115 protein-coding genes and 1 tRNA gene (2 of these 116 cut by a window edge) are annotated in these 108,282 nt (G+C 71.9%); 74 read left to right on the top strand and 42 right to left on the bottom strand.

Annotation, left to right across the window (positions count from 1 at the left end):
- Positions 1 to 453 carry the end of a flavin-dependent oxidoreductase gene (locus GWK16_RS01365; RefSeq protein ID WP_170052180.1) on the top strand. 795 nt of this gene lie to the left of the window's left edge, so only the last 453 of its 1,248 coding nucleotides appear in the window; the start codon falls outside the window, past its left edge; it ends in the stop codon at positions 451 to 453.
- Between the two features lie 6 nt (positions 454 to 459).
- Here GWK16_RS01365 and GWK16_RS01360 read toward each other — a convergent pair whose 3' ends face one another.
- Positions 460 to 1,530, bottom strand: coding sequence for a mandelate racemase/muconate lactonizing enzyme family protein (locus GWK16_RS01360; protein WP_170052179.1), 1,071 nt, complete (start codon positions 1,528 to 1,530; stop codon positions 460 to 462).
- Between the two features lie 89 nt (positions 1,531 to 1,619).
- On the opposite strand from GWK16_RS01360, the gene GWK16_RS01355 reads away from it, so the two are divergent.
- Positions 1,620 to 2,621 carry a hypothetical protein gene (locus GWK16_RS01355; protein ID WP_170052178.1) on the top strand — a complete coding sequence of 334 codons (1,002 nt, stop codon included), beginning with the start codon at positions 1,620 to 1,622 and terminating at the stop codon, positions 2,619 to 2,621.
- A gap of 33 nt (positions 2,622 to 2,654) precedes the next feature.
- Here GWK16_RS01355 and gltX read toward each other — a convergent pair whose 3' ends face one another.
- Positions 2,655 to 4,049 carry a glutamate--tRNA ligase gene (gltX, locus tag GWK16_RS01350; RefSeq protein WP_170052177.1) on the bottom strand — a complete coding sequence of 465 codons (1,395 nt, stop codon included), beginning with the start codon at positions 4,047 to 4,049 and terminating at the stop codon, positions 2,655 to 2,657.
- 116 nt (positions 4,050 to 4,165) lie between these two features.
- On the opposite strand from gltX, the gene GWK16_RS25480 reads away from it, so the two are divergent.
- Positions 4,166 to 6,316 carry a ComEC/Rec2 family competence protein gene (locus GWK16_RS25480; protein WP_277613535.1) on the top strand — a complete coding sequence of 717 codons (2,151 nt, stop codon included), beginning with the start codon at positions 4,166 to 4,168 and terminating at the stop codon, positions 6,314 to 6,316.
- Between the two features lie 116 nt (positions 6,317 to 6,432).
- Here GWK16_RS25480 and lexA read toward each other — a convergent pair whose 3' ends face one another.
- Complete coding sequence (gene lexA / locus GWK16_RS01340; protein ID WP_170052176.1) at positions 6,433 to 7,155, bottom strand: transcriptional repressor LexA; 723 nt, start codon at positions 7,153 to 7,155, stop codon at positions 6,433 to 6,435.
- 175 nt (positions 7,156 to 7,330) lie between these two features.
- Between lexA and GWK16_RS01335 the strand changes: the two genes are divergently transcribed.
- Together GWK16_RS01335 and GWK16_RS01330 are read left to right on the top strand one after the other, a co-directional pair.
- Entirely contained in the window at positions 7,331 to 8,149 is an 819-nt protein-coding gene (locus tag GWK16_RS01335; RefSeq protein WP_170052175.1) for a glycosyltransferase family 2 protein, read from the top strand.
- A 31-nt stretch (positions 8,150 to 8,180) separates the two neighbouring features.
- Complete coding sequence (locus tag GWK16_RS01330) at positions 8,181 to 8,378, top strand: hypothetical protein (RefSeq protein ID WP_170052174.1); 198 nt, start codon at positions 8,181 to 8,183, stop codon at positions 8,376 to 8,378.
- Between the two features lie 107 nt (positions 8,379 to 8,485).
- Here GWK16_RS01330 and GWK16_RS01325 read toward each other — a convergent pair whose 3' ends face one another.
- Entirely contained in the window at positions 8,486 to 10,075 is a 1,590-nt protein-coding gene (locus tag GWK16_RS01325; RefSeq protein ID WP_170052173.1) for an ABC transporter substrate-binding protein, read from the bottom strand.
- 18 nt (positions 10,076 to 10,093) lie between these two features.
- On the bottom strand, positions 10,094 to 11,698 hold the full coding sequence (locus GWK16_RS01320) for a GMC family oxidoreductase (protein WP_170052172.1): 1,605 nt from the start codon (positions 11,696 to 11,698) through the stop codon (positions 10,094 to 10,096).
- 55 nt (positions 11,699 to 11,753) lie between these two features.
- On the opposite strand from GWK16_RS01320, the gene GWK16_RS01315 reads away from it, so the two are divergent.
- Positions 11,754 to 13,076 carry a C69 family dipeptidase gene (locus GWK16_RS01315; protein WP_170052171.1) on the top strand — a complete coding sequence of 441 codons (1,323 nt, stop codon included), beginning with the start codon at positions 11,754 to 11,756 and terminating at the stop codon, positions 13,074 to 13,076.
- Here GWK16_RS01315 and GWK16_RS01310 read toward each other — a convergent pair.
- Genes GWK16_RS01310 through GWK16_RS01290 form a run of 5 tightly spaced genes read right to left on the bottom strand, consistent with a single transcriptional unit; the run spans position 13,073 to position 17,229 of the window.
- Complete coding sequence (locus tag GWK16_RS01310; RefSeq protein ID WP_338144365.1) at positions 13,073 to 14,290, bottom strand: molybdopterin molybdotransferase MoeA; 1,218 nt, start codon at positions 14,288 to 14,290, stop codon at positions 13,073 to 13,075. The genes GWK16_RS01315 and GWK16_RS01310 overlap by 4 nt on opposite strands.
- Positions 14,280 to 14,750: a cyclic pyranopterin monophosphate synthase MoaC gene (gene moaC / locus GWK16_RS01305; RefSeq protein ID WP_170052169.1), complete on the bottom strand. Its 471-nt coding sequence runs from the start codon at positions 14,748 to 14,750 to the stop codon at positions 14,280 to 14,282. Before moaC ends, GWK16_RS01310 begins: the two co-directional genes overlap by 11 nt.
- A gap of 12 nt (positions 14,751 to 14,762) precedes the next feature.
- Positions 14,763 to 15,602 carry an indole-3-glycerol phosphate synthase TrpC gene (trpC, locus tag GWK16_RS01300; protein ID WP_248291073.1) on the bottom strand — a complete coding sequence of 280 codons (840 nt, stop codon included), beginning with the start codon at positions 15,600 to 15,602 and terminating at the stop codon, positions 14,763 to 14,765.
- Positions 15,599 to 16,624, bottom strand: a complete 1,026-nt coding sequence (gene trpD / locus GWK16_RS01295) for an anthranilate phosphoribosyltransferase (RefSeq protein ID WP_170052168.1) — start codon at positions 16,622 to 16,624, stop codon at positions 15,599 to 15,601. Before trpD ends, trpC begins: the two co-directional genes overlap by 4 nt.
- A gap of 5 nt (positions 16,625 to 16,629) precedes the next feature.
- Complete coding sequence (locus GWK16_RS01290; RefSeq protein WP_170052167.1) at positions 16,630 to 17,229, bottom strand: anthranilate synthase component II; 600 nt, start codon at positions 17,227 to 17,229, stop codon at positions 16,630 to 16,632.
- A 109-nt stretch (positions 17,230 to 17,338) separates the two neighbouring features.
- On the opposite strand from GWK16_RS01290, the gene GWK16_RS01285 reads away from it, so the two are divergent.
- From GWK16_RS01285 to GWK16_RS01275, 3 genes are read left to right on the top strand one after another with little or no spacing between them, the layout of a single operon-like run.
- Positions 17,339 to 18,292 carry a Bug family tripartite tricarboxylate transporter substrate binding protein gene (locus GWK16_RS01285; protein WP_248291072.1) on the top strand — a complete coding sequence of 318 codons (954 nt, stop codon included), beginning with the start codon at positions 17,339 to 17,341 and terminating at the stop codon, positions 18,290 to 18,292.
- Complete coding sequence (locus tag GWK16_RS01280) at positions 18,289 to 19,491, top strand: mandelate racemase/muconate lactonizing enzyme family protein (protein WP_170052165.1); 1,203 nt, start codon at positions 18,289 to 18,291, stop codon at positions 19,489 to 19,491. Before GWK16_RS01285 ends, GWK16_RS01280 begins: the two co-directional genes overlap by 4 nt.
- Positions 19,491 to 19,688, top strand: coding sequence for a hypothetical protein (locus GWK16_RS01275; protein ID WP_170052164.1), 198 nt, complete (start codon positions 19,491 to 19,493; stop codon positions 19,686 to 19,688). Before GWK16_RS01280 ends, GWK16_RS01275 begins: the two co-directional genes overlap by 1 nt.
- A 39-nt stretch (positions 19,689 to 19,727) precedes the next feature.
- On the opposite strand, the gene trpE is transcribed toward GWK16_RS01275, so the two are convergent.
- Positions 19,728 to 21,227: an anthranilate synthase component I gene (gene trpE / locus GWK16_RS01270; protein ID WP_170052163.1), complete on the bottom strand. Its 1,500-nt coding sequence runs from the start codon at positions 21,225 to 21,227 to the stop codon at positions 19,728 to 19,730.
- Positions 21,224 to 23,116: a peptidylprolyl isomerase gene (locus tag GWK16_RS01265; protein ID WP_170052162.1), complete on the bottom strand. Its 1,893-nt coding sequence runs from the start codon at positions 23,114 to 23,116 to the stop codon at positions 21,224 to 21,226. Before GWK16_RS01265 ends, trpE begins: the two co-directional genes overlap by 4 nt.
- Before the next feature lie 157 nt (positions 23,117 to 23,273).
- Here GWK16_RS01265 and tpiA point away from each other — a divergent pair, with 157 nt between their 5' ends.
- The 10 genes from tpiA (at position 23,274) to eno (ending at position 31,993) form a co-directional block, all read left to right on the top strand.
- Complete coding sequence (gene tpiA, locus GWK16_RS01260) at positions 23,274 to 23,993, top strand: triose-phosphate isomerase (protein ID WP_338144411.1); 720 nt, start codon at positions 23,274 to 23,276, stop codon at positions 23,991 to 23,993.
- 35 nt (positions 23,994 to 24,028) lie between these two features.
- Complete coding sequence (gene secG / locus GWK16_RS01255; RefSeq protein WP_170052160.1) at positions 24,029 to 24,352, top strand: preprotein translocase subunit SecG; 324 nt, start codon at positions 24,029 to 24,031, stop codon at positions 24,350 to 24,352.
- Between the two features lie 90 nt (positions 24,353 to 24,442).
- Positions 24,443 to 26,077 (top strand): CTP synthase, encoded by a 1,635-nt coding sequence (locus GWK16_RS01250; protein WP_170052159.1) that lies wholly within the window; start codon positions 24,443 to 24,445, stop codon positions 26,075 to 26,077.
- A 316-nt stretch (positions 26,078 to 26,393) separates the two neighbouring features.
- Positions 26,394 to 27,371: an N-acetyl-gamma-glutamyl-phosphate reductase gene (gene argC / locus GWK16_RS01245; RefSeq protein WP_170052158.1), complete on the top strand. Its 978-nt coding sequence runs from the start codon at positions 26,394 to 26,396 to the stop codon at positions 27,369 to 27,371.
- Between the two features lie 308 nt (positions 27,372 to 27,679).
- Positions 27,680 to 28,501, top strand: coding sequence for a 3-deoxy-8-phosphooctulonate synthase (kdsA, locus tag GWK16_RS01240; RefSeq protein WP_170052157.1), 822 nt, complete (start codon positions 27,680 to 27,682; stop codon positions 28,499 to 28,501).
- A gap of 2 nt (positions 28,502 to 28,503) precedes the next feature.
- A complete protein-coding gene (locus GWK16_RS01235) occupies positions 28,504 to 28,671 on the top strand; it encodes a hypothetical protein (protein WP_170052156.1) in 168 nt (55 codons plus the stop codon).
- Positions 28,668 to 28,910 (top strand): hypothetical protein, encoded by a 243-nt coding sequence (locus tag GWK16_RS01230; RefSeq protein ID WP_170052155.1) that lies wholly within the window; start codon positions 28,668 to 28,670, stop codon positions 28,908 to 28,910. The genes GWK16_RS01235 and GWK16_RS01230 overlap by 4 nt, the downstream gene beginning before the upstream one ends.
- 252 nt (positions 28,911 to 29,162) lie before the next feature.
- Positions 29,163 to 30,023 carry a hypothetical protein gene (locus tag GWK16_RS01225; protein ID WP_170052154.1) on the top strand — a complete coding sequence of 287 codons (861 nt, stop codon included), beginning with the start codon at positions 29,163 to 29,165 and terminating at the stop codon, positions 30,021 to 30,023.
- A 10-nt stretch (positions 30,024 to 30,033) separates the two neighbouring features.
- A complete protein-coding gene (locus tag GWK16_RS01220; RefSeq protein WP_170052153.1) occupies positions 30,034 to 30,576 on the top strand; it encodes a hypothetical protein in 543 nt (180 codons plus the stop codon).
- Between the two features lie 139 nt (positions 30,577 to 30,715).
- Positions 30,716 to 31,993, top strand: a complete 1,278-nt coding sequence (gene eno, locus GWK16_RS01215) for a phosphopyruvate hydratase (protein WP_170052152.1) — start codon at positions 30,716 to 30,718, stop codon at positions 31,991 to 31,993.
- A 228-nt stretch (positions 31,994 to 32,221) separates the two neighbouring features.
- Here eno and GWK16_RS01210 read toward each other — a convergent pair whose 3' ends face one another.
- Positions 32,222 to 32,776, bottom strand: a complete 555-nt coding sequence (locus GWK16_RS01210; RefSeq protein WP_170052151.1) for an NADPH-dependent FMN reductase — start codon at positions 32,774 to 32,776, stop codon at positions 32,222 to 32,224.
- Positions 32,777 to 32,953: 177 nt separating this feature from the next.
- On the opposite strand from GWK16_RS01210, the gene GWK16_RS01205 reads away from it, so the two are divergent.
- The 11 genes from GWK16_RS01205 (at position 32,954) to GWK16_RS01155 (ending at position 43,597) form a co-directional block, all read left to right on the top strand.
- Positions 32,954 to 33,274, top strand: coding sequence for an FtsB family cell division protein (locus tag GWK16_RS01205; RefSeq protein ID WP_170052150.1), 321 nt, complete (start codon positions 32,954 to 32,956; stop codon positions 33,272 to 33,274).
- Between the two features lie 70 nt (positions 33,275 to 33,344).
- Positions 33,345 to 35,048, top strand: coding sequence for a mucoidy inhibitor MuiA family protein (locus tag GWK16_RS01200; RefSeq protein ID WP_170052149.1), 1,704 nt, complete (start codon positions 33,345 to 33,347; stop codon positions 35,046 to 35,048).
- A 281-nt stretch (positions 35,049 to 35,329) separates the two neighbouring features.
- Positions 35,330 to 36,352 (top strand): pyruvate dehydrogenase (acetyl-transferring) E1 component subunit alpha, encoded by a 1,023-nt coding sequence (gene pdhA / locus GWK16_RS01195; RefSeq protein ID WP_170052148.1) that lies wholly within the window; start codon positions 35,330 to 35,332, stop codon positions 36,350 to 36,352.
- Position 36,353: 1 nt separating this feature from the next.
- Entirely contained in the window at positions 36,354 to 37,736 is a 1,383-nt protein-coding gene (locus GWK16_RS01190; RefSeq protein WP_170052147.1) for a pyruvate dehydrogenase complex E1 component subunit beta, read from the top strand.
- 18 nt (positions 37,737 to 37,754) lie between these two features.
- Positions 37,755 to 39,047, top strand: coding sequence for a pyruvate dehydrogenase complex dihydrolipoamide acetyltransferase (locus tag GWK16_RS01185; protein WP_170052146.1), 1,293 nt, complete (start codon positions 37,755 to 37,757; stop codon positions 39,045 to 39,047).
- An 85-nt stretch (positions 39,048 to 39,132) separates the two neighbouring features.
- Positions 39,133 to 39,621: a GNAT family N-acetyltransferase gene (locus GWK16_RS01180; protein ID WP_170052145.1), complete on the top strand. Its 489-nt coding sequence runs from the start codon at positions 39,133 to 39,135 to the stop codon at positions 39,619 to 39,621.
- Complete coding sequence (lpdA, locus tag GWK16_RS01175; RefSeq protein WP_211187020.1) at positions 39,621 to 41,015, top strand: dihydrolipoyl dehydrogenase; 1,395 nt, start codon at positions 39,621 to 39,623, stop codon at positions 41,013 to 41,015. Before GWK16_RS01180 ends, lpdA begins: the two co-directional genes overlap by 1 nt.
- Entirely contained in the window at positions 40,987 to 41,364 is a 378-nt protein-coding gene (locus GWK16_RS01170) for a nuclear transport factor 2 family protein (RefSeq protein WP_211187018.1), read from the top strand. The genes lpdA and GWK16_RS01170 overlap by 29 nt, the downstream gene beginning before the upstream one ends.
- 48 nt (positions 41,365 to 41,412) lie before the next feature.
- Positions 41,413 to 42,387 carry a lipoyl synthase gene (gene lipA, locus GWK16_RS01165; RefSeq protein ID WP_170052143.1) on the top strand — a complete coding sequence of 325 codons (975 nt, stop codon included), beginning with the start codon at positions 41,413 to 41,415 and terminating at the stop codon, positions 42,385 to 42,387.
- Between the two features lies 1 nt (position 42,388).
- Entirely contained in the window at positions 42,389 to 42,868 is a 480-nt protein-coding gene (locus GWK16_RS01160; RefSeq protein ID WP_170052142.1) for a type II toxin-antitoxin system RatA family toxin, read from the top strand.
- 87 nt (positions 42,869 to 42,955) lie between these two features.
- Entirely contained in the window at positions 42,956 to 43,597 is a 642-nt protein-coding gene (locus tag GWK16_RS01155) for a glutathione S-transferase family protein (protein WP_170052141.1), read from the top strand.
- 15 nt (positions 43,598 to 43,612) lie between these two features.
- On the opposite strand, the gene GWK16_RS01150 is transcribed toward GWK16_RS01155, so the two are convergent.
- The 3 genes from GWK16_RS01150 to GWK16_RS01140 all read right to left on the bottom strand — a co-directional run bounded on the left by GWK16_RS01150 (position 43,613) and on the right by GWK16_RS01140 (position 45,532).
- Positions 43,613 to 44,260, bottom strand: coding sequence for a hypothetical protein (locus tag GWK16_RS01150; RefSeq protein ID WP_170052140.1), 648 nt, complete (start codon positions 44,258 to 44,260; stop codon positions 43,613 to 43,615).
- Positions 44,261 to 44,364: 104 nt separating this feature from the next.
- Positions 44,365 to 44,925 (bottom strand): DUF4337 family protein, encoded by a 561-nt coding sequence (locus GWK16_RS01145; protein WP_170052139.1) that lies wholly within the window; start codon positions 44,923 to 44,925, stop codon positions 44,365 to 44,367.
- Positions 44,926 to 44,986: 61 nt separating this feature from the next.
- Complete coding sequence (locus GWK16_RS01140; protein ID WP_170052138.1) at positions 44,987 to 45,532, bottom strand: amino acid synthesis family protein; 546 nt, start codon at positions 45,530 to 45,532, stop codon at positions 44,987 to 44,989.
- A gap of 75 nt (positions 45,533 to 45,607) precedes the next feature.
- On the opposite strand from GWK16_RS01140, the gene GWK16_RS01135 reads away from it, so the two are divergent.
- Entirely contained in the window at positions 45,608 to 46,672 is a 1,065-nt protein-coding gene (locus GWK16_RS01135) for a threonine aldolase family protein (protein WP_170052137.1), read from the top strand.
- Positions 46,673 to 46,829: 157 nt separating this feature from the next.
- On the opposite strand, the gene GWK16_RS01130 is transcribed toward GWK16_RS01135, so the two are convergent.
- The 7 genes from GWK16_RS01130 to GWK16_RS01100 form a co-directional block, all read right to left on the bottom strand.
- Entirely contained in the window at positions 46,830 to 47,963 is a 1,134-nt protein-coding gene (locus GWK16_RS01130) for a DUF2252 family protein (RefSeq protein WP_170052136.1), read from the bottom strand.
- Between the two features lie 5 nt (positions 47,964 to 47,968).
- Positions 47,969 to 48,604: a YcbK family protein gene (locus tag GWK16_RS01125; protein ID WP_170052135.1), complete on the bottom strand. Its 636-nt coding sequence runs from the start codon at positions 48,602 to 48,604 to the stop codon at positions 47,969 to 47,971.
- Positions 48,605 to 48,705: 101 nt separating this feature from the next.
- A complete protein-coding gene (locus GWK16_RS01120; RefSeq protein ID WP_170052134.1) occupies positions 48,706 to 49,686 on the bottom strand; it encodes a Bug family tripartite tricarboxylate transporter substrate binding protein in 981 nt (326 codons plus the stop codon).
- A gap of 98 nt (positions 49,687 to 49,784) precedes the next feature.
- A complete protein-coding gene (locus tag GWK16_RS01115) occupies positions 49,785 to 50,267 on the bottom strand; it encodes a CinA family protein (protein ID WP_170052133.1) in 483 nt (160 codons plus the stop codon).
- Positions 50,268 to 50,269: 2 nt separating this feature from the next.
- Positions 50,270 to 50,719, bottom strand: a complete 450-nt coding sequence (locus tag GWK16_RS01110; RefSeq protein WP_170052132.1) for a phosphatidylglycerophosphatase A family protein — start codon at positions 50,717 to 50,719, stop codon at positions 50,270 to 50,272.
- Positions 50,716 to 51,567, bottom strand: a complete 852-nt coding sequence (locus GWK16_RS01105; protein ID WP_170052131.1) for an alpha/beta fold hydrolase — start codon at positions 51,565 to 51,567, stop codon at positions 50,716 to 50,718. The genes GWK16_RS01110 and GWK16_RS01105 overlap by 4 nt, the downstream gene beginning before the upstream one ends.
- On the bottom strand, positions 51,564 to 53,525 hold the full coding sequence (locus GWK16_RS01100; RefSeq protein ID WP_170052130.1) for a lytic transglycosylase domain-containing protein: 1,962 nt from the start codon (positions 53,523 to 53,525) through the stop codon (positions 51,564 to 51,566). The genes GWK16_RS01105 and GWK16_RS01100 overlap by 4 nt, the downstream gene beginning before the upstream one ends.
- A 107-nt stretch (positions 53,526 to 53,632) precedes the next feature.
- Here GWK16_RS01100 and dapA point away from each other — a divergent pair, with 107 nt between their 5' ends.
- The 5 genes from dapA to GWK16_RS01075 all read left to right on the top strand — a co-directional run bounded on the left by dapA (position 53,633) and on the right by GWK16_RS01075 (position 57,344).
- Positions 53,633 to 54,511 carry a 4-hydroxy-tetrahydrodipicolinate synthase gene (gene dapA, locus GWK16_RS01095; RefSeq protein WP_170052129.1) on the top strand — a complete coding sequence of 293 codons (879 nt, stop codon included), beginning with the start codon at positions 53,633 to 53,635 and terminating at the stop codon, positions 54,509 to 54,511.
- 160 nt (positions 54,512 to 54,671) lie between these two features.
- A complete protein-coding gene (gene smpB, locus GWK16_RS01090) occupies positions 54,672 to 55,163 on the top strand; it encodes an SsrA-binding protein SmpB (RefSeq protein ID WP_170052128.1) in 492 nt (163 codons plus the stop codon).
- The gene (locus GWK16_RS01085; RefSeq protein ID WP_170052127.1) at positions 55,160 to 56,044 is read left to right on the top strand and encodes an alpha/beta hydrolase family protein; all 885 of its coding nucleotides are present in this window, start codon (positions 55,160 to 55,162) and stop codon (positions 56,042 to 56,044) included. The genes smpB and GWK16_RS01085 overlap by 4 nt, the downstream gene beginning before the upstream one ends.
- A gap of 90 nt (positions 56,045 to 56,134) precedes the next feature.
- Positions 56,135 to 56,803, top strand: a complete 669-nt coding sequence (locus GWK16_RS01080) for a sulfite oxidase-like oxidoreductase (protein WP_170052126.1) — start codon at positions 56,135 to 56,137, stop codon at positions 56,801 to 56,803.
- The gene (locus GWK16_RS01075) at positions 56,796 to 57,344 is read left to right on the top strand and encodes a glutathione peroxidase (RefSeq protein ID WP_170052125.1); all 549 of its coding nucleotides are present in this window, start codon (positions 56,796 to 56,798) and stop codon (positions 57,342 to 57,344) included. The genes GWK16_RS01080 and GWK16_RS01075 overlap by 8 nt, the downstream gene beginning before the upstream one ends.
- Positions 57,345 to 57,406: 62 nt before the next feature.
- Here the strand turns inward: GWK16_RS01075 and GWK16_RS25100 are convergent, their stop codons facing one another.
- Positions 57,407 to 58,039: a uracil-DNA glycosylase family protein gene (locus GWK16_RS25100; RefSeq protein WP_170052124.1), complete on the bottom strand. Its 633-nt coding sequence runs from the start codon at positions 58,037 to 58,039 to the stop codon at positions 57,407 to 57,409.
- Positions 58,036 to 58,671: a LabA-like NYN domain-containing protein gene (locus GWK16_RS25095; protein WP_170052123.1), complete on the bottom strand. Its 636-nt coding sequence runs from the start codon at positions 58,669 to 58,671 to the stop codon at positions 58,036 to 58,038. Before GWK16_RS25095 ends, GWK16_RS25100 begins: the two co-directional genes overlap by 4 nt.
- A 65-nt stretch (positions 58,672 to 58,736) precedes the next feature.
- On the opposite strand from GWK16_RS25095, the gene folK reads away from it, so the two are divergent.
- The 11 genes from folK (at position 58,737) to GWK16_RS25660 (ending at position 70,078) form a co-directional block, all read left to right on the top strand.
- Positions 58,737 to 59,264: a 2-amino-4-hydroxy-6-hydroxymethyldihydropteridine diphosphokinase gene (gene folK / locus GWK16_RS01060; protein WP_170052122.1), complete on the top strand. Its 528-nt coding sequence runs from the start codon at positions 58,737 to 58,739 to the stop codon at positions 59,262 to 59,264.
- A 7-nt stretch (positions 59,265 to 59,271) separates the two neighbouring features.
- On the top strand, positions 59,272 to 59,646 hold the full coding sequence (locus GWK16_RS01055) for a VOC family protein (RefSeq protein ID WP_170052121.1): 375 nt from the start codon (positions 59,272 to 59,274) through the stop codon (positions 59,644 to 59,646).
- Between the two features lie 114 nt (positions 59,647 to 59,760).
- Positions 59,761 to 60,153, top strand: a complete 393-nt coding sequence (rpoZ, locus tag GWK16_RS01050; RefSeq protein WP_170052120.1) for a DNA-directed RNA polymerase subunit omega — start codon at positions 59,761 to 59,763, stop codon at positions 60,151 to 60,153.
- A 10-nt stretch (positions 60,154 to 60,163) separates the two neighbouring features.
- Complete coding sequence (locus GWK16_RS01045; protein WP_170052119.1) at positions 60,164 to 62,449, top strand: RelA/SpoT family protein; 2,286 nt, start codon at positions 60,164 to 60,166, stop codon at positions 62,447 to 62,449.
- A complete protein-coding gene (acpS, locus tag GWK16_RS01040; protein ID WP_168041197.1) occupies positions 62,446 to 62,853 on the top strand; it encodes a holo-ACP synthase in 408 nt (135 codons plus the stop codon). The genes GWK16_RS01045 and acpS overlap by 4 nt, the downstream gene beginning before the upstream one ends.
- Before the next feature lie 89 nt (positions 62,854 to 62,942).
- Positions 62,943 to 63,692, top strand: coding sequence for a signal peptidase I (lepB, locus tag GWK16_RS01035; protein WP_170052118.1), 750 nt, complete (start codon positions 62,943 to 62,945; stop codon positions 63,690 to 63,692).
- Positions 63,693 to 63,834: 142 nt separating this feature from the next.
- Positions 63,835 to 64,503, top strand: coding sequence for a ribonuclease III (rnc, locus tag GWK16_RS01030; RefSeq protein ID WP_168041199.1), 669 nt, complete (start codon positions 63,835 to 63,837; stop codon positions 64,501 to 64,503).
- Positions 64,500 to 65,390 carry a GTPase Era gene (gene era / locus GWK16_RS01025; protein WP_170052117.1) on the top strand — a complete coding sequence of 297 codons (891 nt, stop codon included), beginning with the start codon at positions 64,500 to 64,502 and terminating at the stop codon, positions 65,388 to 65,390. The genes rnc and era overlap by 4 nt, the downstream gene beginning before the upstream one ends.
- Before the next feature lie 2 nt (positions 65,391 to 65,392).
- The gene (gene recO / locus GWK16_RS01020) at positions 65,393 to 66,130 is read left to right on the top strand and encodes a DNA repair protein RecO (protein ID WP_170052848.1); all 738 of its coding nucleotides are present in this window, start codon (positions 65,393 to 65,395) and stop codon (positions 66,128 to 66,130) included.
- Between the two features lie 32 nt (positions 66,131 to 66,162).
- Positions 66,163 to 68,385 (top strand): DNA topoisomerase IV subunit A, encoded by a 2,223-nt coding sequence (gene parC / locus GWK16_RS01015; protein WP_170052116.1) that lies wholly within the window; start codon positions 66,163 to 66,165, stop codon positions 68,383 to 68,385.
- A gap of 97 nt (positions 68,386 to 68,482) precedes the next feature.
- Positions 68,483 to 70,078, top strand: a complete 1,596-nt coding sequence (locus tag GWK16_RS25660) for a peptidoglycan-binding protein (protein ID WP_170052115.1) — start codon at positions 68,483 to 68,485, stop codon at positions 70,076 to 70,078.
- A gap of 6 nt (positions 70,079 to 70,084) precedes the next feature.
- On the opposite strand, the gene tyrS is transcribed toward GWK16_RS25660, so the two are convergent.
- The gene (tyrS, locus tag GWK16_RS01005) at positions 70,085 to 71,311 is read right to left on the bottom strand and encodes a tyrosine--tRNA ligase (RefSeq protein WP_170052114.1); all 1,227 of its coding nucleotides are present in this window, start codon (positions 71,309 to 71,311) and stop codon (positions 70,085 to 70,087) included.
- A gap of 67 nt (positions 71,312 to 71,378) precedes the next feature.
- Between tyrS and GWK16_RS01000 the strand changes: the two genes are divergently transcribed.
- Both GWK16_RS01000 and GWK16_RS00995 read left to right on the top strand, forming a co-directional pair.
- Positions 71,379 to 72,473: an anhydro-N-acetylmuramic acid kinase gene (locus GWK16_RS01000; protein ID WP_211187069.1), complete on the top strand. Its 1,095-nt coding sequence runs from the start codon at positions 71,379 to 71,381 to the stop codon at positions 72,471 to 72,473.
- A 50-nt stretch (positions 72,474 to 72,523) separates the two neighbouring features.
- Positions 72,524 to 73,582, top strand: coding sequence for a site-2 protease family protein (locus tag GWK16_RS00995; protein ID WP_170052112.1), 1,059 nt, complete (start codon positions 72,524 to 72,526; stop codon positions 73,580 to 73,582).
- Positions 73,583 to 73,688: 106 nt separating this feature from the next.
- Here GWK16_RS00995 and GWK16_RS00990 read toward each other — a convergent pair whose 3' ends face one another.
- The 3 genes from GWK16_RS00990 to GWK16_RS00980 all read right to left on the bottom strand — a co-directional run bounded on the left by GWK16_RS00990 (position 73,689) and on the right by GWK16_RS00980 (position 76,491).
- Positions 73,689 to 74,582 carry a dihydrodipicolinate synthase family protein gene (locus tag GWK16_RS00990; RefSeq protein ID WP_170052111.1) on the bottom strand — a complete coding sequence of 298 codons (894 nt, stop codon included), beginning with the start codon at positions 74,580 to 74,582 and terminating at the stop codon, positions 73,689 to 73,691.
- A gap of 3 nt (positions 74,583 to 74,585) precedes the next feature.
- Entirely contained in the window at positions 74,586 to 75,545 is a 960-nt protein-coding gene (locus GWK16_RS00985; RefSeq protein ID WP_170052110.1) for a tripartite tricarboxylate transporter substrate binding protein, read from the bottom strand.
- A gap of 277 nt (positions 75,546 to 75,822) precedes the next feature.
- The gene (locus GWK16_RS00980) at positions 75,823 to 76,491 is read right to left on the bottom strand and encodes an alpha/beta hydrolase (protein WP_170052109.1); all 669 of its coding nucleotides are present in this window, start codon (positions 76,489 to 76,491) and stop codon (positions 75,823 to 75,825) included.
- Positions 76,492 to 76,878: 387 nt separating this feature from the next.
- Here GWK16_RS00980 and GWK16_RS00975 point away from each other — a divergent pair, with 387 nt between their 5' ends.
- From GWK16_RS00975 to GWK16_RS00945, 7 genes are all read left to right on the top strand, one after another.
- Positions 76,879 to 77,367 carry an Rrf2 family transcriptional regulator gene (locus tag GWK16_RS00975; protein WP_170052108.1) on the top strand — a complete coding sequence of 163 codons (489 nt, stop codon included), beginning with the start codon at positions 76,879 to 76,881 and terminating at the stop codon, positions 77,365 to 77,367.
- 3 nt (positions 77,368 to 77,370) lie between these two features.
- Positions 77,371 to 78,459, top strand: coding sequence for an aminotransferase class V-fold PLP-dependent enzyme (locus GWK16_RS00970; protein ID WP_170052107.1), 1,089 nt, complete (start codon positions 77,371 to 77,373; stop codon positions 78,457 to 78,459).
- 17 nt (positions 78,460 to 78,476) lie between these two features.
- Positions 78,477 to 79,667 carry a cysteine desulfurase family protein gene (locus GWK16_RS00965; protein WP_170052106.1) on the top strand — a complete coding sequence of 397 codons (1,191 nt, stop codon included), beginning with the start codon at positions 78,477 to 78,479 and terminating at the stop codon, positions 79,665 to 79,667.
- Positions 79,668 to 79,669: 2 nt separating this feature from the next.
- Positions 79,670 to 79,999, top strand: coding sequence for a ferredoxin family 2Fe-2S iron-sulfur cluster binding protein (locus tag GWK16_RS00960; protein ID WP_170052105.1), 330 nt, complete (start codon positions 79,670 to 79,672; stop codon positions 79,997 to 79,999).
- A 1-nt stretch (position 80,000) separates the two neighbouring features.
- Positions 80,001 to 80,705 (top strand): thiaminase II/PqqC family protein, encoded by a 705-nt coding sequence (locus GWK16_RS00955; RefSeq protein ID WP_170052104.1) that lies wholly within the window; start codon positions 80,001 to 80,003, stop codon positions 80,703 to 80,705.
- Positions 80,702 to 81,805 (top strand): tRNA 2-thiouridine(34) synthase MnmA, encoded by a 1,104-nt coding sequence (mnmA, locus tag GWK16_RS00950; RefSeq protein ID WP_170052103.1) that lies wholly within the window; start codon positions 80,702 to 80,704, stop codon positions 81,803 to 81,805. The genes GWK16_RS00955 and mnmA overlap by 4 nt, the downstream gene beginning before the upstream one ends.
- 20 nt (positions 81,806 to 81,825) lie before the next feature.
- Positions 81,826 to 81,902 (top strand) — tRNA-Met (locus tag GWK16_RS00945).
- A gap of 73 nt (positions 81,903 to 81,975) precedes the next feature.
- Here GWK16_RS00945 and GWK16_RS00940 read toward each other — a convergent pair.
- Complete coding sequence (locus tag GWK16_RS00940) at positions 81,976 to 82,443, bottom strand: YybH family protein (protein ID WP_170052102.1); 468 nt, start codon at positions 82,441 to 82,443, stop codon at positions 81,976 to 81,978.
- Between the two features lie 164 nt (positions 82,444 to 82,607).
- Between GWK16_RS00940 and GWK16_RS00935 the strand changes: the two genes are divergently transcribed.
- Positions 82,608 to 83,366, top strand: a complete 759-nt coding sequence (locus tag GWK16_RS00935) for a thermonuclease family protein (protein WP_211187014.1) — start codon at positions 82,608 to 82,610, stop codon at positions 83,364 to 83,366.
- Between the two features lie 4 nt (positions 83,367 to 83,370).
- Here the strand turns inward: GWK16_RS00935 and GWK16_RS00930 are convergent, their stop codons facing one another.
- Positions 83,371 to 84,138 carry an arginyltransferase gene (locus GWK16_RS00930; protein ID WP_170052101.1) on the bottom strand — a complete coding sequence of 256 codons (768 nt, stop codon included), beginning with the start codon at positions 84,136 to 84,138 and terminating at the stop codon, positions 83,371 to 83,373.
- Positions 84,139 to 84,189: 51 nt separating this feature from the next.
- On the bottom strand, positions 84,190 to 86,619 hold the full coding sequence (locus GWK16_RS00925) for a penicillin acylase family protein (RefSeq protein ID WP_170052100.1): 2,430 nt from the start codon (positions 86,617 to 86,619) through the stop codon (positions 84,190 to 84,192).
- 34 nt (positions 86,620 to 86,653) lie between these two features.
- Here GWK16_RS00925 and GWK16_RS00920 point away from each other — a divergent pair, with 34 nt between their 5' ends.
- Positions 86,654 to 88,231 carry a tetratricopeptide repeat protein gene (locus tag GWK16_RS00920; RefSeq protein WP_170052099.1) on the top strand — a complete coding sequence of 526 codons (1,578 nt, stop codon included), beginning with the start codon at positions 86,654 to 86,656 and terminating at the stop codon, positions 88,229 to 88,231.
- Between the two features lie 170 nt (positions 88,232 to 88,401).
- On the opposite strand, the gene GWK16_RS24940 is transcribed toward GWK16_RS00920, so the two are convergent.
- The 5 genes from GWK16_RS24940 to GWK16_RS00900 all read right to left on the bottom strand — a co-directional run bounded on the left by GWK16_RS24940 (position 88,402) and on the right by GWK16_RS00900 (position 92,111).
- Positions 88,402 to 88,893: a surface-adhesin E family protein gene (locus GWK16_RS24940; protein WP_211187012.1), complete on the bottom strand. Its 492-nt coding sequence runs from the start codon at positions 88,891 to 88,893 to the stop codon at positions 88,402 to 88,404.
- The gene (locus GWK16_RS00910) at positions 88,890 to 89,159 is read right to left on the bottom strand and encodes a V4R domain-containing protein (RefSeq protein WP_277613534.1); all 270 of its coding nucleotides are present in this window, start codon (positions 89,157 to 89,159) and stop codon (positions 88,890 to 88,892) included. The genes GWK16_RS24940 and GWK16_RS00910 overlap by 4 nt, the downstream gene beginning before the upstream one ends.
- A 248-nt stretch (positions 89,160 to 89,407) precedes the next feature.
- A complete protein-coding gene (locus GWK16_RS00905) occupies positions 89,408 to 90,919 on the bottom strand; it encodes an aldehyde dehydrogenase family protein (protein WP_170052098.1) in 1,512 nt (503 codons plus the stop codon).
- 88 nt (positions 90,920 to 91,007) lie between these two features.
- The gene (locus tag GWK16_RS25475) at positions 91,008 to 91,133 is read right to left on the bottom strand and encodes a hypothetical protein (protein WP_277613533.1); all 126 of its coding nucleotides are present in this window, start codon (positions 91,131 to 91,133) and stop codon (positions 91,008 to 91,010) included.
- A 6-nt stretch (positions 91,134 to 91,139) separates the two neighbouring features.
- Entirely contained in the window at positions 91,140 to 92,111 is a 972-nt protein-coding gene (locus GWK16_RS00900; protein ID WP_170052097.1) for a Bug family tripartite tricarboxylate transporter substrate binding protein, read from the bottom strand.
- Between the two features lie 138 nt (positions 92,112 to 92,249).
- Between GWK16_RS00900 and GWK16_RS00895 the strand changes: the two genes are divergently transcribed.
- Together GWK16_RS00895 and GWK16_RS00890 are read left to right on the top strand one after the other, a co-directional pair.
- The gene (locus GWK16_RS00895) at positions 92,250 to 93,455 is read left to right on the top strand and encodes a CaiB/BaiF CoA transferase family protein (RefSeq protein WP_170052096.1); all 1,206 of its coding nucleotides are present in this window, start codon (positions 92,250 to 92,252) and stop codon (positions 93,453 to 93,455) included.
- Positions 93,456 to 93,484: 29 nt separating this feature from the next.
- A complete protein-coding gene (locus GWK16_RS00890) occupies positions 93,485 to 94,321 on the top strand; it encodes an alpha/beta fold hydrolase (protein ID WP_170052095.1) in 837 nt (278 codons plus the stop codon).
- Here GWK16_RS00890 and GWK16_RS00885 read toward each other — a convergent pair.
- A complete protein-coding gene (locus GWK16_RS00885) occupies positions 94,315 to 95,109 on the bottom strand; it encodes an SDR family NAD(P)-dependent oxidoreductase (protein ID WP_170052094.1) in 795 nt (264 codons plus the stop codon). The two genes, GWK16_RS00890 and GWK16_RS00885, sit on opposite strands and share 7 nt — an antisense overlap.
- A 186-nt stretch (positions 95,110 to 95,295) precedes the next feature.
- Between GWK16_RS00885 and GWK16_RS00880 the strand changes: the two genes are divergently transcribed.
- On the top strand, positions 95,296 to 95,628 hold the full coding sequence (locus tag GWK16_RS00880; protein ID WP_170052093.1) for a GYD domain-containing protein: 333 nt from the start codon (positions 95,296 to 95,298) through the stop codon (positions 95,626 to 95,628).
- 40 nt (positions 95,629 to 95,668) lie between these two features.
- Here the strand turns inward: GWK16_RS00880 and GWK16_RS00875 are convergent, their stop codons facing one another.
- From GWK16_RS00875 to GWK16_RS00865, 3 genes are read right to left on the bottom strand one after another with little or no spacing between them, the layout of a single operon-like run.
- Positions 95,669 to 95,992 carry a hypothetical protein gene (locus tag GWK16_RS00875; RefSeq protein ID WP_170052092.1) on the bottom strand — a complete coding sequence of 108 codons (324 nt, stop codon included), beginning with the start codon at positions 95,990 to 95,992 and terminating at the stop codon, positions 95,669 to 95,671.
- On the bottom strand, positions 95,985 to 97,040 hold the full coding sequence (gene hemB / locus GWK16_RS00870; protein ID WP_170052091.1) for a porphobilinogen synthase: 1,056 nt from the start codon (positions 97,038 to 97,040) through the stop codon (positions 95,985 to 95,987). The genes GWK16_RS00875 and hemB overlap by 8 nt, the downstream gene beginning before the upstream one ends.
- Entirely contained in the window at positions 97,037 to 98,362 is a 1,326-nt protein-coding gene (locus GWK16_RS00865; protein WP_170052090.1) for an O-acetylhomoserine aminocarboxypropyltransferase/cysteine synthase family protein, read from the bottom strand. The genes hemB and GWK16_RS00865 overlap by 4 nt, the downstream gene beginning before the upstream one ends.
- A gap of 232 nt (positions 98,363 to 98,594) precedes the next feature.
- Between GWK16_RS00865 and rpiB the strand changes: the two genes are divergently transcribed.
- The 10 genes from rpiB (at position 98,595) to thiL (ending at position 106,479) form a co-directional block, all read left to right on the top strand.
- Positions 98,595 to 99,026 (top strand): ribose 5-phosphate isomerase B, encoded by a 432-nt coding sequence (rpiB, locus tag GWK16_RS00860; RefSeq protein WP_170052089.1) that lies wholly within the window; start codon positions 98,595 to 98,597, stop codon positions 99,024 to 99,026.
- 17 nt (positions 99,027 to 99,043) lie between these two features.
- On the top strand, positions 99,044 to 100,378 hold the full coding sequence (gene glyA / locus GWK16_RS00855) for a serine hydroxymethyltransferase (RefSeq protein WP_170052088.1): 1,335 nt from the start codon (positions 99,044 to 99,046) through the stop codon (positions 100,376 to 100,378).
- Between the two features lie 96 nt (positions 100,379 to 100,474).
- Positions 100,475 to 100,930, top strand: a complete 456-nt coding sequence (gene nrdR / locus GWK16_RS00850; RefSeq protein ID WP_170052087.1) for a transcriptional regulator NrdR — start codon at positions 100,475 to 100,477, stop codon at positions 100,928 to 100,930.
- 6 nt (positions 100,931 to 100,936) lie between these two features.
- A complete protein-coding gene (locus GWK16_RS00845; RefSeq protein WP_170052086.1) occupies positions 100,937 to 101,605 on the top strand; it encodes a zinc metallopeptidase in 669 nt (222 codons plus the stop codon).
- 70 nt (positions 101,606 to 101,675) lie between these two features.
- Positions 101,676 to 102,782 (top strand): bifunctional diaminohydroxyphosphoribosylaminopyrimidine deaminase/5-amino-6-(5-phosphoribosylamino)uracil reductase RibD, encoded by a 1,107-nt coding sequence (gene ribD, locus GWK16_RS00840; RefSeq protein ID WP_170052085.1) that lies wholly within the window; start codon positions 101,676 to 101,678, stop codon positions 102,780 to 102,782.
- On the top strand, positions 102,782 to 103,393 hold the full coding sequence (locus GWK16_RS00835; RefSeq protein ID WP_170052084.1) for a riboflavin synthase: 612 nt from the start codon (positions 102,782 to 102,784) through the stop codon (positions 103,391 to 103,393). Before ribD ends, GWK16_RS00835 begins: the two co-directional genes overlap by 1 nt.
- Positions 103,390 to 104,529, top strand: a complete 1,140-nt coding sequence (ribB, locus tag GWK16_RS00830; RefSeq protein ID WP_170052083.1) for a 3,4-dihydroxy-2-butanone-4-phosphate synthase — start codon at positions 103,390 to 103,392, stop codon at positions 104,527 to 104,529. Before GWK16_RS00835 ends, ribB begins: the two co-directional genes overlap by 4 nt.
- The gene (locus GWK16_RS00825) at positions 104,526 to 105,011 is read left to right on the top strand and encodes a 6,7-dimethyl-8-ribityllumazine synthase (protein ID WP_170052082.1); all 486 of its coding nucleotides are present in this window, start codon (positions 104,526 to 104,528) and stop codon (positions 105,009 to 105,011) included. The genes ribB and GWK16_RS00825 overlap by 4 nt, the downstream gene beginning before the upstream one ends.
- Positions 105,008 to 105,514, top strand: a complete 507-nt coding sequence (gene nusB, locus GWK16_RS25085; RefSeq protein WP_248291071.1) for a transcription antitermination factor NusB — start codon at positions 105,008 to 105,010, stop codon at positions 105,512 to 105,514. Before GWK16_RS00825 ends, nusB begins: the two co-directional genes overlap by 4 nt.
- Positions 105,511 to 106,479 (top strand): thiamine-phosphate kinase, encoded by a 969-nt coding sequence (thiL, locus tag GWK16_RS25080; protein WP_338144363.1) that lies wholly within the window; start codon positions 105,511 to 105,513, stop codon positions 106,477 to 106,479. The genes nusB and thiL overlap by 4 nt, the downstream gene beginning before the upstream one ends.
- Positions 106,480 to 106,503: 24 nt before the next feature.
- On the opposite strand, the gene GWK16_RS00815 is transcribed toward thiL, so the two are convergent.
- Positions 106,504 to 107,031: an outer membrane protein assembly factor BamE gene (locus tag GWK16_RS00815; RefSeq protein ID WP_170052080.1), complete on the bottom strand. Its 528-nt coding sequence runs from the start codon at positions 107,029 to 107,031 to the stop codon at positions 106,504 to 106,506.
- 70 nt (positions 107,032 to 107,101) lie between these two features.
- Here GWK16_RS00815 and GWK16_RS00810 point away from each other — a divergent pair, with 70 nt between their 5' ends.
- The 3 genes from GWK16_RS00810 to rpmF all read left to right on the top strand — a co-directional run.
- Entirely contained in the window at positions 107,102 to 107,656 is a 555-nt protein-coding gene (locus GWK16_RS00810) for a ubiquinol-cytochrome C chaperone family protein (RefSeq protein ID WP_170052079.1), read from the top strand.
- Positions 107,646 to 108,146, top strand: a complete 501-nt coding sequence (locus GWK16_RS00805; protein WP_170052078.1) for a YceD family protein — start codon at positions 107,646 to 107,648, stop codon at positions 108,144 to 108,146. The genes GWK16_RS00810 and GWK16_RS00805 overlap by 11 nt, the downstream gene beginning before the upstream one ends.
- 104 nt (positions 108,147 to 108,250) lie before the next feature.
- Positions 108,251 to 108,282, top strand: partial view of a 50S ribosomal protein L32 gene (rpmF, locus tag GWK16_RS00800; RefSeq protein ID WP_170052077.1) — the 5' portion only. Its footprint extends 169 nt past the window's final position; only the first 32 of its 201 coding nucleotides appear in the window; it begins with the start codon at positions 108,251 to 108,253; its stop codon lies beyond the right edge, outside the window.

Genomic DNA, 108,282 nt, shown 5'->3' with positions numbered 1-108,282 from the left:
CTGATCCGCTCGGCGCAGTCGGTCTACGAATTCCCGATGGTGGACCGCGACCCGCTGCCGCGCTGGACGCATGGGCGGGTGACGCTGCTGGGCGATGCCGCGCATCCGCTCTATCCGATCGGGTCGAACGGCGCGTCGCAGGGCATCCTCGATGCGCGCACGCTGGCGCTGAAGCTCGCGACCATCGCGGATCCCGTCGCGGCGATGGAGGCCTATGAGGCGATCCGCCGCCCCGCGACCGCCGCGCTCGTCGCCGCGACGCGCGGGGATGGCCCGGACAGCGTGCTCGACATCGCCGAGGCGCGCGCGCCGGACGGCTTCGCCGACATCGAGGCGGTGATGCCGCACGCCGAGCGCGCCGAGATCGCCGCGCACTACAAGCGCCTGGCGGGCTTCGAGCCTTCGACGCTCAATGCCCGCCCGAGCCTCACGCCGCCGCGCAAGGCGGCGTGACGCGCGTCAGGGGGTCGGCTCGTAGCCCAGCCCCGGCGCCGTCGGCACCGGGATGACGCCGCCGCGCGGCACCAGCGCCTCGCCATAGGGCGCGCGCGCGAGGTCGGCGAAGTAGATCTCGATCGGCTCGGCTTCCTCGGTCGCGGCGAGGAAATGCAGCGTCGCGAGCAACCCCGGGCCGAAATAGGGGCAGTGCGGCACCAGGCGCACCCCCGTCTCGCGCGCCAGTTCCGCGATCTCGAGCATCGCGGACATGCCGCCGATCTTGGTGATCGAGGGCTGCGCGACATCAACCGCGCGCGTCTCGAACATGCGGCAGAAATCCTCGACCGTGCCGTTGCACTCGCCGGCCGAGATCGGCACCGGGGAGAGGGCGCGGATGCGCGCGATGGCGGGGATGTCCTCGGGCGGCCAGATCGGTTCCTCGACCCAGGCGGGATCGACCGCGGCGACGTCCTCGCAGAACTGCACCGCCTCGGCCTCGGTGTCCCAGGCGCAGTTGATGTCGAGCATCAGCGGCACGCCCGGTGCGGCGTCACGCGCGGCGCGGATGCAGCGCAGGTCGACCTCGTGCAGCTTGATGTGGCGATAGCCGCGCGACAGCGCCTCGGTCGTGTTGCGCGCGACGTCATCGGGCACGCCATAGCGCAGCAGGGAGGCATAGGCCGGCACCTCCCGCCGCGCCGCCTGACCGAGCAGCGCGTGCAGGGGCTTGCCCGCGGCCTTGGCGCGGATGTCCCACAGCGCGATGTCGATCGCCGAGATCCCGAAGGTGACCGGCCCATTCCGCCCGAAATTGTGGAAGCGGCGCGCGAGCATGCGCGTTAGTCCGGCGATGTCACGTGCATCCTGGCCGATGCAGGCGGGGCCGATCAGCCGGTCCACCGCGTCCTTCGTCGTCTCGACCAGGGTGAAGCCGAAGCCTTCGCCCCAGCCATGGATTCCGGCATCGGTCTCGACGCGTACCAGCAGCGTGTCCATCGCCTTGAGGTGCAGGTTGCCGCCGACGCCGCCGGCGCTGGCGCCATAGGTGAAATCGGTGCGGTGATGATGCGTGGTGACGCGGGTGATCTTCATGGTCGTTCCCTTCCGCGCGACGCGGCTTGCCCCGATACTGCCGCCCTGCGCCGGCGGACAGAAGCCGGGCATCGGAGGAAATCGTCACCATGAGCGACCGCGCGGCCTGGGAAGCGGTGGGCGACTGGCACCACGCCTGGTTCACCGGGATCGTGCTGACGGCGGTCTCGCGCCGGGGGTCGCGCGATGCGGCGGAGCTGGTGTTCCGCATCTTCCGCCGCCAGCAGCAGGCGACCTTCATGTCCGGCTTGAAGAAGCTCGGTCTCGACGGGCTGCCGCCGGCGGTGGCGGCGGCGCGCTACCACTACCTCTCGAACTTCATCGGCGGCGTGGGCGTCGAGTATGTCGAGGAGAGCCCCACCAAGGCCTGGATCCGCTACCCGCCGCCACGCTGGATCTGGCCCGGTGCGACCATCTGCGGCATCCCCTCCGAGGTGAACCCCGCGATGCTGCGCGGCTGGCACGCCAATAACGGCGTGATGCTGGGCCGCCTCGGCCTCGGCTTCGTCTGCACGGGGCAGACGGTGGACGGCGATCCGGGGCTCGAGGGCTACTACATCGAGCATGACCGCGACCTCCCGCCCGAGGAACGGCTGCGCTTCGCGCGCGGCGAGCGCATGCCGCGCTTCGATCCCGCCACGGCGCCGCGCCTGCCCGCCGCCGACTGGCCGGCCGAGCGGATCGCCAAGGCCAAGCGCGGCTATGCGATGGAATATTGCCGCACGGCGCTGCAGGAGGCGGTGGCGCTGTTCGGGCCGATGGAGGGCGGGCACCTGCTCGGCCTCGCCGCGCGGCTGGTGGCGATGCAGCTGTTCCACGAGACCGCGGCAGCGCTCGGCACCGCGGAGCGGGGCTTCGCGGCGTTCCTCCGCGCGATGTTCGCCGCGTCCGGCGATACCGCCACCGTCAGCGAAGGCGAGGACGGCCTGACGGTGACCATCATGGATCTCGCGCTGCTGCGCGGCATCGCGCATCCGCACGACGCGATGGTCGTCGCGTGGTCGGACCTGCTGGCGGGCGCGCTCGCCGCCCATGACCGCTTCGCGCGGATCGAGCGGACCGGGCCGCTGGCCTGGCGCATCAGCGCCTGAGAATGCGCCTCTCGGCGCATTCTCGAACTGCCGTCACGCCGCCGCGGCGATGATCCGCGACAGCGCTTCCTCACGCCCCAGCGCCCAGAGCACCGAATTGATCGGCGGGCTGGTCAGGCTGCCGCAGAGCGCGGCGCGCAGCGGCTGCGCCACGTCCTTCAGCTTCACGCCCTTCACCTCGGCATAGTCGCGCAGCCACTGCTCGAGGTCCGCCTTCTCCCACGGCGCCCCGCTGAGGAACTCCGCGATGTCGAGAAGCCGCGCCTTCACCTCCGGCGTCAGCAGCGCGAGGGCCTTCTCGTCGATCGCGGGCAGGCCCTCGGAGGCCGCGAAGGCCGCGGAGCCGGCCAGTTCCTCCAGCGTGCGCGCGCGTTCCTTGAGGTCGGGCATCAGCATCCCGATGCGCTCGGCGCCGTCGGTGCCGAACAGCACGCCGCGCCTGGCCATCAGCTCGAGCACGGCGCGCGTCAGCCGCGCGTCATCCGCCTGGCGCAGGTAGACGCCGTTGAGATGCGTCAGCTTCGCGTAGTCCATGCGCGAGGCGGCGCGCCCCACGTCCTTGAGGTCGAAGAGCTCGATGGCGCGGTCGCGCGGCACCACCTCCTCGTCGCCATGGCCCCAGCCGAGGCGCATCAGGTAGTTGCACACCGCTTCCGGCAGGTAGCCCTGGTCACGGAAGTCGAGCACTGACACCGCACCGTGGCGCTTCGACAGCTTCGCCCCGTCCGCGCCGTGGATCAGCGGGATGTGCGCGAAGTGCGGCCGGCGCCAGCCCATCGCGTCATAGACCATGCACTGGCGGAAGGTGTTGGTCAGGTGGTCGTCGCCGCGGATGACATGGGTGATGTCCATGTCGTGGTCGTCCACCACCACCGCATGCAGGTAGGTCGGCGTGCCGTCCGAGCGCAGGATGATCATGTCATCCAGCTCGGTGTTCGCGACGCGCACCTCGCCCTGCACCAGGTCCTTCACCACCGTCTCGCCCTCGATCGGGGCCTTGATGCGGATGGCGAAGGGCTTGCCCTCCTGCTCGGGGCCCGGCGCGCGGTCGCGCCAGCGGCGGTCGTAGCGGGGCGGGCGCCCCTCGGCCATCGCCTTCTCCCGCATCTCGGCGAGCTCCTCGGGCGTCGCCCAGCAGCGATAGGCCTTGCCCATGGCGAGCAGGGCATGGGCGATCTCGGCATGCCGCGGCTCCCGCGCCGCCTGGAAGACCGGCGGCTCGTCCGGCATCAGGCCGAGCCAGGTCAGGCTTTCCATGATCTGGTCGACCGCCGCCTGGGTCGAGCGTTCCTTGTCCGTGTCCTCGATGCGCAGCAGGTAGGTGCCTTTGTGGTGGCGCGCGAACAGGTAGTTGAACAGCGCGGTGCGGGCGCCACCGATGTGCAGGTAGCCGGTCGGCGAGGGGGCGAAGCGGGTACGGACGGTCATGGTGCCTTGGCTCGAACGCGGAGGCGCCCCTTAGACCAGATCGGCGCCCGGTGGTGAACCCGCGGCTGCAAACCTCTCCCGCGCCGTCGGCAGGGCGGATAGAATGAACGCCCAGGTTGCGGAACCAGTCCCTGTCCAGCACCGTCGCGCGAGATCCTGCCCCGATCGCCGGCGCCGCCCTGCGCATCGACGCGCTGCTGGCGGCCGAGCGCGGGCGGCTCGCGCCCTGGCTCGCGGTCGCGATGGGAGCGGGGATCCTCGTCTATTTCGGGCTGCGGGAGGAACCCTCGGTCTGGTGGGCGGCGCCGGCGCCGCTGCTGGTCGCACTCGCCTGGTGGCTGGCGCGGCGGGCGCCCCATGCGGGCTGGGCGATCGGGCTGGTCGCGGCGGGATGGCTCGGCTTCGGAACGGCCCTGCTGCATGCGGTGACCGCCCCGCCCATGGCCGCCCCGCCGCTGCGCGCCATCGTGCTGACCGGCGTGGTGCAGGACGTCGACCTGCTGCCGGAAGGCCGCCGCGTCACGCTGGGCGAGGTCCGCTTCGCGCCCGAGGACCCGCCCCAGCCCCGGACCTTCCGCGTCCGGCTCCGCGCCAACGACCCGGCCCGCCCGGCGCCGGGGGATACGCTGACCGTCCGTGCCCTGGTGCGCGCGCCATCCTCCCCGGCCTATCCCGGCGCCTGGGATTTCCAGCGCGCGGCCTTCTTCGCCGGGCAGGGCGGTGCCGGCTTCGCCATCGGTCCGGCCGAGGTCGCGGCGGGCGAGGGCGCGGCGCCGCCGCTCGCCGGGCTGCGCGCTTCCATCGAGGCCCGCGTCACCGCCGCGGTTCCCGGCGCCGCCGGGGCCGTCGCCGCCGCGCTGCTGACCGGCGGGCAGAGCGCCATCCCGCGCGCCGATCTCGCTGCCATGCGCGATTCCGGGCTGGCGCACCTGCTCTCGGTGTCCGGCCTGCACATTGCCATCGTGATGGGCGTGGCCTTCTGGCTGGTGCGGCTGGCGATCGCCTGCTGGCGCTGGCTCGCGCTGCGGGTGGACGGCAAGGCCTGGGCGGGCGTCGCCGCCTTGGGCGCGGGCGGCTTCTACATGCTGCTGACCGGGGCCGAGGTGCCCATGCAGCGATCCTTCGCCTCCGCGGCGCTGGTGACGCTGGCGCTGCTGGCGGGGCGGCTGGCGATCTCATTGCGCAGTCTGGCGCTCGCGGCGGCGGCGGTGATGGCGATCGCGCCGGCGCAGCTGCTCGGCCCGTCCTTCCAGATGTCCTTCGCGGCGGTCCTGGCCCTGATCAGCGGGTGGGATGCGCTGAAGAGCCCGATGGCGCGTCTGCGCGGGGAAGGGCAGTGGTGGCGGCGCGCCCTGGTCGCGGCGGCGGCGCTGATCGGGACTTCGGTGCTGGCGGGGCTGGCGACGGCGCCCTTCGGCCTCGCGCATTTCGGGCGGCTGCAATGGTACGGGGTGGCGGCCAACGCGGTGGCGGTGCCGCTGACCTCGGTGCTGGTCATGCCGGCGGGGATGCTCGCCGCGGCGCTGATGCCGCTCGGCCTGGACGGCCCGGCGCTCGCGGTGATGGGCTGGGGCTGCGAGGCGGTGCTGGCCGTCGCGCGCGAAGTCGCGTCCTGGCCGGGGGCCGCGACCGGGGCACGTCCGATCCCGGCCTGGGGGCTGCTGGTCTTCGGCGCAGGAATGCTGTGGCTGTGCCTTTGGAGGGCGCGCTGGCGGTGGCTCGGCCTGCCCGCGATGCTGCTGGGGTTGACGAGCCCGGCCCTGCACCGCCCGCCGGACCTGTTCGTGTCGGGCGATGCGCGGCTGATCGGCTTCGCGGCGGAGGGCGCGCTATGGTTGCAGCGGCAATCCGGCGCGTCCAGCCTGACGCGCGACGCCTGGCTGCGCGCGCACGGCTTCGCCGAGGCGCGGCCCCTGCCGGCGCAGGGCGAGGCCGCGGCGGGCGCGATCCGCTGCGGCCCAGCCGCCTGCACCCTGCGCGCCGCGCCGGACGGGCCGGCGGCGCTGCTGCTGCGCGGCACGCCATCGCCCGAGGCCTGTGGCCGCGCCGCGGTGATCGTCGCGGCCGAGCCCGTCCGCGGCCGCTGTTCGGCGAGCCTGGTCGTGGACCGCTTCGCCGTCTGGCGGAACGGTCCCCATGCCATCTGGCTCGGGACAGACGGCGCTGTCGTCGTTTCGGATCGTGCCTGGCGCGGCGCGCGGCCCTGGGTGCCGCCTGTGCCGACGCCGCGGGCGCGGGAGGACCTGCCGCCCGCGCCGGTCGAATGATACCGGCGGCCGAAGATTCGACCTCCGGCCGCCGGGCATGGCGCGCGGGCCGCGCGACACCGGGAGCGGACACCGGGGCGACGAAGCCCCATCCTTCGTCGTGCCGGTATCAGGCCTCAGTAGCGGCGCAGCAGCCCCACCAGGCGGCCCTGCACCTTCACCCGGTCGGGGCCGAAGATGCGCGTCTCGTGCCGCGGATTGGCCGGTTCGAGGGCGATGGAATTGCCGCGGCGGCGCAGGCGCTTCAGCGTCACTTCGTTCTCGTCGACCAGGGCGACGACGATGGCGCCGTTCTCGGCCGTGTCGGCGCGGTTGATGATGACCGTGTCGCCGTCGAGGATCCCGGCGTCGATCATGGAATCGCCCGCGACCTCGAGCGCGTAGTGGTCGCCGCTGCCGATCAGCGCGGCCGGCACGTCGACGCTGGTGCCGTTGTCGCGCAGCGCCTCGATCGGCACGCCGGCCGCGATGCGGCCATAGAGCGGCAGGGTGACCGCCGCGTTGTCGTTGCTCTCGGGCTGCGGGCGCGGCGCGATGCTGGCGGCGAAGGGGCCGCGGATGACATTCGGCCCCAGCGGCGCTTCGGGCGCCTTGGGGGCGGCGCGGGGGGGACGGGGCGCGAGATTCTCCGGCAGGCGGATGACTTCGAGCGCGCGGGCACGATGGGCGCGGCGGCGCAGGAAGCCGCGTTCCTCGAGCGCCGTGATCAGCCGGTGGATGCCCGACTTCGACTTGAGCGCGAGCGCAGCCTTCATTTCCTCGAAGGACGGGGAGAAGCCCGTCTCACGCAGATGGCGGTCGATGAATATCAGCAGCTCGTGCTGCTTCCGCGTGAGCATCCAGCCCCTCCTCCTCAGGCCGGCCGCGCGAATCGGGCGGAACAAACCGGCAACTGATACGGCGTTCTAGAAAGGTTCCGAAGTCACAGTCAATTGCATTCGGATGTGGAAGACCTGTGGACAGGTTGTGCGGGGCGGCTTTGCGTCTCGTCGCGCCTGTGGGTATTCGCAGGGAATGTCCCCTGCCGATGTGTCGTTGATCATTGCCGCGCACCGCCTGCAGGACCTGGTGCCGGGGGCGGTGGCCTCGGTGCTGGACCGCGCCGCCGGGGCGTCGGTCGAGGTCGTGGTCGCCTCGGATGACGGCACGGACTACGCGCCCCTGCTGCCGCCCGACCCCCGTCTGCGCTTCACCCCGGTCGGGCCGGTGCGCAGCGGCGCCCATGCGGCGCGGAACCGCGCCCTCGCGATCGCCACCGGCGCCTTCGTGATGATTCTCGACGGCGACGACGCGCTGGAAGGCTCACCGGACGCCATCGCGCAGGCGCTTGCGCTGGCGCGGCAGGCCGGGGCGGTGGCGGTGCCGAGCATCGTGCGCGATCCGGCGGGCGCCGAGGTCCGGCGCATGCCGCCCGCGGGTACCGCCGTCTTCGGCTTCGCCGCCTGGCGGGAGGCCTTCTCCTCCCTCCACCTCATGGCGCGGCGGGATCTGGTGCAGCCCTTCTCGGATTTCCGCCTGATCGACGATGTGCTGTTCGACCTGCGCGCGCTCGCCGCGGCGGGGGGCGAGGTGCCCGTCGCGGGATCGCTCGCCTACCGCTACCAGCTGCGCCCCGGCCAGGCGACGGACACGCCGTGGGAACGCTTCGATGCCGAATACGCGCGCGCGCTCGCCGCGATCCGGGGCGACGGCTTCGGCTTCGGCGCCCATGCAGCCGCCGCCGCGCGGGTGCTGCGGCGCTGGCGGGCGATGAACCGGGTGGTCGGGACGCGGCCGGGGCTGGGCGACTATCACCGGGCCGTCGCGGCCTGGCTCGATCGCCGCGGCGCCTGACGGCGCCTATGCGGAGCCCGATTGGCGGGACGTGCCGGCGCTGCTCGCCGCAACGCCGCGCGGCCTTGGCATCATGGAGGTGCTCGCGTCCTTCGATGCGGCGCCGGCCGGCACCTTCCCGATCGCTGCGCAGATGGGCTGTCGCCACCTGCGCGCCGAACATGAGCAGCTGTGGCGCCTCGGTCCGGCGATGCGCGGAGCGTGCTCGACCTCAAGCGCAACGGCGTGACGGCCAAGCCCGCCTTTGCCGCGGGGCTCGGTCTGTTGGGCGATCCCGATCTCGCCCTCGATAGCGCGAATGCGGAGGCCGAGGGGCTCGGCCTCCGCGTCCGATGCTCAGCGTCCGGTGCGGCGGATGTTCCAGAACACCGGAATGCCCGAGGGGATGACGCCCTGCAGATTCGAGCGGTAGGCGATGGGCTGGCTGAACTGCCCCCAGATCACGGCCGGCACGATCTCGAAGGCGATGCGCTGGATGTCGGCCGCGATGGCGCGCCGTTCCTCGAGCGTCGCGGCCTGGGAGAAGCGTTCCAGCAGCGGCGTCAGCCGTTCGTCGCAATGCCAGCCGGGGAAGTCCTGGCAGTTGGTGCCGATGTAGAAATGCGTCAGCGGCGAGGCGAGGTCGAAGCCCTGCGCATGCACGCCGAACAGCGACCAGGAGGCATCGCGCCGCGCACGCCGTGCGACCACCGTGCCCCAATCCATGGCCTGCAGCTCGACATTGAAGCCGACCTCCCGCAGGCGCGCCGCGACGACCTCGCTGCCGACGCGCGGGGCGTCGATGTCGGTCGCCTGCATGATGATGACGGGCTCGCCGCGGTAGTTGGTCTGGCGAAGCGCCTCCCGCGCACGGGCGACGTCGGGCCGCGCGGCGATCTCGCTGCCGGCGGTGGTCTCGAGCGCGCCGCCGCACATCCAGAAGCTGAGGCATTGCGGAATGGAGAGATCCCCGGTCGCCCCGAGCGCCGTCGGCCCCTGCGACTGGTCCACCGCCATCATCAGCACGCGGCGCACCGCCGGATCGGCAAAGGGTCCGGCCGCGGAGTTCACGCGCACGAAGCCCTGCCACATGGACGGACCCGCGAGCGGCACGACCGTCACGCCGCGGTTGCGGCGCAGCAGCGGCAGCAGGTCGAAGGCCGGCATCTCGATGAAGTCGACCTCGCCGGTCGTCAGCGCATTGGCCGCCGTCGCCGCGTCCGGGATGACGCGCCAGATCACGCGGTCCACATGCACGTGCTTGCCGCCCGCGAGGAAGTTCGCGGGCTCGTTGCGCGGGCGGTAGTCGCGGAAGCGGTCGAAGACCTGCGTCGCGCCGGAGACCGAGAGATCGCGCCGGAACACGAAGGGGCCGGAGCCGATCAGCTCGCTGTTCTGCTCGGTACGCGGGCGCTGCGCCAGGCGTTCCGGCATGATCGCCGGCACCAGCGAGGACGGCTTGCCGAGCGCGTCGAGCACCAGGCCGAAGGGTCGGTTCAGCACGATGCGGAAGGTGCGGGCGTCGACCACGTCCATCGAGGCGGTCGCCGCCATCAGGTGCCGCCCGAGCCCGTCGCCCGGACCCCAGCGCCGCAGGCTCGCGATGACGTCGGCCGAGGTGACGGGCTGGCCGTCATGGAACTTCAGGCCTTCGCGCAGCGTGAAGGTCCAGGTCATCCGATCGTCAGAGACGGTGTGGCTGTCCACCATCTGCGGGCGGATGTTGCCCTCGCTGTCCATCGCGAACAGCGTGTCCCAGATCATGTAGGCGAAGTTGCGCGTGATGTAGACCGTCGAGACATGCGGATCCATGATCCGCACATCGGCCTGCATCACCGCGGTGATCTGGCTGGCGGGCTGCTGGCCCGCCGGTATCTGCGCCTGCGCCGCCGCGGGCAGCGCGATCGCCGCCGCCACCGCGGCACGGCGCGTCCAGGTTCCGAACATTGTGCGTTTCTCCTTCGCTCAGGATGCCTGCGTGACGAGCTCGGCGGCCTTCTCGCCGATCATCAGCGCGGTGGCGTTGGTGTTGCCCGCGATGTGGCGCGGGAAGATCGAGATGTCGGCGACGCGTAGGGCCGAGACGCCGTTCACCCGCAGGTCGGGCGCGACGACGGCGCGCGCATCGGCGCCCATGCGGCAGGTGCCGGCGGGGTGGTAGAAGGGCCGCGCGGCGGAGCGCAGGAAGGCGATGTCGGCCTCGCGCCCCGCAGCGGCGGGCGGCACGCCGATCAACGCCTTCACCTTGTCCCCGAACGGCGCGGTCGTCGCCATCCGCCGCACCCAGCCGAGGCCGCGCAGCAGCGTCTCGACATCCTGGTCGTCGTCGAGCAGCCGCGGATGAATGGCGATCGGCGCCGCCGGATCGGCCGAACGCAGCGCGAGCCGCCCGCGCGAGCGCGGATGGTTCACGTTCACGAGGATCGTCGCGAGATTGCGCCGCGGGATGATCCGCTTCCCGTCCTTCAGCACCGAGCCATAGGGAAAGAGGTGGAACTGCAGGTCAGGTTCCGCCGCCTCCGGATGGCTGCGCAGGAAGGCGAGCACCTGCGCCGTCGGCACGCCGAAGGGGGAAGGGCGCCCCGCTGCCCAGCGCAGGAACTGCCAGGCGGCGCGCAGCGGCGCCGCCTCGGCGTTCACGGTCGGCACGGTGAGCTCGGCCTGCACGTAGAGGCCGGGATGCTCCATCAGGTTCCGCCCGACCTCCGGGCTGTCGGCCACCGTCGCGATGCCATGCGCGGCAAGTTCGCTCGTTTCGCCGACGCCCGAGAGCATCAGCAGCTGCGGCGAGTTGATCGCGCCGGCTGTCAGGATCACTTCGCGTCGCGCGCGGACGGCCAGCGCCGCGCCGTTGCGCGTCGCGGCGAGGCCGCTGGCGCGACGCCCCTCGAAGGTGATGCGCTGGACCAGCACGCCATCCATCGTGCGCAGGTTCGGCCGCGCCAGGTTCGGCCGGATGAAGGCGTCCCAGGCCGAATGGCGCAGCCCGTTGCGCGTCGATCCCTGGTTCCAGGCGATGCCTTCGTGGGATGCGCCGTTCAAATCGTCATTCGCCGGGATGCCGGCGGCGACGCCGCTCGCGATGAAGTCGGATGCGACAGGGTGTCGCCAGGCGAGCGCGGAGACGCGCTGCGGCCCCATCCCGCCGCGCGTCGCATTGTCCGGCGCATCCGCGGTTTCCATCCTGCGGAACAGCGGCAGCACGTCGCGCCAGCCCCAGCCGGCGCAGCCGAGCGATTCCCACGCGTCGTAATCCGCCGCCGCGCCGCGGATGAAGATCATCCCGTTGATGGCGGACGACCCGCCCGGCACCTTGCCGCGCGGCCAGTCCTCGACCAGTCCGTTGCGCGTGGGGTCGGGCTCGGAGCGATAGCCCCAGTCGTAGCGCGGGTTGCCGATCGTGCGCATCAGCGCGGCGGGCATGCGCGTCAGGCCGATACGCTCCCGCGTGCCGGCCTCGACCAGCAGCACCGAGACGCCCGGAGTCTCCGACAGCCGCGAGGCCAGGACGCAGCCCGCGCTGCCGGCGCCGACGACAACATAGTCGGCCTCGATCGTCTCTGTGGTCATGACCGGACGTTGGCATGACCTCCGGGACCTGGGAAGATCGCGGCGGAGGTGCGCGATGTGCGACACGATGGTGGCGCTGCCGCCCGCGACGGCGGCCGGCGGCGTGCTCTTCGCCAAGAACAGCGATCGCGAGCGCAACGAGGCGCAGGCGGTCGAATGGCATCCGCGCGCGCGTCACGCGTCGGGGACGCGACTGCGCTGCACCTACATCGAGATCCCGCAGGCGGCGGAAACGCATGCCGTGCTGCTCTCGCGCCCCTTCTGGTGCTGGGGCGCGGAGATGGGCGCGAACGAGCACGGCGTCGTCATCGGCAATGAGGCCGTGTTCGGCACCGTCCCGCCCTCGCGCAGGGCGGCGCTGATCGGGATGGACCTGCTGCGCCTCGGCCTCGAGCGCGGGGCCACCGCCGCCGAGGCGGTGGAGGTCATCGTCGCGCTGCTCGAGACGCATGGGCAGGGCGGCGATTGCGGCCACCTGCACGAGCACTTCTACGACAACGGATTCATCGTCGCCGACCATCGCGAGGCCTTCGTGCTCGAGACCATGGGCCGGCACTGGGCGGTGGAGCGGGTGCGCGGCGTGCGTGCCATCTCGAACGCGCTGTCAATCGGCGCCGCGGATCGCGCGAGCCCGTCGCTGCTCGCACTCGCCGGCGTCGCGGCGCCGCAGGCGCTGGACATGGCGGGACGCTTCCTGGACGAGGCGCGCGACGCCGTCTCGCGCGGGCGGCTGCGCTGCAACCGCGCGACGACGCTGCTCTCCGCGCGGTCGGGCGCGCTGACCATCGCCGACATGATGCGCACGCTGCGCGACCACGGGGCCGACACCGGCCCGCACTGGCATCCGGTCGACACGGTAGGCCGCACCATCTGCATGCATGCGCTGGACAACGAGCGCCGCGGCCAGACGGTGGGATCGCTGGTGTCCGACCTGCGCGCTGACGGGCGCGCCGTGCATTGGGTGACGGCGGCCTCCGCGCCCTGCACGGCGCTGTTCCGGCCGTTGATCGCTGGTCTGCCGCTGCCCGCCATGGGACCGCCGCCGACCGATCAGTCCGATCCCGCGACGCGCTGGTGGCAGCATGAGGCGATCCACCGTGCCGCGGTGACCGGCGACTTCGCTGCGTGGCTCGCTGGCCATGCCGAGGACCGCGACGCGACCGAAGCTCGCTTCGCCGCGCGCATCGAGGACGCGCTGCAGCCCGGCGGCGATCCTGCGGCCGCGGTCGCCGCCTGCTGGGCCGAGGCCGACGCCATGGAACGCCGGTGGGCCGATGCGCGCCCGAAGCGGGGCCTTGCCGCGGAATTCGTGGACTCCTGGGCGCAGCACGACCGCCTGGCCGCCGCGCCGACGCGGCGGGCGCCGCGCGCGGCCTAGACGCCGAGATCGGCGAGGACGATCGCCTCGACCTCCGCCCCTGCCGGCAGGGCGCGGGCGAAGGGCGCGCGCAGCACCAGCGCATCGGCGCGCGCCAGCGTCGCGAGCATGGAGGAATCCTGCATCTCCGCCGGCGTGACGCGCATCCGCCCTTCGGAATCGTAGGAGATCGCGGACCGCAGATGATCGGCGCGCCGGTCGTTCTCCGCGATCGGCACGGCGGTGATGAGGCGCCGCGTCGGCGGCGGATCCCCCGGCAGGCCGGACAGCCGCCCGATGGCCGGGATCAGGAAGACCACGCCGCAGACCAGGGCCGAGACCGGATTGCCCGGCAGCCCCAGCACCGGCGTGCGGCCCAGCCGACCCCAGATCAGCGGCTTGCCCGGCCGCATCGCGATCTTCCAGAAGCCGAGCTCGAAGCCTTCGCCGCCCAGCGCCTTCTGGATCAGGTCGTGCTCGCCCACGCTCGCGCCGCCGGTGGTGACCAGCAGGTCGAAGGCATGGGCGGTGCCGGCGACCTCGGCGATGGCGTGGGTGTCGTCGGGCGCGATGGGCAGCACGACGGGATCGCCGCCCGCGCCCTTCACCAGCGCGGCGAGCGCATGTGCGTTGGAGGAGACGATGCCACCGGCCGGGATCGGGTCTCCGGGCAGCGCGATCTCGTCCCCGGTCGCGAGGATGCCGATGCGCGGCTTGCGATGCACCGCGAGCCACGGATTGTTCGACGCTGCGGCGAGGCCGATGTCGCGCGCCGTCAGCTTTCGCCCCGCCGCCAGGACCTCATGCCCTTCCGTGAAGTCGAGGCCACGGCGGCGGATCCAGCGGCCGGCCTTCACCGTCTCGTTCACGCGGACGGCGGTGCCTTCGGCCGTCGCGTCCTCCTGCAGCAGGATCGCCTCGGCGCCGGCGGGCACGAAGCCGCCGGTGAAGATGCGCACCGCCTGGCCGGGACCGACCTCGCCCGCGAAGGGGCGCCCGGCCGGGGCGGACCCGATCATGGACAGCGTCGCGCCCTCGACCGCATCGGCCGCCCGCACCGCATAGCCGTCCATCGCCGAGACATCCGCCGGCGGCTGGGTCAGCCGCGCGGCGACGGGGCGCGCCAGCACGCGGCCCGCGGCCTCGGGCAGCGCGACGGTCTCGGCCGCGGTCGGCGCCAGCGCGGCGAGGATGCGCGCGCGGGCCTCCTCGACGGGGAGGAGGTCACTCGCCACGGAACTCGCCCGACTTGCCGCCGGCCTTGTGCACCAGGCGGACATCCTCGATGCGCATCGACCGGTCGACCGCCTTGACCATGTCGTAGACGGTCAGCGCCGCGACGGTGACGGCGGTCAGCGCCTCCATCTCCACGCCCGTCCGGCCGGAGAGCTTCACCGTCGCCTCGATCGCGACCGCGTCCTCGCCCTCGGGCTCGAGGTCGACCGTCACCTTCGAGATCATCAACGGATGGCAGAGCGGGATGAGCTCCGACGTCTTCTTCGCCGCCATGATGCCGGCGATGCGCGCGATGCCGAGCACGTCGCCCTTGCCCGCCCGGCCGTCCCTGATCAGCGCGAGCGTCGCGGGCTGCATGACGATGCGCCCGCGCGCGGTCGCGGTGCGGGAGGTCTCGTCCTTGGCCGAGACATCCACCATCGCGGCCCGTCCGGCCGCGTCGAAATGGGTCAGCGCCATGGCGCCGGTCCCTCAGCGCGCGTCGACAAGCTCGCGCGCCGCGGCAGCGACGTCGGCCTGCCGCATCAGGTGTTCGCCGACCAGGATGCAATGCGCGCCGGCGGCCGCCATGCGGCGGACATCGACGGGGGTGCGGATGCCGCTCTCGGCGACCGGCAGACGGTCGGCGGGCACATGCGGGGCCAGGTCCTCGGTCGTCGCGATGTCGGTCTTCAGCGTGCGCAGATTGCGGTTGTTGATGCCGATCAGCCGCGTGTTGAGACCGAGCGCGCGGTCGAGTTCGCGCTTGTCGTGCACCTCGACCAGCACCGACATGTCCAGCGAACGCGCGATGCCGAGCAGTTCCGTCGCCATGTCGTCCGACAGCGCCGCCATGATCAGCAGGATGCAATCCGCGCCCATGGCCCGGGCCTCGAAGACCTGCCAGGGGTGGATCATGAAGTCCTTGCGCAGTACCGGCAGGTCGCAGGCGGCGCGCGCGGCCTCGAGGTCCTCCCGCTTGCCCTGGAAATAGGGCGTGTCGGTCAGGATCGACAGGCAAGCCGCCCCGCCTTCCTCGTACGCCTTGGCGAGCGCGGGCGGATCGAACGGATCGCGGATCAGCCCGCCCGAGGGCGAGGCGCGCTTGATCTCGGCGATCAGCCCGGTCCGGCCTTCCCCGATGCGGTGGCACAGCGCACCGACGAAGTCGCGCACGGGGGGGGCGTGGGCCGCGGCCTTCTCGATTTCGGACTGGGAGGTCGCGGCCATGCGCTCGGCGACCTCCTTCTCCTTGTCGGCGAGGATGCGGACCAGGACATCCGGCACCGAGGTGGCGTCGGCCGGGGCGGTCATGATGTGGGGCGCGTTCATGCGGCAGCGTCCTTGGGGGGGCAGGCGGCGCGGAGGCGCGTCAATACGCCGAGCGCCGCTCCTTCGTCGATGGCGCGGGCGGCGATGGCGGCCCCCTCGCGCAGGTCATGGGCCCGGCCGGCGACGATCAGCGCCGCGGCGGCATTCAGCAACACCACGTCGCGGTAGGCGCCGGGCGCGCCGTTCAGCAGGGCTTCGAGCGCGACGGCGTTCTGTGCCGGGTCGCCGCCCTTCAGCGCCTCGGCCGGGGCGCGCGGCAGGCCGGCATCCTCGGGGGCGACGGTGAATTCGCGGAAGGTGCCGTCGGCCTCGAGCGAGACGACGTGGCTTTCGCCGGCAAGCGTGAGTTCATCGAGCCCCTGGCCGTGAACCAGCCAGGCGCGCTCGGTGCCGAGGCGCGCCAGCGTCTCCGCCATCGGGCGCAGCCATTCGGGGGCGAAGGCGCCGGTCATCTGGCGTTTGACCCGCGCAGGGTTCGCAAGCGGCCCGAGCAGGTTGAAGATGGTCCGCGTGCCGAGCTCGACCCGCGGGCCGGCCGCATGGCGCATCGAGGCATGGTGCCGCGGCGCCATCAGGAACACCATGCCGGCGTCCTTCAGCACGCCCGGCAGGCGTTCGATCGGCACGTCGAGGGAGATGCCCAGCGCCGCGATCGCATCGGCCGCGCCGGATTTCGACGACAGCGCGCGGTTGCCGTGCTTGGCGACCGGCACCCCGCAACCCGCGACGACCATCGCCGTCGTGGTCGAGATGTTGAGCGTGCCCGCCGCATCCCCGCCGGTACCGACGATGTCGATCGCATCCGCGGGCGCATCGATCGCGGTCATGCGGGCGCGCATGGCGCGCACCGCGCCGGTCATTTCGGCGACGGTTTCCCCGCGCACGCGCATGGCCATCAGCAGGCCCGCGATCTGCGCGGGCGTCGCCTCGCCCTCCATGATGATGCCGAAGGCCTCCTCGGAGGCAGCCTCGTTCAGGCGCTCCGCAGCGGCGAGACGCGCCAGGATCGGTTTGAGGGACATTGCCGTCAGGCCGCGACGGGGGCCGCCATCGTGGCACCCGCGAGCGTCAGGAAGTTCCGCAGCAGGTCGTGGCCATGGGCGGAGGCGATGCTCTCCGGATGGAACTGCACGCCCGAGATCGGCAACTCACGGTGCCGCAGCCCCATGATGATGCCATCCTCGGTCCAGGCGGTGACGTCGAGGCAATCGGGCAGGCTCTCCCGCTCGACGATCAGGGAATGGTAGCGCGTTGCGGCGAAGGGGGAGGGCAGGCCGGCGAAGACGTCCCGCCCGTCGTGATGGACCTGCCACACCTTCCCGTGCACCGGTTCGGGCGCGCGGATCACCTTGCCGCCGAAGGCCTGGCCGATCGCCTGGTGGCCGAGGCAGACACCGAGCAGCGGCAGCCGGACCTCGGCCGCCAGCGCGATCAGCGGCAGGCAGATGCCGGCCTCGTTCGGCGTGCAGGGTCCGGGCGACAGCACCACCGCTTCGGGCTTCATCGCGAGCACGCCCTGCGGGTCGATCGCGTCGTTCCGGCGCACCTCGACCCGGGCGCCGAGATCGCCCAGGAAGTGGAAGAGGTTGAAGGTGAAACTGTCGTAGTTGTCGATCAGCAGGATCATGGCGACGATCCTTGGACCCGACCGGGCGGGGAATCAAGGCCGCCGCGTGGCAGCGGGTCCCGGGCCCCGGATGGCCTTGCGGCGAAGAATGAAGGAGGACGGCCAAGCCATGATGAAGCGAGCGTTCCTTGCCCTCGCGCTGCTGTTGCCCGGGACGGCGCGTGCGGCCGACCTTCCCGACCGCCCGGTGCGGATCATCGTCCCCTTCACCCCGGGCGGGACGAGCGACATCGTGGCCCGCCTGCTCGCCGAGGCGGCCGGACCGCACCTGCCACGCGGGGCAGTGGTGGAGAATCGCGGCGGCGCCGGGGGCAACATCGGGATGGCGGAGGCCGCCCGCGCCGCGGCGGACGGAACCGCGCTCGTGCAATGCGCCTTCGGGCCCTGCGGGGCCAATCCGGCGCTCTATGCGAACCCCGGCTATGACCTCCTGCGCGACTTCGCGCCGGTGATCCTGACCGGGGCTGTCCGCAACGTGATGACCGTCCGCCGTGACCTGCCGGCGCAGAATGTGCAGGAGTTCCTGACTCTGGCGCGTCGGGACCGCCTGACTTTCGCCTCCTCCGGCGTCGGGGCGTCGAACCACCTCGGGCCGGAGCTGCTGCGGAGCATCACCGGCATCGAGATGACGCATGTTCCCTATCGCGGCTCGGGACCCGCCATCACCGACCTGGTGGCGGGCCGGGTCGACGTGTTCTTCGACAACCTGCCCTCGATCCTGCCGCACATCCGCGGCGGGACGGTGCGTGCCCTCGCGGCGGTGAGCGACGCGCGCATCCCCGAACTGCCGGACGTCCCGACCTTCGCCGAACAGGGCGTGCCGGGCATGGCGATCGATTCCTGGTTCGGCTTCATGACGCCTGCGCGCACCCCGCCCGCCGCGATCGCGGCGCTGAACGCCGCGTTCGGCCGCGCGCTGCAGGATCCGGCGGTTCGGGCGCGCATGGCCGAACTGGGCGCCGCCCCGCTGGGCGGGACGCCGGAACAGATGGGCGCGCATGTCCAGGCCGAGGCCGCCCGCTGGGCGGAGGTCGTCCGCAAGCAGGGAATCCGCGCCGAATGAGCCGCATCCAATCCATCCGCACCATCCGCATCGGCGAACGGCCGAACCTGCTGTGGGTGGAGGTCTCCACGGATGAAGGCCTCGTCGGCCTTGGCGAGGCCTTCCGCGGCGCCGCCGCGGTCGAGTCGGTGATCCACGAGAGCGCCGCGCCGCTGCTGCTGGGCAAGGACTCACGGGACATCGAGGCCTTCTCCCGCACGCTGCTGGCGCCTTACGTCGGGTTCGGCGGGTCGTCCGCCGAGGTCCGCGCGGCCTCGGCGATCGACATCGCGCTGTGGGACCTCAAGGGCCAGCGCCATGGCATCCCGGTGCACGAGGCACTCGGCGGCAAGGCGCGGGAGAAGGTCCGCAGCTACAACACCTGCGCCGGCTACGACTACAACACCAGGTCCGCGCAGCGGCGGGACATCGGCGCCGCCGACCAATCCCGCGGCCCCTACGACGACCAGGTCGCCTTCATGCGCGACGCCGGCGCGCTGGCGGAAAGCCTCCTCTCGGAAGGCTTCAACGCCATGAAGATCTGGCCCTTCGACATCTACGCCCCGGCGACGCAGGGCGTGTCCATCACCTTGAGCGACCTCAAGGCGGGCCTCGAGCCTTTCGCCAAGATCCGCCGCGCCGTGGGCGACCGGATGGAGATCATGGCCGAATTGCACAGCCTGTGGTCCTACCCGGCCGCCTTGTCGATCTGCCGGGCCCTCGAGGATTACGGCATCACCTGGGCCGAGGACCCGCTGGCCAAGATGGACGACGCGGCCTCCCTGGCCGAGCTGCGTCGATCGGTGCGCGTGCCGATCTGCGCGAGCGAGACGCTGGGCGGCAAGGTCGCCTTCCGCGACTTGCTGATCGCCGGTGCGACCGACATCGTGATGCTGGACCTGGCCTGGTGCGGCGGGCTGACCGAGGCGCGCAAGATCGCCGCCCTCGCCGAGGCCTGGGCGCGGCCGGTCGCGCCGCATGACTGCACCGGGCCCGTCACGCTGATCGCCTCGGTCCATCTCGCGATGCACGCGCCGACGGCGATGTTCCAGGAAGTGGTGCGGGCGACGCTCGCGACCTGGTACCGCGATCTCGTCACCAGCTTGCCGAAGCTGGATCGTGGCTGGGTGCTGCCGATGGAAGGCCCCGGCCTCGGGGCGGCGCTGCTGCCGGGCGTCGCGCAGCGGGAGGACGCGATCGTGCGGGAGAGCCGCCGGTGATGGACGTCCTGCCGCTGCTGTCCTGGCACCTCGCGGGAGGCTTCCTCGCGCTGGTGCTGGCGGGGCTGGCGCTGCGCCGTTACGGCGGCGGCCTCCTGGCCAGGATCGGTTCGGTCCTGGTCTGGTTGACGGTCATCGCGACGGCCGCCTGGGCCGGCGCCTCCCTCTATGACGGGCTGATGATCCTCTATCGCTGACCGGGCTTCACGTTCGCGCCGGCCATCGGCACCGGGCCTTCAGCGGCGGCCCGACGCGAAGCGGACCGCTTCCTCCGCCGCGCGGAACAGGGCGCGGGCCTTCTGGACCGTTTCCTCGTACTCGGCCTTCGGGTTGGAATCGGCCACGACGCCGGCGCCGGCCTGGACGTACATGACGCCGTCCTTCACCAGCGCCGTGCGCAGCGCGATGCAGGTGTCCATGCCGCCATCGGCGCCGAAATAGCCGATGCCGCCGGCATAGAGGCCGCGGCGCGACGGCTCGAGTTCCTCGATGATCTCCATCGCCCGGATCTTCGGCGCGCCGGACAGCGTGCCGGCCGGGAAGCCCGCGCAATAGGCGTCGAGCGCGTCGAGCCCTTCGCGCAGCCGGCCCTGCACCTCGGACCCGATGTGCATGACCTGGGAATAGCGCTCCACCTGGAACTGCGCCGTCACCTTCACCGTGCCGATCTCGGCCACGCGGCCGACATCGTTGCGGCCGAGGTCGAGCAGCATCAGGTGCTCCGCGCGCTCCTTCGGATCGGCCAGCAACTCGGCTTCGAGCGCGCGGTCCTCCTCGGGCGTGGCACCTCGGCGACGGGTGCCGGCCAGCGGGCGGACCGTGACCGTGTTGTCGCGGCAGCGGACCAGGATCTCCGGGCTCGCCGCGACGACGGAGAAGCCGCCGAAATCCCCGAACACCAGGAAGGGCGCGGGATTGATCCGCCGCAGCGCGCGATAGAGCGCGAAGGGCGGCAGCGCGAAGGGGGCGGAGAAGCGCTGCGCCGGGACGATCTGGAAGCAGTCGCCGGCGCGGATGTACTCCTTCGCCTTCTCCACCGCGGCGATGTAGCCGGCCTCGGTGAAGTTGCTCTCGGGTGCGGGCTGGGCCGGCAGGGCGGCGGGCGGCGCCGGTCGCGGCACCGGCCGGTCGAGCGCGGCCTCCGCCTCGTCGAGCCGGGCATTCGCGGCCTCCCACGCCGTGGCGGGGTCGCTGCCGGGCCAGACGGGCGCGCACAGGGCCAGCGTGTCCCGCACATGGTCGAAGACCGCCATGATGGTCGGGCGTGTCATCACCGCATCGGGAATGCCGAGCACGTCGGGATTGGTCGCGGGCAGCCGCTCGATCAGCCGCACCATGTCGTAGCCGAGATACCCGAACAGGCCCGCGGCCATAGGCGGCAGGCCCGGGGGCACCGGCATGCGGCATTCGTTGATGAGCCGGCGCAGGCTCTCGAGCGCCGGCCCGTCCTCGGGCGCGAAGGCGTGCGGGGCGGAGAGCGCATGGCGGTTGATCTCCGCCTTGCCGCCGCGGCAGCGCCAGACCAGGTCGGGCGCGAGGCCGATCGCCGAATACCGGCCGCGCGCCGCGCCCCCTTCGATCGATTCCAGCAGGAAGGCATTGGCCTGGGCCCCGCCCGTCAGCTTCAGGAAGGCGCCGACCGGGGTATCGAGGTCGGCCACGCGTTCCCGTACCACGATGGTGCCACGCCCGGCCGCGAGCGCGTTGCGGAAGGCAGCGAAGGAGGCGTCGTTCATCGGCCGGTGACCTGTTCGAGCAGGGTGCGGTTGACCTGTACCCCCGCGCGGTTGCGCAGCGCGATGGCGAACTGCTCTTCGAGCTCGGCCTGCATCGACTGCTCCACCTCGGTGCGCAGGCGCCCGAGGCCGAGCGGATCGGATGCGGGGTCGAAGGGCACCACCTGCACCACCTGCGCGACCGCGAAGCCGGTGCGGGTCTCGACCATGGTGGGTTCGTTGGCCTTGGCCTCGAACAGCGGCGCGATCAGTTCCGGCGGCATGCCGCCCGCGGCCTGCGGGTTGCGGCCGAAGGGGCCGATGCGCTGGGGCGTCAGGCCCGCCTCCTCGGCCGCCTGGGCCATGGTCTTGCCGCCGCGGATGGCCGCGAGCAGCCCTGCGGCCTTTTCCTCGGCCGCGCGGCGCCGCGCGTCGGACAGGTAGGCGATCCGCACCTCGTTCTCCACGCTCTCGAAGGGGCGGAGCGCAGGCGGGGTGACGGCGCGCAGGTCGATGGCGACGAAGGCGTCGCCCATTTCCGTCATGCGCGCCGGGTCGCCCTGGCGGGCGGCGAAGACGGCGCGCAGCAGCGCCTCGCGCTCGCTGTCCCCGACCGGCAGCGCGACGCGCTCATTGGCGGGCGAGCGGCCGGTGGAATCGATGGTCACCGTGGTCACCTCCGCGCCGAGGCGCCGGGCCACCGCATCCAGCGGTTCCCCGCCGGCCAGCGCGTCCTCGATCCGGTTCGCGCGTTCGTAGGCGAGGTCGAGGGCGCGGTCGTGCGCGACCTCCTGGCGGAGCTGGTCGCGCACCTCGGCGAAGGAACGGCTGGTGGCGGGCTCGATGCGCTCGACCTTCAGCACGTGCCAGCCGAAGGGGCTCCGGACCGGATCGGTGATCGCGCCCTCGGCCGCGGCGAAGGCCGCCTCGGCCACGTTCGCCAGCGGCATGGTGCCGCGATCGAGCAGACCGAGATCGGCGGCGCTGCCGCCAGCGGCGCTCGCCGCCTGTTCGACCGCGGCGAAGTCGGCGCCGTCGCGCCATGTGGCTGCGAGGGTGCGGGCCGCCTCTTCGGTCGGCAGCACGGCCTGGCGGAGGGCGCGGCGCTCGCCCGTCTCGAACTGGCTGCGCCGCTGCTCGAAGGCCTGCTGCAGCTCGGCGTCGGAGACCTCGATCTCGCGCGACAGGCTGGCCGGGGAGACCACGGCGATCGCCACCTCCCGGTACTCGGGGGCGGAGAAGCGCTGCGGGTTGGTCTCCTGGAAGCGGCGCAGCTGCGCCTCGGTGGGGGCTTCCGGCTCGGGGATGGAGGCGAGCGGGATGCTGACGACCTCCGCGACGCGGCGTTCCATCAGCCAGGCGAGCAGCGGGGCGGTGATGGCGTCGGGGCCGGCCGCGCCCGAGCGCACCGCGCCGGCGAGCTGCTGGCGCAGGATGTCGCCGGCGATGACGTTGAGGAACTGCGGCTCGCTCAGCTCGTTCTGGCGCAGCAGCGTATCCAGCGTGGCGCGGGAGAAGGACCCGTCCGGTCCGCGCAGGCCGGGGATGGCGAAGACCGCGTCGCGCACCGTCTCAGGCGGGGCGACGAGGCCGAGGCGGCGCGCCTCGACGCGCAGCGCCCGGTCGGAGATCAATTGTTCGATCGCCGTGGCGGCCACCGCGCGGCGGATGTTGTCGTCCGGCTCGAAGCGGTTGCCGAGCTGGCGGGCGATGCGCGTCATCTCCCGCCGTGCCGCGGCCTGGGCTTCCGGCAGCTCGATCTTCTCGCCGCCGACGGTCGCGACCGCGGTCTCGATGCCGAAGTTCCGCACCACGTCGCCCACCCCCCAGATCGCGAAGGAGAAGACGAGGATCACGAACAGGATCTTGGCGGGCCAGGTGCCGGCGAGGCGGCGGAGCGCGGTGAGCATGGGCGCGTCCTTACCGCCCGAGGCGCGGCGGCGGAAGGGGCAGGGGAGGTCCGGCGGCCGCGACCCCCCGCGATCCCGGCCCCCGGGTTGGACAGGCGCCGCATTTCCGTTACCTCGCCCCGAGCATGAATTCGAGGAGACGCAGATGACCCCCGGAGTGCGCCCGCTGATCGCCGGCAACTGGAAGATGCACGGCCTGGCGGCCGACGGCCTCACGCTGGCGCGGGCCGTCGCGGCGGGTGCGGCGGGGGCCTCGGCCGAGATCCTGGTCTGCCCCCCGGCCACGCTGGTCGCGGCGGTGGCCGCTGCGGTGCAAGGCGGGCCGGTCGCGGTCGGCGGCCAGGATTGCCATCTGGTGGCCAAGGGCGCCCATACCGGGGACGTCTCGGCCCCGATGCTGGCCGATGCCGGGGCGCGCTACGTCATCCTCGGCCATTCCGAGCGCCGGGCCGACCACCACGAGACCGATGCGGTGGTGAAGGCCAAGGCGGCCTCGGCCATCGCCCATGGCCTGATCCCGATCGTCTGCGTGGGCGAGACGCTGGCCCAGCGCGAGGCCGGGGAGGCCGAGGCGGTGGTCCGCGCCCAGGTCGCCGGCAGCCTGCCGGATGGCTTCGTCGCGGCCGGCGGCGTGGTCGCCTATGAACCGGTCTGGGCCATCGGCACCGGTCGGACCCCGACCGAGGCCGACATCGCGGCCATTCATGCGGCGTTGCGCGAGGCGGTCGGCCCGACCACCCGGCTGCTCTACGGCGGATCCGTGAAGCCGGGGAATGCCGCCGCCATCCTGGCCCTGCCGAATGTGGACGGGGCCCTGGTGGGGGGTGCGAGCCTGGTCGCGGAGGATTTCCTGGCGATTGCCCGCGCGGCGGGGTAGCCCCCGGGCCTGCCAGCCGCTAGATACGCGCCGCCATGACCACCGTCCTGCTCGTCGTCCACCTCTTCGTCACCCTCGCCCTGATCGGCCTCGTCCTGCTGCAGCGCAGCGAGGGCGGCGGCCTCGGCATCGGGTCGTCGGGGGGCATGGGCTCCTTCATGGGTGGGCGCGGCACGGCGAACCTGCTGACGCGCGGGACGGCGATCCTCGGCACGCTGTTCTTCGTGCTGGCCCTGGCTCTGGCGCTGCTGAACCGCGGCGCCAGCCAGCAGAACCGCTCGATTCTCGATTCGCCGCCCCCCGCCAGCGCGCCGGCCGCCCCGTCGCTGCCCGCGGCGCCGGTCGTCCCGAACAACTAGCCCCGTCGTTTCAACCACTTCCGGGCGCGTGGCCGCCCCGCGTCGTGCGCGGGTGGCTTCCACGCGCGTGTCTTGTTATGGAGGGCGCCCATGGCGCGGTTCGTCTTCATCACCGGCGGCGTGGTCTCCTCCCTTGGCAAGGGTATCGCTTCCGCCTCCCTCGGCGCGTTGCTCCAGGCACGCGGCTACAAGGTCCGGCTGAGGAAGCTGGACCCCTACCTCAACGTCGATCCGGGGACGATGTCCCCGTATCAGCACGGGGAGGTCTACGTCACCGACGACGGTGCCGAGACCGACCTCGACCTCGGCCATTATGAACGCTTCACGGGCGTCGCCGCCCGCAAGGCGGACAACTGGACCACGGGGCGGCTGTACCTCGACGTGATCGCGGCGGAACGTCGCGGCGACTACCTGGGCGGCACCGTCCAGGTCATCCCGCACATCACCGACAAGATCAAAGAGATCATCCAGGCCGAGACCGACCCCTACGACTTCGTCCTGGTCGAGATCGGCGGCACCGTCGGCGACATCGAATCGCTGCCCTTCCTGGAAGCGATCCGTCAGCTCGCGAACGAGCTCGGGCCGCAGCGCAGCCTCTTCATGCACCTCACCCTGGTGCCCTACATCTCCTCGGCCGGCGAGCTGAAGACCAAGCCGACCCAGCATTCCGTGAAGGAACTGCTCGGCCTGGGGATCCAGCCGCAGATCCTGCTGTGCCGCTGCGACCGGCCGATCCCGGAGAACGAGCGGCGCAAGATCGCCCTGTTCTGCAACGTGCGGCCCGAGAGCGTGATCCCCGCCCTCGATGCGTCGACGATCTACGAGGTGCCGATCGCCTACCACCGCGAGGGGCTGGACCGGGAAGTGCTCCGCCATTTCGGCCTCTCGGCCTATGGCGAGCCCGACATGTCCCGCTGGAACGGCATCGTCCAGGCGGTGAAGCAGCCCGAGGGCGAGGTCACCATCGCCGTCGTGGGCAAGTACACGAACCTGCTCGACGCCTATAAGTCGTTGGCCGAAGCGCTGACCCATGGCGGCATCGCCCACAATGTGAGGGTCAAGCTGGACTGGGTGGACAGCCAGATCTTCGAGAACGACGCCGAGGCGGTTGCGCGGCTCGAGAAGGTCAACGGCATCCTCGTGCCCGGCGGCTTCGGCGAACGCGGCGCCGAGGGCAAGATCGAAGCCGTGAAGTTCGCCCGCGAGCGCAAGGTGCCCTTCTTCGGCATCTGCTTCGGCATGCAGATGGCGGTGATCGAGGCGGCGCGGAACCTGCTCGGCATCAAGGGTGCCTCCTCGACCGAGTTCGGCCCGTGCCCGGAGCCGATCGTCGGCCTGCTGACCGAATGGCTGCGCGGGAACGAGCTCGAACGCCGCAGTTCCAAGGGCGACCTGGGCGGGACCATGCGCCTCGGCGCCTATCCCGCGCGCCTCGCCGAAGGATCGCTGGTGCGCGAGGTCTATGGCGACCTGGCCGAGATCGAGGAACGCCACCGCCACCGCTACGAGGTCAACATCGCCTACAAGGACCGCCTCGAGGAAGCGGGGCTGCGCTTCTCGGGCCTGTCGCCCGACGGCGTGCTGCCCGAGATCGTGGAATACCCCGACCATCCCTGGTTCATCGGCGTGCAGTACCACCCGGAACTGAAGTCGAAGCCCTTCGAGCCGCATCCGCTGTTCTCGGGCTTCGTCGGGGCCGCGGTGAAGCAGGCGCGGCTGGTGTGAGCCTCGCGGAGGGGCCGAGCCCCTCCGCCGACGCGGCCCTGGCCAGGGCCGGCGATATGCCTGCGTTGACAGCCGTTCCGGGGCGCCTCTAGCGTCCCTGCCATGCGTGGCCTGCACCTCCGCACCGCGAACCGACGCCGTCGCTGCATTCCAGCGGCGGCTTTCGTGGCTGCGTGCAGACACGCCCCTCCCGCGATGAGGCCCGCTTCCTAGCGGCCCATCCGCCGAGGCGGCATCGGCCCGCATCTCCGAACCCCCGCAGCCACCGGCTTCGGGGGTTTTTCTTTGCCCTCACTCCAGCAACAGGACCACCAGCATGACCCTTCGCGTCGGCATTGTCGGAATCAGTGGCTTCGGCGGCGGCGAGGCGCTGCGCCTGGTCGCGGCCCACCCGTCCTTCGAACTCGTCTACGCCGCCGGCGAGGGCAGCGCCGGCAGCCTCCTGATGGATCGGTTCCCCGGCGTGCCGCCCAGGCTGGCCGGGCTGGTGATCGAGAAATGGGACCCGGCGACGCTGCCACAGCTCGACCTGCTGTTCGCCTCGCTGCCCACCGGCCGTTCCGCGGAGGCGCTGGCGCGCATCCCGCAGGAGGTGAAGATCGTCGATATCGGCGGCGACCACCGCTACGCCGAGGGCTGGGCCTACGGCCTCGCCGATGTCTGGCCGGACCGGATCGCGGGCCACACCCGCATCGCCAATCCCGGCTGCTTCCCCGCGGCGGTGCTGACCACGCTCGCGCCGCTGCTGGCGAACCGGCTAATCGACCCCGGCAACATTATCATCGATGCCAAGACCGGGATTTCCGGCGCCGGCCGTGGCGGCGCCGACAGCCGGTTCGGCTATGCCGAGAGCAACGAGAACCTCGTGCCCTATGGCCTGCTCCAGCACGTCCACATGCCCGAGATGGCGAAGACCATCGAGCGGCTGAGCGGCGGCAGCGCCGCCGGGTTGGTGTTCACGCCCCATCTGGTGCCGATGACCCGGGGCGTGCTCGTCACCATCTATTGTCGCGGCGGCGCGACCACGGAGCAGTGCATGGACGCGGCCCGGCGATTCTATGCGGGGCGCGCGTTCGTGCGGGTGACGGACAAGCCGCCGCAGACCAAATGGGCGACCGGCTCGAACCTCTCCTTCGTCAGCTATGCGGCGGATCCGGAGCGCAACCTGGTGATCGCGATGGGCGTGGTCGACAATCTCGGCAAGGGCGCCGCGGGGCAGGCGGTGCAGAATGCGAACCTGATCTGCGGCCTGCCGGAGACCGCGGGGCTGGAGGGCCTCCCTGTCTGGCCATGAGATACCTTGCGAGTCCACGTTGCCCGTCGCCTGCTGGTTCAGGCCGAGCTCCGGAGCCGGCGAACGGGCAACGATCCACGACCCTGCCGGGTGAACCTGCACTTGGCGGGTCCCTCGGGAACCGGCATTGCAATCGGCACACCGAGCGCATATAGGAAAAACATCACAGAAACCCTGTGCCAGATCTTTGGTTTGCAAAGGCCTCTCGGCCTTTGCCGGGGAGAGTTCGAGAGGGGCTGACCCCCCTCTCGCCGCATCCGCCGCGAAACGCCTAGAACCGCCATCGCCTGAAGTAGCAGAGACCTCCGATGCACCACGTCAAAGTCGGCTCCGTCACCATCGGCAATGACCTGCCGCTCGTCTTCCTCTCCGGCCCTTGCCAGATCGAGAGCCGCGCCCATGCCCTGGAAACGGCTGCTGCGCTGAAGGAAATGGCGGCCGCCGCCGGCGTGCCGTTGATCTACAAATCCTCCTTCGACAAGGCGAACCGCACGAGCGTGAAGGCCGCCCGCGGCATCGGCATGAAGGAAGGCCTCGCCATCCTGGCCGAGGTGCGCGAGGCAACGGGCCTGCCCGTGCTGACCGACGTGCACGCCCCCGAGCAATGCGCGCCGGTCGCCGAGGCGGTGGACGTGCTGCAGATCCCGGCCTTCCTTTGCCGCCAGACCGACCTGCTGGTCGCCGCCGGCGAGACGGGCCGGGCGATCAACGTGAAGAAGGGCCAGTTCCTCGCGCCCTGGGACATGACCAACGTGGCGGCCAAGATCGCCTCGACGGGCAACGAGAACATCCTGCTCTGCGAGCGCGGCGCCTCCTTCGGCTACAACACGCTGGTCGCGGACATGCGGTCCCTTCCGATCATGGCGGCGACTGGCTATCCGGTGGTGATGGACGCGACGCACGCCGTCCAGCAGCCGGGCGGGCAGGGGACATCCTCGGGCGGGCAGCGGGAGTTCGCCCCGGTGCTGGCCCGCGCCGCGGTCGCGGTCGGCGTCGCGGCGGTCTTCATCGAGACCCATCCCGATCCCGACCATGCACCGTCCGATGGCCCCAACATGATCCCGCTGCGCGAGATGCCGGCGCTGATCGCGCGGCTCAAGGCTTTCGACACGCTGGCGAAGTCCGGCTGACCATGCGGCGATTCGGCGTCGCGGGCATCGCCCTCGCCGGCATCGCCGGGGCGCAACCCGGCGTGGTGCGTCGCCTCGCGGCGCTGCTTGGTGCCGGGGACGCCGCGGCAGCGCCCGATTCCGATCTTGGCCCGGCCAGCACCGGCGACGACGGCGCCGCGGCGGCATGAGCCGTCCGCCCGGCCTGCCGCCCATTCCGCGCCGCCCCGTCGCGGCGCTGCTGATCGCGGCGATGCTAGGCGGCTTCCTCTGGTATTCGGTCCCGGCCGGCTGGGCGACGCTGCGCGCCTCGGAGTGGCATTGGGAGACGGTGCTGGCGGTCGTCGGCGCCCATGCCGTCATCCTTGGCCCGCTCGGCTGGATCGCCTGGCTGTTCTGGGCGGGGCGGCGGCCCGGCGACGGCGGCTGACCAGCGGGGTGTTCTGCACTTTTGGCGCGTATCCCACGTCGATGCGCAGCACCTTCCTGCCGGTCGCCCGGCCTGTGCCATGGAGGTGCGTCGTCCCCTGGGACCGGAGAGCCTGCGCATCGAATCGCGGCGGAACGCCGCCAGCCGGCGTGCAGGGCGTGACGGCGGTGCGGGAGACCTCACGATTTCGCGCGCCCCCCGGGCGGCGCGATCCGGTCTAGGGTGCGGCCCCCGCTGCGGAGACCCATGCCGATGCGTCGATCCTTCCTGCTGCTGCTCGCCACCCTGCCCCTGCCGGCCTGCACCGTGGTGCCCTTCGCCCCCCAGGGGGCGGCACAGCGGATCGCGGGGCTGACGGTGGCCGCGGACCAGGCGGCGGGCCGGATGGTGGACCATCTCGGCCAGCGGGAGCGGTCGGAGATCGACCAGGCGGCTTCCCTCCGCTATGCGGCCGGGGGCGCGCCGAACACCAACCTGCCGCGCCCGGCCACCCCGGTAGCCGGCGCGGTGCTCGATCCCGGCATGGACCTGATGGTGCTGGAGACGCGACGCCTCGCAGCCCTCGCCGCCGGCGCGGCCCCGACCGAGGGGCAGGATGGCGCGCTGGCCTTCTCCCGCGTTCAGGATGCCCTGGCCGGGCTGCGCGCGGCGCCCGCGCGCTGGCCCTCCGACGCCGTGCGGCGCCGCGGGCTCGAGGGGTTCCGCGTGCTGTCGGAGCCCGCTCCGCAGGGCATGGACGCCGCGGGGCTCGCCGCCGCCCGCCAGGGGGCGGTCGAGGACGCGACGACCCTGATGCAGGCTCTGGTCGGCTTCGATGCGCGCAGCGGCCTGCGCGGCGTGCTGGCGCAACGTCACGAGGCCTGGCAGGCGGCACAGCGCGGCGTGCTGGCCTCCGGCCGCACCCTGTCCCCGGCGGAGCGGATGGCGTTGTGGAATCGCGTCCAGGCGGCCCTGGCCGCCGACGGGCCGGACCTGCCGGCGGCCGAGCTCGTGCGGCTCTTCGCCGCCCTGCCGCCGGCGCATGCCGCGGCCGGGGCCGGGGATGCCGCCGGCGCGGCATCCTTCGAGGCGGCGCTGGCGCGCTTCCAGGGCGTGCTGGCCCAGGCGCGCTGACCGACCCGCCATGGTGACGACCGCCGTCGCCGTCCTGGCGCCGCGCGCGCCGCTGCTGGCTGCGCTCGGGCTCGCCGGCGTCCTTGCCGGATGCGCCGCCGCGCAGCCGGGCTCGATCCGCGTCGAGGCCACCGCCACGGGGGCGGCGGGCGAGACGATCCGTGAGAGCCGCCCACCAGACAGCGGGAACAGCTGCGGCTGGCTGCATGTCAGCGGCGTCGAGGAGGGCGGTGCGCCACGCCACTTCATGCTGTGGGAGATCGTGCTCGCCCCGGCGCCCGGCGGCGGGCAGGGGCCCTTCCGCCTCTCCTTCCCGATGGAGCCATCCGAGGCCGGGCCGCGGCCGGTGCGTCTCGCGCGCGTGGAGGCCAGTGTCGGCGGCCAGATATGGGAAGGCAGCGCCCTGCACGAGGATTTCACCGCCGAGGTGACGCCCGGCCGCGGCTTCCTGACCGGCCGTTTCGTTCTGCGCGGCCTGCGCCCGCAGGGTGGCGGGAGCGGGCGGATCGACCTTGCCGGGCGGTGGTCCTGCCCAGCGCGGGACCCGGACTGACGGCGCGCGCGGGGCCGCTGCCCTCCTGGCGCGGCCCAGGCAACGCCGGTCCGTTCCGGCGGCCGGCAGCGCCCTACGGCTTGCTCACGGGGCGCGCCTCCGCTACGCGCGCCGCGTCTGGTCTCAGGAAGGACGTTTCATGGCCGCCATCGCCGACATCATCGCCCGCGAGGTCCTCGATTCCCGCGGCAACCCGACCGTCGAGGCGGAGGTCGTGCTCGACAGCGGCGCCGCCGGCCGCGCGATCGTCCCCTCCGGCGCCTCGACCGGCGCGCATGAGGCGGTGGAACTGCGCGACGGCGACAAGGCCCGGTACGGCGGCAAGGGCGTGCTGAAGGCCGTCGCGAATGTCGAGGGCGAGATCTTCGACGCCATCTCCGGCCTCGACGCGCTCGACCAGATCAAGATCGACGAGACGATGATCGAGCTCGACGGGACGCCCAACAAGGCGCGGCTCGGGGCGAATGCGATGCTCGCGGTCTCGCTCGCGGTGGCCAAGGCGGCGGCGACGGATCTCGGCATCCCGCTCTACCGCCATGTCGGCGGCGTCTACGCCCGCACCCTGCCGGTGCCGATGATGAACATCATCAACGGCGGCAAGCACGCGGACAATCCGATCGACATCCAGGAATTCATGATCATGCCGGTCGGCGCCGGCACGGTCGCGGACGCGGTGCGCATCGGGTCCGAGGTGTTCATGGCGCTGAAGAAGGCGCTGCACGACGCCGGCCATTCCACCAATGTCGGTGACGAGGGCGGCTTCGCCCCCAACATCGGTTCGGCCGACGAGGCGCTGGGCTTCATCGCCAAGGCCTGCGAGGCCGCCGGCCATCGCGTCGGCGAGGACGTCGTCTTCGCGCTCGACTGCGCCGCGACCGAGTTCTTCCACGACGGCAAGTACGTGATGGAAGGGGAGGGCAAGACCCTCGATGCCGGCGGCATGGTCGACTACCTGGCCGCGCTCTGCGCCAAGTGGCCGATCGTCTCCATCGAGGACGGCATGTCCGAGGACGATTGGGCGGGCTGGAAGGCGCTGACCGACCGGCTGGGCGCGAAGGTGCAGCTGGTCGGCGACGACCTCTTCGTGACCAACCCCGAGCGCCTGCGCATGGGCATCGAGCGCGGCACGGCGAATGCCATCCTGGTGAAGGTGAACCAGATCGGCACGCTGACCGAGACGCTCGAGGCGGTGGAGACGGCGCACCGCGCCGCCTACCGCGCGGTGATGTCGCACCGGTCGGGCGAGACCGAGGACGCGACGATCGCCGACCTCGCGGTCGCGACGAATTGCGGGCAGATCAAGACCGGGTCGCTGTCGCGGTCGGACCGGCTGGCGAAGTACAACCAGCTGATCCGGATCGAGCAGGACCTCGGCCCCGCGGCCCGCTACGCCGGGCGCGGCGCGATCCGGCGCTGATCGCACCCGGGCCGCGGGTCGTAGCGCGGCGCCGGACTTGCGGCGCGAACCAGCGACGGCGTCCCGAGAGCCCGCGGCCCGAGGCGCTGCCTCGGGCCGGGAGCGTAAAGCGCGACCGAGCGACCGCCCGTTGGGCCGGGTGGTCCAACGGCGCGCGAAGCCAAGGCCGGCGGATGCCGGCGGCCCGGCGTCTGAGGGGCGCGAAGGCATCGCCTTCGCGCGCGACAATCAAGCAGCGAAGCGACGCACCCACGCGGCGTAGCGGTCCATCCAGCCCTGCAGGAACTTCGCCGTGCGTTCGTCGGCGATGCTGCCGTCCTCGGCGATCAGCCCCTCCTTGAACTGCAGGAAGACCTCGGGCGAGGGCAGCACCGCCACGTTCAGCATCGCCAGCACGTTGCGCAGATGCTGCTGCGCCATCGCGCTGCCTGCCGCGCCGGGCGATGTACCGACGATCCCTGCCGGCTTGCCGCCCCAGACGCTCTGCCCCGCCGGGCGCGAGCCCTGGTCGATCGCATTCTTGAGCACGCCGGGGATGGAGCGGTTGTATTCGGGCGTGACGAACAGCACGCCCTGCGCCGCGCGGATCTGCGCGCGGAACTGCGAGAGCGCCGGCGTCGGCGTCGCTTCCTCATCCTGGTTGTAGAGCGGCAGGGCACCGATCGGTGCTTCCGTGAAGGTGAACTCCGCAGGGCCGATGCGCATCAGCGCCGTGGCGAGGCGCCGGTTGAAGGATGCCTTGCGCAGGCTGCCGATGACGACGGCGATCGCGGGGCCGGGCATGTCGCATTTCCTTTTGCCAGGGGCGGGACCTTGGCCCTCCGGCGGCACTCCGGGCAAGCGCCGCTGCCTGCCGAAAAAGAAAATTGACGAACCCATGCGAAACGTCGAACGAAGCGGGTGACACCGAGTCGCCTCGGTGTCTAGAATCTCGTGTCGCTTCGCTGTCGGAAGTGTTTGGTGCGGTTTCTCAAGCGCGTCTTCAACGCCCTCGCCTTGCCGGTGCTGTTCTCGGCGGTCTCGGGCTACTTCGTCTGGCACGCCATGCATGGCGAGCGAGGCCTGATCGCGCGCGCCGAACGCCTGAACGACATCGCCGCCGCCCGGCGCGACCTGGCCGAAGCGGAACGCGAACGCGACCAGATCGAACGGCGTGTCGTGGGCCTGCGGGGCGAGCGGCTGGACCGCGATCAGCTCGACGAACGTGCGCGGTCGCTGCTGAATATGGTCGGCCGCGACGAGGTCGTCGTGCCCTACGGCCCGGAGCGACGCCTCTACTGACTGTGACGCGGCGCGATTGCGCCGGACCGCGCCGACGCGGGATGCTTCCGGCAGATCACCGGAGGACGCCATGCTGCGCAGGTCCCTTGCTGCCCTTCTGCTGACCGCCGCCCTCGCCCCGCACGCGGCACGCGCCCAGGGTGGGCCGGCGCGCATCGAGGTCGCGGCCCGGCCCGCCGCCGTGACCGTCTTTCCCGACCAGGCGACCGTGACGCGCCGTGGCACCGTCGACCTGCCGGCGGGCGACAGCGTGCTGGTGCTGCCCGACATCCCGACCGCCGTGCTGCGTGACAGTGTCACCGCGCGGGGTCGCGCGCCGGGGGCGGTTGCGATCGGCAGCGTCGAGCTCCGCCAGGCCCGCTTCGACCGGAATGCGATCGACGCCCGGCGCGCGGCACTCGAAGCACGGCTGCGCGAGGCCGAGGACGCCGTCACCGCCCTCGACCCGGCGCTGGCCGCCCAGGCGGCGCAGCTGCGGCTGATCGAGCGCCTGGCGGGGGGCTTCGTCGCCGCCCAGCGGCAGCCCACCGCCCCGAACGAGGCGCCGCCGCGGCTTTCGGCCGATCCAGCGGCCTGGCGTGCCGCGTGGGAGGCCGTGCGCGAGGGCACCGAGCAGGCCAGCGAAGCCACGCGACGCCTGCAGGCCGAACGGCGCATCGCGGAGCAGCGGCGCGATGCCGTGAAGGCGGAGATTGCGGCCCTCGGCGGCCCGCCGCCCGGCGCGCTCGAAATCGCCGTCGCCGTCCGAGCCGATCAGCCGACGCGGCTCGAGCTCGAGGTCGCCTACCAACTGCGCGGCGCGCGCTGGCAACCCGTCTACGAGGTACGGCTCGACACCCAGTCCTCCCGCATCGCGTTGCGGCAGGAGGCGATCGTCACGCAGCAGACCGGCGAGGATTGGAACGATGTCGCGCTGACCTTGTCGACGGCGCGGCCGGCGGAGGCCTCGGGGCCGCCGCGCCTGCAGCCCTGGCGCATCACGCTCGTCGACCCGGCGGAGATCGCCCGCCGGGCCCGCGAACAGGCGATGCGCGACGACCGGCAGGTGCGCGGCGCCGCGGCGCCGGCGTCGATCGCTGCGGCCCCGGCCCCGGTCGCAACCGAAGCCGAGGTGGTGTCGGCCAGCGTGCAGACGGCGGGCTTCGCGGTCGAGTACGTCATCCCCGGCGCGTCGAGCGTCGCGGCCGACGGTGCCGACCGGCGCGTGCGGATCGCCGATCTGTCGGCCGAGGCGACGATGTCCGCCCTGGCCATTCCGAGGCTGGCCCCGCGCGCCTTCCTGCGCGCGCGCTTCGCCCATGCGGCGCCGGCGCCGACGCTGCCCGGGACGGCCTCGCTGCACCTCGATGGCGTCTTCGTCGGGCGCGCCGCGCTGCCGCTGTTGCGCCCGGGCGAGGAGGCGACGTTGGCGTTCGGCGCCGACGACCGCATCCGCGTCGCCTACGAACCGCAGGCCCGCCGCCGTGCGCAGGAAGGCAGCCTGCTGACGGGACGCACGAGCACCGAGACCTTCGAAGCGATCATGACCCTGCGATCCTTCCACGGCCGGCCCGTCGAGGTCACGGTCGAGGACCAGGTGCCGGTGTCGGGCGACGCAGACCTGGTCGTGGCGCTGCAGGCGGACCCCGCGCCCAGCGCGCGGGACGTCGAGGACCGGCCCGGCGTCCTGGCCTGGACCTTCGCCCTCGCGCCGGGTCAGGAGCGCCGCATCCGCCTCGGCTACACCGTCACGTCGCCCCGGGACCGTCAGGTCCAGGGACTTCCGGGGCGGTGAGCGCGAAATAGCAACGCTATGGCGCGGCGGCGCCGCGCGGTGCAGGATTGTTTCGTGATGGGCATGCGCGTGGGCCGAACCCGCAAGAACGGGGATCCTGGCCCAATGAGGACCGACCGGCTTGGTCGGGCCGACGATCGCGTCGTTTCAGCAACTTAACTGAATTCCAGTTAATCGTCTTATTGCATTGCGAAAGAACGGTTTTTTCGTCGCGCCGCTTGCGCGCGCGGGCATGTGCGGCCTAATTCGCAATGAAGAGTGCCTTCCCAGGGAGACGCCATATGGCCCAAGCCGCAGAGACCAGCCCCAAGCGCCGCGGAAAGGCCAAGGAGCCATCCATCGGTCGGGAGGATCTCCTCAAGGCCTACCGCGACATGCTGCTGATCCGCCGGTTCGAGGAGAAGGCCGGCCAGCTTTACGGCATGGGCCTGATCGGCGGCTTCTGCCACCTGTACATCGGCCAGGAAGCGGTCGTCGTCGGCATGCAGATGTGCCTCAAGGACGGCGACCAGGTGATCACCTCCTACCGCGACCACGGCCACATGCTCGCGACCGGCATGGAGGCGCGCGGCGTGATGGCGGAACTCACGGGGCGCATCGGCGGCTACTCGAAGGGGAAGGGCGGGAGCATGCACATGTTCTCGCGCGAGAAGGGTTTCTACGGCGGCCATGGCATCGTCGGCGCTCAGGTCTCGCTCGGCGCGGGCCTCGCCTTCGCCAACTGGTACCGTGAGGACGGCCGCGTCGCCGTGACCTATTTCGGCGAGGGCGCGTCGAACCAGGGCCAGGTGTATGAGAGCCTCAATCTCTCGGCGCTGTTCAAGCTGCCCTGCATCTTCGTCATCGAGAACAACAAGTACGGCATGGGCACCTCGGTCGAGCGCGCCTCCGCGTCGCGCGACCTGTCGCAGAACGGCGCCGCCTGGGGCATCCCGGGCGAGCAGGTGAACGGCATGGACGTCACGGCCGTGAAGGAGGCCGGGGAGCGCGCCGTCGCCCACTGCCGCGCGGGCAAGGGGCCCTATCTGCTCGAGATGAAGACCTACCGCTACCGCGGCCATTCGATGTCCGACCCCGCGAAGTACCGCACGCGCGAGGAAGTGCAGAAGATGCGCGAGACCTCCGACTGCATCGAGACCGCGCGCAAGATGCTGGTCGACCAGTTCGCCGTGACCGAGGCGGAGCTGAAGGTGATCGACGACGAGGTGAAGGCGATCGTGCAGGACAGCGCGGACTTCGCGCAGCAATCGCCCGAGCCGCCCGAATCCGAACTGTGGACCGACGTGCTGGTGGAGGCCCGCTGAGATGGGTGCCGTGATCCTGATGCCGGCGCTCTCGCCGACGATGACCGAAGGCAAGCTGGCGCGCTGGCTGAAGAAGGAAGGCGACGCGGTGAAGTCCGGCGACGTCATCGCCGAGATCGAGACCGACAAGGCCACGATGGAAGTCGAGGCGGTGGACGAGGGGACGATCACCCGAATCGTCGTGCCCGAGGGCACCGAGGGCGTGCAGGTGAACAGCCCGATCGCCGAGCTCGACGGCGGCGCCGGCGGCGCGGCCGCGCAGACCATGCATGGCATCACCAACAAGAACCCGCGCGAGAACGAGAAGATGATCGCCGAGACCGGCACCGCGCAGCGCACGGAAGTGCACGTGCCGGCGACGGCCAAGGCACCCGCGGCCCCGGCCGAGAAGGATTGGGGTCCGACAGCCACCATCACGGTGCGCGAGGCGCTGCGCGACGCCATGGCCGCCGAGATGCGCGCCGACAAGGACGTCTTCCTGATCGGCGAGGAGGTCGCCCAGTACCAGGGTGCGTACAAGATCTCGCAGGGCCTGCTGGACGAGTTCGGCCCGAAGCGGGTGATGGACATGCCCATCACCGAGCACGGCTTCACCGGCATGGCGGTCGGCGCCGCCTTCACCGGCCTGAAGCCGATCGTCGAGTTCATGACCTTCAACTTCTCGATGCAGGCGATCGACCAGATCATCAACTCGGCGGCCAAGACGCTCTACATGTCGGGCGGGCAGCTCGGCTGCCAGATCGTCTTCCGCGGACCGAACGGGGCGGCGTCGCGCGTCGCCGCGCAGCATTCGCAGTGCTACGCGTCGTGGTACGCGCATTGCCCGGGGCTGAAGGTCGTCGCGCCGTGGTCGGCGGCGGATGCCAAGGGCCTGCTGCGCGCGGCGATCCGCGATCCGAACCCGGTCATCGTGCTCGAGAACGAGATCATGTACGGGCATTCCTTCGAATGCCCGACCGATCCGGACTTCATCCTGCCGATCGGCAAGGCGAAGGTGGAGCGCGCGGGGACCGACGTCACCATCGTCGCCTTCTCGATCATGGTCGGGCTCGCGATGCAGGCGGCCGAGAAGCTCGCCGAGCAGGGCATCAGCGCGGAGGTGATCAACCTGCGCTCGCTGCGCCCGCTGGATACCGAGACGATCGCCAACTCGGTGCGCAAGACCAACCGCCTGGTGACAGTCGAGGAAGGCTGGCCCTATGCCGGCATCGGCGCCGAGGTCGCGATGCAGATCATGGAGACCTGCTTCGATCACCTCGACGCCCCGCCGGTGCGCGTGCATGGCCTCGACATCCCGATGCCCTACGCCGCGAACCTCGAGAAGCTCGCGCTGCCGCGTCTCGAGCAGGTGGTCGATGCGGCGAAGAGCGTGACCTACAAGTAAGGGGCGGGGGAACGATCCATGGCCACGAACATCCTGATGCCGGCGCTCTCCCCCACCATGACGGAGGGCAACCTGGCGCGCTGGCTGAAGAAGGAAGGCGAGCGCATCAAGGCCGGCGACGTCATCGCCGAGATCGAGACCGACAAGGCGACGATGGAAGTCGAGGCCGTGGATGAAGGCATCCTCGGCAAGATCCTGGTACCGGACGGCAGCCAGGGCGTGAAGGTGAACGACGTCATCGCGGTGCTGGTGGAGGAGGGCGAGGCGGTGCCCTCGGGCGCGTCTGCGGCCGCCCCGGCACCTGCCGCCGCGGCTCCGGCCGCCGCACCGGCGTCGGCGGCAGCCGCGCCGGCCGCGCCGGTGGCGCTGAACCCGCAGCCGCTGCCGCCCTCGGGCGGGGACCGCGTCTTCGCCTCGCCGCTTGCGCGGCGCATGGCGCAGCAGGCGGGGCTCGACCTCGCCGGGGTGAAGGGCTCGGGCCCGAACGGGCGGATCGTGAAGGCGGACATCGAGGCGGCGCTGTCGCGCGGCCCGGCGGCAGCCCCCGCCGCTGCACCCGCCCCGACGGCGGCGGCCGCGCCGAAGCCCCCCGCCGCGCCCGTCGTGGTCACCGCCCCGCATACGGCGGTGCCCAACAGCACGATGCGCAAGGTGATCGCGCGCCGCCTGTCGGAATCGAAGGCGACCATCCCGCATTTCTACGTGACCATGGACATCGAGATCGACGCACTGCTGAAGCTGCGTGCCGACCTCAACGCGCGTTCGCCCAAGGACGGGCCCGGGGCCTACAAGCTCTCGGTCAACGACCTGGTGATCAAGGCGACGGCGGCGACGCTGCGGCGCTTCCCGTCCTGCAACGCGACGTGGACGGACGACGCGATCATCCAGTACCACGACGTCGACATCTCGGTGGCGGTGTCCATCCCCGACGGGCTGATCACGCCGATCGTGCGCAGCGCCGACAAGAAGGGCCTGGCCGCGATCAGCAACGAGATGAAGGACCTCGCGGCGCGCGCCAAGTCCGGCAAGCTGAAGCCCGAGGAATTCCAGGGCGGCGGCTTCTCAATCTCCAACATGGGGATGTACGGCGTGTCCGACTTCTCGGCGATCATCAACCCGCCGCAGGCCGGCATCCTCGCCGTCTCCGCCGGGCTGCAGAAGCCGGTGGTGAAGGACGGGGCGCTGGCGATCGCAACGGTGATGACCTGCACGCTGTCGGTCGACCACCGCGTCATCGACGGGGCGCTGGCCGCCGAGTTCATGCAGTCGCTCAAGCGCACCATCGAGGACCCGCTGAGCCTGATGCTGTGACCGGGCATCCGATCGCCGCAGGGCGCAGGCGTCGCGCGCCGCGTGCGCGCAACGCATGGTGCCGGGCACCGGAGGCGTGAATCGGATGCCCCAACTCAGCATCCGGGAGGCTGTTCCCGCCGACGTGCCGACCATCGCGCGCTTCGTGCGCGCGCTGGCCGAGTACGAGAAGCTGGCGCACGAAGCGGTCGGCACGGAGGCCGACTTCCATGCCGCCATCTTCGGCGCCCCGCAGCGCGCGGGCTGCCTGGTGGCGGAATGGGAAGGCGCGCCGGCGGCGATCGCGCTCTATCACTGGACCTTCTCCACCTTCCTCGCCAAGCCGGGACGGTGGCTCGAGGATCTGTGGGTGGAACCGCAGTTCCGGCGCCGCGGCATCGCCAAGGCCCTCTTTGCCCGGCTGGCACAGGACACGCTGGCCGAGGGCGGCGGGCGGCTCGCCTGGAACGTGCTCGATTGGAACACGCCGGCCATCGCGACCTATGACGCGATGGGGGCGGATACCCTCAAGGAATGGATCACGCGCCGCCTCTCGGGCCGGGCGCTGAGATCCCTGGCAGCGGAGGCAGCGTGATGGCCGAACAATTTGATCTCGTGATCATCGGCGGCGGCCCGGGCGGCTACGTCGCCGCGATCCGCGCGGCGCAGCACAAGATGAAGGTCGCGGTCGTCGAGCGCGAGCACATGGGCGGCATCTGCCTCAACTGGGGCTGCATCCCGACCAAGGCGCTGCTCCGTGCGTCCGAGATCAACCACCTGCTGCACAGCCTCGACCATTACGGCTTCGCCGCGGACAACATCCGCTTCGACTTCGCGAAGGTGATCAAGCGGTCGCGCAACGTCGCGAACCAGCTCTCATCCGGCGTGAAGGGCCTGATGAAGAAGCACAAGATCACGGTCTTCGACGGGCATGGCGCATTGGCCGGCCCCGGCAAGGTCGCGGTGACGAAGGACGGCAAGCCGGCCGCGGAACTCGCCGCGAAGCACATCATCCTCGCGACCGGCGCGCGGGCGCGCGTGCTGCCGGGGATGGAACCGGACGGCAAGCTGATCTGGTCCTATCGCGAGGCGCTGGTGCCCGACGCCATGCCGAAGAAGCTGATCGTGATCGGCTCGGGCGCCATCGGATCGGAATTCGCGTCCTTCTACCTCAACATGGGCAGCGAGGTGACGCTGATCGAGGTGATGGACCGCATCCTGCCGGTTGAGGACGCCGAGATCTCGGCCTTCGTGCAGAAGGCGTTCACGAAGCAGGGGATGAAGGTCATCACCGGCGCGAAGCTGCAGGGCGTGCGCAAGGAGAACGGCGGCGTCGCCGCGATCGTCGAAGCGGGCGGCAAGGTCACGGAGATCAAGGCCGACCGCCTGATCTCGGCCGTCGGCATCGTCGGCAATGTCGAGAATATCGGCCTGGAAGGCACCAAGGTGCAGGTCGACCGGACCCACGTCGTGATCGATGCCTTCGGCCGGACCGGCGAAGCCGGCGTCTATGCCATCGGCGACCTGGCCGGTCCGCCCTGGCTGGCCCACAAGGCGATGCATGAAGGTGTGATCGTCGTCGACGCCATCGCCGGCAAGCATCCGCATGCCATGGACACGACCAACATCCCCGGCTGCACCTATTGCCGCCCGCAGGTCGCCTCGGTGGGCCTGACCGAGGCCGCCGCGAAGGCGGCGGGCCACGAGGTGAAGGTCGGCCGCTTCCCCTTCATCGGCAATGGGAAGGCGATCGCGCTGGGCGAACCCGAAGGCTTCATCAAGACGGTGTTCGACGCGAAGACCGGGGCCATGCTCGGTGCCCACATGGTCGGCCCCGAGGTGACGGAGATGATCCAGGGCTACGGCATCGCCCGCACCCTCGAGACGACCGAGGCCGAGCTCATGGCGACCGTCTTCCCGCACCCGACCCTGTCCGAGGCCATGCATGAAGCCGTCCTCGATGCCTATGGACAGGTCCTCCATATCTGACGCCGAGGCCGCGCTGCGGGAGGCCATGCTCGCCTCCGACGTGGCGCGGCTGGATGCCCTGATCGCGGATGACCTGCTGTTCGTGGACCAGGCGGGCGCGGTGCATGGCAAGGCGGCCGATCTGGCGCCGCACCGGTCCGGGCAACTGGTCCTGGATCGGATCGACCTGTCGGGCCAGCGGATCCTGTCGTTGCCGGACGGGGGCGCCTGCGTCAGTGTCCGGGCCGCGCTTGCGGGGCGATACGCGGGCGAACCCTTCGCCGGCACCTTCCGCTACATGCGGGTGTGGGTCCTGCGGGACGGCGCCTTGCGGGTCCAGGCGGCCCAGTGCACGGCGATCGTCTGTTGAACCTCGCAGGATGACCCGCACCGGCCTATATCGGGGTCGGATCGCACCATGACCACTCGTATCGAGATCGACCACCGCAAGCCGCGCACCGGCGCCGAACGGCACCCGGAAAAGGCGCATCGCCCGGACAACCCCATCCAGCGCAAGCCAGCCTGGATCCGGGTCAAGGCGCCGACCCACCCGGTCTATCATGAGACGCGGGCGCTGATGCGCGACCAGCGCCTGACGACGGTGTGCGAGGAAGCGGCCTGCCCCAACATCGGGGAATGCTGGTCGCAGCGCCACGCGACCATGATGATCATGGGCGAGATCTGCACGCGCGCCTGCGCCTTCTGCAACATCACCACCGGCCTGCCGAACACCCTCGATGCCGACGAACCCCGCCGGGTGGGGGAGGCGGTGGCCGCGCTCGGCTTGCGGCATGTCGTCATCACCTCGGTCGACCGCGACGACCTGGCCGATGGCGGGGCGGATCATTTCGCGCAGACCATCCGCGCCATCCGCGCCGCCGCGCCCGACACCACCATCGAGATCCTGACGCCCGACTTCCTGCGCAAGGACGGCGCGCTCGAGGTCGTGGTCGCGGCCCGCCCTGACGTGTTCAACCACAACCTCGAGACGGTGCCGGCGCTCTACCCGACCATCCGCCCCGGGGCCCGTTACTATCATTCGCTTCGGCTGCTCGACCGGGTGAAGCAGCTCGATCCCTCGATCTTCACCAAATCCGGCATGATGGTCGGCCTCGGCGAGAAGCGGATCGAGGTGCTGCAGGTGATGGACGACCTGCGGTCGGCCGAGGTCGATTTCCTGACCATCGGCCAATACCTCCAGCCCACGGTGAAGCACGCCGCGGTCGACCGCTTCGTCACGCCCGAGGAGTTCGAGGACTACGCGACGACCGCCCGCGGCAAGGGATTCCTGCTGGTCTCCGCCACGCCGCTGACGCGATCCTCCTACCACGCCGACCGCGACTTCGCCGCGCTGCGCCAGGCGCGCGAGGAACGCCTCGCGGCTCGCGCCTGACATGCCCACCCACGCCGAAAAGAAGGTCCTGCGCTACACGCCGGAGCAGATGTTCGACCTGGTGGCGGATGTCCGCCGCTATCCGGAATTCCTGCCCTGGTGCGTCGGCGCGCGCGTGCTGTCCCGCACCGAGGGCGAGCTCGTCGCCGACCTGACCATCGGCTTCCGGATGTTCCGCGAGACCTTTCGGTCCCGCGTCACGCTGGAACGCCCCGGGCATATCCACGTGACCTATGAGAACGGCCCGTTCCGGTACCTGAACAACCATTGGCGTTTCCACCCCGCGCCGCAGGGCTGCGAGGTGGATTTCTTCGTCGATTTCGAGTTCCGCTCGCGCATCCTGCAGATGGCGATCGGCGTGGTCTTCAACGAGGCGGTGCGCCTCATGGTCCGCGCCTTCGAACGCCGCGCCATGGCGCTCTACGGCCGCAGCGCGGTGCCCGTGCGGCCCGGCTCGCCGGCGCCGTCCGCCACGGGCTAGCCCCGGCGCGGACTCTCACCGGCGCCGTCGGCGCAATCACGGCTTTGCGTTGCCGCCACGGCATCGGCATGCGGCAATCTTCGTCGCATGACCTATGTGCTCTATGGCGACCGCGGCTCGGGCTCGGCGCCGATCGAGATGGCGCTGGCCGAGATCGGCGCGCGCGCGGAGTTGTGCTCGGTACCGCTGGCGACCGATGCGCAGCTGGCGGCCGAATACCGCCGCATCAACCCGATGGGTCGGATCCCGACCCTGATCCTGCCCGACGGCACCGTGGTCACCGAGACGATCGCCATCCTGCTCACCCTGGCCGATCGTCATCCGGAAGCGGACCTGCTGCCACCGCCGGCGGATTCCGCCCGCGCCGTGGCCTTGCGCTGGATGGTGCTGGCGGGCGCCGAAGGCTACCCGCATGTGACGCGCTACGATTACCCCAGCCGCTTCAGCGGCCACCCGTCCCACGCGGACGCGATCCGCGACCGCGCGCAGGAGATGTATCGCGAGCTCTGGCGCCTGGTGGAAGCCGAGGCCGGCCTGAATGGCGATCCCGCCAGGCCCTACCTGCTGGGCGAGCGTTTCACCGTGGCCGACATCTACCTGGCCGTGCTGTCGCGCTGGCTGAAGGGGGCATCCTGGTTGCCCGAGGCCTGCCCCCGGCTGGCCGCGCTCGGCCGTGCGGTGGCCGCGCGGCCGGCCATCGCGCCCGTCTGGGCGCGCCATTTCGGCTAGCCCGCCGGGCGGGGTTCAGCCGCCCGGGATGTACTTCCCGCCCGACCCGTAGGGCCAGCGCAGCGCGTGCGCCCGGTAGAAGTTCTCGCAGTGGATCGGGTCCGGCAGGTAGACGCCGTCGCCCATGCGGATCGCCAGGAAGTGGTCCGCCATCTTCACCCCGGGGTTCTTCTCCGAGGCGAAGTCGTCCTGGCAGCCATGCTGCAGCTTGCTCACCAGGGTCTGGTTCATTTCGCGCACCAGGTCGCGGGCCTCGGGCGACCAGGCGCCGCGCGCCGCGCCGGGGACGAGCGCCGAGACGTGGATCTTCTGGAACCCCGTTCCGGTCGAGCGCCAGATGCTCATCATGTCGTAGTCCGAGACCATCAGCGTGCCGCCATGGCCCATGACGGTGCCCGTCTCGTTGGTCTTGGCCTTGGTGGCGAAGGTCTTGGCCGGCAGGGTGCCGTGGAAGGCGCGGGCCGATGGCTTGGGGCAGCGGAAGACGATCAGCAGCCCCTTCCGCTGCGTGAAGCGGCGCAGGAACATGATGTCCCGCGCGTCCATCCCGCTGTCCTGCGACAGCCGGATGTCGAACCCGTCCGCGCCGGCTGCGCGGGCGTCCTGTTCCTTGCCGCGGGCGAGGTCGGCGACGCCGCCGGGGCTGATGCGTAGTCCGCTCATGGGGCTGTCCTCCCGAACCGGGCGGACCCTAGTCCAGCCACGCCATGACCCGGAAGCGCCCCCGGCGCCCGGGCGGTTCTGCCCGTGACGCCCATCACATCGGCCTAGAGATGCACCAGCGTCGGCGCGAAGAATCCCAGCGCCGCGAAGCCGACGCCGATCGCCCCGAGCAGCCCGCCGGCGACCGCCAGCAGCCCGACCCCGGTGATGACGCTCGCCGAGGCCAGCACGATGCCGACCTGGAAGGCGGCCGAGCCGATCTCGTACTGGTGGTAGGCGGCGAGCGACCGGTCGCGCTTCTCCTCCGCCGCGCGGGCGCGGGCGGCGAGTTCGCGGCGGCCCTCGCCGGTCTCGGGCTCGCTTTCCCAGCGCGCGGCGGTGGCCCGCCAGGCTTCCTGCTGGCGCGCCACATGCGGATGCGCGGCCTCGGGCAGGGCGAGGCGCGCGATCTCCGCCTGCTCGGCCGCCGTGCGGACATTGGTCTGGCGGATGGTGCGGGCCTGGAAGAAGGCCCAGAGGTTCGCCGCCTCGATGTTGCGGCTGATCGCCTCGGTCTGCTGGCTCTTCGCGCCGGTTTCGGCCAGCGCGAGGAACAGCGCCAGCACCGCGATCAGCAGCGCGACGCCCTTGTTGGAGTTGTGGTCGACATGTGCGCCCCCGGCCATGGCACGCCCCCTTTCGTTACGGGGTGCTCATCTGCCGGGGCCGCGCGATTCGCGGAAGGGGTCAGCGCGGCGCGCCTTCCCCGATGCGGTGCAGCAGTCTTCCGCCGTCGGCCAGGGCGATGGCGACCAGGATCTCGTCCGGCCGCGGGCCGTCGCCCAGCGAGACGGTGACGGCGTCGAAATGTCCTCGCGACCAGGCGTCGTCCTTGTGCCCGAGCGGCAGGTCGAGCGCGCTGCCCGGCGGCCCGATCTTCACGGCCGAGGGCATCAGCGCCGCGCCCCCGCCGATCGCCGCGCGCAGCGGCTTGCCCAGCTTCGGATGGAGCACGGCATGCCCGTGCTCGAGTTCCCCGGAACTCCCGACGATCGCCCCCTTGCCGTAGGCGACGGCGGGACCGTCGAGCATCCTCACGAGGTCCGGGCCGACGCGCTCGGACAGCGCCGCGCCAGCCTCGATCAGGTCGGTGAGGTCCCGTACGAAGCGCCCCACGCAGGGATTGACGATCGCGATCAGCGCGACCGCGCGCACGACCGGCCGGTCGGCGGTGTGTCCCATCTCGGCAAAGGCCTGCTCGCGCAGCAGGGCGAGCTTGCGGATCTGGACCATGGCGTCCTCCCCCTCTGGCCGGATCGTGGCGCCGGGGGCATGCTTCCCGCAACCGGTCACAACACAGGTTTGATCATGGTCCACGCCCCGAACCGCCCGCCCGCCGGCGCCCCGCCCGTGCGCATCAACCTCTATTCCGACACGCAGACGCGCCCGACGCCCGCGATGAAGGAAGCGATGATGCGCGCCGAGGTCGGCGACGAGCAGCATGGCGACGACCCGACCGTGCACGAGCTGTGCGACCGCATGGCTGCGCTCATGGGCAAGGAGGCGGCCGTCTACCTGCCGTCGGGCACCATGTGCAACGTGATCGCGATCCTGACCCATTGCTCGAAGGGCGACGAAGTCATCGCGCACGAGACCTCGCACATCCTGCATTCCGAGGGCGGCACCCATGCCGCGCTGACCGGCGTGCAAATTATGCCGATGAAGGGTCCGCGCGGGATGTTCACCGCGGACGACGTGCGCGCCGCGATCCGGCCCAGGACGCGCTACGCCCCGCCGCAGCGGCTGCTCGAGGTCGAGCAGACGGCGAACATCGGCGGCGGCGCGATCTGGCCGCTCGCGCAGCTCAACGCGGTCGCCGCCGTCGCGCACGAACAGGGCTGGTCGACCCACATGGACGGCGCGCGGCTGATGAACGCCTGCGTCGGGGCCGGGATCTCGGCCAAGGACATGGTCGCGTCCTACGATTCCGTCTGGCTCGACTTCACCAAGGGCCTCGGCGCGCCGCTCGGCGCGGTGCTGTGCGGGTCCGAGGAGTTCATCGGCCGCGCCTGGCGCTGGAAGCAGCGCCTGGGCGGGTCGATGCGCCAGGCCGGCGTCTGCGCGGCCGCCTGCATCTATGCGCTCGAGAACAACATCGACCGGCTGGCCGAGGACCATGCGAACGCCAAGGCGCTCGCCCGTGGCCTGCGCCAGATCCCGGGCGTGGTGGTCGAGGAGCCGGACACCAACCTGGTCTTCTTCGACATCAAGGGCGCGGGCATGACCGTCGAGCAGCTGCAGGCGAAGCTGCAGATGCGCGGCATCGCGGTCTCGGGCCTCGGCGGCCGTGTGCGCGCCTGCACGCATCTCGACGTGACGGCGCCGATGATCGACGAGGCGGTGACCGAGATCCGCGCGGCGCTCGCCGGGTGATGCTGGCGCACGAAGGCGCCGCCTTCGTGCGCCTCGGACGCCGGACGCCGCGCATCCGTGCCTGCGGCACATGCAGCTGGCCGCGGCGCGGCGTTCTTCCGGTCGGGTGAGGAAGGCGGGCCGATGATGGCATCGGCCTTCGCCCGGCGGCGAAGGTTCAGCCGTTCTCGCGTTGCGCTGCCCGCCAATGGCGGCGGAAGGCCCTCTGGTCCTTCCGCACGCGCTGCGCCATGGCCTCGGCTTCCCGCGCGAGCCATGCCGCATCGTGCGGCCCGTCCTCGAGGGCGGCCATGATTGCCGCCTGCGCCTCGTCCGTCGCCGCGTGGATGGCGCCGAGGTCGCGCGCCATCGCCCGCAGCACGCGCGGGCGCAGTGGCAGGGGCGTGGTGGCCGTCCCCTCGTCCGCCGGAAACTCGATCTTGCGGTTGTTGGGCGAGAGCCTCCGCCGCGCGATGCCGTCCGCGACCACCAGCCACGGATCGGGCGAGCGGTAGCGCCCCGATGCCGCCGCCGCGGTTCGGTTGCGCTCGGGCCCCTGGCCGGGGAGCAGCGTCCAGGCGGAGGGCAGCATGGCCTTCGCCTCCCGCACCGCCGATCCGCCCTGGAAGGACGCGATGGCCGCGAAGCGCGGCCGGCCACGCGCGCCGAGCCCCGCCTGGCGGCGATAGAGGGCCGTGATCGTCGCTCCCGGCGGGAAGGCGGCGCCGAGCGCGGCGGCGAAGGCCGGCGGCACCTCCACGCGCTGGGGTTTCGCCGCGAGGGCATTCTCCTTTGCCCAGAAGGCCGCGCGCGCGGCTTCGCTCACGACCTCGAGCCGCCGGCGCAGGACGGGCGCGGCGTCCAGGATGATGGGGCAGGGCGCGGCGATGCCCTGCGCATAGGCTTCGCGCAGCGTGGCGGCGAGCGGCGCGGCAGGGAGCGCCACGCCCGCGAACTCCGCCCCGAGCAGCGCGCTGGTCGCAAGCCGCAGCAGGTCGTGCGGCCAGGGCATCTCGGCCGCCTCGTCGAAGTCGTTCACGCCGAAGACCAGGCGCCCTTCCACGTCGCGCCAGGTGCCGAAGTTCTCGACATGCACGTCGCCGACCGCGAGGGTCCGCGGCGCGCCCGAGAGATCAGGGACGGTCTCGCACCAGCGCCAATAGGTCGCGCGCAGGAATGCGAAGGGATTGTCCGCCATGCGGCGGTGCTTGACGACGAGGTCCTCCTCGTCCGCCAACCGCCCGAGCCGGGCGCGGAGCCAGCGCTCGAAGCGTTCCGTCGAGGCGACGATCTCCGGCACGTCGCGCGGCATGGGCGCTAGTTGATCATGCGGGCCCAGTTCGCCTTGGGCCCGATGTCCACATGGGTGAAGGATCCGTACCAGCCGATCCCCATGAAGCCGAGCATGTTGGACAGGGCCATCGCCTGGTTCACCACGTCGGTCTGCGAGAAGCCCGGCACGATGATGTCGGCGGCCATGCCGCGCATATGCAGCGAGTTCGGCGCCGCGAAGGGCAGCATCGCGTTGGTCGCCGGCGTGCGGTAGCCCGAGATCAGCTTGAGCGGCCGCGTGTAGCCGAAGCGTTCCTGCAGCAGGGACAGCATGTCGACGAGCAGCGGCGGGATGGGTCCGGCGGTCTCGGCGCGCAGGTCCCGGAACAGGCGTTGCAGGCGCACCAGCGCGGCGACGTTGTAGTTCTGGCCGGCGCGATAGGCCACGGCGACTTCCTCGCCGGCATTGTTCTGCACCCAGATCCAGCGCTCGCGCTCGGGCGGCGCCTGGACCTGCGGTTCAGGCTGCGGGGCGGGGGATGCCGGGTCGGGCACGCCCGCCGGCGGCGTCTCCACGGACGGCACGACATCGGCGCACGCCGCCCCGCCGCCGATGACGGCGCCGAGGCCCGCAAGCAGCGCGCGGCGCCGCAGTCGCGCCAGGCTGGGAACATCAACCATACGTGAACCTTGCTCCCTCCGGCGGGACGGGAGCAACGGGCGTTGCGATTCCCGCGGCACGTGCGCGGCGAGTGTTGCCTGCGCGCCGCGCGCGCGGCGCTTCAATCGGCGCTGGCGCCGGTCAGGCGAACGAGTTCCTCCATCAGGACCAGGTCGCGACGCTGCAGGTCGGCCATCGCCTCCGGCCCGCCGCCGACCGGCAGGTAGCCGAGGCTCGTCATGCGCTGGTTCACCTCGGGCGAGCGGACGCCGGCGGTGATCGCCTGCGACATCGTCTGCACGATGTTCGCGGGCAGCCGCGCCGGGCCGAAGATGCCGATCCAGGAATTGAAGGCGTAGCCCGGCACGGTGTCGGCGATCGGCGGGATGTCGGGCAGCGCGGGCATCCGTTCCGTCCGGCTGATGCCGAGGGGACGCACCTGGCCGCTCTGGATGAAGGACATGGTTTCGGCGAGGGGCGAGAAGACGAGGTCGAGCCGGCCGGCGACGAGGTCCGACATGGCCGGCGCGCCGCCGCGATACGGGATGTGGGTGAACTGCACGCCGGCGCGCTGTTCGAACAGCGCCGCGGCGAAATGCTGCGTGCTGCCCACGCCGCTGGTGCCGATGTTGATCTTGCCCGGATTGGCGCGCGCATAGGCGACGAGCTCGGCCACGCTGCGCACCGCGAGCGAGGGATGCACCACCGCCACCGCGCCGCTGACGAGCACCAGCGACACCGGCGTGAAGTCGTTGGCGACGTGGAAGGGCAGGCTCTTGTAGAGGAACTGGTTGGTGGCATGCGTGCCGACGGAGGCGACGACATAGGTGAGCCCGTCCGGCGCGCTGCGCGCGACGTGCTCGGACCCGATGTTGCCCGCGCCGCCCACGCGGTTCTCCACCACCACGGGCTGGCCGAGCGTCCCGCCGATCGCGTTCGCCACCAGCCGTGCCGTCGTGTCCGTGCTGCCGCCCGCGGCGAAGCCGACGACGAAGCGCACCGGCCGGTCGGGCTTCCAGCCCGGCGTGCCCTGCGCGACGGCAGGCAGGGCAGGCATGAGCGGCGCAGCGCCGAGTGCGCGCAGCAGGCTGCGACGATCCATGGGACGTTTCCTTCCGGTCCGTTTGCTTGCGCCGCATGACACGGCGTTCATGCGGGCAGGGAGCCCGGTCGGAAGCGCACTGTCAAATCAGGGCGCGGTCATCCCGGCATCGCCATGCGCAGCGCCGCCGCGACCGTCGCCGCGCGCACCGCGCTGCGGTCGCCGGGGAAGACGTGGCGCTCGACGATCGTCGCCGCACCGCGCCGCGCGCAGCCGATGAAGACCAGTCCGACGGGCTTGCCCGGCGTCGCCCCGCCGGGTCCCGCAATGCCGGTGCAGGACAGCGCGACGTCGACGCCCGCTTCGCGCAGCGCGCCTTCGGCCATCTCGCGCGCCACCGGCTCGCTGACCGCGCCATGCGCCGCGAGCGAGGCTTCTGCCACGCCGACCATGCGCATCTTCGCCGCGTTGGAATAGGTGACGAATCCCGCCATCACGACGCTCGAGGACCCCGCGATCGCCGTCAGCGCGGCGGCGATCAGGCCGCCGGTGCAGGATTCCGCGGTGGCGAGGGTTTCGCCCCGCGCGTCCAGCGCCGCGAGCAGCGCGCGCGCCTGGTCGAGGGTTGCGTCCGGCAGCATGGTCAAAGAACTCCCGGCGCGAAGGCGCCCAGCAGGATCAGCAAGGCGCCGGCGATCGCACCGGCGAGGATGTCGTCCAGCATCACGCCGACCGGCCCGCCGAGATTGTCCGCCCAGGAGACCGGCCAGGGCTTGAGGATGTCGAAGGCGCGGAACAGCAGGAAGGCGAGGCCGACGCCGACCCATCCCGCCGACGCCGGCAGCGCGGCGAGGGCCAGCAGCATTCCGGCCGCCTCGTCCACCACGACCCAGCCGGGATCCTGGTCCGGGTCGTCGGCGAACAAGTCGCGCAGCGCCAGCCAGCCGATGACGGCGACCGCGATGGCGAGGCCGAGCGCCCAAGCCGGCCCCAGCAACGCCGCCGGCAGCACGGCGGCCGAGCCCCACGTCCCCGGCGCCGGCTTCAGGCGCCCGATGCCGCCCAGCGTCGCGATGGCCAGGGAAGGGCTCATGGCACGGCCTCGAGGAAGGCGTCGATCGCCGCGGCCGCCGGGGTCTCGTCGAGCGTCGGCGCGTGTCCGGTGCCGGGCAGCGCCAGGACCTGCATGTCGGGACGGATCGCCTGCATGCCGGCGACCGTGTCGGCGGAGAGCAGCGTGCTCGCCTGGCCCCAGACCAGCATCAGCGGCAGCCGGCCGAGGCCGCGGAAGAAGGGCCAGAGGTCCGGCGGCGGACCCGCCGCGGCGCCGATCGCCTGCTGCGCGATGCGGATGTCCCAACGCGGATGCCAGATGCCGTCCGGGCCCTCGCGGTAGGTGCGCCGGGCGAAGCGGCGCCAGCCTTCCTCGTCGAGCAGCGGCATCGGAGGGTGGTGTTCGCGATACCAGGCGAGCGCAGCGTCGAAGGAGGGAAAGCGATGGTCGCGGCCGATGAATTCGACGACGCGCTCGCGCCCGACATGCTCGATGTGCGGCCCGATGTCGTTCAGAGCCACGGCGCGGAGCGCGGCCGGCCGCAGCGCCGCGATCGCCATCGCGGCCAGCCCGCCGAAGGAGGTCCCGACCAGCGCGACGCCGTGAAGATGCATCGCCGCCATCATGTCGATGATGTCGCGGATCAGCAGTTCCGGCTGGTAGCGGCGCGGATCGGCCGGCCGCTCGCTCTCGCCATGGCCGGCGTAGTCGAAGGCGACCAGGCGGCGGGGGCCGGCCAGCCGCGCCGCGAGACCGCTCGCATCGAGGGCGTTGCGGCAGATCCCGGGCAGCATCAGCACCGGCGCGCGGCCGGGCGCCCCTGGCCAGTCCAGCGCCGAGAGGATCAGCCCGTCGCGTGCCGGGACGCTGACGCGCCGCGGCGTCACGGACCACGCCGCAGGTATTGCGCGAGCGGATGCGCGCGCCCCGCGGCCGAGGGATCCTGCGCCCGGTAGACGATGACGTTCTCGATCACGCGCTGGACGTAGTTGCGCGTCTCGGAGAAGGGGATCTGCTCGATCCAGTCGATCACGTCGACGTCGCTGCCGCGCGGGTCGCCATAGGTGCCGAGCCACTGGTCGACGCGTCCCGGCCCCGCATTGTAGGCGGCGGCGGCCAGCGGCAACGCCCCGTCGTAGCGGGCCAGCATCTCGTCCAGATACGCGGCGCCGAGCCGCATGTTGGTCTCGGGGCTCGCCGTGAGTTGCGCGAGCTGGAAGGGCGTGCCGAGCCGCCGCGCGACCAGCGTCGCGGTCGAAGGCAGCAGCTGCATCAGCCCGCGCGCATTGGCGCCGGACACCGCCTCGGTGTCGAAGTTGCTCTCCTGGCGGGTGATGGCGTTGATGTAGGCGGGCTCGGGGCTCGAGACCGGTGGGCGGTAGGGCGCGGGCCAGCCTTCGGGCAGCAGGATGTCGCCATCGGCGCCCGCGCGGCGCGCGATCCAGACCGCATGGTCCGGCCGGCCGATATGCGTCGCCAGCCGCGCGGTGAGCATCCGGTCGGTGCCGTCATTCGCCAGGTCCTCGAGCCGCAGCAGGAAGATGCGCGCGCGACGCGTATCGCCGAGATCGGCCAGAGTCAGGACCGCACGCGTCAGTTCCCGTGCCGTGAAGTCCGCCGCACGCGGCGTCGTCACGGCGGGGACGGTCGCGCGGGCGACGCGGGCGGACAGCCGCGCCTCGTCCTCCCCGATCGCGAGCGCGGCGAGCTGCCCGTAGAAGGCGACCGGCAACTCGGCGGCCTGGGTGTAGCGCGTGCGCGCGGCGTTCTGGTCGCCGCGGGCGGCCAGCGCGCGCCCCTGCCAGTAGGCGCTGCGCGCGCGGGTGATGACCGAACGACTGTCCTGCCCGACGCCCACGAAGTGCCGTTCGGCGAGGGCGGGGTCGTTCAGCCGGCGCAGGGCGATGAAGCCGGCCAGGAACTCGCCGTCCTGGCGCGACTCGCCGGCCGCCGACTGGCCGTGCGCGGCGGCGACGCGATAGGCGTCGCGTTCCTGGCCCAGGCGCAGCAGCTTCCGCGACAGCACCTGGCGCTCCGCCCAGACCGCGCGGGCGGCCTCGCCCTGCAGATCGGCCTGCAGGCGTTCGGCGGTGGACCAGACGGCGGCCGCTTCCTGGTCCCGGTCGCGGCGGCGCAGCAGGCGGGCCTGCTCATAGGCGACGCCGATGTCGGGGGCGCGCACGGCGAGGGCGGAATCATCCTCCCGTGCCAGGGCGAGGCGCAGGTCGGCGGCGTTGCGTCGCGCGCCGGACAGGCGCTGCGCGGCGCGGCCCGCGCCGGCGAAATCCCGGGCGAAGGCCAGCCGGTCGAAGCGGCGCCAGTGGTCGTCCTCGGTCAGGGCCGAGCCGAACCGCAGGACAATCGCGTCCTCGGCGATGACGTCTCCGGGGCTCTCCGCCCAGCCGCGGTGCAGGACATCGCGTGCTTCCCGGCCGCGGCCGGCGCGGTCCAGGGCTTCGGCATGGCGCAGCGTGCCGGGCAGGGTGCGCGCGGGGTAGCGGGCGAAGTGGCGCAGCGCGAGGCCGTCGTCGCCCTCGACCGTCAGGGCGGCCTCGGCGCGGCGGGCCATGGTGTCGGGCAGGGGCCAGTCGGGATTCTCGGCCAGGAAGGATACGAGCTCCGCGGCCGAGGCCGGCGCGGCACGGTTCGACAGCCGCATCCAGAGCACGATCTTGGCGGCCAGCGGATCCGCCGCGCCGACATAGGATTCGGCCTCGCCCCAGCGCCCGGCGCCGGCGGCGGCGATGGCCTGGCGGCCGGCGACGCGGGCGCCCTCGGGCGCCCAGGGCTGGGCCGCGGCGGGCAGCGGCAGGGCCAGGGCGGCGATGATCAGCAGTCTGCGCATGGCTACCTACCTAGCCGATCCAGGGGGCGCTTGTCCCGCGGCCTTGCCCCGGGGTGGGCCCGCGCCTAGGTTCCCCGATCGCCGCGGCACAGGAGGAGGACGTCGTCATGTTCAGGGGCTCGATGGTTGCGCTGATCACGCCCATGAAGGCGGACGGCTCCCTGGACGAGAAGGCGTTCCAGGATCTGGTCGAGTGGCAGATCGCCGAAGGCACCGAGGGGCTGATCCCCGTCGGCACCACGGGCGAGAGCCCGACCCTCTCCCATGACGAGCACAAGCGCGTCGTGGAGCTGTGCGTCGAGGCGGCGAACGGCCGCGTGCCGGTGATCGCCGGGGCGGGCAGCAACTCCACCGCCGAGGCGATCGACTTCGCGAAGCACGCGAAGAAGGCGGGCGCGGATGCCACGCTGGTCGTCACGCCCTACTACAACAAGCCGACGCAGGAAGGGATGTATCTGCACTTCACCGCGGTGGCGAATGCCGCGGACCTGCCGCTGTTCATCTACAACATCCCCGGCCGCAGCGTGATCGACATGTCGGTCGAGACGATGGCGCGGCTGGCCAAGCACAAGAACATCGTCGGCGTGAAGGACGCGACGGCGAACCTCACCCGCCCGCTGCACACCAAGCGCGCCTGCGGGGCCGACTTCATCCAGCTTTCGGGCGAGGACCACACGGCGCTGTCCTTCAACGCCGCGGGTGGGACGGGCTGCATCAGCGTCACCGCGAACGTCGCCCCGCGCCTGTGCGCCGAGATGCACAAGGCCTGGCGCGAGGGCCGCGCCGGCGAGGCGATGGCGATCCAGGACCGCCTGGTGCCGTTGCACGACGCGATGTTCAGCGAGACGTCGCCCGGCCCCGTGAAGTACGCCGCGAGCCTGCTGGCCAAGAGCACCGAGCATTGCCGCCTGCCGCTCGCGCCGGTGTCGGACGCCAACAAGGCGAAGGTGCGCGAGGCGATGGTTTCGGTCGGCCTGCTGAACTGAACGGCGGGACTCCCCACATCTAGGCGGCCCGAGGCCCCTGCCTCGGGCCGGGAGCGCGAAGCGCGACCGCGCGCGACCAACCGCCGCGCCGGTGCTACAAGCCCGCGCGAAGCCAAGGCCGGCGGATGCCGGCCGCCCGGCGTCTGAGGGCAAGGAACGAGTGACCGAACCGCGTAAGAAGGGCCTGATCTCGCACGGCATCGCCGCGCAGAACCGCAAGGCCCGTTTCGACTACAAGATCGGCGAGACCATCGAGGCGGGGCTCCAGCTCATCGGCCCCGAGGTGAAGAGCCTGCGCGCCGGCCGCGCCACCCTCGCGGAGGCCTGGGCCGGCGAGCGCGACGGGGAGATGTGGCTGTTCAACTGCTACATCCCCGAATGGCAGGCCGGGTCCTTCATGGCGAAGTTCGAGCCGCGCCGGCCGCGCAAGCTGCTGCTGCACCGCAAGCAGGTGCAGTCGCTGACGGGCGCGATCACGCGGGAAGGCGCGACGCTGGTGCCGCTCGACATCCACTTCAACGACCGCGGCCGGGCGAAGGTCCTGCTCGGCCTCGCCGAAGGCAAGAAGAAGCACGACAAGCGCGCCGCCATCGCCGAGCGCGACTGGCAGCGCGACAAGTCGCGCATGATGCGCAACAAGGGCGAGGAATGAGGGCCTGGCGCGCAGCGATCGCGCTGCTGCTCGCGCTGCCGGCGGCTGCCGCGCCGCTCGATGCGCCGCAGGGGGAGTGGCGCGAGCAGTCCCATGCCATCCCGCTGCCGGGCGGGGCGGTGCTGCGCGCGCGGGCCTGCCGCCCGGCGGGGGAGGAGGCGCGGCCGCTCGCCCTCCTCACGCACGACGATCCGGCGGTGACGGCGGCGACCCGCCGCAGCGCCTCGTCCATCGCATCGGTTGAGATCTTCTGCTGGTCGAACGAGGCACGCTTCTTTCTCGAGCGGGGCATGGCCGTGCTCGCCGTGGTGCGCCGCGGCTACGCCCCGAGCGGCGGCCGGCGCCACGCCCTCGGCCCCGGTTGCCCCGAGGACGGTGCGGCGGCGATGGCGCGGGCCGAGGCGGCGGATTTGGCCGTCGCACTCGCCTATGGCCGGTCGCTGCCCGGGGTGGCGCCCGAGGGGACGGTCCTGGCCGGGGTCGGCAGCGGCGGCTGGGCCGCGCTCGGCCTGCTGGGTCTGCCGGAGGCGGCCGGCGTCACCGCGGCCATCGTCGCGGCACCCTTCGCGCCGCGCAGCACGGCGATGCCGGACGCCGGTTGTGCCCCGCAGCCGCTGGCTGCCGCCGCCGGGCGGCTCGCGACCGGCGCCGTCGCCCCGGTGTTGTGGCTGCAGGTCGAGGGCGAGCGGCGAGGCAGCGGCCAGGGACGGGCGGCGGCGACGGCCTGGGCCGCGGCGGCGGGCGCGCCCCTCCGCTTCGAGGCGCTGCCCCAGCCCGACCCGCGCGGCGTCCCCACCCCCTACCAGCTCATCAACCGGATCGACGATCGCCCGGTGCCGGCCGGTGCCGCGGCGACGCGCTTTCTCGACGGGCTGCGCTGACGGCGCGCGCCGGCGAGCACCGGTCCTGCAGCTGCTGGGCCTTGCAACAGGCCGCGCGGGCCGCATCTGGATCAACGAAGGGAGTCTCCGATGCCCGACGACGACATTCCCGTGACCGGCGCGGTCAAGGACAAGCTGATCCGGACCAAGGAACGCTGGGCGGAGGAAGGCCGGCTCCTGACCGGGACCACCGCCGACCCCGAGCGCGACCGCCTGCCCCCTGGCCAGACGCTGGTGAAGGACTGGCCGGTGCTCGACCTTGGGGTGCAGCCGGACGTGTCCAAGGCGAAGTTCCGCCTGCGGGTGGAAGGGCTGGTCGAGAACCGCCTCGCCTTCGACTGGGACGGCTTCCTGGCCCTGCCGCAATCGGAGATGGTCGTCGACATCCACTGCGTGACCCAGTGGTCCCGGTATGACAACCGCTTCGAGGGGGTGAAGGTCGCCGACATCCTCGCCCTCGCGCAGCCGAAGCCCGAGGCGCGCTTCGTCTCGCTCACCTGCTACGACGGCTATACGACGAACCTCAGCCTCGAGGACTTCGCCGGCGCCGATGTCATGTTCGCCCACGCCTGGGAAGGCCAGCCGCTGACGCGCCAGCATGGCGGTCCGGTGCGCCTCGTCCTGCCGAAGCTCTATTTCTGGAAGAGCCCGAAATGGATCACGCGGGTGGAACTCCTCGCCGCCGACCGGCCCGGCTTCTGGGAGGTCCGCGGCTACCACAACCGCGGCGATCCCTGGATGGAGGAGCGCTATGGCTGATGTGCTGCGCCGTTCCCTGCTGGCAGTGCCCCTCGTGACCGCCGCCGCCTCGGCGGCCGAGCCGGACGCCTGGTCCTTCCGATTCCCGTCCCTGGACGGCGGGGAACTCGACCTCGCGGCGTGGCGCGGGCGCGCGCTGCTCGTGGTGAACACCGCGTCCTTCTGCGGCTACACGCCACAATACGCAGCGCTGCAGCGGCTGCACGAACGCTACCAGGCGCGCGGCCTCGTCGTGCTCGGCGTGCCGTCCAACGACTTCAACCAGGAAGCCGGTTCGAACCAGGAGGTGAAGGCCTTCTGCGACGCGCAATTCGGCATCGACTTCCCGATGGCCGCGATCTCCCACGTGCGCGGGGCGCAGGCGCATCCCTTCTTCCGCTGGGCGGCTGCCAAGGGCGGCGGGGAGCCCCGGTGGAACTTCCACAAGTATCTGGTGGCGCGCGACGGGCGCAGCGTGCGCGGCTTCGCCACCCGGGTGACGCCGGACAGCATCGAACTGACGCGGGCGATCGATACGGCGCTCGCTGCACCCGGCGCCTGAAGGCGAGGGGGCGCCGCCCCCTCGCGCTCCCCTGCCGAGGGCCGAAAGGCCCTCGGAACCCGTTACTTGAGGCGCTCCAACAGCGCCGAAACGGCATTCTCGAACATCTCGGGCGTCAGGCGGCGCGTCGAGGTGTTGTAGCGGCTGACATGGTAGGAATCCGCCAGCAGCAGGCCATCGGGCAGCGCATGGATCGCCCCATGCGCGAAGGCGAAGCGTGCGGCCGGAATGCCCTTCGCCCGCAGCAGCGCGTTGTGCGCCACGACGCCGAGCGCCAGCACCGCCCGCAGCCGCGGCATCGCTGCGAGTTCCGCCTTCAGGAAGCCGTTGCAGGTGCGGATCTCGGCCGGGGTCGGCAGGTTCTCCGGCGGCACGCAGCGCACCGCGTTCGCGATGCGGCAGCCCGTCAGTTCCAGCCCGTCATCCGGCGATTCCAGGAACTGCCCGGTCGCCTGTCCGAACTTCAGCAGCGTCCCGTAGAGCAGCCGCCCCGCATAATCCCCCGTGAAGGGCCGCCCCGTGCGGTTCGCCCCGCGCACGCCGGGTGCGAGGCCCAGGACGAGCAGCGGCGCATCCCGCGGCCCCCAGGACGGCACCGGACCGTTGTGCCAGGCAGGGTTCGCCGCACGGTTCGCCTCACGATAGGCCACCAGCCTCGGGCAGAGCGGGCAGTCGTATCCCGGCGCCGCGCTCACGCCTCCGGCTCCGGCGCCGCGTCGCCATAGGGATCGGCCGGCGTCGCCCGGCCCGGGCGCGGCGCGGCGGGCGGGACCGGGGCGCGCGTCCGCGGCTCCGTCTGGCGCCGCGTCAGCTCCGGCGCGATCTCCGCCAGGTCGATGAAGGCATCCGCCTGCCGCCGCAACTCGTCGGCGATCATCGGCGGCTGGGACCGCACGGTGGACACCACCGTCACCCGCACGCCCATGCGCTGCACGGCTTCCACCAGCCGGCGGAAATCCCCGTCGCCCGAGAACAGCACGACGTGGTCGAGCTGCGGCGCGAGTTCCAGCATGTCCACCGCGAGTTCGACATCCATGTTGCCCTTCAGGCGCACGCGCCCGGTCGGGTCGGATTGCTGCTTGGCCGGCTTCGTCACCACCTGCCAGCCATTGTAGGCGAGCCAGTCGGTCAGCGGCCGCAGGGGGGAATAGTCCTCCGTCTCGAGCAGCGCGGTGTAGTAGAAGGCGCGCACGAGGTAGGTCGACCGTCCGAAGAATTCGAGCATCGCGGCGAAGTCGACCTCGAACCCCAGCGCGCGCGTGCTGTGGTAGAGGTTCGCTCCGTCCACGAAGACCCCGACCCGTTCCGCACCGCTCGATCGCCGCATGAATCCATCCATTCCGTCGCAAGTCCCGTCCGCGGCGTCCGCTACACGCATCCTCGGGACCTGTCATGGCCGTTGAGCGCGCGGTCGTCGCCATCGGGGCCAACCTGCCGCGCGCCGACGGCACGCCGGCGATCGAGACCTGCCGCTGGGCCGCGGGACGGCTGGCGACCATTCCGGGGATGCGGCTGATCGCCGTTTCCTCCTGGTGGGAATCGGCGCCGATTCCGCCCGATCCGCGCTCGCCGGCCTATGTGAACGGGGCCGCGCTGCTCGAGGGCGAAACGACCCCCGAGGCGCTGCTCGCCGCCCTGCACGCCATCGAGGAGGAGGCCGGCCGCGCCCGGCCCTATCCCAATGCGCCGAGGGTCCTCGACCTCGACCTGGTCGACCTCGGCGGCCGGGTGAGGGAGGGCGCGCCGCCGCTCCTGCCGCATCCGCGTGCCCATCTGCGGGCCTTCGTGCTGCGCCCCCTGGCCGAGATCTCGCCGGGCTGGGTCCACCCCGTCCTGGGTCGGCCGATGGCGACGCTGCTGCCCACCGTCGCGGACCAGGCCATCCGGCGGCTCGACGAAGCGGGCGGGAAGGGGGTCTGATCGGCGCATGATCGACCATGTGTCCATTCCGGTCGCGGATCTGGAGCGGTCCGCCGCCTTCTACGAGGCCGTGCTGGCACCCCTCGGCCTCACACGGCTCGTGACGCGGGAGCGGACCGTGGGCTTCGGCAAGCGCTACCCCGAGTTCTGGCTGAACCTGCGGCCCGGGACCCTGCCCGCCGCCAACCCCGGCGCCCATATCTGCCTGCGCGCACCGGACGCCGACGCCGTCCGGGCCTTCCACGGGGCCGCGATACGGCTCGGGGGCACGGATGACGGCGCCCCGGGCGACCGCGGCGCGGCCATGACCGCCTATGTCGGGGCCTTCATCCTCGACCCCGACGGGAACAAGATCGAGGCGGCGGCCTTTCCCAGGCCATAGGCCGGCCTCTCTCGTCTTGCACCGCAGCGTGCCGCTGTCTATGTGGAGAGATTACCGGACATGCCGGGCGCCCGGATCCCCCATCCGCGCGCCCCGAACGTATTTGGAGCCTCCATGGCGCGCGTCACCGTCGAAGACTGCATCGAGAAGGTCCCCAACCGCTTCGAGCTCGTGCTGCTCGCCGCCCAGCGTGCGCGCAACATCAGCCGCGGCGAGGCGATCGAGGTCGACCGCGACAACGACAAGAACCCCGTCGTCGCGCTGCGCGAGATCGCCGAGGAGAAGGTCGAGCTGCCCTCCCTCGAGGCCGACCTGATCAAGTCCCTCAGCCGCGCGCCGGAGCCCGAGCCCGCCGAGGAGGAGGTGATGGACATCATCGCCACCGACGAGAACATCTTCGGCATCATGGAAGTCCAGGAGGAAGCCCTCCCGGAAGCCGCCTCGGAAGACATGTCCGCCGACGACATCGAGGCGGCGATCGCCGCCGAGCTGGGCGGCAAGCGCTAAGGCCGCCCGGATGGGCCAGGGCGCCGGCGGCACCCGACGAACCGGCCCCGCGCTGGCCCCCGAGGGGCTGCGCACCGACACGACGGACAATCCTGGCGTCGAGCTCGCGCGCCAGGTCCTCGCCTACGATCCCCGCGCCGACGCGAAGCTGATCGAGGCCGCCTACCGCCTGGCCGAGGAAGCCCACGCGCCGCAGAAGCGCGAGGACGGGCAGCCCTATATCGTCCATCCGGTCGCCGTCGCGGGCATCCTCGCGGGCTACCGACTGGATGCCGCGACGATCGCCACCGCGCTGCTGCACGACACGGTGGAGGACACCGGCGTCACGCTCGCCGAGCTCGAGAAGCGCTTCGGCAAGGAAGTGGCGCGCCTCGTCGACGGCGTGACCAAGCTGACGCGCCTCGAGCTGCAGTCCGAGCGCACCAAGCAGGCCGAGAACTTCCGCAAGCTCGTCCTCGCGATGAGCGAGGACATCCGCGTCCTCATCGTCAAGCTCGCCGACCGGCTGCACAACATGCGCACCCTCGGCGGCAAGGCGAGCCCCGAGAAGCGCCGCAAGACCGCGCGCGAGACGCTGGAGATCTATGCCCCGCTCGCCGAGCGCATCGGCATGGACGCGCTCAAGACCGAGATCGAGACGCTGTCCTTCCGCGAGATGAACGCGGATGCCTGGCAGACCATCGCCGCGCGCCTGACCTACCTGCGGGGCCAGGGTGCCGACCTGATCGAGGAGATCGAGCAGGACGTCCGCCGCGTGCTGCGCGACGCCGACGTCGAGGTGGTCGAGGTGCAGGGGCGCGAGAAGTCGCCCTATTCCATCTGGCTCAAGATGCAGCGCAAGAACGTGGCGTTCGAGCAGCTGTCCGACATCATGGCCTTCCGCGTCATCGTGAAGGACAAGCACGACTGCTACGCGGCACTCGGCGCCATCCATTCCGCCTACCGCGTGGTGCCGGGCCGCTTCAAGGACTGGATCTCCACCCCCAAGACGAACGGCTACCAGTCGCTGCACACCGGCGTGACGGTGCCCGAGCGGCGCAACGCCAAGATCGAGATCCAGATCCGCACCGCCGAGATGCACGAGGTCGCGGAATTCGGCGTCGCTGCGCACTGGATCTACAAGCAGGGCGCCGCCGGCACGGCGCCCAACCGCAAGCGCTACCCCTGGGTGCGCGACCTGCTCGAGATCCTGGAATCGGCCGCCGACCCGCAGGATTTCCTCGATCACACCAAGCTCGAGCTCCATCGCGACCAGGTCTTCTGCTTCACGCCCAAGGGCGACCTGATCGAATTGCCGCGCGGCGCGACGCCGGTCGACTTCGCCTACCAGGTGCACAGCCAGGTCGGCGACAACACCGTCGGCGCCAAGGTCAACGGCAAGATCGTCCCGCTGCGCCACACGCTCGAGAACGGCGACCAGGTCGAGATCATCACCGCCCGCGGCGGCACGCCGAACCCGGCCTGGGAACGCTTCGTCGTCACCGGCAAGGCGCGCGCGCGCATCCGCCGCTTCGTCCACGCCCGCCAGCGCGCCGAACAGCGCGAGGAAGGCCGTGCGGCGATGGCCAAGATCTTCCGCGCGGCGGGGCTCGACTTCTCGGAAAAGATCGTCGACCCCGCGGTCAAGGCGCTGAAGCAGCCGGACTTCGAGACGCTCTGCGTCGCCGTCGCCTCCGGCAACATCTCCGCGCGCGACGTGCTGCATGCGGCGGTGCCGGAACTGCGCACCCCGGCGCGCAGCGTGGACCAGATGCCGCTGGCCCGCCCGCGGGGGCGGCTCGGCGCCGGGCCGACGCTGACGCCCGGCAAGGCCGAGCGCAACGCGGCGGCGCTGCGGCGCGAGACGGCGATGGGCGTGACCGGCCTCGTCGCCGGCATGGCGGTGCATTTCGCCGGCTGCTGCCACCCGCTGCCGGGGGACCGCATCGTCGGCATCGTCACCACCGGCCGCGGGGTGACCATCCACAAGCACGATTGCCACGGGCTCGAGGCCTTCTCCGCGACGCCGGAGCGCTTCATCGACGTGGACTGGGAATACGACAGCGACGCCAAGGGCGGGCATGTCGGGCGCATCGAGCTGACGGCGGAGAACAACGCCGGCGCGCTCGCAGGCCTGACGACGGCGATCGCCCGGCAGGACGGCGCGGTGAACAGCCTGCGCATCGTCAACCGCGCCGGGGATTGGTGCGAGGTGCTGGTCGACGTCGAGGTGCGCGACACGGCGCATCTCGCGGCCATCCTCGCCGCCCTGCGCGCCTGCCCCGGCGTCACCCAGGTGGAAAGGGCCAACGGGTGATCATCGGCATCGGCTCGGACGTGCTCGACATCCGGCGCCTCGAGAAGACCATCGAGCGACATGGCGAAAGATTCATCGAGCGCATCTTCACCCCGGTGGAACGTGCCAAGGCCGAACGCCGCACCGAGCGCATCCGCGTGGCCACCTATGCCAAGCGCTTCGCGGCGAAGGAGGCGGCGTCCAAGGCGCTCGGCACCGGCTTCCGCGCCGGGGTGTTCTGGCGCGACCTCGGCGTGGTGAACCTGCCCTCGGGCCAGCCGACGCTGCGGCTGACGGGGGGCGCGGCCGAACGGCTCGCGGCCATCACGCCTGCCGGCCACCGGGCCGAGATCGCGCTGACCATGACCGACGAGTTTCCTTACGCCCAGGCCATGGTGGTGATCACCGCCGTACCCCTTCCTTGACAGCGGCCGTGCCCGCTGGTTTCCCTGCCGCGCCCGCGCCATCCGGCCGGCGCGGAACCCCCTGATCAGGCCGTCCGGTACCCCTCCCCATGGCGAAGAAGAAGTCCGGCGGCTGGCTGGAAAGCATCAAGACGATCGTCTACGCGGCGCTGATCGCCATCGGCATCCGCACCATCGCCTTCGAGCCGTTCAACATCCCCTCCGGCTCCATGATCCCGACGCTGCTGGTGGGCGACTACCTCTTCGTCTCGAAGTTCTCCTACGGCTATTCGCGCCATTCGATGCCGTTCAGCCCGAACCTGTTCAGCGGGCGGATCTTCGGCAGCCTGCCGCAGCGCGGCGACGTCGCCGTGTTCAAGCTGCCGCGCGACCCGAGCCAGGACTACATCAAGCGCATCATCGGCCTGCCGGGGGACCGCATCCAGGTGCGCGGCGGCGTGCTGCACATCAACGGCCAGCCGGTGCGGCGCGAACTGCTCGGCCCCTACACGGCCGACGACGGCGTGCGCATGACGGTGCGCCTGTATCGCGAGACGCTGCCGGGCGCGGACAGCCAGCCCGGCGTCACGCACCGCATCATCGAGCAGTCGGACGACGGCCCCTTCGACAACACGATCGAATTCCGGGTGCCCGAGGGCCACGTGTTCGCCATGGGCGACAACCGCGACAACAGCCTCGACAGCCGGGCGCAGGACGCGGTGGGCTTCATCCCGATCGAAAACCTGGTCGGCCGCGCCGAGTTCATCTTCTTCTCGGTCGACGGCTCGGCCGCCTGGTGGGAGGTCTGGGGCTGGCCCTTCGCGATCCGCTGGAGCCGCCTGTTCTCGGCCGTTCGTTGAGTCCGGGTTCGGCCCCAGGCGCCGGGGCCCGCATCCGCGGGCCTCGCTGGCGGGCCGGGACGCCGGGTGTCGATGTGGTCGCGCTGTGCGCTTCCGGCCCGAAGCGTGGCTTCGTGCCGCCTGGATGCGGTAGGGAAGGGCGATGACCCCCATCGAGGAACGCCTTGGCCACCGCTTCGCCGACCCGGCGCTGCTGTCGCATGCCCTGACCCATCGCAGCGCGGCGGATGCGCGCGGCGGGCAGCTCGATTCCAATGAAAGGCTCGAATTCCTCGGCGACCGCGTGCTCGGCCTGCTCATCGCCGAATGGCTGATCGAGCGCTATCCGGAGGAGCGCGAGGGCAACCTCACGCGCCGCCTCTCGGCCCTGGTCGCCTGGGAGACGCTGGCCCGGGTCGGTGAGTCGATCGGCCTGGCCGAGGCCATCCGCATTCCGCCCGGCGAGGAGCGCGCCGGTCTGCGCGCCCGCCAGACCGTCATGGCCGATGCGGTGGAGGCCCTGCTCGGCGCCGTCTATCGCGACGGCGGGCTCGAGGCCGCGCGCGGCGTGATCCGCCGGCACTGGTCCGTGATGCTTGACGCCGCGACCAAGCCGCCGGTCTCGGCCAAGAACCGGCTGCAGGAATACACGCTGGGGCGCGGGCTCGGGCTGCCGGCCTATCGTGTCGTCTCGGCTTCGGGGCCGTCCCATGCGCCGCTGTTTGTCGTCGCCGTCGCGGCCGAGGGGCGGGAGGCCGAGGGGGCGGGGGAGACCAAGCGCGCGGCGGAACTCGCCGCCGCGGAAGCCTGGCTTGTCGGAGTGACGCCATGACGCGCTGCGGCCTCGTCGCCATCGTCGGCGCGCCCAATGCGGGCAAGTCGACCCTCGTGAACCGACTGGCCGGGACGAAGGTGACGATCGTCTCGCCCAAGCCGCAGACCACGCGCTTCCGCATCCGCGCCGTGGTGATGCACGAAGGCGCTCAGATCATCCTGGTCGACACGCCGGGCATCTTCGCCCCGCGCCGGCGGCTCGACCGCGCCATGGTCGCCGCCGCCTGGGGCGGGGCGCAGGACGCCGACCTGTCGCTGCTGGTGGTCGATGCCCGCGCCGGGCTGACCGATGCCGTCCGCAAGATCGCGGAGGGTCTCGCGAAGTCCCGCGGTCCCGTCTGGCTCGCGCTCAACAAGACCGACCTGATCCCGCGCGAGCGGCTGCTGCCGCTGACCGCGGAGCTCAACGCCATCCTCTCCTTCGCCGAGACCTTCATGATCTCGGCCGAGAAGGGCGACGGCCTCGATCGCCTGCAGGACAAGCTGGCGGCGGCGATGCCGCCCGGCCCCTACCTCTTCCCCGAGGACGAGCTCACCGACCTGCCGAACCGCATGCTGGCGGCCGAGATCGTCCGCGAGCAGATCCTCCGCCAGACGCACCAGGAAGTGCCGCACCACGCCTCGGTCGAGACCGAGCAGTGGACGGAGAACGAGGACGGCTCGGTGCGGGTCGACTGCACCGTCTACGTCTCCCGCAAGACGCAGAAGGCGATCCTGATCGGGGAGAAGGGCAGCCGCATCCGCGCCATCGGCCAGAGTGCGCGCATCGAGTTGACCAAGCTGCTGGAACGCCCCGTCCACCTGTTCCTCAACGTCAAGGAACGGGAAGGCTGGGACGAGGAGCGGGCGCGGATCCGGGCGATCGGGCTGGACGACGCGGGATGAGCGTGGAGTGGACCGCCCCGGCCGTCGTGCTGGAGGTCCGCCCCCATGGCGAAGGCGGTGCCGTCGTCACCCTGCTGACGGAGGAGCACGGACGGCATGCGGGCCTTGCCAAGGGCGGGGCCTCGCGTGCCCAGGCGGGCCTGTGGTTGCCGGGGAATCTCGTAGAGGCGCGCTGGTTCGCTCGCCTGCCGGATCAGCTCGGCGCCCTGGCCGGCGAGATGGTCCACCCGGCGGCGGCGCTCGCCATGGAGGACCCGCTGGCGCTGGCGCTGCTCTCCTCGGCCTGCGCCATCGCGGCCGATGCGCTGCCGGAACGCGAGCCGCATCCGCGGGCCTTCCGGGCGCTGGTGTCGTTGATCGGCCACCTCGCTGGCGGGGCCGAGGGCATCATGGCCGACTATGTCCGCTGGGAGGCCCTGGTCCTGACAGAATTGGGCTACGGCCTCGACCTGTCCGCCTGCGCATTGACCGGGGCGACGGAGGGGCTGACCCATGTCTCCCCCCGCACCGGCCGGGCGGTTTGCGGGGCGGCGGCGGAGGCCTATCTCGACCGCCTGCTGCCGCTTCCAGGGTTCCTCACGGCAGGTGACGACCCCGGCGATCCGGCCGGCTGGGATGCCGGGCTGCGCCTGACCGGCCATTTCCTGGAACGCGACGCCTTCGGCGCCCGCCACCGCCCGGTGCCCGAGGCGCGGCACCGGCTGGCGGACCGGGTGGCGGCGCTGGCCGCATCCGTGTAATCCGGCGCCCAAGAGAACGAAGCGCGAATCCCATGCCCGACGACATCAAGGACCTGCCCGAAGGCGGCGCGACCCGCGAGACGCGGCTCGCCGATGCGCTGTCCGAGCGCTACCTGGCCTATGCGCTGTCCACCATCACCGCGCGGTCGCTGCCGGATGTGCGGGACGGGCTGAAGCCGGTCCATCGCCGGCTGCTCTGGGCGATGCACCAGCTGCGGCTCGATCCCGCGGCCGGGTTTAAGAAGTGCGCGCGCATCGTCGGCGACGTGATGGGCAAGTACCACCCGCATGGCGACGCCGCGATCTACGACGCGATGGTGCGCCTCGCGCAGGAATTCGCCGCGCGCTACCCGCTGGTCGAAGGCCAGGGCAATTTCGGCAACATCGACGGCGATAACGCCGCGGCTATGCGCTACACCGAGGCACGGCTGACCGAGGTCGCCCAGGCGCTGCTCGAGGGCATCGAGGAGAACGCCGTCGACTTCCGCGCCACCTATGACGGCGAGGAACGCGAACCGATCGTCCTGCCGGCCGCCTTCCCGAATCTGCTGGCGAATGGCGCGGCCGGCATCGCGGTCGGCATGGCGACCTCCATCCCGCCGCACAATGCGGGCGAGCTCTGCGATGCCGCGCTGGCGCTCATCGACAATCCCGACGCCGACCTGCTGGCCCACATCAAGGGCCCGGACTTCCCGACCGGCGGCGTGCTGGTCGAGCCTGCCGAATCCATCCGCGATGCCTATGAGACGGGCCGCGGCGGCTTCCGCGTCCGCGCCAAGTGGGAGACCGAGCGGCTCAAGAACGGCACCTGGCAGATCGTCGTCACCGAGATCCCCTACCAGGTGCAGAAGGCGAAGCTCATCGAGCAGATCGCCCAGCTGCTGGAGGAGAAGAAGCTCCCGCTGCTCGGCGACGTGCGCGACGAAAGCACCGACGTCGTCCGCCTGGTGCTGGAGCCGAAGTCGCGCACCGTGGACGACAAGGTGCTGATGGAGACGCTGTTCCGCGCCACCGCGCTGGAATCCCGCTTCCCGCTCAACATGAACGTGCTGGATGCCGACCGCACGCCCCGCGTGATGGGCCTGCGGGAGGTGCTGCGGTCCTGGCTCGACCACCGGCATGTCGTGCTGATGCGGCGGACCGAGCATCGCCTCGCGGCCATCGCGCGGCGGCTCGAGATCCTCGATGGCTACCTGATCGCGTATCTCAACCTGGACGAGGTCATCCGCATCATCCGCACCGAGGACGAGCCCAAGCCGGTGCTGATGGCGACCTTCTCGCTGTCCGACCTTCAGGCGGAATCGATCCTCAACATGCGCCTGCGCAGCTTGCGCAAGCTCGAGGAGATGGAGATCCGCAAGGAGCACAGGAAGCTCAGCGCGGAACAGAAGAAGCTGCAGGCGCTGATGGGCTCCGAGACGAAGCGCTGGGCCGCCATCGCGGAGGAGATCGCGGCCACGCGGGCGAAGTTCGGCGATGGCGCGCTCGGCAAGCGCCGCACCGAGCCGGGGCGCCAGCTTCCGGCTGTGCTGGTGGACGAGACCGCCTTCGTCGAGAAGGAACCGATCACCGTCATCCTGTCCGAGAAGGGCTGGATCCGCGCGCAGAAGGGGCACATCCCGCTCGACGGCGAGATCCGCTTCAAGGAAGGCGACAGCCTGCTCGCGGCCATGCACGCGCACACCACCGATCGCATCGTGATCTTCGCGACCAATGGCAAGGCCTACACGCTGAGGGCCGAGGCCATCCCGCGCGGCCGCGGCGACGGCCAGCCCGTGCGCCTGATGATCGACCTGACCAACGAGGACGCGGTCGTGCACATGTTCGTCCATGAGGACGGCAAGCGCTTCCTGGTTGCTGCCTCGGACGGGAAGGGTTTCGTCGTGAAGGGCGAGGATCTGCTGGCGGAGAAGCGCACCGGCAAGCAGGTGCTCAACGTCGATCCGCCGGTCGAGGCAGCCGCCTGCGTCCTCGTCGAAGGCGACAGCGTCGCCGTCATCGGCGAGAACCGGAAGCTGCTGGTCTTCCCGTTGGAGCAGGTTCCGGAGATGACCCGCGGGCGCGGCGTGCAGTTGCAGGCCTATCGCGACGGCGGCCTGTCGGATGTGCGCGTCTTCGCCCGCTCCGAGGGCCTGTCCTGGACGCTCGGCGGCCGGACGCGGACCGAAACCGACCTGCGGCCCTGGCTCGGCAACCGGGCGGGCGCGGGCAAGGCACCGCCGAACGGCTTTCCGCGGTCGAATCGTTTCGACTGAGGGGTCGGAGTCGCGGGATAAGAATTCCCGGGAAACGGCACCGTCCGGTTCGGGATGCTAGGGTCGTCGCTCCTGGCAGCCCGTCCCGGAGCGCGTGGTGAACGACAACCCGGATCACGATCCGAGTGCCAAGAGTCCCGGCCTCGGCGCGGGCCGGCGCCGCGCCGCGTCCGCAGCGTGGCGGCCATGGGCCGCCGCTGCTCTGCTTTTCCTCGCGATGGTGACTTCGGCGCGCGCCGATGCGCCGGTGATCGGGCTTCGGTTCGGGTCGCATGCCGATCACGGCCGCATCGTCTTCGATTGCCCGACCCCGATGGCCTATCGCATCGAGCAGGATGGCCCCCGCATCGTGCTCCAGTTCGGGGAGCAGGCCACGGTCCGGCTCGGCACCACCGGACGCAGCGGCGTGCGGAACCTGGTGTCGATCCGGGAGGAAGGCGGCACGATCGTGCTGGAGACCGCCGGCGGCGCGCGCCTGCGTCACTTTCGCCTCGGCAATCGCGTGGTGCTGGACCTGCTGGACGGGTCGGCCACATCCGCCCCGGCCGAGGCCGCGGTGCGGCCGGTTGCGCCGCCGCCTGTCGCTGCGCGAGTCGCTCCACCTGCCGACGCACCGCGCGCGATCCGTGCGCCTGAAGGCCGCAGCCCGGCCTTCGTGATCGGGGCGATCGGCGGCCGCGGCGCGGACGAAGCGTCGGCATCGGGGGCTGCGCAGGATGTTCCTCCGCCTGTGCCGCGGCATGTGCCTCGGGCGCCGGCGGAAGCTCCGGTCGCCGCGGCGCGACCGGCATCCGCCGAGACCGTTGCCCCGTCCCCGGCTGGCCGGCCCGCCCCGTCCGGGGGGCCGTCAGACCCGCTGCAGGCTCCGGTGGCGTCGGACCCTCGACCGCCGCGCGGCCATCCGTCCGCACGCGCGGAAGCGGCGGTCACGCCGGATGCACCGGCCCTGGCCCCGATGGCGTCCCTGGAACTGATCGGTGCGCAGCGCGTGCAGATCGAACGTGACCTGCGGCACCTCGGCTATGGCAGCGCGGACGGCCGGCCGATGCAGGACCGCGCATTCCGCGACGCCGTTCGCGCTTATCAGCGCCAGATCGGCGCCGAAGCCACGGGCGCCCTGACCTTCGAGCAGGTCGAGCGGCTGCGCCGGGCCCGCAGCGTGCTGGCGGAGCCGCGGGTGACGGCGGGGCAGATGATGCTCGTCGCGGGCGATACCCAGGTCATTGCCGCCGGCACCTGGAGCATGGTGGCCGGACACCCGGAGCATCCGGTGAACCGGTCCTACATCGCCTGCTCCCGCCAGGCAGGGACCTGTCTGGAGTCGCTGGCGCGGCTGACGCTGCCCGAGGTCGCCGGCGACGGTACGTTGTCGAGCGAACTCGTCACCTACCGCGTCGTCGCCTGGACCCCGCGCGAGGTGGTCGCCGAACAGAGCCAGCGCTGCCTGACGCGGGTGCTCACCATGCGCCTGCCGTCCCAGGACGTGCTGCTGACCGACCGGCCGCACCCGACCGCCGCCTGCAGGGCCGAGACCGACGTATCGGCCGGCATCCAGGTCCTCCGTCACGGTGCGGAGCCACTGGCGCGCTTCTATGAGGAGCGCCGGGCGGGCGCCGCGGCCGACGCCAACCCCGATCTGCGCGCCGCGGCGGACGAGCCGGGGCCGTCCGCCGCGCTTGCGGCCCGGCGCTGAGTTCCCTCAGCCCGCCCGCACCAGCACGTGCCGCTTGCGCCCGGCCGAGAGCTTCGCCGCGCCGTCCTGCAGGTCGGCCGGCGTCACGGTCAGCGCGGCGTCGGTCACCACCGCGTCGTTCAGCCGCAGGCCGTTCTGTGCGATCAGCCGCCGCGCCTCGCCCTTGGACGCCGCCAGCCCGGCCTGCACCACCAGGTCGACGAAGGGGGAGGGCAGGGCCGCGGTGATGGAGGGCAGGCTGTCGGCCGCGGCCCCTTCCTCGAAGGCGCGGCGCGCGGTCTCGGCGGCCGCCTCGGCGGCGGTGCGGCCGTGCAGCAGCGCGGTCGCCTCGGTCGCCAGCACCTTCTTCGCGTCGTTGACCTCGGCACCCTGCAGCGCACCCAGGCGGCGGACCTCGTCCATCGGCAACTCGGTGAAGAGGGCGAGGAAGCGGCCGACATCCGCATCCTCGGTGTTTCGCCAGAACTGCCAGTAGTCGTAGGGCGACAGACGGTCGGGGTTCAGCCACACCGCGCCCGCCGCCGTCTTGCCCATCTTGGCACCTGAGGCGGTGGTGAGCAGCGGCGTGGTCAGCACATGCGCATGCCCGCCCGCCATGCGGCGGATCAGCTCCGCGCCCATGACGATGTTGCCCCACTGGTCCGACCCGCCCATCTGCATCACCGCGCCGTGGCGGCGGTGCAGTTCCAGGAAGTCGTAGGACTGCAGCAGCATGTAGTTGAACTCGAGGAAGGAGAGCGAATGCTCCCGCTCGAGCCGCAGCTTCACGCTGTCCATGGTCAGCATGCGGTTGACGGAGAAGTGCCTGCCGACGTCGCGCAGGAAGGGGATGTAGCGCAACTCGTCCAGCCAGGCGGCGTTGTCGAGCATCATCGCGCCGCCGTCGAAGTCGAGCAGCGCGTCGAAGGTGCGGCGGATGCCCGCCTTGTTGGCCTCGATGACCTCCTCGGTCAGCAGCTGCCGCGCCTCGTCCTTGCCGGAGGGATCGCCGACCTTGGTCGTGCCGCCGCCGATCAGCGCGATCGGCCGCCCGCCCGTCTTCTGCAGCAGGCGCAGCAGCATGGTCGGCATCAGGTGGCCGACATGCAGGCTGTCGGCCGTGCAGTCGTAGCCGATATAGGCGACGAGCCCGCCCTTCAGCAGCGCGGCATCCAGCTCCGCCTCGTCCGAGGTCTGGTGGATGTAGCCGCGTTCCTTGGCAATGCGCAGGAAGTCGCTCTTGGGGCCGCTCATCGTGCTGTCCTGGGTCTCCGGGGGGCTTTCGCCGGAAGGCCTGGGGGGCTAGCACGTCGAAGGCATGCTGAGAACCATCGGGCTCATGAGCGGGACCTCGCTGGACGGGGTGGACGCCGCCTATCTCGAGACGGACGGCGAGGTCATCGGCCGCCTCGGGCCGCGGCTGACCCTGCCCTATGACCAGAAGCTCCGGCGGCAACTGCGCGGCCTGCTCGACCGCGCCGAGACCCTGGCCGAGAACGATCCCGAGCTGATCGACGCCGTCCGGCGCCTGACGGACCGCCACGCCGAGGCGGTGGAAGCGCTGGGCCTCGAGGCCGACCTGATCGGATTCCACGGCCAGACCATCCTGCACCGCCCGCCGGTCGTGGGGCGGAACTACCAGCCCTTCACCTGGCAGGTGGGCGATGCGACATCGCTCGCGCGGCGCACCGGCATGACGGTGGCCTACGATTTCCGGTCGGCCGACGTGGCGGCGGGCGGGCAGGGCGCGCCGCTGGTGCCGGTCTTCCACCGGGCGCTGGCCGCGCCGCTGCCCAAGCCGCTCGCGATCCTGAACCTCGGCGGGGTGGGCAACGTCACCTGGCTGGGGCCGGAGGGCGAGATGCTCGCCTTCGACACCGGGCCGGCCAATGGGCCGCTCGACGACTGGGCGCGCAAGCACACGGGCAAGGACTACGACGCCGCGGGCAAGCTCGCCCTCGCCGGGCAGGCGGATGGCGCGGTGCTGGGGCGGCTGATGGCCCACCCCTACCTGACGGCGCCGCCGCCGAAATCGCTCGACCGGCTCGACTTCGACCGGGCGCTGAAGGAAGCGGGCGCGGCGGAACTCTCGGCCGCCGACGGCGCGGCGACGCTGTGCGCCTTCTGCGCGGTGTGCGTCGCCGCGGCCGCCCGGCTGTTCCCCGAGCCGCCGCTGCAATGGCTGGTCGCCGGCGGCGGGCGGCGCAACCCAGCGATCATGCGGGCCTTGCAGGGTGCGCTCGAGGAACCGGTCCGCGCCGTCGAGGTCGCCGGCTGGGACGGGGATGCGCTCGAGGCCCAGGCCTTCGGACTGCTCGCCGCGCGGGTGGCGCGCGGGCTGCCCATCACCTTCCCGGGCACGACCGGCGCGCCGCGACCGCTGACCGGTGGGCGGATCGTGGGGTCGCTGCTGTAGCGCGGGACGCGCGAACGCATGGAAGCCGCCGCACGGCGGCAGGAGTGAGCATGGTCTGGTCCTTCCCCATCGCGACCGTGCGCGGGACGGTCATCCGGATCCACGTCACCTTCTTCCTGCTGCTGGCCTGGATCGGCGCCATGCATGCGCGCGAAGGCGGCCTCGCCGAGGCCGTCTCCGGCATGGTGTTCGTCTGCCTCGTCTTCGCCTGCGTGGTGCTGCACGAACTCGGCCACGCCGCCGCGGCGCGGCGCTACGGGATCGCCACGCCCGACATCACCCTGCTGCCGATCGGGGGCCTCGCGCGGCTCGAGCGCATCCCGGAGGAACCGTGGCGGGAGATCGCCATCGCGCTCGCCGGGCCGGCGGTGAACCTCGTCATCTGCCTGGTATTGGCGATCGTCCTCGGCGGCGTGCCGTCCCCGCAGGAAGGCCTGATGGTCGAGGATGCGCGGTCGGACGTCCTCGCGCGGCTGTTCTGGGTCAACGCCTTCCTGCTGCTGTTCAACCTGATCCCGGCCTTCCCGATGGATGGCGGGCGGGTGCTGCGGGCGGTCCTCGCCTTCCGCATGAGCCACCGGGACGCGACGCGCGCGGCGGCGAATGTCGGGCAGGGGGTCGCGATCCTGCTCGGCTTCCTCGGGCTGTTCGGCTCGCCGATCCTGATCTTCATCGCGCTGTTCGTCTGGCTCGGCGCCGCGGGCGAGACCGCGGAGGAGGATCTGCGCGCCGCGACGCGCAGCCTCGCGGCCGAGGATGCGATGGAGACGCGCTTCGAGGCCCTGCCGCCCGAAGCCGATGTCGGTGCCGCGGCCGAGGCGCTGCTACGCACGCCGCAGCGCGACTTCCCCGTGGTGGACGGCACCGGGCGCATCCTCGGCCTGCTGACGCGCGATGCGATCATCCACGCCCTGCGCGCGACCGGGCCGAACACGCCGGTCGCGGATGCGATGCAGGAGGTGCCGCGCGTGAAGCGGGGCGCGCCGCTGAGCGAGGCGCTGAAGACGCTGGCGGCGGCGCCGGCGGTGGCGGTCGAAGACGGCGAGGGCCGGCTCGCTGGGCTGCTGACGCCGGCGAATGTCGCGGATCTGATCGCGCTGAAGGGGTAGGGCGGGGGGAGAAGAGAACTTCTCCCCCCGAACCCCCCTCAACCTTCTTTGGAACCAAGTGACCAGAAAAGGGAGGGGGTTCGGGGGAGGTTCATCCTCCCCCGACCTACAACGCCGGCAACCCCCGTCCCAACCGATCCAGGATCTCCGCCCCCAGCGGATGCGGCTCCACGCAGGGCCGGCGCCCATGCGGCGGCGCGATCCCCGCGCGCTTCGCGAAGAACGGCTTGCCATAGGCCGCGAAGTGCTCGGCCGTGCGCGGCATCATCATGAAGGTGGCGAGCGGCAGCACGCTCCGGTGCAGCGCCTCTGCTGCTTCCTCGTCGCCCGCCTCCATCAGGTTCCAGATGCGCGCCTGCACGTCCGCGACGTCGGGTGCGGGGATCATCCCCGCGCAGCCGATGCGGTGCGTGTCCGTCAGCTCGAGGCCCGCGAGGCCATTGAAGATGGCGAAGGCACCCTCGGTCTCCTCGATCAGCCGCTTCACGTAGAGGATCGGGCCCTCGCCCTTCATCATGCGGAACTGCGGATGCGCGCGGTTCAGCGTGCGCAGCGCGGAGGCCGAGAGCGCGACATCCATCATCGCCGGGTTGTTCTGCGGGCCGCAGGGGATCGACACGCCTTCGGCGAGCGCGCCCATGAAGCGCACCAGCGCGGCCTCGTTCATGCCGGCCATCTGCGGCGGCTGCAGGATCAGCCAAGCCGCGCCGGCGGCCTCGGCCGCCCGGCAGACCTCGAGCGCCGCGGCGACGCCGGCTTCGTTCACCGTCACCGCAACCGGCACGCGGCCGGCGACGTCCTCGAGCACCCAGTCGATGATGGTGCGGCGTTCGACCAGCGTCAGCTTGTGGAACTCGGTGACGAGGCCGAGCACCGCGATGCCGTGCGCGCCGCCGCGGATGCAGGCCTCGACCTGCGCGCGCATCGCGGCGCGGTCGAGGCGTTCCTGCGCGTCGAAGAAGGCGTAGAGGATCGGCCAGACGCCGCGGAACGCCACCATGGGTCAGTCCTTCCAGGGATGCTGGGCCCAGAGCGCCTGGTAGCGCGTGCGCAGCGCGACGAGTTCGGCGCGGAATTCCTCCGGACCGAGGAAGCGCAGCGGTAGGTTCTGCTGGGTGGCGAGAGTCTTGAACTCGGCATCGTCCACCGTGCGGCGGACCGAGAGCGCCAGCCGCGCCATCACCTCCGGCGCCATGCCGGCCGGCGCGGCCATGCCGCGCATCGACCCTTCGACGATGTCGAGGTTGAGTTCCTTCAGCGTCGGCACCTCGGCCGCCGGTTCCCAACGCGTCGCACCCATCTGCACGAGCGGGCGAATGACGTCCTGGCGCCACTCGTTGATGCCCTCGGCCATGTTCATCACGGCGAGCGGGATCGCGCGGGAGAGCAGGTTCTGCTTCACCTGCGCCGAGCCCGCGAAGGGGATGTGCAGGAACTGGGTGTTCGTCGCGCGCTCGATCGCGAGCATCGCAAGGTGGTCGTCCGACCCGATCCCGGTCGTCCCGTATCCGATCGCGCCCGGCCGCGCCCGCGCGGCGGCCAGCATCCCCTGGAAGTCCCGGATCGGGCTATCGTTCAGCACCCAGATCCCGCCAGGGTCGTCGACGATGTTCGCGATCAGCGCGAAGTCGTCGAGGCTGAAGCGCGCGCGCCGCTCGATCGGCACGGTGACGATGGAAGGCGTGTTGATGAAGCCGATCGTGTAGCCGTCGGGCCTGGCGCGGGCGAGTTCCGAGAAGCCGATCTCGCCGCCCGCGCCTGGCCGGTTCAGCACCACCACGGGCTGGCCGAGATCCTTCTCCATGAAGCGGGCGATGGTGCGCGCGGCGGTGTCGGTCCCGCCGCCGGCCGCATAGGCCACGATCATGGTGATCTGACGGTCCGGCCGCCAGCCGCCCTGGGCGTGGGCGATGGCGGGCGCGGCGAGCGCGGCGGCGATCACGCCGCGGCGGGTGGCGTTCATGTCTTTGTTTCCTCCCGGGATCGGTCGCGTCACGATGCACGGGCGGTGGGTCGCCGCCTAGGGGGCGCGGGCGCCGATGAGCGCGGCCGGCCAGGACGCCCGGCCCGCGAGGTGATCCGGATCGCTGCGCCGGCCGGACAGGTCGCGCAGCCTGCGCCGCGGAGGTTCCCCGGGCGGTTCGCCGTCCGCTCCCCGGCACCGATGAGGTGCCGAGACAAAACGAAGGGCCGCCGGTCTGCCCGGCGGCCCTCCCGTAAATCCGAAGCTAATGCGTCGGTCAGTCGGCGGCGAGCGCCATCCGGCTCCGGTTCAGCACGCCCATGACGTGGTCTTCCGCCGCGTCCACGACCTTGTCGGTCTGTTCCGGCGTGAAGACGTGCCCGGCACCCGGCATCACGCGGTAGTCGATGGTGATGCCCTTCTGGGTGTTCAGCTTGTCGACCAGCTTGCGCACCGACGGCTCGGGTACGAGTTCGTCGTCCGCGCCATGGAAGATCAGCCCGTTGCAGGGGCAGGGCGCGAGGAAGCCGAAATCGTAGTGGCTGGCGGGGGCACTGATGGAGATGAAGCCGCCCATCTCGGGCCGCCGCATCAGCACCTGCATGCCGACATAGGCGCCGAAGGAATACCCCGCGACCCACAGCATCGAGGCGTTCGGGTTGACCGCCTGAAGGAAGTCGAGGCCCGCGCACGCATCCGACACCTCGCCGATGCCGCCGTCATAGCGGCCCTGGCTGCGGCCGACGCCACGATAGTTGAAGCGCAGGACCGAGAAGCCCATCGCCTGGAAACGCTGATAGAGGGAGTAGGTGACCCGGTTGTTCATGGTCCCGCCGTGGAGCGGGTGGGGGTGGAGGATCAAGGCCACCGGGGCATTGGGTCGTTTCGCGTGATGGTATCGTCCCTCGAGCCGGCCATCCGGCCCGGCGAACATGACCTCGGGCATCGTGCGTTCAATCCAATGCGGTTGCGTCGGGCCCGGGTCACTGCCGCGCCCGAAACGGACGCGACGAAGGCTGATCGGCGGGCCCGCCGCAGTTTGGGGAACCTCATCAGCAGTGCGGGGGCACCACCACGAACACGGCTCGACCGACGGATTGTTGACCGTCCTGGTCGGAAATTCTACCTTGCTCCGCACAACGCAAGCGTCCGCGGAGTGGTCCTAACCCTTCGACATCAAAGAGTTGTCTGCCGTGGTGCCTCGGGAGAGGTTCCCGTCTCCCCGAGGACGGCGGGAATATAAGTAGGCCTGTCGGATTTTCATAACAGAATCACCATCTGGTCCCCATGTGCCGGGCGTGAACCAGGGTTGCTGGAAGAGCGGAGTAGGCGAATGCGACTGTCCACCCGCGGCCGTTACGCCGTGATGGCGATGGTGGAGATGGCCGACCGCGCACGCCCGGGCGGGGTTTGCGCCAATGGCCGGCCGGTCACGCTCACCGAGATCGCACAGGCGCAGCATCTTTCGGTGGCGTATCTGGAACAGCTCTTCGGGCGTCTGCGCCGGGCGGGGCTCGTCGCCTCCGCGCGCGGGCCCGGCGGCGGCTACCGCCTGGCGCGACCGGCGGCCGAGATTGCCATCGCCGAGGTGGTCGAGGCGGCCGACGAGCCGATCGTGGCGACCCGTTGCGAGGATGGCGGGCCGGGCTGCCTCGGCGGGGAGCGCTGCATCACCCACGACCTATGGGCCGAGCTTGGCGACCAGATCCGGCTCTTCCTGCGCGGCATGACGCTGGCCGACGTGATCGACGGCAAGGTGATCGGCCGGGCGCAGCCGCCCTCGGGGCGCTCGGAGGATGCGCCGGGCCGGGCGGCGCAGTAGCCCGTGCTCCTGCTCGACGCCAACGCGACCGAACCGCTGCGGCCCGAGGCACGGGCGGCGGCGATCGCGGCATTGGACCTGCCGGGCAATCCGTCCTCGGTCCACGCGGAAGGTCGGGCCGCGCGGCGGCTGCTCGAGGAAGCGCGCTCGGCCGTGGCGGCCGCCTTCGGTGCGCGGGGCCAGGATGTCGTCTTCACGGCCGGCGGGACGGAAGCCAATGCGCTGGCCGTCCGCGGGCTCGCGGCAGGCCGGCGCGTGCTGGCAGGGGCCACGGAGCATCCGGCCGTGCTCCGCGCGGGGCCGGACGCCGACCTGCTGCCGGTGCTGGCGGACGGGACCATCGAACTCCCCGCGCTGGACGCGGCACTGGCCGGCGGCACGCCTGCCCTGGTTTGCCTGATGGCCGCGAACAACGAGACCGGCGTGCTGCACCCGATCGCCGAAGCCGCCGCGATCTGCCGACGCCATGGCGCTCTGCTGCATGTCGATGCGGTCCAGGCGGCAGGCCGGGTGCCGGTCGCGCCGGGCGAGGCGGACAGCCTCGCAATATCGGGCCACAAGCTGGGCGGACCGAAGGGGGCGGGGGCGCTGCTCCTGCGACCTGGGCTCGACCTTGCCCCGATCTTCGCGGGGGGCGGACAGGAACGCGGCCGGCGTGGTGGGACGGAACCCCTGTCGGCGATCGCCGGCCTCGCCGCCGCCGCCCGTGCCGCGACGCCGGAAGCCGCCGCGCGGCTCGCGACCCTTCGCGACGCGATGGAGGCGGCCATCGCCGCGATCGCCCCCGAGGTCCGCTTTCCGGGCCGCGGCGCCCCGCGCCTGCCCAACACCACCTCCATCCTGCTGCCGGGCGTGCCGGCGGAAACGCAGGTGATCGCGCTCGACCTCGCGGGTGTGCGGGTCTCGGCCGGGGCGGCCTGTTCCTCGGGCAAGGTCGCGACGAGCCATGTCCTGGCCGCGATGGGCTTCGGAGCAGAGGCGGGCAGTGCCATCCGTGTCTCCCTGCCCTGGAACGCGCCGGAGGACGCGGCGGAGCGTTTCGTGGACGCATGGTCGGCCATGCGGTCGCGTCTCTCCCGCCGCGCCGCCTGAAGGACCATCTTGCCGCCATGACCGCCGGACCGAACCGCCCGATCTATCTCGACTGCCACGCGACCACGCCGGTCGACCCGCGCGTGCTCGCCGCCATGCGGCCCTGGTGGGAAGAGAACTTCGCCAATCCCGGCAGCGTCGAGCACACGATGGGCCGCGCCGCCGAGGAAGCGGTCGAGGAAGCGCGCGGCCACGTCGCCGAACTGATCGGCGCCGATGCGAAGGAGATCGTGCTCACCTCCGGCGCCACGGAAGCGAACAACCTCGCCATCAAGGGCGCGGCGCGCTTCGCTGCGGCGCAGGGGTCGGACCGTCGTCGCATCGTCACCGTCGCGACCGAGCACAAATGCGTCCTGGAGAGCGTGAAGGCGCTGGCCGGGGAAGGCTTCGATCCCGTCATCCTGCCGGTCGACGCGAACGGGTTGCTGGACCTCGACGTGCTGCGTGCCGCCGTGGATGACCGCACGCTGCTCGTCTCCGTCATGGCGGTGAACAACGAGATCGGCGTGATCCAGGACCTCGCCGCGATCGGGGAGGTCGCGAAGGCCGCCGGCGCGCTGTTCCACACCGATGCCGCCCAGGCCGCCGGACGCATCTCGCTCGACGTCGAGGAGATCCGCGCCGACCTGATGTCCCTCTCGGGGCACAAGATCTACGGGCCCAAGGGGATCGGTGCGCTCTATGTCCGCCGCCGGCCGCGGGTGCGGCTCGCAGCCCTGTTCTCGGGCGGGGGGCAGGAGCGGGGGCTGCGGTCCGGCACCCTGCCGGCGCCGCTCGTGGTCGGGCTGGGCGAAGCGGCGCGCATCGCCGCGATCGAGGGGATGCTCGATTCCGGACGCATCGCCGGCCAGCGGGACCGTTTCCTCGAGGCGCTCACCGCCGCCGTGCCGGGCGTGGCCCTGAACGCGCCGGCGGCCCCCAAGGTGACCGGCAACGTCAACATCGCCTTCCCCGGCGCGGTCTCGGCGCAGGACATCATGGCCGCCGCGCCGATGGTCTGCGTCTCGACCGGGTCGGCCTGTTCCTCGGCCGAGGTCGAGCCCTCCTACGTTCTCAGGGCGATCGGGCTGGACGAATCGCGGGCCCGGGCCACCTTGCGGATCGGCATCGGACGCTTTACCTCGCCCGCCGATGTGGACCAGGCGGCCGCTCTTCTGGCGGAGGCATGGTCCAGGGCAGTTTCCGGAACAAGCAGGGCGGCGGAGTAGCAATGCCGAAGATGGTGTTCATCGAGCGCGACGGGACGCGCAAGGAAGTGGATGCGCCGCTCGGCCTGTCCGTGCTCGAGATCGCGCATCGCCATGGCGTCGACATCGAGGGCGCCTGCGAGGGCTCGCTCGCCTGCTCGACCTGCCACGTGATCGTCGATCCGTCCTGGTTCACGAAGCTCGCCTCGCCGACCGAGGACGAGGAGGACATGCTCGACCTCGCCTTCGACCTGCAGGAGACCTCGCGCCTCGGCTGCCAGATCATCATGACCGAGAAGCTCGACGGGCTCGAGGTGAAGCTGCCCAAGGGCAGCCGCAACGCAGGCGGCTGACGTGGCGGGCGCGCCGCGCTGGGAGACCGATTTCGGCGCGCCGGGCGGCCTGTTCCGCCGGCTGCGCGCCGAGGCCGCCGAGGCCTGGTCCGGCTACACCTGGCATCCCTTCGTGCAGCGCCTGTCGGACGGCACGCTGCCGCTGCCGGCCTTCCGCACCTACCTGATCCAGGACTACCTCTTCCTGATCCACTTTGCCCGGGCGAAGGCGCTCGCGGTGGTGAAGGGCGAGAGCCTGCAGGCGATGCGCGACAAGGCCGCGGCGGTGCTCGCCATTCTCGACGAGACCAAGCTGCACCTGAAGTACTGCGCCGAATGGGGCCTGTCCGAGGGCGACGTCATCGCCACACCCGAAAGCGCGGAGACGGTCTCCTACACGCGCTGGGTGCTCGACCGCGGGTTGTTCGGGGACATCCTCGACCTCGAGGTCGCGCTGGTGCCCTGCACGGTCGGCTACGGCGAGGTGGCGCTGCGCATCCTCGCCGACCCGGCACGCCGGGCCGAGGGCAATGCCTACCAGTCCTGGATCGATACCTACGGGTCCGAGGACTACCAGGCGATGGCCCGCGCCGCGGCCGCGCGCATCGATGCGCTGGGCGAAAGCCATGGCGGGACGGCGCGCTTCGGGCGCCTCGCCGCCGACTTCGCCGAGGCCGCGCGCCTCGAGCAGCGCTTCTGGCAGCAGGGGCTGGATTTCGCCCGATGAGGATCCTCGTCGCCATGTCGGGCGGCGTCGATTCCTCGGTGGTGGCCGGGCTGCTGGCCGAGGACGGCCACGAGGTCGTCGGCGCCACGCTGCAGCTCTATGACCACGGCGCGGCGGTGCAGAAGAAGGGCGCCTGCTGCGCCGGGCAGGACATCCATGACGCGCGCGACGTGGCCGACCGGCTCGGCATCCCGCATTACGTGCTGGACCGCGAGCAGGTCTTCCGCCGCGAGGTGATCGAGGATTTCGCCGACACCTATGCCCGCGGCGAGACGCCGGTGCCCTGCATCCGCTGCAACCAGACGGTGAAGTTCCGCGACCTGGTGGCGCTGGCGCGCGACCTCGGCTGCGAGGCGCTGGCGACGGGACATTACGCGCGCCGCGTCGAAGGTCCTCAGGGCGCCGAACTGCACCGCGCGGCGGACCCGGCGCGGGACCAGTCCTACTTCCTCGCCGCCACGACGCGCGAGCAGCTGGACTTCGCCCGCTTCCCGCTTGGCGGCATGGCGGACAAGGCGGCGGTGCGGGCGGTCGCGGCGCGGCTCGGCCTGCCGGTCGCCGAGAAGCCCGACAGCCAGGACATCTGCTTCGTGCCGGCCGGCCGCTACGATTCGCTTGTCGCAAGGCTGCGCCCCGAGGCGATGGCGCCCGGCGAGGTGGTCCATGCCGATGGCCGCGTGCTCGGCGCGCATGAAGGCATCGCGCGCTTCACGGTGGGGCAGGGGCGGGGGCTCGGCCCGGCCTCCTGGGATGGCGATGATCGGCTCTACGTCGCCGGCGTCGATGCCGGGCGGCGGCGCATCCTGGTCGCGCCGCGCGGGTCGCTCGAGACGACGACGGCGAACGCTGGCGAGATGAACTGGCTGATCGATCCGCCGGCGGCGCCGATGCGCTGCGAGGTGAAGCTGCGGGCGCGGGAGGTGCCGCGGCCGGCGCAGGTGGCCTGGGATGCCGGCGCAGGGCTTGCGCGGATCACGCTGGACGCGCCGGGCATCGTGGCGCCGGGGCAGGCCTGCGTGCTGTATGACGGCGACCGCGTCTTGGGCGGCGGTTTCCTGCGCGCGCCGGGATCGGTTGACACGGAGCGGGCCGCGGCCTAACTCGCGGCTCCCGTTTGGATGGCGGCGTAGCTCAGCTGGTTAGAGCACGGCACTCATAATGCCGGGGTCAGCGGTTCAAGTCCGCTCGCCGCTACCATCCTCCCGGTTTCCGACATCGATGCCCTTCCGGACGGGGCGCCGGCCTTCGCCGCAAGCGCCCCGTCATCGTGTCACCGCGCCTTGATCGGCCGCTTCCCATGGCTGTCCTGCGGCACGCCGCGGCCGAGCGACATGTGGCTGTGCACGCCGAGCCAGCGCCCGTCCGGCTGCTTCTGCAGCACGATCGTCGCGCGCCCAGGGCGGTCGAACTCGCTGCCGTCGGTGTTCCACCCGGTGCTGGTCCAGGGCGTGACGGCGATCGCCATCTTGCCGTCGGGCGAGGCCAGGATCTCGGTGTTCGCGATATCGAAGGCGAAGTCCTTCGTGCGCGGCCAGACATTGGACCATTGCGTGTCGGTCCAGGCCTGACGGCTGCGCACCAGCTCCTGGAAGGTGCCGAAGATGACGATGTCGTCGTGCCAGAAGGGATAGGCGCTCTTGAAGTCGACCTCGCGCACGCAGGCGGCGAAGCGTTCGAGCCAGTCGGCGATCTCGGCGGTGGTGGCGGCGTCGGCCACCGGGATGGGAAGGTTGGTCATGGCGCGTGGGTTCCTGTTCGCCCGTGCAGCGAAGGCCGCGCGTGGCCATCGGTCAATGGTGCGGACACGCGCCTGTGCGCAGGCCGGTGTTCGGCTACCCTTCCCGTCCGAGACTCGATGAGCCAAGCCCGGGAAACGACCGCGTGTGGGGACGCCGACGCCGATTGCCGCCTGAACTCCGCGACGCGCTGCGCGACGTGGAGCGCCGCACGCGGCGCGACCGCAATCGCACGTTGCTGTGGCGCCTGCGGCCGCTCGGGCGGGTCTTCGCGCCGGTCGCCGCGGGGCTGGCATTGCTCGGCGGCTTCGCGGCCTGGCATGCGCGGACGCTCACACAGCCCGGGCTGATGCCGGTCGCCGCGCCGCCGCCAATGTCGGTCACGGCTCGGAGTCCGGCCGCCCCCGAGCCAACGCCGCCGGCTTCCAGCGCCTCGGGCCTTCCGCGTGTCGTGTACGGGCCGGTGCCGCAGGTGCCGGAGCAGCCCGCGACGGGCACCCAGCCGGCCGCGGCGCGTTTCTCGGTGCGCCCCGCGGTCATCGACGGGGACACCCTGGCCGCCGGCACCGACCGCCTGCGCATCCACGGCATCGATGCGCCGGAGATGGACCAGACCTGCCAGCGGCGCGGCGGGACCTATCCCTGCGGCAGCATGGCGCGCGACGCCATGGTCGCCATTCTCGGCCGCGGCGGCCTGACCTGCGAGGCGCTCGACACCGACCGCTACGGCCGCAGCGTGGTCCGATGCGTGACCGACCGCGGCGCCGATATCGGCGCGGAACTCGTCCGGCAGGGCTGGGCGGTCGCCTACCGGCGCTTCTCCCTCGACTACGCCGCGCAGGAGGCCGAGGCGCGGGCCGCGCGGCGGGGCATCTGGGACGGCAGCTTCATGGACCCGTCCGACTGGCGGGCGCGCAACCGGTAGGCGCCTACGCCTCGACCCGGGTCATGGTCGGTTCGGCCGCGACGGGCGGAGTATCGCCCAGCACGCGCCAGGCCCCGCCGGTCAGCACCTCGCTCGGCCGGAAGCGCGCCTTGTAGGCCATCTTGCGGCTCTCCGGGACCCAGTAGCCCAGGTAGACGTAGGGAAGGCCGAGCTCGCGCGCCCGGTCCACCAGCCACAGCACGGCGTGGGTGCCGAGGGACCGCTTCTCGAGCATCGGGTCGTAGAAGGAATAGACCGCCGACAGACCGTCCGAGAGCCGGTCGGTCAGGCAGCCGCCGAGCAGCCGATCGGTGGCGTCGCGGAACTCGACCACGGTCGTCGTGATCGGCGTGTCCTCGACCATGGCGCGGTAGTCGTAGAAGCCCATCGCCGCCATGTCGCCATCCGCGTGGCGCGCCTTCTGGTAGCGGTGGAACAGGGCGAACTGCTCGGCGGTCGCGCGCGCGGGCATCTCGATGGCGGAGACGTCGGCGTTGGTGCGGGCGATGCGGCGCTGGGTGCGGTCGGGTTCGAAGGCGCCGGCGACGATGCGGATCGGGATGCAGGCCTGGCAGCCCGGGCAGACCGGCGAATAGGCGATGTTGTGGCTGCGCCGGAACCCGGCGCGGGACAGGCCGTCGTGCAGCGCCTCGGCTTCGGCGCCGGACAGTTCGGTCACGATCTTCCGTTCCGTCCGTCCGGCCAGATAGGGGCAGGGCAGGGGCGCGGTCGTGTAGAAGAACTGCGGTCGGCGGTTGGAGCGCTGGAGCATCTGGAAGGCCCTAGTGTCGGTCCGCGGCGCGCCGGAATCAACCGCCCCGCGTTACGGCACCAGGTCGATGCGCCCCGCGGGTGGACCCTCGATGGGTCCAAGGCGGATCTGGCGGCCGCCGACCCAGTCTTCCGTCAGGTCCGACCAATGCCGGCTGAGGACATGGCCCGACTGCCCGGTCGCGATGACGACGAAGGCGCCGGCGGGATCGGCCAGGTCGAAGACGCCCCGAAACCCCGCGCCGTGGACATTGGCGAAGATGCCGCCCGATTCGCCGCGCGACCCGGCCCGGTTGACCGTCTCCCCGTCGCCGGGGGAGGGCGCGGAGATCCGCACGCGGTCGCCGAGGACAGGGACGAACCGCAGCACCGGATGCTCGAAGCGCGCCGGATGCGCGGCGCCCCAGCGCCAGCTTGCCGGGTCGGGGCCGTGGACCGGGGCAAGGTCTGCCACCGCCTGGGTCAGCGCCGCCGACAATGCCGGCCCGCAGCCGCCGTCCCCGCACCAGGCCCGCCCGGCGGCCGGGTCGGTCAGGATGCGGGCGAGGAATTCCGGCGTGGCGCGCCAGGCGTCCTCGCTCACGCCGGCGGAGGCCAGCAGTGCGCGGCCGAAGCGGCCGAGCGTCGCGTGCAGGATCAGCGGTTCCGGCCGACCGGCCGCGGCGCGCCCGTCCCAACCCGCCACCAGATCCTGCGCGGCGCCCGCCGCTCCGGCCGGCCGGGGCGCGGCGCGAAGGGCGGGCAGAACCTCGAGCGCGAAGAGCGACAGCGTATCCGCCTGCATCGCCCCGAAGCCCCGCGCATCGTGGCGCGACGTGCCCGACAGCATCTGCCCGATGCGGCGGAACCGCCAATCCCCGTTCCATTCGGCGCCGAGGAAGACCGGCCCGTCGGGCGGTGCCGGGCGGTTGTTGCCGTTGGCGACCATGCCGCTGGCCGGGTTCTCGACATGGGGCATGGCGTCGAACGGGACGAAGCCGGTCCAGTCATGCGCGCCATCCCAGCCCGGCACTGGCAGGCTGCCGTCGCCGGCCCGGCGGATCGGCGTGCGCCCGGTCAGGTACATGGCGATGCCGCCATCGGCGTCGGCCACCGTCAGGTTCTGCGGCGGGCTGGTGATGAGCCGCGCGGCGACCCGCGCATCGGCGATGCTGCGCCCCGAATTCAGCGCCAGAAGCCCCGCCGCGGCGGTGTCCGCCGGCGCGAGGTTCGCCATCGCCAACGCGACGACGGTGCCGTCCGCCCGGCCCTGCGGCGCGTCGAGATCCGACAGCACCGGACCGTGCCGGCTCTCGCGCACCCGCATCGTCACGGGGTCGCCGAAGCGGACGCGGATGACTTCCTCCCGCACCGTGAAGGGGCGTGGGCCGTCGGGGGTCTGGTAGGCGTCGGGCCCGGCCAGGCGTTCGACGAAGACGTCCTGGGTGTCGGAATGCGTGGTCGTGAAGCCCCAGGCGAGGCGCTCGTTCCGGCCGATGACGATGCCCGGCACCCCGGGCGCCGTCGCGCCGGCGAGCACCCGACCGCCCGGCAGCTCGATCCGCGCCAGGTACCACAGGACCGGCGCCTGGTAGCCAAGATGCGGGTCCGAGGCGAGCAGCGGCGCACCCCCGGTCGCGCGCGCCGCGCCGACCGCCCAGGCGTTGGAGGCGCTGGAGGGGATCGGGTTCTCGTCCGGGAAGCGCGGCAACTGCGCGATCAGGCTCTCCAGCCCCCGCAACGGCTCGATCGCGCTCATGCTGGCCGGCGGGCCCGACCCGGCGCCGAGGTCCGGCCGGTCCGGCCGGCCGGGCGAGGTGTCGACCGGCCAGAGCGCCGCGAGCCGTTCGGCCGGCAGGATCGCGGCCAGCCGCGCCCGGTCGAGGTCGCCCCGGAAATTCCCCGACAGCGACAGCCCCATCGCCTTGCCCCAGAGCAGGCTGTCGAGCGGCCGCCAGGGCTCCGGCGCGCCAAGCAGGACGAATTCCGGTGCCGCGAAGCGACCGCGCGCCGCGATCCAGGCATTCACGCCCCTGGCATAGGCTTCGAGCGCCGCGCGGGTTTCCGGGGGCAGGGCCGCGAGGTCCAGTGCCGCGCGCTGCTCGAAGCCGAACAGGCGCATGTAGCGGTCGAAACGCAGCGCGGCCGATCCGGTGATCTCGGCGACGCGGCCGGTCGCGCCGCGGCGCATCATCTCCATCTGGAACAGCCTGTCGCGCGCATGCAGCCAGCCGAGCGCGGTCCAGGCATCGGCATCGCTGCCCGCACGGATGCGCGGGATCGCGTGGGCGTCGAAGGCGATCTCGACCGGCGCGGCGAGGCCGGGCAGGGCGACGCGTCCATCCCGCGACGGCAGCGTCCACCAGAGCGCCGCCGCGAGTCCCCCCACGGCGAGCACGACCAGGATCAACAGGCCGAGGAGCGTGCGCCCGGCCCAGCGGAGAATGCGTTTCACCCCCGAGACATGGACCGGCGCGCGGCCGCTGTGAACCGGCCTCGTCATCGACCGTTCAGCACGATGCTGCTAGGCGAGGGCCATGTCGCCACCCGAAGGCCAGACCGACGCCGGGGCGCCGGACGCGGCGCTCGAGGCCATGCGCGCCGCCATCGCCGCCGCCCCCTGCGACCCCCGGCTGCATGCCGACCACGTCGCGTTGCTCCGCGCGTTGCGCCGGACCGATGAGGCCGTGGCGGCCGCACGCGCCGCGGTCGCCGCGACGCCGCTGCGCGCGCCCGCCCATGTGCTGCTCGGCGAGACGCTCGCCTGGGCGCAGCGCCGGCCGGCCGCGCTCGCCGCCTTCGCGCGGGCGAGGGAACTGGACCCGGCGAACCGACGGGCGCTGCTGGGCGCCATCCTTGTGGAACCCGCGGCAGCGGGCGGGCAGGAGGTGGGACCGCTGCTGCGGGGCGAGATGGAACGCCTGACCGCCTCCGGGGCGCCGGCCACGGAATGGCTCGCGCTGACCGCCGCGCTGCGGGACCAGGGCCGGGTGCCGGTGTCGATCACCGTCGCGGCGCACGCCGCCGCAGCGCTGCCCGCCGAGGCCGCGTTGCATCTGTGCCTTGGCACGCTGCGCATGGCCGCGCGCCGGGCCGTGGAAGCCGAGCCGGCCTTCCGGGAGGCGGCGCGCCTGGACCCGTCGCTGCTCGACGCCTGGCTCGGCTTGACCGATGCGCTGTGGCGCCAGCGCCGCATCCCCGAGGGCGTGGCAGCGTTGGCCGAGGCGGTGGCGCTGCATCCGGACAACGCGGCGTTGGCCTCGCGCCAGGCGACCTTCCTGGTCGCTGCCCATGAGCCGGTCGCGGCGGAACGGGCGGCGCGGCGGGCGCTGACGCTCGATGCGCAGGATGAATCGGCCTGGCTGTGCCTGGGCGATGCGATCTGGCGGCAGCACCGCCAGCGGGATTCCGTCCGCGCCATCGAGGAAGGCCTGGTCGCGATGCCGGACAGCGTCGCGCTGGCCGCGCGGCTCGGTCACCTGCTCATCAGCCAGGATCGCCGCGCCGCCGCGGTGGACGCCTTCCGACGCGCCGTCGCGGGCGACCAGGCGCCGGCGCATGTCTGGCTCGGCCTGACCGATGCGCTGTGGCGGGCGGGTCGTGCGGAGGAGGCGGCCGAGGCGGTGCGTCAGGGCCTGGCGGCGCATCCGAACAGTGCGGAGCTGCGCGCGCGGCTGGCACAGCTGCTGATGGCCGGCGGCGAAGTGGAAGGCGCGCGCACCACGCTCGCCGAGGCGCTGGCGACCGACCCCGGGTCCGAGGACGTGCAGCTCGCCATGGCGGATGCGCTCTGGCGCCAGGGACGTCGGGCCGAAGCGGTGGCGGCGGCGCGCGAGGCGGTGGCGACCGTGCCGGACAATCCTGCGGTCGCGGCGCGGCTGGGGCACCTGCTGCTCGAAGCCGGGGAGATCGCGGAGGCTGCGGCGATCTTCGAGCGCGTGACGGCCCAGGCGCCGAAGCTCGTGACCGGCTGGGTCGGGCTGTGCGACGCGGAGCGCGAGCGCAAGAACATCAAGGCGGCGATCGCCGCCTTGCGGCGTGCGGAAGCGGCCGGGGCGGATCGACCGACCCTGCGGATGCTGCGCTACCGGCTGTTCGGGGACCTCGAGGAGTAGACGGTGACGTGTTGGAGGGGCGCTGCCCCTCCAAGCCACCCCGTCCGGGGCCGACGAGCCCCTGGACCGCGGCCATTGGCCTGGGACATCGGCGCGATGCATGTCCCCAAAGGGGGTTCCGCCATGGGCAGGGAGATCCCGAGAGAGGGCGCCCCTCTAGGATGCAGGTGTCAGAGCGAACAGGCGGCCTCGAGGAAGGACCCGCCCAGCGTGCCCGGCGCGGCCGGGCGGAACCCGCTGCCGCGCGGCCGTTCGGCGTGCACCGGCTCCTGGGCGTTGGGCCTCGCGAACCAGGCGCCTTCGAGGGGCCGCCACTGGCGTTCGGCGCAGCGGTACTCGGCGACGAAGCGCACCGACTGCGCGCGGCCGCCCGTCTCCGGGATCGGGATCGATTCGCGCAGGTTGAGCAGGATCCAGGCGCGGCGGACGGGGCCGCGGGTGACGAGGCCCCGTTCCTGCACGAAGCCGCTGGAGATGTCGCCCTGGCCGGACAACGAGGTGATCGGCACCCAGCCGACCGGCGGAGGGGGCGGTGGCGGTTCGGGCGGCGGGGGCGGGGGCTCGGTCGCGCAACCGGCGAGCAGGGTGGCGATCACGAGCGCCGCCGCCGGACCCCGGCGGCGGGGGCGGGCGGCTGTTTCGGAGGCGATCCGTTCAGTCATGCGCCCGATGGTGAACCCCTGTCGGGTCGGCGTCCATCCGTAGGGCCGAAACGGTCGGACCAGCGGATGTCGAACAGGCAGGATGGGTTGCCCATCGCTTCGCAGGCGGTCTCGGTGACCGCCGTCGCGGGGTGCACCAGCGCCCGGAACAGCCCCTGGAAGGTCGCGGCGCAATAGTCGCAGGCGGTGCGGTCCGTGGCCTGCCCCCGGGCCATGGGGTTGTCCGCGATGGCGAAGCGGATCGGGCGCCCGCATGGCGCCTGCAAGCGCGCTGCCGGCGAAAGTAGCCACCCAGGTCGGCGGCCGGTTGCCGGCGATCTCGGCGCCGCCGGAATGGGCGTTCGGGTGGATCAGGACGATGCGCATCGGACGGCCCCGCCCGCCGCGTCGACCGCGGTCGGGAGGAGGCCTTGCGCTAGGGGCGCGGGGGGCGCCTTGCGATACGCAAAATCAGATTGGCGATTGAATCGTCAATCTGATTTGTCGTTCGGGCGGTGGCGAGGCGCGTGGCGCCTCAGGCCATGTTCACCATGATGGTCTTCTTGTGCGTGAAGTGCTCGAGCATCGCCTCGAGCGAGGCTTCCTTGCCGAGGCCCGAGGACTTCACGCCGCCGTAGGACAGGTTCGCCTGCACCACGAGGTTCTGGTTGATCTGCACGAGGCCCGCTTCGAGCCGGTGCGCGAGGTCGAGCCCGACCTTGAGGTTGTTCGTCCAGAGCGAAGCCGCGAGGCCGTAGTCGGAGTCGTTCGCTTCCGCGAGCACCGCCTCGGGGTCGTCGAAGGCCTGGATGACGGTGACCGGGCCGAAGATCTCCTCCTTCACCAGGCGGCTGTCCTTGGTCAGGCCGGTGAAGATCACGGGCTGGATGAACAGGCCCTTCTTCAGCGCCGGGTCGCTCGGCATGGCGGAGCAGACATGCGCGGTCGCGCCCGGCGTCGCCGTGCCTTCCGCGATGTAGGCCTTCACCTTCTCGAGCTGGCCTTCGGAGACGATGGTGCCGATGTCGGTCTTCTCATCCAGCGGGTCGCCCATGACCATCTTGTTCACCGCGTCCTTCATCGCCTGGACGAAGCGGTCGAAGATCGGGCGCTCGACATAGATGCGCGAGGCCGCGGTGCAGGACTGGCCCTGGCGCGTGAAGCGCATGGAGGTCAGCGCGCCCGAGACCGTCTTGTCGAAGTCGCAATCGGCGAAGACGATCATCGGCGACTTGCCGCCGAGTTCGAGCGTCACCGGGATCAGCTTCTCGGCCGCCGCGCGGGCGACGATCTTGCCGGTCTCGACCGAGCCCGTGAACGTCACCTTGCGCACCTTCGGGTGCATCACGAGCGGCGCGCCGCATTCCGGGCCGAAGCCCGAGACCATGTTGAACACGCCCGGCGGCAGCACGCGGTTCATGATCTCGCAGATGCGCAGCACGGCGAGGGGGGCTTCCTCGGCCGACTTCACCACGACGGAATTGCCGGCCACCAGCGCGGGCGCGACCTTCAGCGCCATCAGCAGCATCGGCACGTTCCACGGGATGATCGCGCCGACCACGCCGAGGGGCTCGCGCACCGTCACCGACAGCACCTTCGGGTCGAAGGGCACGCTCTCGCCCTTCAGTTCCGAGCCCAGGCCGCCGAAGAACTCGAAGACGTCGGCGACGACGTTCGCCTCGACGCGGGATTCCGTGCGCAGCGCCTTGCCGGTCTCGAGCGCGATGAGGCGGCCGAGCTCGTCCACATGCTCCTTCAGCAGCTGCGCGCACTGGTGGACCATCGCGCCGCGCTTGCGGGCCGGGACCTTGGCCCATTCCTTCTGCGCCTTGGCCGCGTTCTGCACCGCGGCGTCGACGTCGGCGGCATCGCCCTCGGCGGCGCGGGCCACCTCGGCGCCGGTCGCCGGGTTCACCACGGCGAAGGTCTTGCCCGAGCGCGCGGGAACATAGGCGCCGCCGATGAAGTGGACGCCCGACAACGCCTTGGCCAGCGCAAAGGGATCGGTGGACGGGGCGGCAGGGGTCGGATGCGGACGATCGAGCATGGCAGCTCCTCCCGGAATGATTGTCGGGGCCTCGGAACGCGGCGGACCATGCGCTGAGGCCGGCCGAGGGGCAAGCCGCGGCGGCCGGTCAGCCGATCGCGGAGGGGGCCGGCGGGGCCAGGTCGCAGCGCGAACTCGGGCTGGAATACCAGAGGCCGCGGCCGCAGCACCCGGACACGGTCAGCGCGAGGAACAGGAGAAGGGCGATGCGCATGGCCGGTCACCGACGCTCGATACGGATGCCGGTGTCCGCCACGACCCGACGCCAGCGGGCGAGTTCCGCCCGGGCGAAGGCCGTGGCCGTTTCCGGCGTGCTGTCGGCGACCGCGATGGTGCCGATGTCGGCCAGGCGCGCGGCCAGCTCCGGCTCGGCCAGCGCGGCGTTGAAGGCGGCGTTCAGCCGCATCAGCACCGGCGCCGGCGTGCCGGCCGGGGCGAGGGCGAGGATCCAGGTCTCCGCATCGAAGCCCGGCACCGCGAGGTTGGCGATGGCGGGCAGCCCGGCCTGCGGCCCGGCGGGGCGCTGGCTGGCGCGGGCCAGGGCGCGCAGGCGCCCGTCCGCGATGGCCCCCGCGACCGTGGGAACGGACTCGATCATGAAGGTGACCTCGCCCGAGAGCAGCGCCTGCATGGCCGGCCCGCCGCCGCGATAGGCGACGTGCTCGACCTGCACGCCGGTGCCCTTGGCGAACCATTCCCCCGCGAGGTGCGGCATGGACCCCACCCCGGCCGAGCCGAAATTGTGCTTGCCCGGTTCCGCCTTCAGCCGCGCGACGAGCCCGGCGAGGTCCGTAATGCCGGACGAGGCCGGCACCACCAGCACGAAGCCCGTGACGCCGAGCAGTGCGACCGGCGCGAAGTCGCGCTCCGGATCATAGGGCAGGTCGGCGAAGAGGGCCGGGTTGACCGCCTGGGTCGCGGCGACGCCGAGCAGCAGCGTCTGCCCGTCCGGCGGCAGGCGCCGGACGTAGTCCGCCGCGGTGGCGCCGCCGGCCCCGGCGCGGTTCTCGACGACCACCGGCTGGCCGAGATGGGCCGCGAGCCGCGCCGCGATCAGCCGCGCCCCGATATCGGTCGATCCGCCCGGTGCGAAGGGGACGACGAGCGTCACGGCGCGACCCTGCTGCGCGGCAAGCGGCCATGGCGCCAGGCCGAGCGCGACCGTGGCGAGCATCTCGCGGCGTGGGATCATAGGGGAGTTCCTCCGGCGTCGTTTCCGCGAGCCTGCCATGACCGGGGCGCCGGACGGAACGCACACCATCGCGGCCATGCCGGGTTGCCGCATCGTAACGCGCCGACTAAGCCTCCCCGCGAGCCAAGGGAGTTCCGCATGACCAGCCCCGCCGGCCCGCTTTCGGGTCTTCGCGTCCTCGACCTCACCCGCGTCCTCGCCGGTCCGACCTGCACGCAGATGCTGGGCGACCTCGGCGCCGAGGTGATCAAGATCGAGCGCCCCGAGGCCGGCGACGACACCCGCGGCTTCGCGCCCCCCTTCTGGCCCGAGACCAAGGAATCCGCCTATTTCATCGGCGTGAACCGCAACAAGAAGTCGGTCACGCTCGACATGGCGAAGCCCGAGGCGCAGGCGATCCTGCACCGCCTCCTCGAGACCACCGACATCCTGGTCGAGAACTTCAAGGTCGGCGCGCTCGCCAAGTACGGCCTCGGCTGGGAGCAGCTGAAGGCGAAGTACCCGCGGCTGATCTACTGCTCCATCACCGGCTTCGGGCAGACCGGCCCCTATGCGCCGCGGCCCGGCTACGACGCGCTGATCCAGGCGATGGGCGGTGTGATGTCGCTGACGGGCGAGCCGAACGGCTCGCCCCAGAAGGTCGGCATCCCCGTCGCCGACCTGTTCGCCGGTCTGTACGGCTGCATCGGCATCCTCGCCGCGCTGAACCACCGCAACGCGACGGGCGAGGGGCAGCAGATCGACATCGGGATGCTCGACACGCATGTCGCCTGGCTCGCGAACCAGGGCATGAACTACCTCTCGACCGGCGAGAACCCGCCGCGGCTCGGCAACCAGCACCCGAACATCAGCCCGTACCAGGAATTCCCGACCAAGGACGGCTACATCATCCTCGCGGTCGGCAACGACCCGACCTTCGAGCGCTTCTGCAAGGCCTTCGGGCAGGAGCACCTGCTCGCCGACGAGCGCTTCGCGACCAACCCCAGGCGCGTCGCCAACCGCGACCTGGTGACGCAGACCCTGACGCCGGTGATGAAGACCCGCACCACCACGGAATGGGTCGAGGCGCTGGAAGCGCAGAAGATCGGCTGCGGGCCGATCAACACGCTGAAGGACGTCTTCGCCGACCCGCATGTGAATGCGCGCAACATGACCCTTGAGATGGATCATGGCAGCGGCGCCAAGGTGAAGGTGATTGCCAACCCCGTGAAACTCAGCGCGACGCCGCCCACCTACCGTTCGGCGCCCCCGGTGCTCGGCGAGCACACGGAGGAGGTCCTTTCCGGCCTGCTCGGCATGAGCGCGGAGGAGATCGCCGCGCTGCGGGCGAAGTCGATCCTGTAGCCGGCCTGCGCCGGCGGGACGGAGGAGGGATGATGCGCGAAGGCGCGGTGCGTTGGCTGTCGTCGGCCGGGTTCTTCACCATGCGCTGGTGGGAATGGGGGCCGGAGGACGGCGCACCGGTGATCTGCGTGCATGGACTCACCCGGTCCGGGCGCGACTTCGACGCGCTGGCGCAGGGGCTGGCGGCGGCCGGGAGGCGGGTGATCTGCCCTGACCTGCCAGGGCGCGGTGCCTCGGACTGGCTGCCGGATGCGATGCTCTACCAGCCGCCGGTCTATGTCGCCGCGCTGTCGCACCTGCTGGCGCGGATCGACGGTCCGGTGGACTGGGTCGGCACCTCGCTGGGCGGCATCTGCGGCATGGCCATCGCGGCGACGCCGGGGCATCCGATCCGGCGGATGGTGCTGAACGACGTCGGCGCCTTCGTCCCGCAGGAGGCGATGGCCCGCATCCGCGACTACATGGGCAACGAGCCACTGTTCGAGGACATCCCCGCGCTCGAGGCGCATCTGCGCACGGTGCACGCACCCTTCGGGAACCTCAGCGATGCCGAATGGCGGCACCTGGCCGAAACCTCGGCGCGGCCCGGCGGCGACGGCGTGCTGCTGCACTACGACCCTGCCATCGCGACGCCCATCCGCGCGACCGAGGCCCAGGCGATCGACATGCGCGCGCTCTGGGCGCTGGTGAAGATCCCGGTGCTGCTGATCCGGGGCGCGGACAGCGACCTGCTGCTGCCCGAGACCGCGGCCGAGATGGCCGCGCAGCCGCATGTGCACCTCGCGGAGATCGCCGGGGCGGGCCATGCCCCGGCGCTGATGGATCCCGCCCAGGTCGCGCTGGTGCGGGACTTCCTGGGTCAGTAGCCCGGCCGGGGCACCAGCCCCATCATCACCTGGTCGAGCCCGCCATCGACCAGCAGTTCCGCCCCGTTGACGTAGGCGGCGCGGGGGCTGGCGAGGAAGGTCACGGCATCCGCGATGTCCTTGGGCGTGCCGACGCGCCCGGCGGGCACCATCTCCGACCGCCGCTCGAGCACGCCGGGCGCCTGGTAGAAGGCTTCCGACAGCGGCGTGCGGATCAGCCCCGGGCTGACCACGTTGCTGCGGATCCGGTCCGGGCCCCATTCATAGGCGATCTGGCGCGACAGCATCGCGACGCCGGCCTTGGAGGGGCTGTAGGCGCCGGACCTCGGCTGCGGGTTGGTCGCGGCGATGGACGCGATATGCACGAGCGCACCACCGCCCTTCGCCAGCATCTGCGGCCGAACCGCCTGCGCGCAGGCGAGATAGCCCGTGAGGTTCACCGCCATCAGCGCGTTCCACTGCGCGATCGGGATCTCCGACAGCGGCCCGGGCCGCAGGACGCCCGCATTGTTCACCAGGATGTCGGCATCGCCGAGCGCCGCGCGCGTCGCGGCCAGGGCGGCGGCGACGCTGGCTTCATTCGTGGTGTCGCAGGCCGCGGCGGCGGCCCTGGCGCCCTGAGCGCGCAGCCCGGCCGCGACCTTTTCCGCCGCCGCGCCGTCGAGGTCGAGCACGCCCACCGCCGCCCCGGCGCCCGCGAGTTCCGCCGCGATGGCGCTGCCGATGCCGCCCGCCGCGCCGGTGACGATCGCGACGCGCCCCGCAAGTCCAAGCCAGTCATTCGCCATGGATGGTTCCTCCCGCGCCGAGCGTCGCGCGGGAGGGCCGCCGCGTCCACCGCGCCCGCATGCGGATGCATGTTGAATGTTCCCCCGCGGGCCGGTCGTTGGACGTAGCGTTCACGTCGCCGTGACTGCTCCGCGGAACGCGGGCGCGGCACCTGCCGGGACCCTGACGAGCCTGGAGGCACGACCATGTTGTTCTGCGTCACCGCGAACTACACGCCGGCCGCCATCAACGCGCTGATGGCCAAGCCGGAGACGAACCGCGCGGAAGCCGTCCGGCGCCTCATCGAAGCGGCCGGCGGGAAGCTCGTGTCGTTCTACAGCACGGCCGCGGACGGGCCGGGCGTCCTGGTGATCTTCGACATGCCCGATGCGATGGCTGCACCCGCCATCGGCGGCGTCGTGATGTCCACCGGAGCGCTGCAGAACTACCGGCTGACGCGGCTGATGACGCCCGACGAGGTTGTCGGCGTCCGCCGTCAGGCGGCGCAGCTCAAGACCGTCTACGCAGCCCCGTCGTAGATCGCGGACCGCGGGGGGCGGCGCGCCGCCCTCCGCGACGTCAGCCGCGCCCGAGGCCGAGGCGCCGGCGCAGCTTCTGCCAGGTCGACAGCGCGCCGGCCGTGGCCGGGGCGGCCGGCAGGGGCGGGAGGCGCGTGGCGGACGCGGCCGGCATCAACGCCACGCGCCGTTCGCGCAGCGTGGCGACGCGGCGCCAGGCGCGGGCCTGTTCCTCGGTGCCCGGGGCGGTGCGGCGGTAGGCGATCACCGCCTCGACCTCCGCCCGGTGCAGGCGGATGAGCACCACCGCCGGATCCTCGGCACGGTCCGAGGCGCCATGCCAGGGGCGGCGCAGCGCCTCCTGCGGAACCCGGGCCTCAGCCACGGCGCAGGACCTCGGCCGCCTCCACCGCGAAGTAGGTCAGCACCCCGTTGGCGCCGGCGCGCTTGAAGCCCATGAGGCTCTCCATCATCGCCCGTTCGCGCTCGATCCAGCCGTTCTGCACGGCCGCCATGATCATCGCGTACTCACCGCTGACCTGATAGGCGAAGGTCGGCACCGCGAAGCGGTCCTTCACGCGCCGGACGATGTCCAGATACGGCATCCCGGGCTTGACCATGACCATGTCTGCGCCCTCGGCGAGGTCGAGCGCCACTTCGCGCAGCGCCTCGTCCGAATTGGCCGGATCCATCTGGTAGGTCTTCTTGTCGCCGCGCAGCGCCTTGCCCGACCCCAGCGCATCGCGGAACGGTCCATAGAAGGCCGAGGCGTATTTCGCCGCGTAGGACATGATGCGCGTGTCGATGAAGCCCTGCGCGTCGAGCGCCTGGCGGATCGCGCCGATGCGCCCGTCCATCATGTCCGACGGCGCGATGACGTCGATGCCGGCCTCGGCCTGGTTCAGCGCCTGTCGCACCAGGATCGCGACGCTGTCGTCGTTGTGGACGTAGTCGCCGGTCCGCGTCTCGCGGATCACGCCGTCATGGCCGTGGTCGGTGTAGGGGTCGAGGGCGACGTCCCCGACCAGCCCGACCTCGGGAAAGTGCTTCTTCAGCTCCCGCGCCGCGCGGCAGATCAGGTTGTTGGGGTTCAGCGCCTCGGTGCCCTCGGCGTCCTTCGCCTCGGGCGGCGTCGCGGGGAAGATCGCGAGCGCCGGCACGCCAAGGCGCGCGGCCTTCTCCACATGCGGCGCGAGGCGGTCGACCGTCACGCGGGTCTGGCCCGGCATGGAACCGACCGCGCGTTCCTCGTTGGTCCCTTCGATGACGAAGATCGGCCAGATCAGGTCGTCGACCGAGAGGGAATTCTCGGCGACCAGCCGCCGGGTCCATGCGTCGCGCCGGTTGCGGCGCATGCGCACCGTCGGATAGGCGCCGAGGGCGTCGGACGCCTCGGCGGCGAAGGGCAGGCCCTGGCGGCGGTCGGCGTTCATTCCGCCGCGGCCTTCATCGCCGGGCCGGTCGCTGCCTTCAGCGCCTGGTCGAGGTCGGCGATGATGTCGTCGATGTGCTCGATGCCGATCGACAGGCGGATGTAGCCCGGGGTGACGCCGGAGGCCGCCTGGTCCTGCTCGTCGAGCTGGCTGTGCGTCGTGGTCGCCGGATGGATCGCGAGGCTGCGGGCGTCGCCGATGTTCGCCACGTGATAGAACATCTGCAGCGCCTCGATGAACTTCTGGCCGGCGTCCTTGCCGCCCTTCAGCTCGATGCCCATCAGGCTGCCATAGCCGCCCTTGAGCATCGCGTCGGCGCGGCGCTTCCACTCGCCCTCCATCAGCGAGGGATGGATCACCTTCGCCACCGCCGGATGCTGCGCGAGGAAGGCCGCCGCCTTCAGCGCGTTGGAGCAGTGGCGTTCCATGCGCAGCGGCAGCGTCTCGAGCCCCTGGATGGTCAGGAAGGCGTTCATCGGCGCCATCGGCGCGCCGAGGTCGCGCAGCAGGCAGGTCCGCATGCGGATGATGTAGGCGATCGGCCCGAGCGGCTTCACCGCCTGGGTCCAGACCGCGCCGTGGTAGGACGGGTCGGGCTTGTTGAGCGTCGGGAAGCGCTCGGCATGGGCTTCCCAGTCGAAATTGCCGCCGTCGACGACCATGCCGCCGATCGAGGTGCCGTGCCCGCCGATCCACTTCGTCGTGGAGTGCATGACGATCGCCGCGCCGTGCTGCAGCGGCTTGCAGATCACCGGCGCCGCGGTGTTGTCCATGATCAGCGGCACGCCGATCTTGCGGCCCAGCGCCGCGACTTCCGCGATCGGGAAAACGTGCAGCTTCGGGTTCGGCAGCGTCTCGGCGTACCAGCAGCGGGTGCGCGCGTCCGTCGCCTTGACGAAGTTCTCGGGGTCGGCGGGATCGACGAAGCGGACCTCGACGCCGAACTGCTTCAGCGTGTTGGCGAAGAGGTTCCAGGTGCCGCCATAGAGGTCGGTGGAGGAGACGATGTTGTCCCCGGCCTCGCAGAGGTTGAGCACCGAGAAGGTGGTCGCCGCCTGGCCCGAGCCGAGCGCGAGGCCGGCCACGCCGCCTTCGAGCGCCGCGACGCGCTTTTCCAGCACGTCCACGGTCGGGTTCATGATGCGCGTGTAGATGTTGCCCAGTTCGGCCAGCGCGAACAGGCGCGCGGCATGGCCGGTGTCCTGGAACTGGAAGGAGGTCGTCTGGTGGATCGGCACCGCGACCGATCCGGTGCTCGGGTCCGCCCGCCAACCGGCGTGCAGGGCGATGGTTTCGGGGTTGGTGAAGTTCGGTGCAGACATGGCACCCTCCCGTTCGGCGGCGTGTTCCCTGGCACCTCAAGTGCCACGGGATTGGGCAGGGCGAAAGTGAAATGCGGCGCTTGCGAAAAGGCAGGTGCCGAAAAAATGCGCTTGTCCGGAAGCGGGGCGCGGGAGCAATTCCTTCTCCGTGACCGCCCCCACGCGATCCGCCCTGGACGTCGCGGCCCCGGGCTGCCAAGGACGGCCCCGAACTGCGACCCGGCTTGCCCCCATGGACCTCACCATCGCTTCCGACCACGCCGGCCTGCCGCTCAAGGAGGCGCTCAAGGCAGCGCTCCAGGCGGAAGGCCATGCCGTCCAGGATTTCGGGACCCATGGCCCCGAGTCGGTGGACTATCCCGACTACGCCCATGCGGCCTGCGCGCCGGTCGCTTCCGGCCAGGTGCCCTTCGGCCTCCTGGTCTGCGGCAGCGGCATCGGCATGGCCATCGCGGCCAACCGCAACCCCGGCATCCGCGCCGCGGTGCTGCACGACACGACCGAGGCGCGGCTGACCCGCGCCCACAACAATGCCAACGTCGCCTGCTTCGGCGCGCGCACGACCGGGATCGAGACCGCCCTCGATGCCCTGCGCGCCTTCCTCGCGACCCCCTATGAGGGCGGCCGGCACGACCGCCGCCTCGCCAAGCTGAACGCGGCCTGAGAAGAAGGACCGGCACGATGCGCCACACTCCCGCCCCCCTTCGCGCCCCCGATGGACCCGCCGCCGGCGTCGCCCCGACCGAGGGCTTCTTCCGCGCCTCCCTCGCCGCGGCGGACCCCGACCTCGCCGCCGCGGTGGCCGAGGAACTGACCCGCCAGCAGGACGGCATCGAATTGATCGCCTCGGAGAACATCGTCTCGAAGGCGGTGCTCGAGGCGCAGGGCTCGGTCCTGACCAACAAGTACGCCGAGGGCTATCCGGGCCGCCGCTACTACGGCGGCTGCGAGGCGGTCGACATCGCCGAGCGCCTGGCGATCGAGCGCGCCTGCAAGCTGTTCGGCTGCGGCTTCGCCAACGTCCAGCCCCATTCCGGCGCGCAGGCGAACCAGGCGGTCTTCCTCGCGCTGCTGCAGCCGGGCGATGCCTTCATGGGCCTCGACCTCGCGGCGGGCGGGCACCTGACGCATGGCTCGCCGGCCAACCTGTCGGGCAAGTGGTTCAAGCCGGTGCCCTACACGGTGCGCCGCGAGGACCAGACGATCGACATGGAGGAGGTCGCCCGCATCGCGCGGGAGAACAAGCCGAAGCTGATCATCGCCGGCGGCTCGGCCTATGGCCGCCACTGGGATTTCGCCCGCTTCCGCGCCATCGCGGACGAGGTCGGCGCCTACTTCATGGTGGACATGGCGCATTTCGCGGGCCTCGTGGCCGGCGGGGCGCATCCGTCGCCGGTTCCCCATGCGCATGTGACGACCACGACCACGCACAAGACGCTGCGCGGGCCGCGCGGGGGCATGATCCTCACGAATGACGAGGCGATCGCGAAGAAGATCAACTCCGCGGTCTTCCCCGGCCTGCAGGGCGGGCCGCTGATGCACGTCATCGCCGCCAAGGCGGTGGCCTTCGGGGAGGCGCTGCGCCCCGAGTTCAAGGCCTATGCCGCCCAGGTCGTCGCGAACGCCAAGGCGCTGGCCGAGGAACTGAAGGCCCAGGGCCTCGACCTCGTCACCGGGGGCACCGACAACCACCTGCTGCTGGTGGACCTGCGGCCCAAGCGCCTGAACGGCAAGGTGGCCGAGGCGGCGCTGAACCGCGCTCACCTGACCTGCAACAAGAACGCCATCCCCTTCGACCCCGAGAAGCCGATGGTGACCTCGGGTGTCCGGCTCGGCACCCCGGCGGCGACCACCCGCGGCTTCGGCACGGCCGAGTTCCGCGCCGTGGGCAAGCTGATCGGGGAGGTGCTGGATGGCGCGGCCGCGTCGAACGCCGAGGGCGGCGTCAACACGGCGGTCGAGACCGCGGTGAAGGCCAAGGTGCTGGAGCTCTGCCGGCGCTTCCCGGTCTACTGAGCCATCCTGACGGGGGCGTCGCGACCGCGACGCCACCCGTGGCGCATTCGCGGCGGTTCGGCCACAATATGTAGAGTCGAACGAGGGACGTTCCGCATGCGTTGCCCCTTCTGCGGTGTCGAGGACACGCAGGTGAAGGACAGCCGCCCCGCCGAAGACGGCGCGGCGATCCGGCGCCGGCGCGCCTGCGCCTCCTGCGGGGCGCGCTTCACCACCTTCGAACGCGTGCAGCTGCGCGAGATCACGGTGCTCAAGACCGACGGGCGCCGCGTGCCCTTCGACCGGGAGAAGCTCGCCCGGTCGGTCCGCGTCGCGCTGCGCAAGCGCCCGGTGGACGAGGACCGCATCGAGCGCCTGGTGAATTCCATCCAGCGCCGGCTCGAGACCGAGGGCGAAACGGAGGTCTCGTCGCGCAAGATCGGCGAATTGCTGATGGAATCGCTGAAGGAGCTGGACCAGGTCGCCTATGTCCGCTTCGCCAGCGTGTATCGCAATTTCAGCGAGGCGAAGGATTTCCAGGCCTTCCTCGGGGAGCTCGGCGGCAAGGAGTAGCCGCGCGTGCCGCTGCTGGTCCTAGCCATCCTGCTGGGCCTGGTCTTCGGGCCGATGCTGTGGGTGCGCTGGGTCATGGCCCGGCATGCCGACGACCGGCCGGACCTGCCGGGCACCGGCGGCGAGCTGGCGCGGCATCTGCTGGATGAGGCCGGGCTGCACCACGTCGCGGTCGAACCGACCGACGAGGGCGACCACTACGACCCCGCCGCGCCGGCCGTGCGGCTGGGGCCCGGCCATCTCGACGGGCGCAGCATCACCGCCGTCGCGGTCGCGGCGCATGAGGTCGCGCACGCCGTGCAGCATCGGGACGGCGCGCGGCTGTTCGGCTTGCGCCTCACATTGGCCCGCATCGTCGCACCGCTGCGCATGGCGGCAATCCTGCTGATGACCGTGCTGCCCCTGGGCGGCGTGGCGGCCGGGGCGGGGCATCTGGTGCTGCCCTCGATGGCGTTGGCGCTGGCGGTCTTCGCGCTGTCGATCGCGCTGCAACTGGTGACCCTGCCGCTGGAATTCGATGCTTCCTTCGGCCGCGCCATGCCGGCGCTGCGCGCGGGCGGCTACCTGGCGGAACGGGACCTCGGGGCGGCCCGGCGGGTGCTGCAGGCGGCAGCGCTGACCTACCTCGCGGGGGCGCTGCTGTCCCTGCTGCGGCTGGCCCGGGTGGTGCGGTAGGCGGCGCGGAGCCGCCATGTCCGATGGCACCTTGTCCGGTCCCGCCCGCTGCGGGACAAGGGCGACCCCCATGTCCGACGACGTCGCCCATATGCGCGCCGCCCTGGCGCTGGCCCGCCGGGGCCTCGGCAATGCCTGGCCGAACCCGGCCGTGGGCTGCGTGCTGGTCCGCCATGGCGAGGTGGTCGGGCGCGGCTGGACCCAGCCCGGCGGCCGCCCGCATGCCGAGACCGAGGCGCTGCGCCGCGCCGGTTCCAAGGCGCGCGGTGCGACCGCCTACGTCACGCTGGAACCCTGTTCGCATCACGGCCGCACCCCGCCCTGCTGCAATGCGCTCGCCGAGGCCGGCGTCGCCCGCGTGGTGATGGCCATGCGCGACCCCGATCCGCGGGTGAACGGGCGGGGCCACGCCATGCTGCGCGACGCCGCCATCGTGGTGGAGGAAGGCCTGCTCGAGGCCGAGGCGCGGGCGCTCAACGCCGGCTTCTTCCGCCGCATCGAGGCCGGGCTGCCGGTGGTCACGCTGAAGCTCGCGAGCACGCTCGACGGCCGTATCGCGACCGCCACCGGCGAAAGCCGCTGGATCACCGGGCCCGAGGCGCGGCGCGAGGTCCATGCCCTGCGCGCCCGCCACGACGCCATCCTGGTCGGATCCGGTACGGTGCTGGCGGACGACCCGGACCTGACCTGCCGCATCCCCGGGATGGAGCGGGTGCCGATGCTGCGCGTCGTCGCCGATGCCCGGCTGCGCACACCGGCCACCGCCCGCCTGGTCGCCACGGCGACGGATGCACCGTCCTGCATCGTCACCGCGCCGGGCCATCCGCCGGCGGCCCTCGCGCCCTTCATCGCCGCCGGCGTCGCCGTCCTGACCGTCCCTGGCGCGGCGGAGGGGGGGCTGGACCTGAAGGCGCTGCTCGCCGCCCTGGCGCGGCGGGGGGTGACGCGGGTGCTGGCCGAAGGGGGTGCGGGCCTCGCCGCGGGCTTGCTGAGGGCAGGGCTGGTCGACCGGCTCGCCTGGTTCCACGCCCCGGCCATCATGGGTTCCGACGGCTGGCCCGCGGCCGAGGGCTTGCGCCTTGCCGCGCTCGCCGCCATGCCTCGCTTCCGGCGGGTGGCGGTCAGGCCCCTCGGGGCCGATGTCCTGACCGAGTTCGAACGCCTGGAGGTCACCTGATGTTCACCGGGATCGTCACCGCGCTCGGCACGGTGCGGGAAGTGCAGCCGATCGGCGGCGGGCACGATTTGCGGCTCGTGATCGGCACCTCCCCGGACTTCCTCGGGGGACCGACGCCGGCGGTGCTCGGCGCCTCCATCGCCTGCTCGGGCGTCTGCCTGACGGTGGTGCACCTCGCGGCCGACGCCTTTTCGGTCGACTGCTCGGCCGAGACGGTCTCGAAGACCACGGCGGGGTCGTGGAAGGCCGGGTCGCGCATCAACCTCGAACGCGCGCTCAAGGTCGGCGACGAGCTCGGCGGCCATCTGGTCGCGGGGCATGTCGACGGGGTGGGGGAGGTGCTCTCGGCGACGCCGGAGAACGCCTCGGTCCGCTGGCGCTTCCGCGTGCCGGCCGCGATCGCCCCCTACATCGCGCCCAAGGGCTCGGTCGCGATCGACGGCGTCTCGTTGACCGTGAACGAGGTTGACGGAGATGTGTTCGGGGTCAACATCATCCCCCACACCGCCTCGGTCACCACCTTCGGCACGCTGCAGCCCGGCGACAAGGTCAACATCGAGGCCGACATGATGGCCCGCTACGTGGCGCGGCTGCGGGAGTACCAGCGATGAGCGCCGTGACGGCGGCCGATACGGTCCGCACCAGTTTCCACGACTTCATCTCGCCGACCGAGGAACTCCTCGAGGAAGCGCGGAGCGGTCGGATGTTCATCCTCGTCGACGACGAGGACCGCGAGAACGAGGGCGACCTCGTCATCCCCGCGCAGTTCGCCACGCCGGATGCGATCAACTTCATGGCGCGCTATGCGCGCGGGTTGATCTGCCTGGCGATGACGCGCCATCGCGTCGACCAGCTCGGCCTGCCGCTGATGGCCCAGTCCAACGGCACGCGGCACCAGACCGCCTTCACCGTCTCGATCGAGGCACGGGACGGCGTCACCACGGGCATCAGCGCGGCCGACCGCGCGCGCACCGTGGCCGTCGCGATCAACCCCGAACTCGGGCGCGAGCACATCGTCACCCCTGGCCACGTCTTCCCCCTCGTCGCGCGCGACGGCGGCACGCTGGTCCGCGCCGGGCACACCGAAGCCGCGGTCGACTTCGCGCGCATGGCCGGCCTCAACCCCGCGGGCGTGATCTGCGAGATCATGAACGAGGACGGCACGATGGCCCGCATGCCGGACCTCGTCGCCTTCGCGCAGCATCACGGGCTCAAGCTCGGCACCATCGCCGACCTGATCGCGCACCGCCGCCGCACCGAGCGCCTGGTCCGGCGGGTCGAGGATTCGATCCTGCCCCAGGCGATCGGCGGCGAATGGCGCGCGGTCGTCTACGGCAGCACGGTGACCGAGGGCGAGCATCTCGCGCTGATCAAGGGCGACGTGAGCGGCGAGGAGCCGGTGCTGGTGCGCATGCACGCCGCCTCCCTGATCAATGACCTGGTCGCCGGCCGCACGCTCGGCGACCTGCATGGGGCGATGCGCGCGATCGCGAAGGAAGGGCGCGGCGTCGTCGTGCTGCTGCGCGATTCCCGTCCCGACGGCCTGTCGGACCAGTTGCGCCGCGGGCGCGGCCGCAGCGTCGCGCCGGAATTGCGCGACTACGGCATCGGCGCGCAGATCCTGACCGATCTCGGCGTGCGCCGCATGATCCGCCTGTCGAACCATCCCCGGCCGATCGTCGGCCTCGAGGGCTACGGAATCGAGGATGTCGAGATCCGGCCCATTCCCACGGACACGACCCTTTGAGCACCATCGACGCCCCTGAGCGCGGCGCCGCGACCCTGGCCGGGCCCGCGCCGCGCATCCTTGCCATCGCCGCTCCCTACTACCGCGAGGTGGTGGACGGCATGCTGCGCGGCGCGCGGCGCGTCTTCGACGACGTGACGGCGACGGTGGAAGTGGCCGAGGTCGCCGGCGGCTACGAGTTGCCCGCCGCCCTCGCCATGGCGCTGAAGGTGCCGGGCCGCTGGGACGGCTTCCTGCTGCTCGGCTGCGTCGTGAAGGGCGAGACCGACCACTACACCTTCATCTGCGACGCGATCTGCCACGGCGTGATGGATGTCTCGACGCGCAGCGGGGCTGCGATCGGCTTCGGGCTGCTGACGGTGGACACGCTCGCCCAGGCCGAGGCGCGTTCGCGCGACAACAACATGAACAAGGGCGCCGAGGCGGCCCATGCCGTGCTGGGCCAGATCGCGCTCGCGCGCCGCTGGGGTCTCGCGGGATGAGCCAGCACCACCGCCCCAAGCCGACCGGCCGCCCGCGCACCGGGGCGCGCGTCGCCGCCGTGCAGGCGCTGTTCCAGTCCGAGCACACCGGCGAAAGCGCCGAGACGGTCGCGCAGCAGTTCATCCGCCACCGCATCGGCGCCGGCGACACCATCGCGCAGGAGGCCTTCGAGGAAGGCCGCGTGCCGCTCGCGCACATCCCGCTCTTCGAGGCGATCCTGAAGGCCGCGGCGACGCGGTCCGAGGATGCGGATGCCGAGATCCGCGCGCATCTCAAGCAGGACTGGACGCTGGAGCGCCTCGACCCCGTGCTGCGCGCCCTGCTGCGCGCCGCGGCGGCGGAACTGATGAACGGCGCCGAGCCGCCGGCGCGCGTGGTGATCAACGAATACCTCGACGTCGCGCGGGGCTTCCTCGACGACGAGACGGCGCGCTTCGCCAACGGCGTGCTCGACGCCCTGGCCCATGCGCTGCGCCCGGCGGAGTTCGGGCCGGCGCGGTGAGCCTGCCCCCCGAGTTCGCGCTGATCGCGCGCCACTTCCGGCCGCTGGCGGGGGAGGGGGCGCTCGATCTCGCCGACGATGCGGCGGTACTCGACATCCCCGCCGGCCGGCGGCTGGTGATCGCCGCGGATGCGATGGTCGAGGGCGTGCACTACCTGCCGGACAACCCGCCCGATTCAGTGGGGAAGAAGCTGCTGCGGGTGAACCTGTCGGACCTCGCGGCGATGGGGGCCGCCCCGCTCGGCTACCTGATGACCACCACCTTCGCGCGCGGCATCGCCGATGACTGGATCGCGGGCTTCGTGCGCGGCCTCGCGGAGGACCAGCGGGCCTTCGGGCTGGGCGTGCTCGGGGGCGACACGGCGGCGACGCCGGGGCCGACCTGCCTGTCGCTGACCATCCTCGGCACCGTCGCGCCGGGGGCGGTGCTGACCCGGGCAGGGGCACAGGTGGGGGACGAGATCTGGGTCTCGGGCACCATCGGGGATGGCGCGCTGGGGCTGCGGGTGCTGCAGGGGAGCCTCCCCGGGGATACCGGAGGGCACCTGGCACGCCGCTACAGGTTGCCGGAACCGCGCCTCGCCCTCGGGCAGGCGATCGCGGGACTCGCCCATGCCGGCATGGATGTGTCGGACGGGCTGGTGCAGGACCTCGGGCATCTGTGCCGCGCCGGCGGCTGCGGCGCGGAGATCGAGGCGGCACTGGTGCCGCTCTCCCTGCCTGCGCGGGCGCTCGTCGGCGCCGATCCGGCCCTGTTGCCGGTCGTGCTGACCGGCGGGGACGATTACGAATTGCTGTTCGCCGCAGCCGCGGGGGATGCGGCGGCGGTGCTGGCGCGCGCCGCAGCGGCTGGCGTGCCGGTCACGCGGATCGGCCGGTTCGTCCCTGGCAAGCCGGAGGTCGCGGTCCGTGGCCTGGACGGCACGCCGCTGGCGTTGTCGCGCGGCGGCTGGAGCCACTTCTGAACCGAGCGGACGCCCGGCGCCGGATCAGCGGGCGGCCGTAGCGCCGCGCTGGCCGGGCAGGCTCGTCGGGCTGGTGCCGGCGCGGTCGAGGCCCGGGCGGCCGATGCTGCCGAACAGCGCCTGCAGCAGGGACCGCTCGGTGCCCGGCACCGGCGTCTCGCGCGACACCATCTGGACGTTCCGGCCGTCGGCCTGGCCGAGTTCGCGGATCCCGCTCACGACGCCCTGCCGGTTGAAGGAGATCGCGATGACCCGGCGGTCCTCGACTTCGAGGAAGCTGGCGGGGGCGAGCCGGGTGCGGGCGCTGATGTAGTACCAGTTGTCCTCGTCGAAGGTGCCGCGGGCGGTCGGCGAGCCGAGCAGCGCCTCGACATCCGTGCGGGTCTGCACCCCGGGGGTGATCTGGGCCAGCTTCTCCGGATCGACGCGGTTGCCGCGTTCGACCGGCGCCGGGCCGATGCGATCGTTGATCCAGTCGCAGCCGCCAAGGAGGCCGACGAGGACGAGGGTCGCCGCGAGGCGCGCGTTGACCGAACGGGAAGGGCGGGCCATGTCGCGGGAACCGATAGACACCATGCCGCCCGCGGGTCAACCGCGATGGCGGCCGGAGCCACCAGGAACGATGGGCATCCTCGGCATGTTTCGCCGCCGGCCGCATGAGCGGGCCGGGTTCGAACTCTACGGGGCGGCCGTGGGCGCGGCGCGCAACCCCGCACTTTTCCTCGCCCTTGGCGTGCCGGATACGGTCGAGGGCCGTTTCGACCTGGTGAGCCTGCATGTGGCGCTCGTGATCCGGCGGCTGCGGACGGATTCGGATCCGCGCGGGCCGGCGCTGGCCCAGGCGGTCTTCGACGCGATGTTCGCCGACATGGATCTCAACCTGCGGGAGATGGGCGTGGGCGACCTTTCGGTCGGCAAGAAGGTGCGGGAGGCCTGGGAGGCCTTCCATGGCCGGGCCCTCGCCTTCGAGGCGGCGCTGGAGTCGCCGGATGCGGACGCGCTGCCCGTGGCGGTCGCGCGCAACATCTGGCGGGGGGAGCCGCCCGCCGGGGCGCCGCAGCGCCTCGCGGCCCTGGCCCGGGCGCAGGTCGAGCACCTCGCCCGCCAGGATATCGCGGCCCTCGCCGCGGGACGTGCCGATTTCCTGCCGGCGGAGGACCTGCTCCGTGACGCCTGAGTTCTCCCGCATCGTGAATCTGGCGCGCCTGCCGGCCGAAGGGCGGGAGGAACGGCTCGAGGCCAGGCCCGCCGAATGCGCTGCGCTGGCCCGGCGCTTCGGCATCCTCGGCGTCAACCGCATCGCGGCCCGGCTGCGGCTGCGGCCCGAGCCCGGCGGGCTCGCCACCGTGGACGGGCGGCTCGAGGCCGAGGTGGTCCAGGCCTGCGTCGTGACGCTCGATCCGGTGGTCCAGGCGATCGACGAGCCGGTCCGGCTGCGCATCCTCGCGGCCGGCGAGGCGCCCTCGGAGGACCCCGAGGCACCGGACGAGATCGAGGCGGAGGGGGACTCGGTCGACCTCGGCGAGGCGATCGCCGAGCAGCTGGCCTTGGCCCTGGACCCTTATCCGCGGGCGCCCGACGCGGCCCTGCCGGGGGAGGGCGAGGGGGAGGAACCCCCGCCCTCGGGGCCCTTCGCAGGCCTCGCCGCCTTCCGAAAGCGCGGCTGAGGGCGGATTTCCGCCGCCGCGCGCTTGCGCCCGCCGGGGGCGGGTGCTAATGGCCCGCCCTCCCGCTATCCTGCATGACTATTTGACGAAAGAGGCTCGGCGCCATGGCCGTTCCGAAGAAAAAGGTTTCGCCTTC

The organism is Neoroseomonas marina, from assembly GCF_012927745.1.
GTDB lineage: Bacteria > Pseudomonadota > Alphaproteobacteria > Acetobacterales > Acetobacteraceae > Neoroseomonas > Neoroseomonas marina.
The sequence above is the reverse complement of the archived record's forward strand: the minus strand, read 5'-3'. Positions and strand labels throughout refer to the sequence as shown.

What these genes read in the sequence shown, in the direction of transcription:
- GWK16_RS01360 (WP_170052179.1), bottom strand. Translation starts at nt 1,530, where the DNA reads ATGAAGATCACCCGCGTCACCACGCATCATCACCGCACCGATTTCACC.
- GWK16_RS01355 (WP_170052178.1), top strand. Translation starts at nt 1,620, where the DNA reads ATGAGCGACCGCGCGGCCTGGGAAGCGGTGGGCGACTGGCACCACGCC.
- gltX (WP_170052177.1), bottom strand. Translation starts at nt 4,049, where the DNA reads ATGACCGTCCGTACCCGCTTCGCCCCCTCGCCGACCGGCTACCTGCAC.
- lexA (WP_170052176.1), bottom strand. Translation starts at nt 7,155, where the DNA reads ATGCTCACGCGGAAGCAGCACGAGCTGCTGATATTCATCGACCGCCAT.
- GWK16_RS01335 (WP_170052175.1), top strand. Translation starts at nt 7,331, where the DNA reads ATGTCCCCTGCCGATGTGTCGTTGATCATTGCCGCGCACCGCCTGCAG.
- GWK16_RS01325 (WP_170052173.1), bottom strand. Translation starts at nt 10,075, where the DNA reads ATGTTCGGAACCTGGACGCGCCGTGCCGCGGTGGCGGCGGCGATCGCG.
- GWK16_RS01320 (WP_170052172.1), bottom strand. Translation starts at nt 11,698, where the DNA reads ATGACCACAGAGACGATCGAGGCCGACTATGTTGTCGTCGGCGCCGGC.
- GWK16_RS01315 (WP_170052171.1), top strand. Translation starts at nt 11,754, where the DNA reads ATGTGCGACACGATGGTGGCGCTGCCGCCCGCGACGGCGGCCGGCGGC.
- moaC (WP_170052169.1), bottom strand. Translation starts at nt 14,750, where the DNA reads ATGGCGCTGACCCATTTCGACGCGGCCGGACGGGCCGCGATGGTGGAT.
- trpC (WP_248291073.1), bottom strand. Translation starts at nt 15,602, where the DNA reads ATGAACGCGCCCCACATCATGACCGCCCCGGCCGACGCCACCTCGGTG.
- trpD (WP_170052168.1), bottom strand. Translation starts at nt 16,624, where the DNA reads ATGTCCCTCAAACCGATCCTGGCGCGTCTCGCCGCTGCGGAGCGCCTG.
- GWK16_RS01290 (WP_170052167.1), bottom strand. Translation starts at nt 17,229, where the DNA reads ATGATCCTGCTGATCGACAACTACGACAGTTTCACCTTCAACCTCTTC.
- GWK16_RS01285 (WP_248291072.1), top strand. Translation starts at nt 17,339, where the DNA reads ATGATGAAGCGAGCGTTCCTTGCCCTCGCGCTGCTGTTGCCCGGGACG.
- GWK16_RS01280 (WP_170052165.1), top strand. Translation starts at nt 18,289, where the DNA reads ATGAGCCGCATCCAATCCATCCGCACCATCCGCATCGGCGAACGGCCG.
- GWK16_RS01275 (WP_170052164.1), top strand. Translation starts at nt 19,491, where the DNA reads ATGGACGTCCTGCCGCTGCTGTCCTGGCACCTCGCGGGAGGCTTCCTC.
- trpE (WP_170052163.1), bottom strand. Translation starts at nt 21,227, where the DNA reads ATGAACGACGCCTCCTTCGCTGCCTTCCGCAACGCGCTCGCGGCCGGG.
- GWK16_RS01265 (WP_170052162.1), bottom strand. Translation starts at nt 23,116, where the DNA reads ATGCTCACCGCGCTCCGCCGCCTCGCCGGCACCTGGCCCGCCAAGATC.
- secG (WP_170052160.1), top strand. Translation starts at nt 24,029, where the DNA reads ATGACCACCGTCCTGCTCGTCGTCCACCTCTTCGTCACCCTCGCCCTG.
- GWK16_RS01250 (WP_170052159.1), top strand. Translation starts at nt 24,443, where the DNA reads ATGGCGCGGTTCGTCTTCATCACCGGCGGCGTGGTCTCCTCCCTTGGC.
- argC (WP_170052158.1), top strand. Translation starts at nt 26,394, where the DNA reads ATGACCCTTCGCGTCGGCATTGTCGGAATCAGTGGCTTCGGCGGCGGC.
- kdsA (WP_170052157.1), top strand. Translation starts at nt 27,680, where the DNA reads ATGCACCACGTCAAAGTCGGCTCCGTCACCATCGGCAATGACCTGCCG.
- GWK16_RS01235 (WP_170052156.1), top strand. Translation starts at nt 28,504, where the DNA reads ATGCGGCGATTCGGCGTCGCGGGCATCGCCCTCGCCGGCATCGCCGGG.
- GWK16_RS01230 (WP_170052155.1), top strand. Translation starts at nt 28,668, where the DNA reads ATGAGCCGTCCGCCCGGCCTGCCGCCCATTCCGCGCCGCCCCGTCGCG.
- GWK16_RS01225 (WP_170052154.1), top strand. Translation starts at nt 29,163, where the DNA reads ATGCGTCGATCCTTCCTGCTGCTGCTCGCCACCCTGCCCCTGCCGGCC.
- GWK16_RS01220 (WP_170052153.1), top strand. Translation starts at nt 30,034, where the DNA reads ATGGTGACGACCGCCGTCGCCGTCCTGGCGCCGCGCGCGCCGCTGCTG.
- eno (WP_170052152.1), top strand. Translation starts at nt 30,716, where the DNA reads ATGGCCGCCATCGCCGACATCATCGCCCGCGAGGTCCTCGATTCCCGC.
- GWK16_RS01210 (WP_170052151.1), bottom strand. Translation starts at nt 32,776, where the DNA reads ATGCCCGGCCCCGCGATCGCCGTCGTCATCGGCAGCCTGCGCAAGGCA.
- GWK16_RS01200 (WP_170052149.1), top strand. Translation starts at nt 33,345, where the DNA reads ATGCTGCGCAGGTCCCTTGCTGCCCTTCTGCTGACCGCCGCCCTCGCC.
- pdhA (WP_170052148.1), top strand. Translation starts at nt 35,330, where the DNA reads ATGGCCCAAGCCGCAGAGACCAGCCCCAAGCGCCGCGGAAAGGCCAAG.
- GWK16_RS01190 (WP_170052147.1), top strand. Translation starts at nt 36,354, where the DNA reads ATGGGTGCCGTGATCCTGATGCCGGCGCTCTCGCCGACGATGACCGAA.
- GWK16_RS01185 (WP_170052146.1), top strand. Translation starts at nt 37,755, where the DNA reads ATGGCCACGAACATCCTGATGCCGGCGCTCTCCCCCACCATGACGGAG.
- GWK16_RS01180 (WP_170052145.1), top strand. Translation starts at nt 39,133, where the DNA reads ATGCCCCAACTCAGCATCCGGGAGGCTGTTCCCGCCGACGTGCCGACC.
- lpdA (WP_211187020.1), top strand. Translation starts at nt 39,621, where the DNA reads ATGGCCGAACAATTTGATCTCGTGATCATCGGCGGCGGCCCGGGCGGC.
- GWK16_RS01170 (WP_211187018.1), top strand. Translation starts at nt 40,987, where the DNA reads ATGCCTATGGACAGGTCCTCCATATCTGACGCCGAGGCCGCGCTGCGG.
- lipA (WP_170052143.1), top strand. Translation starts at nt 41,413, where the DNA reads ATGACCACTCGTATCGAGATCGACCACCGCAAGCCGCGCACCGGCGCC.
- GWK16_RS01160 (WP_170052142.1), top strand. Translation starts at nt 42,389, where the DNA reads ATGCCCACCCACGCCGAAAAGAAGGTCCTGCGCTACACGCCGGAGCAG.
- GWK16_RS01155 (WP_170052141.1), top strand. Translation starts at nt 42,956, where the DNA reads ATGACCTATGTGCTCTATGGCGACCGCGGCTCGGGCTCGGCGCCGATC.
- GWK16_RS01150 (WP_170052140.1), bottom strand. Translation starts at nt 44,260, where the DNA reads ATGAGCGGACTACGCATCAGCCCCGGCGGCGTCGCCGACCTCGCCCGC.
- GWK16_RS01145 (WP_170052139.1), bottom strand. Translation starts at nt 44,925, where the DNA reads ATGGCCGGGGGCGCACATGTCGACCACAACTCCAACAAGGGCGTCGCG.
- GWK16_RS01140 (WP_170052138.1), bottom strand. Translation starts at nt 45,532, where the DNA reads ATGGTCCAGATCCGCAAGCTCGCCCTGCTGCGCGAGCAGGCCTTTGCC.
- GWK16_RS01135 (WP_170052137.1), top strand. Translation starts at nt 45,608, where the DNA reads ATGGTCCACGCCCCGAACCGCCCGCCCGCCGGCGCCCCGCCCGTGCGC.
- GWK16_RS01130 (WP_170052136.1), bottom strand. Translation starts at nt 47,963, where the DNA reads ATGCCGCGCGACGTGCCGGAGATCGTCGCCTCGACGGAACGCTTCGAG.
- GWK16_RS01125 (WP_170052135.1), bottom strand. Translation starts at nt 48,604, where the DNA reads ATGGTTGATGTTCCCAGCCTGGCGCGACTGCGGCGCCGCGCGCTGCTT.
- GWK16_RS01120 (WP_170052134.1), bottom strand. Translation starts at nt 49,686, where the DNA reads ATGGATCGTCGCAGCCTGCTGCGCGCACTCGGCGCTGCGCCGCTCATG.
- GWK16_RS01115 (WP_170052133.1), bottom strand. Translation starts at nt 50,267, where the DNA reads ATGCTGCCGGACGCAACCCTCGACCAGGCGCGCGCGCTGCTCGCGGCG.
- GWK16_RS01110 (WP_170052132.1), bottom strand. Translation starts at nt 50,719, where the DNA reads ATGAGCCCTTCCCTGGCCATCGCGACGCTGGGCGGCATCGGGCGCCTG.
- GWK16_RS01100 (WP_170052130.1), bottom strand. Translation starts at nt 53,525, where the DNA reads ATGCGCAGACTGCTGATCATCGCCGCCCTGGCCCTGCCGCTGCCCGCC.
- dapA (WP_170052129.1), top strand. Translation starts at nt 53,633, where the DNA reads ATGTTCAGGGGCTCGATGGTTGCGCTGATCACGCCCATGAAGGCGGAC.
- GWK16_RS01085 (WP_170052127.1), top strand. Translation starts at nt 55,160, where the DNA reads ATGAGGGCCTGGCGCGCAGCGATCGCGCTGCTGCTCGCGCTGCCGGCG.
- GWK16_RS01080 (WP_170052126.1), top strand. Translation starts at nt 56,135, where the DNA reads ATGCCCGACGACGACATTCCCGTGACCGGCGCGGTCAAGGACAAGCTG.
- GWK16_RS01075 (WP_170052125.1), top strand. Translation starts at nt 56,796, where the DNA reads ATGGCTGATGTGCTGCGCCGTTCCCTGCTGGCAGTGCCCCTCGTGACC.
- GWK16_RS25095 (WP_170052123.1), bottom strand. Translation starts at nt 58,671, where the DNA reads ATGCGGCGATCGAGCGGTGCGGAACGGGTCGGGGTCTTCGTGGACGGA.
- folK (WP_170052122.1), top strand. Translation starts at nt 58,737, where the DNA reads ATGGCCGTTGAGCGCGCGGTCGTCGCCATCGGGGCCAACCTGCCGCGC.
- GWK16_RS01055 (WP_170052121.1), top strand. Translation starts at nt 59,272, where the DNA reads ATGATCGACCATGTGTCCATTCCGGTCGCGGATCTGGAGCGGTCCGCC.
- rpoZ (WP_170052120.1), top strand. Translation starts at nt 59,761, where the DNA reads ATGGCGCGCGTCACCGTCGAAGACTGCATCGAGAAGGTCCCCAACCGC.
- GWK16_RS01045 (WP_170052119.1), top strand. Translation starts at nt 60,164, where the DNA reads ATGGGCCAGGGCGCCGGCGGCACCCGACGAACCGGCCCCGCGCTGGCC.
- lepB (WP_170052118.1), top strand. Translation starts at nt 62,943, where the DNA reads ATGGCGAAGAAGAAGTCCGGCGGCTGGCTGGAAAGCATCAAGACGATC.
- rnc (WP_168041199.1), top strand. Translation starts at nt 63,835, where the DNA reads ATGACCCCCATCGAGGAACGCCTTGGCCACCGCTTCGCCGACCCGGCG.
- era (WP_170052117.1), top strand. Translation starts at nt 64,500, where the DNA reads ATGACGCGCTGCGGCCTCGTCGCCATCGTCGGCGCGCCCAATGCGGGC.
- parC (WP_170052116.1), top strand. Translation starts at nt 66,163, where the DNA reads ATGCCCGACGACATCAAGGACCTGCCCGAAGGCGGCGCGACCCGCGAG.
- tyrS (WP_170052114.1), bottom strand. Translation starts at nt 71,311, where the DNA reads ATGAGCGGCCCCAAGAGCGACTTCCTGCGCATTGCCAAGGAACGCGGC.
- GWK16_RS00995 (WP_170052112.1), top strand. Translation starts at nt 72,524, where the DNA reads ATGGTCTGGTCCTTCCCCATCGCGACCGTGCGCGGGACGGTCATCCGG.
- GWK16_RS00990 (WP_170052111.1), bottom strand. Translation starts at nt 74,582, where the DNA reads ATGGTGGCGTTCCGCGGCGTCTGGCCGATCCTCTACGCCTTCTTCGAC.
- GWK16_RS00985 (WP_170052110.1), bottom strand. Translation starts at nt 75,545, where the DNA reads ATGAACGCCACCCGCCGCGGCGTGATCGCCGCCGCGCTCGCCGCGCCC.
- GWK16_RS00980 (WP_170052109.1), bottom strand. Translation starts at nt 76,491, where the DNA reads ATGCCCGAGGTCATGTTCGCCGGGCCGGATGGCCGGCTCGAGGGACGA.
- GWK16_RS00975 (WP_170052108.1), top strand. Translation starts at nt 76,879, where the DNA reads ATGCGACTGTCCACCCGCGGCCGTTACGCCGTGATGGCGATGGTGGAG.
- GWK16_RS00965 (WP_170052106.1), top strand. Translation starts at nt 78,477, where the DNA reads ATGACCGCCGGACCGAACCGCCCGATCTATCTCGACTGCCACGCGACC.
- GWK16_RS00960 (WP_170052105.1), top strand. Translation starts at nt 79,670, where the DNA reads ATGCCGAAGATGGTGTTCATCGAGCGCGACGGGACGCGCAAGGAAGTG.
- mnmA (WP_170052103.1), top strand. Translation starts at nt 80,702, where the DNA reads ATGAGGATCCTCGTCGCCATGTCGGGCGGCGTCGATTCCTCGGTGGTG.
- GWK16_RS00940 (WP_170052102.1), bottom strand. Translation starts at nt 82,443, where the DNA reads ATGACCAACCTTCCCATCCCGGTGGCCGACGCCGCCACCACCGCCGAG.
- GWK16_RS00930 (WP_170052101.1), bottom strand. Translation starts at nt 84,138, where the DNA reads ATGCTCCAGCGCTCCAACCGCCGACCGCAGTTCTTCTACACGACCGCG.
- GWK16_RS00925 (WP_170052100.1), bottom strand. Translation starts at nt 86,619, where the DNA reads ATGACGAGGCCGGTTCACAGCGGCCGCGCGCCGGTCCATGTCTCGGGG.
- GWK16_RS00920 (WP_170052099.1), top strand. Translation starts at nt 86,654, where the DNA reads ATGTCGCCACCCGAAGGCCAGACCGACGCCGGGGCGCCGGACGCGGCG.
- GWK16_RS24940 (WP_211187012.1), bottom strand. Translation starts at nt 88,893, where the DNA reads ATGACTGAACGGATCGCCTCCGAAACAGCCGCCCGCCCCCGCCGCCGG.
- GWK16_RS00905 (WP_170052098.1), bottom strand. Translation starts at nt 90,919, where the DNA reads ATGCTCGATCGTCCGCATCCGACCCCTGCCGCCCCGTCCACCGATCCC.
- GWK16_RS25475 (WP_277613533.1), bottom strand. Translation starts at nt 91,133, where the DNA reads ATGCGCATCGCCCTTCTCCTGTTCCTCGCGCTGACCGTGTCCGGGTGC.
- GWK16_RS00900 (WP_170052097.1), bottom strand. Translation starts at nt 92,111, where the DNA reads ATGATCCCACGCCGCGAGATGCTCGCCACGGTCGCGCTCGGCCTGGCG.
- GWK16_RS00895 (WP_170052096.1), top strand. Translation starts at nt 92,250, where the DNA reads ATGACCAGCCCCGCCGGCCCGCTTTCGGGTCTTCGCGTCCTCGACCTC.
- GWK16_RS00890 (WP_170052095.1), top strand. Translation starts at nt 93,485, where the DNA reads ATGATGCGCGAAGGCGCGGTGCGTTGGCTGTCGTCGGCCGGGTTCTTC.
- GWK16_RS00885 (WP_170052094.1), bottom strand. Translation starts at nt 95,109, where the DNA reads ATGGCGAATGACTGGCTTGGACTTGCGGGGCGCGTCGCGATCGTCACC.
- GWK16_RS00880 (WP_170052093.1), top strand. Translation starts at nt 95,296, where the DNA reads ATGTTGTTCTGCGTCACCGCGAACTACACGCCGGCCGCCATCAACGCG.
- hemB (WP_170052091.1), bottom strand. Translation starts at nt 97,040, where the DNA reads ATGAACGCCGACCGCCGCCAGGGCCTGCCCTTCGCCGCCGAGGCGTCC.
- GWK16_RS00865 (WP_170052090.1), bottom strand. Translation starts at nt 98,362, where the DNA reads ATGTCTGCACCGAACTTCACCAACCCCGAAACCATCGCCCTGCACGCC.
- rpiB (WP_170052089.1), top strand. Translation starts at nt 98,595, where the DNA reads ATGGACCTCACCATCGCTTCCGACCACGCCGGCCTGCCGCTCAAGGAG.
- glyA (WP_170052088.1), top strand. Translation starts at nt 99,044, where the DNA reads ATGCGCCACACTCCCGCCCCCCTTCGCGCCCCCGATGGACCCGCCGCC.
- nrdR (WP_170052087.1), top strand. Translation starts at nt 100,475, where the DNA reads ATGCGTTGCCCCTTCTGCGGTGTCGAGGACACGCAGGTGAAGGACAGC.
- ribD (WP_170052085.1), top strand. Translation starts at nt 101,676, where the DNA reads ATGTCCGACGACGTCGCCCATATGCGCGCCGCCCTGGCGCTGGCCCGC.
- GWK16_RS00835 (WP_170052084.1), top strand. Translation starts at nt 102,782, where the DNA reads ATGTTCACCGGGATCGTCACCGCGCTCGGCACGGTGCGGGAAGTGCAG.
- ribB (WP_170052083.1), top strand. Translation starts at nt 103,390, where the DNA reads ATGAGCGCCGTGACGGCGGCCGATACGGTCCGCACCAGTTTCCACGAC.
- nusB (WP_248291071.1), top strand. Translation starts at nt 105,008, where the DNA reads ATGAGCCAGCACCACCGCCCCAAGCCGACCGGCCGCCCGCGCACCGGG.
- GWK16_RS00815 (WP_170052080.1), bottom strand. Translation starts at nt 107,031, where the DNA reads ATGGCCCGCCCTTCCCGTTCGGTCAACGCGCGCCTCGCGGCGACCCTC.
- GWK16_RS00810 (WP_170052079.1), top strand. Translation starts at nt 107,102, where the DNA reads ATGGGCATCCTCGGCATGTTTCGCCGCCGGCCGCATGAGCGGGCCGGG.